The sequence below is a fragment of the Maritalea sp. S77 genome (assembly GCF_049801075.1).
In the GTDB taxonomy this organism is placed as follows: Bacteria; Pseudomonadota; Alphaproteobacteria; order Rhizobiales; family Devosiaceae; genus Maritalea.
In genome coordinates this window covers 112,780-228,122 of sequence record NZ_JBNAGG010000001.1, presented here as the reverse complement: position 1 = coordinate 228,122, position 115,343 = coordinate 112,780, and the positions used below count along the sequence as shown (strand labels likewise).

98 protein-coding genes and 3 tRNA genes (2 of these 101 only partly in view) are annotated in these 115,343 nt (G+C 50.4%); 28 read left to right on the top strand and 73 right to left on the bottom strand.

What is annotated here, in order from left to right:
- Window positions 1-1,339 carry the 5' portion of a ComEC/Rec2 family competence protein gene (locus ACP15Y_RS01120; protein ID WP_424981176.1) on the bottom strand. Its footprint begins 827 nt before the window's first position, so the window shows 1,339 of its 2,166 coding nt (coding positions 1-1,339); the start codon lies at window positions 1,337-1,339; the stop codon falls past the left edge of the window.
- An 82-nt stretch (window positions 1,340-1,421) separates the two neighbouring features.
- Here ACP15Y_RS01120 and gltX point away from each other — a divergent pair, with 82 nt between their 5' ends.
- Together gltX and gltA are read left to right on the top strand one after the other, a co-directional pair.
- Window positions 1,422-2,840 carry a glutamate--tRNA ligase gene (gene gltX / locus ACP15Y_RS01115; protein ID WP_424981175.1) on the top strand — a complete coding sequence of 473 codons (1,419 nt, stop codon included), beginning with the start codon at window positions 1,422-1,424 and terminating at the stop codon, window positions 2,838-2,840.
- Between the two features lie 153 nt (window positions 2,841-2,993).
- Entirely contained in the window at window positions 2,994-4,283 is a 1,290-nt protein-coding gene (gene gltA / locus ACP15Y_RS01110) for a citrate synthase (protein ID WP_424981174.1), read from the top strand.
- Window positions 4,284-4,289: 6 nt separating this feature from the next.
- Here the strand turns inward: gltA and ACP15Y_RS01105 are convergent, their stop codons facing one another.
- The 48 genes from ACP15Y_RS01105 to ACP15Y_RS00870 form a co-directional block, all read right to left on the bottom strand.
- Window positions 4,290-5,384: a lipid-A-disaccharide synthase gene (locus ACP15Y_RS01105; protein WP_424981173.1), complete on the bottom strand. Its 1,095-nt coding sequence runs from the start codon at window positions 5,382-5,384 to the stop codon at window positions 4,290-4,292.
- Window positions 5,384-6,172 carry a UDP-2,3-diacylglucosamine diphosphatase LpxI domain-containing protein gene (lpxI, locus tag ACP15Y_RS01100; RefSeq protein ID WP_424981172.1) on the bottom strand — a complete coding sequence of 263 codons (789 nt, stop codon included), beginning with the start codon at window positions 6,170-6,172 and terminating at the stop codon, window positions 5,384-5,386. The genes ACP15Y_RS01105 and lpxI overlap by 1 nt, the downstream gene beginning before the upstream one ends.
- Window positions 6,169-6,975: an acyl-ACP--UDP-N-acetylglucosamine O-acyltransferase gene (lpxA, locus tag ACP15Y_RS01095; RefSeq protein ID WP_424981171.1), complete on the bottom strand. Its 807-nt coding sequence runs from the start codon at window positions 6,973-6,975 to the stop codon at window positions 6,169-6,171. Before lpxA ends, lpxI begins: the two co-directional genes overlap by 4 nt.
- Before the next feature lie 2 nt (window positions 6,976-6,977).
- On the bottom strand, window positions 6,978-7,436 hold the full coding sequence (gene fabZ, locus ACP15Y_RS01090) for a 3-hydroxyacyl-ACP dehydratase FabZ (RefSeq protein ID WP_424981170.1): 459 nt from the start codon (window positions 7,434-7,436) through the stop codon (window positions 6,978-6,980).
- Between the two features lie 22 nt (window positions 7,437-7,458).
- Entirely contained in the window at window positions 7,459-8,484 is a 1,026-nt protein-coding gene (gene lpxD / locus ACP15Y_RS01085; RefSeq protein ID WP_424981169.1) for a UDP-3-O-(3-hydroxymyristoyl)glucosamine N-acyltransferase, read from the bottom strand.
- Window positions 8,485-8,557: 73 nt separating this feature from the next.
- Window positions 8,558-10,882 carry an outer membrane protein assembly factor BamA gene (gene bamA / locus ACP15Y_RS01080; protein ID WP_424981168.1) on the bottom strand — a complete coding sequence of 775 codons (2,325 nt, stop codon included), beginning with the start codon at window positions 10,880-10,882 and terminating at the stop codon, window positions 8,558-8,560.
- 220 nt (window positions 10,883-11,102) lie between these two features.
- A complete protein-coding gene (gene rseP / locus ACP15Y_RS01075) occupies window positions 11,103-12,203 on the bottom strand; it encodes an RIP metalloprotease RseP (RefSeq protein WP_424981167.1) in 1,101 nt (366 codons plus the stop codon).
- Between the two features lie 26 nt (window positions 12,204-12,229).
- On the bottom strand, window positions 12,230-13,081 hold the full coding sequence (locus tag ACP15Y_RS01070; RefSeq protein WP_424981166.1) for a phosphatidate cytidylyltransferase: 852 nt from the start codon (window positions 13,079-13,081) through the stop codon (window positions 12,230-12,232).
- On the bottom strand, window positions 13,078-13,827 hold the full coding sequence (locus ACP15Y_RS01065; RefSeq protein ID WP_424981165.1) for an isoprenyl transferase: 750 nt from the start codon (window positions 13,825-13,827) through the stop codon (window positions 13,078-13,080). Before ACP15Y_RS01065 ends, ACP15Y_RS01070 begins: the two co-directional genes overlap by 4 nt.
- Before the next feature lie 11 nt (window positions 13,828-13,838).
- The gene (gene frr / locus ACP15Y_RS01060) at window positions 13,839-14,396 is read right to left on the bottom strand and encodes a ribosome recycling factor (protein ID WP_424981164.1); all 558 of its coding nucleotides are present in this window, start codon (window positions 14,394-14,396) and stop codon (window positions 13,839-13,841) included.
- 24 nt (window positions 14,397-14,420) lie between these two features.
- On the bottom strand, window positions 14,421-15,134 hold the full coding sequence (pyrH, locus tag ACP15Y_RS01055) for a UMP kinase (RefSeq protein ID WP_424981163.1): 714 nt from the start codon (window positions 15,132-15,134) through the stop codon (window positions 14,421-14,423).
- A 66-nt stretch (window positions 15,135-15,200) separates the two neighbouring features.
- The gene (gene tsf, locus ACP15Y_RS01050) at window positions 15,201-16,124 is read right to left on the bottom strand and encodes a translation elongation factor Ts (protein WP_424981162.1); all 924 of its coding nucleotides are present in this window, start codon (window positions 16,122-16,124) and stop codon (window positions 15,201-15,203) included.
- A 92-nt stretch (window positions 16,125-16,216) separates the two neighbouring features.
- Complete coding sequence (gene rpsB / locus ACP15Y_RS01045; RefSeq protein WP_424981161.1) at window positions 16,217-17,257, bottom strand: 30S ribosomal protein S2; 1,041 nt, start codon at window positions 17,255-17,257, stop codon at window positions 16,217-16,219.
- Between the two features lie 216 nt (window positions 17,258-17,473).
- Window positions 17,474-20,944 carry a DNA polymerase III subunit alpha gene (dnaE, locus tag ACP15Y_RS01040; RefSeq protein ID WP_424981160.1) on the bottom strand — a complete coding sequence of 1,157 codons (3,471 nt, stop codon included), beginning with the start codon at window positions 20,942-20,944 and terminating at the stop codon, window positions 17,474-17,476.
- A gap of 396 nt (window positions 20,945-21,340) precedes the next feature.
- On the bottom strand, window positions 21,341-22,027 hold the full coding sequence (locus tag ACP15Y_RS01035) for an ABC transporter ATP-binding protein (protein ID WP_424981159.1): 687 nt from the start codon (window positions 22,025-22,027) through the stop codon (window positions 21,341-21,343).
- Entirely contained in the window at window positions 22,020-23,378 is a 1,359-nt protein-coding gene (locus tag ACP15Y_RS01030) for an ABC transporter permease (RefSeq protein WP_424981158.1), read from the bottom strand. The genes ACP15Y_RS01035 and ACP15Y_RS01030 overlap by 8 nt, the downstream gene beginning before the upstream one ends.
- Before the next feature lie 3 nt (window positions 23,379-23,381).
- Window positions 23,382-24,731: a proline--tRNA ligase gene (proS, locus tag ACP15Y_RS01025; RefSeq protein ID WP_424981157.1), complete on the bottom strand. Its 1,350-nt coding sequence runs from the start codon at window positions 24,729-24,731 to the stop codon at window positions 23,382-23,384.
- A gap of 363 nt (window positions 24,732-25,094) precedes the next feature.
- On the bottom strand, window positions 25,095-25,343 hold the full coding sequence (locus ACP15Y_RS01020) for a DUF1467 family protein (RefSeq protein WP_424981156.1): 249 nt from the start codon (window positions 25,341-25,343) through the stop codon (window positions 25,095-25,097).
- A 4-nt stretch (window positions 25,344-25,347) separates the two neighbouring features.
- Window positions 25,348-27,012: a ribonuclease J gene (locus ACP15Y_RS01015; RefSeq protein WP_424981155.1), complete on the bottom strand. Its 1,665-nt coding sequence runs from the start codon at window positions 27,010-27,012 to the stop codon at window positions 25,348-25,350.
- Between the two features lie 16 nt (window positions 27,013-27,028).
- Complete coding sequence (locus ACP15Y_RS01010; protein WP_424981154.1) at window positions 27,029-27,793, bottom strand: biotin--[acetyl-CoA-carboxylase] ligase; 765 nt, start codon at window positions 27,791-27,793, stop codon at window positions 27,029-27,031.
- On the bottom strand, window positions 27,793-29,241 hold the full coding sequence (nuoN, locus tag ACP15Y_RS01005; RefSeq protein ID WP_424981153.1) for an NADH-quinone oxidoreductase subunit NuoN: 1,449 nt from the start codon (window positions 29,239-29,241) through the stop codon (window positions 27,793-27,795). Before nuoN ends, ACP15Y_RS01010 begins: the two co-directional genes overlap by 1 nt.
- A gap of 9 nt (window positions 29,242-29,250) precedes the next feature.
- On the bottom strand, window positions 29,251-30,771 hold the full coding sequence (locus ACP15Y_RS01000; protein ID WP_424981152.1) for an NADH-quinone oxidoreductase subunit M: 1,521 nt from the start codon (window positions 30,769-30,771) through the stop codon (window positions 29,251-29,253).
- Window positions 30,768-32,819 (bottom strand): NADH-quinone oxidoreductase subunit L, encoded by a 2,052-nt coding sequence (gene nuoL, locus ACP15Y_RS00995; RefSeq protein ID WP_424981151.1) that lies wholly within the window; start codon window positions 32,817-32,819, stop codon window positions 30,768-30,770. Before nuoL ends, ACP15Y_RS01000 begins: the two co-directional genes overlap by 4 nt.
- Window positions 32,819-33,133, bottom strand: a complete 315-nt coding sequence (gene nuoK, locus ACP15Y_RS00990; RefSeq protein WP_133571080.1) for an NADH-quinone oxidoreductase subunit NuoK — start codon at window positions 33,131-33,133, stop codon at window positions 32,819-32,821. The genes nuoL and nuoK overlap by 1 nt, the downstream gene beginning before the upstream one ends.
- A gap of 12 nt (window positions 33,134-33,145) precedes the next feature.
- A complete protein-coding gene (locus ACP15Y_RS00985; protein ID WP_424981150.1) occupies window positions 33,146-33,754 on the bottom strand; it encodes an NADH-quinone oxidoreductase subunit J in 609 nt (202 codons plus the stop codon).
- A gap of 12 nt (window positions 33,755-33,766) precedes the next feature.
- Complete coding sequence (gene nuoI / locus ACP15Y_RS00980) at window positions 33,767-34,255, bottom strand: NADH-quinone oxidoreductase subunit NuoI (RefSeq protein WP_027835261.1); 489 nt, start codon at window positions 34,253-34,255, stop codon at window positions 33,767-33,769.
- 12 nt (window positions 34,256-34,267) lie between these two features.
- Window positions 34,268-35,365 carry an NADH-quinone oxidoreductase subunit NuoH gene (gene nuoH, locus ACP15Y_RS00975; RefSeq protein ID WP_424981149.1) on the bottom strand — a complete coding sequence of 366 codons (1,098 nt, stop codon included), beginning with the start codon at window positions 35,363-35,365 and terminating at the stop codon, window positions 34,268-34,270.
- A gap of 10 nt (window positions 35,366-35,375) precedes the next feature.
- Entirely contained in the window at window positions 35,376-37,472 is a 2,097-nt protein-coding gene (gene nuoG / locus ACP15Y_RS00970; RefSeq protein ID WP_424981148.1) for an NADH-quinone oxidoreductase subunit NuoG, read from the bottom strand.
- 12 nt (window positions 37,473-37,484) lie between these two features.
- The gene (nuoF, locus tag ACP15Y_RS00965; protein WP_424981147.1) at window positions 37,485-38,792 is read right to left on the bottom strand and encodes an NADH-quinone oxidoreductase subunit NuoF; all 1,308 of its coding nucleotides are present in this window, start codon (window positions 38,790-38,792) and stop codon (window positions 37,485-37,487) included.
- Window positions 38,792-38,989, bottom strand: coding sequence for a hypothetical protein (locus ACP15Y_RS00960; RefSeq protein ID WP_424981146.1), 198 nt, complete (start codon window positions 38,987-38,989; stop codon window positions 38,792-38,794). The genes nuoF and ACP15Y_RS00960 overlap by 1 nt, the downstream gene beginning before the upstream one ends.
- Window positions 38,989-40,029: an NADH-quinone oxidoreductase subunit NuoE gene (gene nuoE / locus ACP15Y_RS00955; RefSeq protein ID WP_424981145.1), complete on the bottom strand. Its 1,041-nt coding sequence runs from the start codon at window positions 40,027-40,029 to the stop codon at window positions 38,989-38,991. The genes ACP15Y_RS00960 and nuoE overlap by 1 nt, the downstream gene beginning before the upstream one ends.
- Window positions 40,029-41,219, bottom strand: a complete 1,191-nt coding sequence (locus tag ACP15Y_RS00950) for an NADH-quinone oxidoreductase subunit D (protein WP_424981144.1) — start codon at window positions 41,217-41,219, stop codon at window positions 40,029-40,031. The genes nuoE and ACP15Y_RS00950 overlap by 1 nt, the downstream gene beginning before the upstream one ends.
- A 10-nt stretch (window positions 41,220-41,229) precedes the next feature.
- Window positions 41,230-41,832, bottom strand: coding sequence for an NADH-quinone oxidoreductase subunit C (locus tag ACP15Y_RS00945; protein ID WP_424981143.1), 603 nt, complete (start codon window positions 41,830-41,832; stop codon window positions 41,230-41,232).
- Between the two features lie 14 nt (window positions 41,833-41,846).
- Window positions 41,847-42,425: a NuoB/complex I 20 kDa subunit family protein gene (locus tag ACP15Y_RS00940; RefSeq protein WP_424981142.1), complete on the bottom strand. Its 579-nt coding sequence runs from the start codon at window positions 42,423-42,425 to the stop codon at window positions 41,847-41,849.
- Window positions 42,416-42,781 carry an NADH-quinone oxidoreductase subunit A gene (locus tag ACP15Y_RS00935; RefSeq protein WP_133571090.1) on the bottom strand — a complete coding sequence of 122 codons (366 nt, stop codon included), beginning with the start codon at window positions 42,779-42,781 and terminating at the stop codon, window positions 42,416-42,418. Before ACP15Y_RS00935 ends, ACP15Y_RS00940 begins: the two co-directional genes overlap by 10 nt.
- 275 nt (window positions 42,782-43,056) lie before the next feature.
- A complete protein-coding gene (locus ACP15Y_RS00930) occupies window positions 43,057-43,587 on the bottom strand; it encodes an outer membrane protein (RefSeq protein ID WP_424981141.1) in 531 nt (176 codons plus the stop codon).
- 278 nt (window positions 43,588-43,865) lie between these two features.
- Window positions 43,866-44,381 carry an outer membrane protein gene (locus ACP15Y_RS00925; protein WP_424981140.1) on the bottom strand — a complete coding sequence of 172 codons (516 nt, stop codon included), beginning with the start codon at window positions 44,379-44,381 and terminating at the stop codon, window positions 43,866-43,868.
- An 80-nt stretch (window positions 44,382-44,461) separates the two neighbouring features.
- On the bottom strand, window positions 44,462-44,980 hold the full coding sequence (locus ACP15Y_RS00920; protein WP_424981139.1) for an outer membrane protein: 519 nt from the start codon (window positions 44,978-44,980) through the stop codon (window positions 44,462-44,464).
- Window positions 44,981-45,112: 132 nt separating this feature from the next.
- Window positions 45,113-45,189: transfer RNA gene (locus ACP15Y_RS00915), tRNA-Asp, on the bottom strand.
- A gap of 152 nt (window positions 45,190-45,341) precedes the next feature.
- A tRNA-Val gene (locus tag ACP15Y_RS00910) sits at window positions 45,342-45,417 on the bottom strand.
- Window positions 45,418-45,521: 104 nt separating this feature from the next.
- On the bottom strand, window positions 45,522-45,794 hold the full coding sequence (locus tag ACP15Y_RS00905) for an HU family DNA-binding protein (RefSeq protein WP_424981138.1): 273 nt from the start codon (window positions 45,792-45,794) through the stop codon (window positions 45,522-45,524).
- Window positions 45,795-45,967: 173 nt separating this feature from the next.
- Window positions 45,968-48,400, bottom strand: a complete 2,433-nt coding sequence (lon, locus tag ACP15Y_RS00900; RefSeq protein WP_424981137.1) for an endopeptidase La — start codon at window positions 48,398-48,400, stop codon at window positions 45,968-45,970.
- A gap of 185 nt (window positions 48,401-48,585) precedes the next feature.
- On the bottom strand, window positions 48,586-49,863 hold the full coding sequence (clpX, locus tag ACP15Y_RS00895; protein ID WP_424981136.1) for an ATP-dependent Clp protease ATP-binding subunit ClpX: 1,278 nt from the start codon (window positions 49,861-49,863) through the stop codon (window positions 48,586-48,588).
- Window positions 49,864-50,038: 175 nt separating this feature from the next.
- Complete coding sequence (locus ACP15Y_RS00890; protein ID WP_424981135.1) at window positions 50,039-50,662, bottom strand: ATP-dependent Clp protease proteolytic subunit; 624 nt, start codon at window positions 50,660-50,662, stop codon at window positions 50,039-50,041.
- A 116-nt stretch (window positions 50,663-50,778) separates the two neighbouring features.
- Window positions 50,779-52,251: an NAD(P)H-hydrate dehydratase gene (locus tag ACP15Y_RS00885; RefSeq protein WP_424981134.1), complete on the bottom strand. Its 1,473-nt coding sequence runs from the start codon at window positions 52,249-52,251 to the stop codon at window positions 50,779-50,781.
- 91 nt (window positions 52,252-52,342) lie between these two features.
- Window positions 52,343-52,885, bottom strand: a complete 543-nt coding sequence (locus ACP15Y_RS00880; RefSeq protein WP_424981133.1) for an HdeD family acid-resistance protein — start codon at window positions 52,883-52,885, stop codon at window positions 52,343-52,345.
- Window positions 52,886-53,025: 140 nt separating this feature from the next.
- Complete coding sequence (gene tig, locus ACP15Y_RS00875; protein WP_424981132.1) at window positions 53,026-54,402, bottom strand: trigger factor; 1,377 nt, start codon at window positions 54,400-54,402, stop codon at window positions 53,026-53,028.
- A gap of 50 nt (window positions 54,403-54,452) precedes the next feature.
- A tRNA-Leu gene (locus tag ACP15Y_RS00870) sits at window positions 54,453-54,536 on the bottom strand.
- A 371-nt stretch (window positions 54,537-54,907) separates the two neighbouring features.
- Here ACP15Y_RS00870 and ACP15Y_RS00865 point away from each other — a divergent pair.
- Window positions 54,908-55,246 carry a P-II family nitrogen regulator gene (locus tag ACP15Y_RS00865; RefSeq protein ID WP_133571100.1) on the top strand — a complete coding sequence of 113 codons (339 nt, stop codon included), beginning with the start codon at window positions 54,908-54,910 and terminating at the stop codon, window positions 55,244-55,246.
- A gap of 50 nt (window positions 55,247-55,296) precedes the next feature.
- Window positions 55,297-56,706, top strand: a complete 1,410-nt coding sequence (gene glnA, locus ACP15Y_RS00860; RefSeq protein WP_424981131.1) for a type I glutamate--ammonia ligase — start codon at window positions 55,297-55,299, stop codon at window positions 56,704-56,706.
- A gap of 94 nt (window positions 56,707-56,800) precedes the next feature.
- On the opposite strand, the gene ACP15Y_RS00855 is transcribed toward glnA, so the two are convergent.
- The 3 genes from ACP15Y_RS00855 to ACP15Y_RS00845 are packed head-to-tail and all read right to left on the bottom strand — an operon-like array spanning window position 56,801 to window position 61,133.
- Entirely contained in the window at window positions 56,801-58,039 is a 1,239-nt protein-coding gene (locus ACP15Y_RS00855; protein ID WP_424981130.1) for an efflux RND transporter periplasmic adaptor subunit, read from the bottom strand.
- Between the two features lie 5 nt (window positions 58,040-58,044).
- Window positions 58,045-60,411 (bottom strand): ABC transporter permease, encoded by a 2,367-nt coding sequence (locus ACP15Y_RS00850; protein WP_424981129.1) that lies wholly within the window; start codon window positions 60,409-60,411, stop codon window positions 58,045-58,047.
- Complete coding sequence (locus ACP15Y_RS00845; RefSeq protein ID WP_424981128.1) at window positions 60,405-61,133, bottom strand: ABC transporter ATP-binding protein; 729 nt, start codon at window positions 61,131-61,133, stop codon at window positions 60,405-60,407. The genes ACP15Y_RS00850 and ACP15Y_RS00845 overlap by 7 nt, the downstream gene beginning before the upstream one ends.
- Before the next feature lie 189 nt (window positions 61,134-61,322).
- Here ACP15Y_RS00845 and ACP15Y_RS00840 point away from each other — a divergent pair, with 189 nt between their 5' ends.
- Window positions 61,323-62,525 (top strand): PQQ-dependent sugar dehydrogenase, encoded by a 1,203-nt coding sequence (locus tag ACP15Y_RS00840; protein WP_424981127.1) that lies wholly within the window; start codon window positions 61,323-61,325, stop codon window positions 62,523-62,525.
- A gap of 1,144 nt (window positions 62,526-63,669) precedes the next feature.
- Here the strand turns inward: ACP15Y_RS00840 and ACP15Y_RS00835 are convergent.
- Entirely contained in the window at window positions 63,670-64,572 is a 903-nt protein-coding gene (locus ACP15Y_RS00835; RefSeq protein ID WP_424981126.1) for a sulfotransferase domain-containing protein, read from the bottom strand.
- A gap of 96 nt (window positions 64,573-64,668) precedes the next feature.
- A complete protein-coding gene (locus ACP15Y_RS00830) occupies window positions 64,669-66,207 on the bottom strand; it encodes an ATP-binding cassette domain-containing protein (RefSeq protein WP_424981125.1) in 1,539 nt (512 codons plus the stop codon).
- A 781-nt stretch (window positions 66,208-66,988) separates the two neighbouring features.
- Here ACP15Y_RS00830 and parE point away from each other — a divergent pair.
- The 3 genes from parE (at window position 66,989) to ACP15Y_RS00815 (ending at window position 71,764) form a co-directional block, all read left to right on the top strand.
- Complete coding sequence (gene parE, locus ACP15Y_RS00825; RefSeq protein ID WP_424981124.1) at window positions 66,989-69,067, top strand: DNA topoisomerase IV subunit B; 2,079 nt, start codon at window positions 66,989-66,991, stop codon at window positions 69,065-69,067.
- A gap of 141 nt (window positions 69,068-69,208) precedes the next feature.
- Window positions 69,209-70,585 (top strand): DEAD/DEAH box helicase, encoded by a 1,377-nt coding sequence (locus ACP15Y_RS00820; RefSeq protein ID WP_424981123.1) that lies wholly within the window; start codon window positions 69,209-69,211, stop codon window positions 70,583-70,585.
- Between the two features lie 117 nt (window positions 70,586-70,702).
- On the top strand, window positions 70,703-71,764 hold the full coding sequence (locus ACP15Y_RS00815) for a GGDEF domain-containing protein (protein ID WP_424981122.1): 1,062 nt from the start codon (window positions 70,703-70,705) through the stop codon (window positions 71,762-71,764).
- A 32-nt stretch (window positions 71,765-71,796) separates the two neighbouring features.
- Here ACP15Y_RS00815 and ACP15Y_RS00810 read toward each other — a convergent pair whose 3' ends face one another.
- From ACP15Y_RS00810 to ACP15Y_RS00775, 8 genes are all read right to left on the bottom strand, one after another.
- A complete protein-coding gene (locus tag ACP15Y_RS00810; RefSeq protein ID WP_424981121.1) occupies window positions 71,797-72,183 on the bottom strand; it encodes a HesB/IscA family protein in 387 nt (128 codons plus the stop codon).
- 1 nt (window position 72,184) lies between these two features.
- Window positions 72,185-72,580, bottom strand: a complete 396-nt coding sequence (locus tag ACP15Y_RS00805; protein WP_424981120.1) for an SUF system Fe-S cluster assembly protein — start codon at window positions 72,578-72,580, stop codon at window positions 72,185-72,187.
- Window positions 72,581-72,589: 9 nt separating this feature from the next.
- On the bottom strand, window positions 72,590-73,807 hold the full coding sequence (locus ACP15Y_RS00800) for a cysteine desulfurase (RefSeq protein ID WP_424981119.1): 1,218 nt from the start codon (window positions 73,805-73,807) through the stop codon (window positions 72,590-72,592).
- A 2-nt stretch (window positions 73,808-73,809) separates the two neighbouring features.
- A complete protein-coding gene (gene sufD, locus ACP15Y_RS00795) occupies window positions 73,810-75,009 on the bottom strand; it encodes a Fe-S cluster assembly protein SufD (protein ID WP_424981118.1) in 1,200 nt (399 codons plus the stop codon).
- A 21-nt stretch (window positions 75,010-75,030) separates the two neighbouring features.
- Complete coding sequence (gene sufC, locus ACP15Y_RS00790) at window positions 75,031-75,786, bottom strand: Fe-S cluster assembly ATPase SufC (protein WP_424982439.1); 756 nt, start codon at window positions 75,784-75,786, stop codon at window positions 75,031-75,033.
- Window positions 75,787-75,861: 75 nt separating this feature from the next.
- A complete protein-coding gene (locus ACP15Y_RS00785; RefSeq protein ID WP_166638863.1) occupies window positions 75,862-76,029 on the bottom strand; it encodes a hypothetical protein in 168 nt (55 codons plus the stop codon).
- Window positions 76,029-77,498 (bottom strand): Fe-S cluster assembly protein SufB, encoded by a 1,470-nt coding sequence (sufB, locus tag ACP15Y_RS00780; RefSeq protein ID WP_424981117.1) that lies wholly within the window; start codon window positions 77,496-77,498, stop codon window positions 76,029-76,031. Before sufB ends, ACP15Y_RS00785 begins: the two co-directional genes overlap by 1 nt.
- Before the next feature lie 37 nt (window positions 77,499-77,535).
- Window positions 77,536-78,690 (bottom strand): cysteine desulfurase family protein, encoded by a 1,155-nt coding sequence (locus ACP15Y_RS00775; protein WP_424981116.1) that lies wholly within the window; start codon window positions 78,688-78,690, stop codon window positions 77,536-77,538.
- Window positions 78,691-78,941: 251 nt separating this feature from the next.
- Here ACP15Y_RS00775 and ACP15Y_RS00770 point away from each other — a divergent pair, with 251 nt between their 5' ends.
- Genes ACP15Y_RS00770 through ACP15Y_RS00760 form a run of 3 tightly spaced genes read left to right on the top strand, consistent with a single transcriptional unit; the run spans window position 78,942 to window position 81,386 of the window.
- Window positions 78,942-79,604, top strand: coding sequence for an alpha/beta hydrolase (locus ACP15Y_RS00770; protein ID WP_424981115.1), 663 nt, complete (start codon window positions 78,942-78,944; stop codon window positions 79,602-79,604).
- A gap of 46 nt (window positions 79,605-79,650) precedes the next feature.
- Window positions 79,651-80,904 (top strand): tyrosine--tRNA ligase, encoded by a 1,254-nt coding sequence (gene tyrS / locus ACP15Y_RS00765; protein WP_424981114.1) that lies wholly within the window; start codon window positions 79,651-79,653, stop codon window positions 80,902-80,904.
- A gap of 14 nt (window positions 80,905-80,918) precedes the next feature.
- Window positions 80,919-81,386: a cytidine deaminase gene (locus ACP15Y_RS00760; RefSeq protein WP_424981113.1), complete on the top strand. Its 468-nt coding sequence runs from the start codon at window positions 80,919-80,921 to the stop codon at window positions 81,384-81,386.
- 89 nt (window positions 81,387-81,475) lie between these two features.
- Here ACP15Y_RS00760 and ACP15Y_RS00755 read toward each other — a convergent pair whose 3' ends face one another.
- Window positions 81,476-84,943 carry an AsmA-like C-terminal domain-containing protein gene (locus tag ACP15Y_RS00755; RefSeq protein ID WP_424981112.1) on the bottom strand — a complete coding sequence of 1,156 codons (3,468 nt, stop codon included), beginning with the start codon at window positions 84,941-84,943 and terminating at the stop codon, window positions 81,476-81,478.
- 141 nt (window positions 84,944-85,084) lie between these two features.
- On the opposite strand from ACP15Y_RS00755, the gene bcp reads away from it, so the two are divergent.
- The 3 genes from bcp (at window position 85,085) to ACP15Y_RS00740 (ending at window position 87,564) form a co-directional block, all read left to right on the top strand.
- Window positions 85,085-85,558 carry a thioredoxin-dependent thiol peroxidase gene (gene bcp, locus ACP15Y_RS00750; RefSeq protein WP_424981111.1) on the top strand — a complete coding sequence of 158 codons (474 nt, stop codon included), beginning with the start codon at window positions 85,085-85,087 and terminating at the stop codon, window positions 85,556-85,558.
- The gene (locus ACP15Y_RS00745; protein ID WP_424981110.1) at window positions 85,551-86,360 is read left to right on the top strand and encodes a ferritin-like domain-containing protein; all 810 of its coding nucleotides are present in this window, start codon (window positions 85,551-85,553) and stop codon (window positions 86,358-86,360) included. Before bcp ends, ACP15Y_RS00745 begins: the two co-directional genes overlap by 8 nt.
- Window positions 86,361-86,424: 64 nt before the next feature.
- Window positions 86,425-87,564 carry a M23 family metallopeptidase gene (locus tag ACP15Y_RS00740; RefSeq protein ID WP_424981109.1) on the top strand — a complete coding sequence of 380 codons (1,140 nt, stop codon included), beginning with the start codon at window positions 86,425-86,427 and terminating at the stop codon, window positions 87,562-87,564.
- A gap of 3 nt (window positions 87,565-87,567) precedes the next feature.
- Here the strand turns inward: ACP15Y_RS00740 and prfB are convergent.
- The 3 genes from prfB to ACP15Y_RS00725 form a co-directional block, all read right to left on the bottom strand.
- A protein-coding gene (prfB, locus tag ACP15Y_RS00735) for a peptide chain release factor 2 (protein ID WP_424981108.1) occupies window positions 87,568-88,687 on the bottom strand; the annotation gives its coding sequence in 2 pieces (ribosomal slippage) (window positions 87,568-88,617 and window positions 88,619-88,687; 1,119 coding nt in all).
- Window positions 88,688-88,793: 106 nt separating this feature from the next.
- Complete coding sequence (locus ACP15Y_RS00730; protein ID WP_424981107.1) at window positions 88,794-91,211, bottom strand: penicillin-binding protein 1A; 2,418 nt, start codon at window positions 91,209-91,211, stop codon at window positions 88,794-88,796.
- 113 nt (window positions 91,212-91,324) lie between these two features.
- Window positions 91,325-92,569 carry an N-acetylmuramoyl-L-alanine amidase gene (locus ACP15Y_RS00725; protein WP_424981106.1) on the bottom strand — a complete coding sequence of 415 codons (1,245 nt, stop codon included), beginning with the start codon at window positions 92,567-92,569 and terminating at the stop codon, window positions 91,325-91,327.
- 648 nt (window positions 92,570-93,217) lie between these two features.
- Here ACP15Y_RS00725 and ACP15Y_RS00720 point away from each other — a divergent pair.
- Window positions 93,218-95,893 (top strand): Rne/Rng family ribonuclease, encoded by a 2,676-nt coding sequence (locus ACP15Y_RS00720; protein WP_424981105.1) that lies wholly within the window; start codon window positions 93,218-93,220, stop codon window positions 95,891-95,893.
- Between the two features lie 21 nt (window positions 95,894-95,914).
- On the opposite strand, the gene ACP15Y_RS00715 is transcribed toward ACP15Y_RS00720, so the two are convergent.
- Complete coding sequence (locus ACP15Y_RS00715; protein ID WP_424981104.1) at window positions 95,915-97,081, bottom strand: pyridoxal phosphate-dependent aminotransferase; 1,167 nt, start codon at window positions 97,079-97,081, stop codon at window positions 95,915-95,917.
- Between the two features lie 118 nt (window positions 97,082-97,199).
- On the opposite strand from ACP15Y_RS00715, the gene ACP15Y_RS00710 reads away from it, so the two are divergent.
- From ACP15Y_RS00710 to aat, 6 genes are all read left to right on the top strand, one after another.
- The gene (locus ACP15Y_RS00710) at window positions 97,200-98,546 is read left to right on the top strand and encodes a M48 family metalloprotease (RefSeq protein ID WP_424981103.1); all 1,347 of its coding nucleotides are present in this window, start codon (window positions 97,200-97,202) and stop codon (window positions 98,544-98,546) included.
- 32 nt (window positions 98,547-98,578) lie between these two features.
- A complete protein-coding gene (locus tag ACP15Y_RS00705) occupies window positions 98,579-99,436 on the top strand; it encodes a DsbA family protein (protein WP_424981102.1) in 858 nt (285 codons plus the stop codon).
- Between the two features lie 206 nt (window positions 99,437-99,642).
- Window positions 99,643-100,083, top strand: a complete 441-nt coding sequence (gene aroQ / locus ACP15Y_RS00700) for a type II 3-dehydroquinate dehydratase (protein ID WP_424981101.1) — start codon at window positions 99,643-99,645, stop codon at window positions 100,081-100,083.
- A 21-nt stretch (window positions 100,084-100,104) separates the two neighbouring features.
- Window positions 100,105-100,596 (top strand): acetyl-CoA carboxylase biotin carboxyl carrier protein, encoded by a 492-nt coding sequence (gene accB, locus ACP15Y_RS00695; protein WP_424981100.1) that lies wholly within the window; start codon window positions 100,105-100,107, stop codon window positions 100,594-100,596.
- An 11-nt stretch (window positions 100,597-100,607) separates the two neighbouring features.
- A complete protein-coding gene (gene accC / locus ACP15Y_RS00690) occupies window positions 100,608-101,948 on the top strand; it encodes an acetyl-CoA carboxylase biotin carboxylase subunit (RefSeq protein ID WP_424981099.1) in 1,341 nt (446 codons plus the stop codon).
- Between the two features lie 36 nt (window positions 101,949-101,984).
- Window positions 101,985-102,599 (top strand): leucyl/phenylalanyl-tRNA--protein transferase, encoded by a 615-nt coding sequence (gene aat / locus ACP15Y_RS00685; protein WP_424981098.1) that lies wholly within the window; start codon window positions 101,985-101,987, stop codon window positions 102,597-102,599.
- A gap of 197 nt (window positions 102,600-102,796) precedes the next feature.
- Here aat and ACP15Y_RS00680 read toward each other — a convergent pair whose 3' ends face one another.
- The 3 genes from ACP15Y_RS00680 to ACP15Y_RS00670 all read right to left on the bottom strand — a co-directional run bounded on the left by ACP15Y_RS00680 (window position 102,797) and on the right by ACP15Y_RS00670 (window position 104,375).
- Window positions 102,797-103,204: a DUF2155 domain-containing protein gene (locus tag ACP15Y_RS00680; RefSeq protein WP_424981097.1), complete on the bottom strand. Its 408-nt coding sequence runs from the start codon at window positions 103,202-103,204 to the stop codon at window positions 102,797-102,799.
- A 29-nt stretch (window positions 103,205-103,233) separates the two neighbouring features.
- Window positions 103,234-103,617 carry an NADH:ubiquinone oxidoreductase subunit NDUFA12 gene (locus tag ACP15Y_RS00675; protein WP_424981096.1) on the bottom strand — a complete coding sequence of 128 codons (384 nt, stop codon included), beginning with the start codon at window positions 103,615-103,617 and terminating at the stop codon, window positions 103,234-103,236.
- A gap of 164 nt (window positions 103,618-103,781) precedes the next feature.
- Window positions 103,782-104,375, bottom strand: a complete 594-nt coding sequence (locus ACP15Y_RS00670; RefSeq protein WP_424981095.1) for a response regulator — start codon at window positions 104,373-104,375, stop codon at window positions 103,782-103,784.
- Window positions 104,376-104,709: 334 nt separating this feature from the next.
- On the opposite strand from ACP15Y_RS00670, the gene ACP15Y_RS00665 reads away from it, so the two are divergent.
- The 3 genes from ACP15Y_RS00665 to ACP15Y_RS00655 all read left to right on the top strand — a co-directional run bounded on the left by ACP15Y_RS00665 (window position 104,710) and on the right by ACP15Y_RS00655 (window position 109,821).
- Window positions 104,710-105,123: a hypothetical protein gene (locus tag ACP15Y_RS00665; RefSeq protein ID WP_424981094.1), complete on the top strand. Its 414-nt coding sequence runs from the start codon at window positions 104,710-104,712 to the stop codon at window positions 105,121-105,123.
- Window positions 105,114-108,806, top strand: coding sequence for a vitamin B12-dependent ribonucleotide reductase (locus ACP15Y_RS00660; RefSeq protein WP_424981093.1), 3,693 nt, complete (start codon window positions 105,114-105,116; stop codon window positions 108,804-108,806). Before ACP15Y_RS00665 ends, ACP15Y_RS00660 begins: the two co-directional genes overlap by 10 nt.
- A 268-nt stretch (window positions 108,807-109,074) precedes the next feature.
- Window positions 109,075-109,821, top strand: a complete 747-nt coding sequence (locus ACP15Y_RS00655; protein WP_424981092.1) for a hypothetical protein — start codon at window positions 109,075-109,077, stop codon at window positions 109,819-109,821.
- A 303-nt stretch (window positions 109,822-110,124) separates the two neighbouring features.
- Here ACP15Y_RS00655 and ACP15Y_RS00650 read toward each other — a convergent pair whose 3' ends face one another.
- Window positions 110,125-110,337 (bottom strand): GIY-YIG nuclease family protein, encoded by a 213-nt coding sequence (locus ACP15Y_RS00650; protein WP_424981091.1) that lies wholly within the window; start codon window positions 110,335-110,337, stop codon window positions 110,125-110,127.
- A 289-nt stretch (window positions 110,338-110,626) separates the two neighbouring features.
- Here ACP15Y_RS00650 and ACP15Y_RS00645 point away from each other — a divergent pair, with 289 nt between their 5' ends.
- A complete protein-coding gene (locus tag ACP15Y_RS00645) occupies window positions 110,627-111,172 on the top strand; it encodes an outer membrane protein (RefSeq protein ID WP_424981090.1) in 546 nt (181 codons plus the stop codon).
- 723 nt (window positions 111,173-111,895) lie between these two features.
- On the opposite strand, the gene ACP15Y_RS00640 is transcribed toward ACP15Y_RS00645, so the two are convergent.
- Both ACP15Y_RS00640 and ACP15Y_RS00635 read right to left on the bottom strand, forming a co-directional pair.
- Window positions 111,896-112,276 carry a DUF4342 domain-containing protein gene (locus ACP15Y_RS00640; RefSeq protein ID WP_424981089.1) on the bottom strand — a complete coding sequence of 127 codons (381 nt, stop codon included), beginning with the start codon at window positions 112,274-112,276 and terminating at the stop codon, window positions 111,896-111,898.
- A gap of 143 nt (window positions 112,277-112,419) precedes the next feature.
- A complete protein-coding gene (locus tag ACP15Y_RS00635) occupies window positions 112,420-113,169 on the bottom strand; it encodes a glycosyltransferase family 2 protein (protein WP_424981088.1) in 750 nt (249 codons plus the stop codon).
- 259 nt (window positions 113,170-113,428) lie between these two features.
- On the opposite strand from ACP15Y_RS00635, the gene ACP15Y_RS00630 reads away from it, so the two are divergent.
- From ACP15Y_RS00630 to ACP15Y_RS00620, 3 genes are all read left to right on the top strand, one after another.
- Window positions 113,429-113,854, top strand: a complete 426-nt coding sequence (locus ACP15Y_RS00630; RefSeq protein WP_424981087.1) for a DUF1801 domain-containing protein — start codon at window positions 113,429-113,431, stop codon at window positions 113,852-113,854.
- A gap of 2 nt (window positions 113,855-113,856) precedes the next feature.
- Entirely contained in the window at window positions 113,857-114,309 is a 453-nt protein-coding gene (locus ACP15Y_RS00625) for an SRPBCC family protein (protein ID WP_424981086.1), read from the top strand.
- 236 nt (window positions 114,310-114,545) lie between these two features.
- On the top strand, window positions 114,546-115,343 hold the 5' portion of the coding sequence (locus ACP15Y_RS00620; protein ID WP_424981085.1) for an AMP nucleosidase. 678 nt of this gene lie beyond the right edge of the window; only the first 798 of its 1,476 coding nucleotides appear in the window; it begins with the start codon at window positions 114,546-114,548; its stop codon lies beyond the right edge, outside the window.

The following is a 115,343-nucleotide window of genomic DNA, read 5'->3' as shown; positions in this document are numbered from 1 at the left end:
CTACCAAACTGGTCAAACTTAACCCGCCCCAAAAACGCGACCACGCGGGCCATCGCTGCACCTGCCGCACATTTCTAGTCCATTCATATACGCCAACGAGCGCGCCAACGGCGGCGAAAGACAATTGAAAGCCCGGTTTAAACACTTCATTGGGATAGAGAATAATCATCAGGATACACACAAGTGCCACGTTCCGCAGCGTAATAGCGCGTCGCCCCAACAGCACAGCAACAAATGCAATAATGAGCATAATTGTGGCCCGCTGCGTTGCGATATTTGCGCCAGAAATACCCAAATAGAACAGTGCCGCTGCCATGGCCGCAATTGCAGCAATCGTTTTGCCAGGCATTGAAAGTGGGAACATTGGCAATGCCAACAAAAACCGAAGTCCAAAAAATATGCCGCCAGCTACCAAACTCAAATGTAATCCAGAAATGGCCAACAGGTGAGCCAATCCGCTCACCGCAATTTCATCTCGCAAATCCGGAGCAATGGCTGATTGATCACCAATGATAAGTGCGCGCGCAATCGCCGCATCCCTCGGGGCCATAGCCGCGGTAAATCGCGCTGCGATGGCATAACGTATATCAAAGATCAGATTTCGAACATTTGCCCAACCAAATCTATTCGATGTTGCTTGAAATTGAATGGTCTCCAGCGCGGAGCCATAAGCACCAATTCCATCAAAATAACTATGAAACTGCGGGTCATAGCCGCCAGGATAAACTGGTTTCGGCACAGGTATGAACCGAGCACGTACGGCAATATTCTGTCCGATACGTGGAAAAAGGCGTGGCTCATAATGCTTCGCATCAATTGTTAGGCGAACAGACTTAACCGCCTGCAATGCAGTTGGCACCTCTTCGCCCAGGCGAACGACCACACGCAAATCGTCGCCAGGGCGCATTTCCAATTCAACGATTTGACCTTCTATGGTGCCAGCGGTGGGATAAGACAGCAGTGGCGTACCGCGCAAAACACCTGTCGTGGCCATCAGCGCCACGCCAGCCGCAGCAAATGCCGACATCAGCAAAACATTTCGTGCAACCCAATGCCGCGCTGCGAAAATGGAGCAAAGAAACAAAACTAGCGCAACAGCCGGATAAAGCAGAAAGGGCGGCTCCATCGGCAACCCTACATAAATGCAAATACCAAGGATCAATGCGAACGGGACCAATACGATGCGCCGACGCGCAAAAACGGCACCATCAATCTTAGGTCGCGCGACAGTTCTGTCACCCGATTGAAATCTTGGTTGATTACCCTTTGCCCTAAAAAACTGATCAATAAATGGGCGTCGGGCGGAAATATGCTCTAAATCAATATCTTTAAGTGACACGCAACATCCCGATCTTGCGCAATTCTGCTCCTATGGTACACAGGCAAACAAAATTCTCCAACTTTTCCAAAATGAGTGCTTCATGAGCAAACAAGTCATCACCCGCTTTGCCCCTTCACCAACCGGATTCTTGCATATCGGCAATGCCCGCACCGCGCTATTCAACTGGGCGTTGGCAAAATCTTTGGGCGGTCAAATGCTATTGCGTATTGAAGACACAGACAAAGAGCGCTCAACCGAACCTGCAATTCGCGCGATCATCGATGGCTTGGATTGGATGGGATTGGATTATGATGGCGAACCCATCATGCAGTCAGAGAATATTGAGCGTCACAAAGAAGTCGCGCAGCAATTGTTAGATAGCGGCCACGCTTATAAATGCTACTGCACACCTGAAGAACTGGACGAGATGCGCGAAAAAGCCCGCGCCGAAGGTCGCAATGCATTTTATGATCGCCGCTGGCGCGACAAAACTGAGGCAGATGCCCCTGCTGGCCTGCCTTTCGTTGTGCGCATCAAAACACCACTCGAAGGTGAAATCGTAATTGACGATAAAGTGCAAGGCAAAGTCACATTCAAAGCAGAAAACCTAGATGATTTCATCATCTTGCGTTCAGATGGTTCGCCAATCTATCAACTAGCCGTTGTTGTTGACGACCATGATATGGGGGTGACCCACATTTTGCGTGGTGACGACCATTTGACCAACTCCGCACGTCAAACCGTGATTTATAATGCAATGGGTTGGGATGTCCCTGTGATGGCACACACGCCGCTTATCCATGGTCCCGATGGTGCAAAATTGTCCAAACGGCATGGTGCCCTTGGCGTTGGCGAATACCGCAAAATGGGCTACTTGCCAGAGACAATCCGCAACTATTTTGCCCGCTTGGGCTGGTCGCATGGAGATGAAGAAATCTTCAGCTCAGAGCAGTTTATTGAATGGTTCTCTTATGAGGGGCTCAACAAGGCTGGCTCGCGCATGGATTTTGCCAAGCTGGAAAATTTGAACGCGCATTACATCAAAGAAGCCGACGATCAACGCCTGTTTGGTTTGATGGTTGACCTAACTGAAGAGTTGGGCTTTGAAGTGCAAAAGGCAGGTCTTTTGGCGCACGAGGAAACAGTGCTTCGCGCCCTCCCCATGCTAAAGCCACGCGCCAAAACAATTTTAGATCTCATCACAGGCGCCGAGTTCATTTTTGCCCAACGCCCGCTGCAATTTGAAGAGAAAGCTCAGAAAGCGCTCGATGCAGACTCCGTAGAAATGCTACGCGAGCTTGAGCCGAGGCTTGAAGCCATCGAAAGCTGGGATCACGACACCATTGGCGAAGTGATGCGCGGATTTGCAGAAGAAAAAGAGCTGAAATTCGGCAAGGTCGCACAACCTTTGCGGGCAGCGCTAACCGCTAAGGCAGCATCACCCGGCTGCTTCGATGTGCTGGAATTGTTTGGCAAAGAAGAGAGCCTTTCCCGTCTAAAAGAAACCACTGGCGTATAAATACCTATCGGATTTTAACTTTCCCTATCGGTAACTTGCTAAATGGGAACAAATCCGATACCCCAAAGCCAACCCAACCCTTGGGCGACAAGTTTGACGTTAGTGGGGGCGTAGGACTTTAGTCATTTTTTGAATCTTGAAGGAGGCCTTATAATGACCGATCGGATTGCAAAATTAGAGCTAAATGGCGAAAGCTATGAGTTCCCAGTATTGTCAGGCACAGTCGGACCCGATGTAATCGACATTCGCACTCTTTATGCGAAAACTGGACATTTCACATTTGACCCGGGCTATACATCCACCGGTTCAACCGAATCTGGCATCACCTATATTGATGGCAACCAGGGCACTCTGCTCTATCGCGGCTATCCAATTGAGCAACTGGCTGAAAAGTCGAGCTTCTTGGAAGTTTCCTATTTGCTATTGAATGGCGAATTGCCAAGCAAAGCTGAATTTGCCGAGTTTGAAGAGAAGATTACACGCCACACCATGCTCCATGAGCAAATGGTGAAGTTCTTTGAAGGCTTCCGTCGCGATGCGCACCCAATGGCGATCATTTGTGGTGCAGTTGGTGCAATGTCCGCATTCTATCATGACTCTACAGACATTACCGATCCTAATCAGCGTGTGATTGCATCACACCGTTTGATCGCAAAAATGCCGACGATCGCAGCATGGGCCTACAAATATTCTGTTGGCCAACCATTTGTCTATCCACGCAATGATTTGGGCTTCGCAGCCAACTTCTTGCGCATGTGCTTTGCTGTGCCGGCTGAAGAATATGTCGTGTCACCAACAATGGCCCGCGCCATGGACCGCATCTTCACATTGCATGCCGACCACGAGCAAAACGCTTCAACCTCTACAGTTCGTTTGGCTGGCTCTTCTCATGCGAACCCATTCGCATGTATCGCTTCTGGTGTGGCTTCACTTTGGGGCCCAGCTCACGGCGGTGCAAACGAAGCATGCTTGAATATGCTACGCGAAATCGGCTCCGTTGATCGCATTCCTGAGTTTATCGCTCGCGCGAAAGACAAAAATGACCCATTCCGTTTGATGGGCTTTGGTCACCGCGTTTACAAAAACTTTGACCCACGTGCCAAAGTTATGCAGCAAACTGCGCATGAAGTGCTGTCTGAATTGGGCGTCGAAAACAACCCAACATTGCAGGTTGCACAAGAGCTTGAGCGGATCGCTTTGGAAGATGAATACTTCATCGAGAAGAAGCTATACCCGAACGTCGATTTTTACTCTGGCATCATCTTGGATGCGATTGGCTTCCCGACTTCCATGTTCACAGCCATCTTTGCGTTGGCACGGACCGTTGGTTGGATTTCACAATGGAAAGAAATGATCGACGATCCAAAACAAAAAATCGGTCGTCCTCGCCAGCTCTATACAGGCGCGACATCACGCGACTATACTGATATTTCTGAGCGCTAAGTCGTTCTAAATATAAGATAAAATCCGCTCAAGCGGATCTTGACGGGGCGCCTCAGGCGCCCCTATTTGCATCAATAGTCGGATTTCTTCAAAACCTTCGCGCTGCGCCGCGCGGGTAGCATCATCTGTCGCAAGCAATTCTGCCGCATAAGCCAACTCAGTTTTTCTCGGCAATGTGCCCACGATTTCCGGCACAAATTCACGCTGCAATAAAATGTTCGGTAACCCAACCAACGGTCGCCCGGCTTGCTCATAATGTGCGCCAAGCTTTTGATCGGCGACATAAAACAATATGTGGGGGACATCGGCAAACGCAAGTTCGAGCGTCACCGTGCCGCTCACCGCCAAAGCCATTTTGGCGTGCCCCAACGCCTTTTCAAAGGCATCACGCCCACTCGCAATTTCGATATCGCTATGCTTCAAGCGCCTCATAAGCTGTTCGCGCAAATGCTCGACCGTAATCAAATCTTTATCGGCAAACCCTTGCAAGCCCCGCCCAACGTCAACAAGCGTTTCAAGATTCCGGTCAATCTCACCTTGTCGCGAACCGGGCAGCAGCAGCAAATTATCGCGCACCCCAATTTGATGCTTCAGGTCGCTCAAGCTCTCAGCACTATGCCCAACATAGGTGCATTTAGGACCATCGAGTTGCTCAAACGCTTTTGGTTCAAAAGGCAGAACAGAAAGAATCTCAGTATATAATGGTTTGATCTTTTGGGCGCGTTCCGGCCGCCAAGCCCAAACTGACGGCGCAACATAAAGTAAGATCGGCAAGTCGGGAAATGTCTTGCGCACACCTGCAGCCACGCGCTGTGAGAATTCTTGAGAATCGACCAAAAGCAGCACATCTGGCTTCTGTCGCACAATCGCATCAACAGTTTGCTTCAACCGCCACAACAGCAGCGGCAAACGCATATAGACGTCCCGCCATCCCATCACGGCCAAATCAGACATTGGAAAGAGCGGCTTTAGCCCTTGCTGAACCAGAGAGGGCCCGCCAACGCCCGAAAGCTCAACTGTGCGCTCATTTTGAAGGCGCTGAACCAGATATGCCGCCAGCTTGTCACCAGAGCTTTCCCCAGCCACCACAAATAGTCGCATTACGTGCTACCTATAATCGACACACCATAATGCTCGCAAAGCGCGGGCAGCTCTTCTTGATCAAGCACCAGCGTATGACCAGCCTCAACGATAATTATCGTTACACCGGCGCTGGCCGCCAACTCAATTGTGTGTTTTCCAATTGTCGGCAAATCCCCCACGCCACTTTGTTGCGGCTTCTTCGTTTTAACCAAGCATAGATTTTGCGGTAGGCCGAATTCTTCACTGAGCAGCGAAACCCGCTTCAGCAAAGCATCTGTTCCGCCAACATCTTCACCAGCAATCGGCTGCACACCCGCAAAAATCATGGCTTGGCCAAGATCGGTTGCCCCAAATTGACGTGTCGCTTCTATTAATCGGCGCAGCTGACCAGAACTGAGTTTACAAATCGGACCAAACAAATGGCCTTCGCCTGCAAGCAAAGTCGGTGCAATTTCATGTACTCCAACGGGCATTGCCCCAATGGACTGGGCCACAGCCCCAAATAAATGTTCAAGCCCGAGATCTGTGCTGGCGTTATTGCCCAATAATGCCATGGACTTAGCCATTGCTTGTCTGCGCGCCGGTGGCAAGTCCACCCGCCCCGCCACACATATGTGCGTCGGTTGATGAGTTTTGGTGACTTCGATTGCACGAGGTAGATTATCAAGATCGAAAAGCGGTAGATCAGCCATCGCCTCGTTCAAGCGAAACGATACAACATGCTCGGCACCCAATTGCCGTTGCGCCGCTTGCAAGGCAGCGTACGCCAAAGCGCCCTCGCCCAAAAGCAACGCCAGTTTGGTCATGAGCCCAATTCTACGCCATTTTTCGGCATACAAATCGCGCGTTCAGACGGCTTACGAACAAACGCAACGACATCTTCAACCAACTTGTGGCCCTCAAAGAGCTCTGCGGCGTCTTCAACGCGCTCGCGCAATGTGCCTTCATTTGAAAAAATCATCCGATAGGCCGCGCGCAAAGTATGGATTTCTTCACGATCAAAATTCCGACGCTTCAGCCCAACGAGGTTCAACCCACCTAGATAGGCACGGTTGCCCAGCACCGAGCCATAAGGAATAACATCATTCTCAACCATGCTCATCGCACCAACAAAAGCGTGCGCGCCAATTCGCACAAACTGGTGAACGCCGCTCAGGCCGCCAACAATGGCATGGTCATCCACCACACAGTGGCCCGCCAAAGTTGATTGATTCACCATCACAACATAGTCACCGACATGGCAATCATGCGCCACATGCACACCCGCCATCAACAAAACATGGTTGCCGATGCGAGTTTCCAACCCACCGCCAGACGTGCCCGGGTTCACCGTTACATGCTCTCGAATGGTGCAATAGTCACCAATCGTTAGGCGGCTTTCTTCGCCAGAATATTTCAAGTCTTGTGGTCGATGGCCCACAGACGCGAATGGGAAAATCTCGGCATTCGTGCCAATTTCAGTTCTGCCCTTCACCACAACATGGGAATGCAAAACAGAATCGGCACCAATTTTCACTGGACCTTCAACAACGCAAAAGGGCCCAACGCAGACATTTTCACCAAGCTCGGCTTCTGGTGAAACTATAGCTGTAGGATGAACATCAGCCATAACTACTCGTCACGTACAATCATTGCACCAACTTCGGCTTCCGCAACCACGACACCATTCACCATGGCCTTCGCCTCATACCGACCAACCGTGCGGCGGCGATGCGCTTTTTTGATGTGATATTCAAGAACATCGCCAGGGCCAGCAGGCTTGCGGAACTTAGCTTTGTCAATCGTCAACAAAAACACAGAGTGTTTTTGGCCAGACTTTTGCTCTTCCGCAATCACGATTGCACCAGCGGTCTGCGCCATGCCTTCAATAATCAAAACGCCTGGGAAAACAGGTGCCCCGGGGAAATGCCCCTGAAACATAGGTTCGTTAAATGAGATATTCTTCACGCCAATTGCCGAATTGTCCCCATCAATCTCGATGATTTTATCAACCATCAAAAATGGATAGCGGTGCGGCAAGCACTCTAAAACCCGATTAATATCCAATGATGACAATACTTTATCTGACATGCCCAACCTCAAACTCCGCGCGTCATTCGCGCCCCATCATTTTCATCTTTGCCTGCATACGACGCCATTGCTTGACCTCGACAGCAGGATTGCCCGCTAACACAGTATCCGCCTTTTGCGATTTGGATACAATCGAACAGGCCATAACCACGCATCTATCCCCCAGTTTTGCCTTATTGACAATAGAGGCGCGGCCGCCAAACAGCACATTGTCACCAATTTCTGACGATCCTGCAAACCCTGATTTGGCTGCTATCTGACAATTGCGACCAATTTTGGTGTTGTGCCCAATTTGAACCAGATTGTCGATCTTGCTGTTTTCGCCCACAATGGTGTCATCCAACGTGCCCCGATCGACACATGTGTTAGCCCCGATCTCCACCCCATTTTGCAAAATAACGCGACCGAGTTGCGGAATTTTCTGTGGCCCCGATTTCCGCGGCAGAAAGCCAAAACCTTCTGCGCCGATACGTGCACCAGAATGGATAACAACATTGTCGCCAATATGTGCGCACTGGATAGAAACATTGTCGCCGATAATCACATTATGGCCAATGGTGACCCCACGGCCAATACTGCAATTTGGTCCGATAACAACATGGTCACCAACTTCAACATCGGCACCAAAAAACACATTAGGTGCCAAATGTGCGCCATTTCCCAAAACAGAGGGAGAGGTCTCAGCACAATAGCCGAGCAGCCGCACACTATCTCCGTAGAGGAAATCTAGAAGTAGGGTGAAAACCTGATAGGGATCATCGCACCGAACGAAACAACATTCGCTTTCTGGTGGCACAGAAGGAAGTTCAGCATCTCGCGATATAAGAACAATACCATGGCAGCAATCAGACACTGCGTCCATGTAAGCAGCATCCGCGACAAAGCCTAATTCATTGTCTTGTAAAAACGGGACAGTCCCTGCCCCAGCCAATATCCTAGATTGGTCTTCTTGGGAGAGCCTAACAGCCAATTCCGGCCGATCAATTGCGGAAAATGCATCCAAAAGAGAAATGTCAGATCTACTGGCAAAAAAGCGCTGATCAACCATCATTCCCCCCTTTAAACAAAAAGGACCGCGGAACGATACCGCGATCCTTTAAATTCTGAGCGTACAATCTCAACTAGAACAATGTGGAGATCGTCAATGCAAAGACTTGTGTCTGATCTGCTGTGTCTTGGTCAATCACATGAGCAAAGTCACCACGCAATGGACCAAACGGGCTATCCCAGATCACGCTTGCACCAACCGATGTACGTGTTTGAACACCAATACCGTCAACAATCAATGCAGGATCAATACTGTCATGCCCTAGATAAGCCGCATCTGCCCAAACCGCACCTTTGAGACCATAGCTCTCTGGCAACACTGGAATTGGGAACTCAACTTCAGCAGACAACGCCAAGTATTCGGTGATACCCAAAGCATTGTTTGCACCCTGCGGCCCGAGACCACGTGAACTAAAGCCACGGATCAAACTTGGTCCAGCAACAAATGTCTCTGTTGGGTTTACATAGCCGCCGCCAAGTTCATTGATAATACCAGCTTGGCCCTTCAAGCTACCAATCACACCTGCATCAGGTAAGATTGGTATGTAGTAGCTGCCCTTTATCTCTGACTTCAATAGGTTGTAGTCCACCCCAACATATTGCTGGCTGATATTGATCGCGAAACCTTCAGTTGGCGTACGAGTATTATCTACATCCGTGTAGGTCAGATTGTAGCCAATAAATGCCTTTGTTGCACTACCGCCAAAATCAGTGATGTAAGTCGGTGCATCAATGGGATTGGTACCGGTCCCATCTTGGTAAGTGGTGTAATCCACACCGACAAAAGCGCTGGCCTGAAGCTTGTCAACAACCGGCGCCCCAACGCGAAGCTGGAATCCAGTGCTCTGTGTACCGTAATTGTAATATTTGCCTTCATCTACTTGACGCTGATAGGCATCCACGCCAGCTGAAATTTTCAAGCCCATGAAACGTGGTTCAGTGAATGAGAAGTCGTAGGTGCGAGTACCTTGAGTTGCCCCCAAAGAAATACGCAAATCCTGACCTCGACCCAAGAAGTTTCTCTCGGTCAAAGACAACTCACCACCAATGCCTGCACCGGGTGAAAAGTTCGCACCTAGGGCATAGTTACCGGTAGACTTTTCTTCAACAACGACATTAACGATCACTTTGTCAGCAGCACTGCCCTGATCGACCGATACATTTACGGCTGAGAAGAAACCAAGGCCCATCAATGCTTCTCGACCAGCAGCCAAGAATGTACGGTTAAACGGATCACCTTCAGCAAACTCAAATTCACGACGGATTACAAAGTCACGTGTCCGTGTATTGCCATAAACATTGATCCGCTCAACATAAAGGCGTGCACCTTCGTCGACCAAATAGGTCACGTTAAATGTTTTGTTTTCAATGTTGCGATCAATACGTGGGCGTACTTCTGCGAAGCTATGGCCCATATTTGCCGCATCTTTAGACATCTCTGCAGCACTGCGTTGCAGATTCCGCAAAGAATAACGCCGACCTTCGTCTGTACGCACAGCACCCTTGAGGCTATCTGGGTTCAATCCAGAAATGCTGGTTTCGATATTGATCTGACCAAACTCATAATATTCGCCTTCATCAATGGTGAAATTGATAAAGTAAGAATTGCGCTCAGCATCAAACTCAGCAACCGCTGAAAGAACCTGCGCATCAGGGTATCCACGGTTCGCGTAATAGAGGCGGATCAATTCACGGTCGACGTTCAACTTATCTTCATCATAAACGTCATCACGGAACAAGAAGCTCAACAGGTGAGATTCGCGTGTCTTGATCGCTGCGCGCAATTGACCATCGCCAATAGAATTGTTGCCTGTAAAGCGGATCGCTGCAATGCCTGCGCGATCACCTTCATTCACAACAAATGTCACCTTAACGCGTGAGTTTTGCTCGATATCAGAACGCGCAGTCACTGTCGCATTGTCGAATCCGGCCTGATCGTAAGCCAATTCGATGCTGCGAATATCCTGCTGAAGTGACGATTCTGTATAAACGCCACGAGATGAAAGATTCACCATATCTGAAAGCTGAGCATCAGAGAACTTTTTGTTCCCTTCAAACAAAACGCTTGAAATGATCGGGTTTTCAGAAACCTGCACATTCAGCGTGTTGCCTGACATGAACACCTTAACCGACGAGAAAAGTCCGCTTTGATAAAGCGAGTCGATTGACTCATCGATCAACTGGCTCGTTGCGCGCTGCCCCTGGCGCACCGCCAAAAATGAAATAACAGTGCTATCGTCAACTCTTTGGTTGCCAGTCACTGAAATACGGGAAACTGTTTGGGCTTGCGCGGCTTGAACACCCACCACTTCATTAAATGCACTTGGCAATAATGGTGCGCCAAATATCAAGAAAAGTCCCAGAATGAAACTCGGCAAAAGCTTTGCACGTACGATCATGTTTCTTGCAGCCTTTCTGCATTTGCGCAATAGACACGGCAAAACACCCGCCCCTCGCGACACTAACTCCATCATCCGTTTTACTATTTATTATCCCAAACGCAAGCCCAAATAACACTTTGAGTTACCAAAAGATTGTTGAAAGTGTCCATTTGCAACACTTTGTAATCATTTGATTCCAAATATTCTTTGGCGGATGCACCTGCGTTTGATGCGCTTTTTAGAAGATATCGTTGACCAACGTAAAGACCATCAAAGACATAACCAAAAACAAGCCAATGCGGAAACCAATTTCCTGAATCTGCCGACTCAAGGGGCGTCCACGCACTGCCTCAATCGCATAATAGACCAAATGTCCCCCATCCAAAAGCGGGATAGGGAAAAGATTAAATATACCAATATTCAATGATAATAGCGCTGTCAGACTTATCAACGAAAATATGCCGAGAGATGCGGCTTCCCCAGAAATCTTTGCGATTTTTACTGGGCCACCCAATTGCTCCACATCGCCGCGCCCCATCAGCAGTTCACCTAGGAACTTAAATGAACGATCGATAATGAACACAATTTCTTCAATTGTGATTCCAATTGCTTCGATGGCACCAGGCCGTACGAACCGCACTTCCTGCTGCGTCGCATCGCGAGACACGCCTAAAAAGCCTATCTCAGCATTATTGCCCAAGCGATCTTCTTGAATGCGCGCTCCAGTTTGCACACGAATCTCAAATTCGCGCCCATTTCGCTCAATGAGAAATGGAAGCTCTTGATTTGGGCTGGTCGCGACAATCTTTTGAAAATCTGAAAAACTGCGGACTTGGTAGCCGTCAACTGCGAGAATCACATCATCGACCTTCAATTCCGATTGCGCGGCAGGCGTGTCAGGTGAAATGCCATCAATGCGTGCTTCGATTGTATAGCGGCCTAACCCGAGCAGCATGCCATATAGAATGACAAAGGTGAAAAGAATGTTCGCCGCCGGTCCCGCCGCAACAATTGCAATGCGCTGCCAAACATTCTTATAATAGAATAGCTTAATGCGTTCCTCGGGAGGAATCTTGTCGAGGGTCTCGCCATCGGGTGCACTTGCGGCGTTCATATCGCCGACAAATTTGACATAGCCACCCAGTGGAATCGCTGAAATTTTCCACCGCGTTCCATTTTTATCGTTCCAACCCACGAGCTCCGGACCAAAACCGATGGAAAAGCTTTCAACCGCGACATCATTCCAACGCGCAACGAGATAGTGCCCCATCTCGTGAACAAACACGATGACCACAAGAACAATCAGAAACGGAAGAAGAATACCGAGCAAGCCTGTCATATCTGCCTTTTTCTAAAATTTGGGCGTCACCAGATCAGCACGCCCTGCGCCACCTGATCCGATGCAGCATGTATGACCCCAATGAGGAAAAGCAAGATGCCCCCAAAGGTAAAACTGTCAATCCGGTCCAAAATGCCGCCATGGCCGGGAATAATATCGCCACTATCTTTGATCATAAACCGGCGCTTCAACGCGCTTTCAACCAAATCGCCCAGTTGCGCAACCACACTCAAAATGGCAGCAATAAGAATACCGATCCAAAATGGACTATCTGTTGCCATCAACCAAACGATTAAACCGCCAGTTGTGCCAAATGCCAAGCCACCCAGCGCACCGGACCATGTCTTCGACGGCGAAATCTCTGGTGACAATTTAACGCCGCCCAGCAACCGGCCCACAAAAAACGCGCCACTATCTGTGAGCCAAATCACCGCGGCCAAAAACACTGTAGCCCAGATGCCATTGGTCGTATTGCCACGCAGTGCCAAAATACAAATGGCGGCAACGCCAAAAAAAATCGCGCCCGCGGCGTAATAAGGGAGTCGCCATTGGCGCCAATCCACAGAAAGTGCTGCAACAATCGCGCCGAGAAAGAAAAAGATGAGGCTCGCGGTGAATCCGGCAATAGGATAAACCAGCGCACCAACTGCCAGCAGGCCCATAATTAGATAGGTGAAGCGGTTCATTTTGCCCTGCCCCACCATGCGCGACCATTCCTGATAAGCCAGCGCAACAGCAACGGCCACCAAAGCCGCCACGGCAATATTGCCAATAATGATAGCGATGGCCACAAACGGAATCAGCAAAAATGCCGACATCAAACGCTGGCGCAAATCGCCCCAATTGGGTCCGCCTGATTGAGGATTTGGGCTCGTCATGGGTTCACGCCCCCAAAACGACGTTTACGACCAGAAAACTCGTCCAGCGTCCGCATAAAGATATCGCGGTTGAACTCGGGCCAAAACTCGTCAAAAAACACAAATTCCGCATAGGCAGATTGCCAAAGCAAGAAGTTAGAAAGCCGCTCTTCGCCGCTAGACCGGAAAATCAGATCAGGGTCAGGCATATTTGCCGTATATAGCTTTTGCTCAATGACGGATTCGTCAATTTGCTCGGGTGAGATCTTTCCGTCAGCAACATCTTGCGCCAAAGACCGCACAGCATCCGCAATTTCTTGCCGCCCACCATAGTTGAACGCCACATTGAGCTGTAGGCCAGTGCAATGCGCGGTGCGGCTTTCCGCCTGCTCAATCATTTGCAAAATGGCTTTGGTCAGGCCTTCGCGCCGTCCCAAAATCCGGACGCGTACATTGTGCGCCACAAATTTCGAAATGTCAGAAGCGATGAACCGTTTCATCAACCCCAAAATAGCGTTGATCTCGTCAGCTGGTCGTGTCCAATTTTCGGAGGAGAAGCTAAATATGGTGAGATAGTCAATCTCGAACTCAACCGCACAGGCCACCAAACGGCGGAGCGCTTCAACCCCGGCCCGGTGGCCTTCATTGCGCGGCTTTCCTTGCGCTGTTGCCCAACGGCCATTGCCATCCATAATCACACCAATGTGCCGCGGCAAAACCGCGTACGCTGGAGATTCGGAAGTGGCTATGGCCGGTTCATTGGACATGTCTGCGCAATCTATACTTGCATGATGTCGGCTTCTTTATTCGCCAACATTTTATCTACTTCTGCCACAATATCATCAGTGAGCTTTTGAAGCTCATCCGACTTTTGGTGCATCTCATCTTTACTGATGTCGCCGTCTTTTTCTTGTTTTTTCAGCGCATCCATACCGTCGCGGCGAATGTGACGAACTGCCACTTTCGCTTGTTCAGCATATTGATGTGCAACTTTGGTCAATTCACGGCGACGTTCTTCATTCAACTCAGGAAGGGCCACACGGATAATTGTGCCTTCAGCCATCGGGTTCAAACCCAATGAGGATTCGCGAATGGCTTTTTCAACGGCCTGTGTCATGCCCTTGTCCCAAACTTGAACTGAGAGCATGCGCGCCTCAGGCACAGAAACTGTGGCGACTTGGTTCATAGGCATTTTGGAGCCATAGGCATCAACCATGATTGGGTCCAAAAGGCTTGTTGTGGCACGCCCGGTGCGCAAGCCTGCAAATTCATCCTTCAGCGCAGCCAAAGACTTCTTCATGCGCTGGTCAAGATTCTGCAAAGAAAATTCACTCATGTTCTAATCCTTTGATTATAGCGATCATCCAACCCGCGTGGACAATGCCTTCCCCTCAATGATGGCCTGAACGCCGCCCGCGACATCCAAAGCATACACAAAAATTGGCAATTTGTTGTCACGTGCTAGTGCAAATGCAGCCATATCCATAACTTTTAGGTCCCGCGAGATCACTTCGTCATATGAAATCGTGTCAAAACGCTTAGCGTCTGGATGTTTTTCAGGGTCAGCGTCATAAACGCCATCCACCTTGGTGCCTTTAAACAAAGCATCGCATTCCAGCTCCACCGCCTTCAGTGCAGCTGCTGTATCTGTTGTGAAAAATGGATTTCCAGTACCACCAGAACAGATGGCGATACCGCCCTCTTCGAGTGTTTTGCGTGCCTCGCGTGCAGTAAAATGATCCGCGACATCCGGCATAACGAGATTTGAGAAAACGCGAGAATTGCCGCCCAACCGGCGAATCGCATCGCCAAGGGCCAAGCAATTGATCACAGTGGCCAACATGCCCATGTGATCACCAACCACGCGGTCAGCACCGCCGGCAGCCACGGACATGCCGCGGAAAATATTTCCGCCGCCGACCACGATCGCAACTTCATATCCATTTTGGGAAAGATCGACGAGCTGCCCGGCAACTTCGTCTAAGAATTGGGATTCGATCCCAAATGAACCGTCTCCGGCGAGTGCTTCGCCGGAGACTTTTATCAAAATACGCTTAAGCGATGGAGAGGCCATTGCCACCCTAACCTAGTCTAGAGTTTGGAACTTTTAGAAAAAAGATTCTTGTTCCAGAACAGGTTATTAGTTACCAGCCGCAGCTGCAACCTCGGCGGCGAAATCGCTCTCTTCTTTTTCAATGCCTTCACCAATTGCGAAACGCACAAAATCAACCAGCTCAACAGGTGCGCCAGCTTCTTTTTCAGCGTTTTTCACAACGTCAGCAATTTTGGTTTCGCCATCGATAACGAATGTTTGAGACAACAAGCAAACTTCTTCGAAGTATTTGCGCATGCGGCCATCAACCATTTTCTCAACGATTTCAGCAGGCTTACCAGAACCAGCAGCTTGCTCAGCAAAAACGGCACGCTCACGGTCAACAACGTCTTGATCCAAACCTTCTGGAGAAATCGCCAAAGGATTTGTCGCAGCGATGTGCATCGCCAACTGGCGGCCAACGCCTTCAAGTGCGGCACCATTTCCAGCTGTTTTCAAGCCAACCAAGATGCCGATGCCACCAAGACCGTCAACAACTGCGTTGTGCACGTAGCTGCAAACAACGCCTTCATCTACAGAAACTGTAGCTGAACGACGCAAAGTCATGTTTTCACCGATTTTAGCAACCGCATTGGTCACTTCGTCAGCGATTGAGTGTGACTTACCTGGATAAGTGGCAGCAGCCAATGTTTCAACGTTATCGCCTTGGTCCAAAGCAACTTTAGCAATTTCACTTACCAAGTTTTGGAATTCTGCGTTACGTGCCACAAAGTCAGTTTCTGAGTTCACTTCAACAACAGCACCTTTGGTGCCTGAAGTAACAACGCCAACCAAACCTTCTGCCGCAACACGGCCAGCTTTCTTAGCAGCTTTAGCCAAACCTTTGGTGCGCAGCCAATCAACGGCAGCTTCCAAATCACCATTGGTTTCGTTAAGCGCTTTTTTGCAGTCCATCATGCCAACGCCGGTCTGCTCGCGCAATTCTTTCACAAGTGCAGCTGTGATCGCCATTTTAAATCTCCTATGTTGCCAGCCCTATCTCGGGCTGGCCCAATCGAAAGTGTCGTGTTTAACGCCTAAACACGCAGATTTTATGAAGCTAATTAAGCGCCCAATTCTTTGGCTTGGTCGATCCAGCCATCGCGCTCAATGCGGCCTTTAAAGTTCAAACGCTCGTCAACATTTGCAATGTCTTCCGCGCTGAAGTTTGCGATCTGTGCAAAAGTGTAGATGCCGAGATCATTCAGCTTTTGCTCCAAAACCGGACCAACACCTGAAATTTTCTTCAAATCATCTGCATCAGCAGCTGGCTTGTCGAACAATGGTGTTTCGTCAGCTTTAGCTTCTTCTGCAGCAGGCGCCTCAACAGCAGCTTCTTCAACAGCTGGTGCAGCTTCTTCCAAAACAGGTTCGCTCACCTCAACCGCTTCGCCCAAATCTTGGCCGAATGAAACTGAAGAACGTGAAATGCCGTCCAAAGCAGCTTTTGAAATCAATGAACAGTAAAGCTCGATTGCACGTGCTGCGTCATCATTGCCAGGAATTGGCAAATCAACAGCATCTGGGTCACAGTTTGTATCAGCAATAGCGATCACTGGGATGCCCAAGCGACGAGCTTCGTTCAACGCCAAAGACTCTTTGTTTGTGTCGATCACAAACAACAAGTTAGGCACGTTGCCCATGTCTTTGATGCCGCCCAAGTCGCGCTCAAGACGCTCACGTTCGCGAGAACGCTGCAAACGCTCTTTCTTGGTCAAGCCCTGCATGCCTTCAGATTCTTGATCTTCAAGTTCACGCAAACGAGCAATTGACTTAGAAATGGTCTGCCAGTTGGTGAGCATGCCACCCAACCAACGTGAATTCACATAATACTGTGCTGATTGGCGAGCGGCTTCTGCAACAACAGGTGCAGCTTGGCGCTTTGTGCCAACGAACAATACGCGGCCACCTTCAGCCACAGTGTCAGACACCATTTGCAGTGCATTATACAAAGCAGGCACAGTTTGCGCCAAATCGATGATGTGGATATCGTTCCGCACACCAAAAATGTATTGTTCCATTTTTGGATTCCAGCGGTGTTTTTGGTGTCCGAAGTGTACGCCAGCTTCGAGCAATTGGCGCATAGAAAAATCAGGAAGTGCCATCGGCCTTCTCTCCTTTTAACCGGTTGTAACCTCCGCAAAGAGCTGCAACATATTTTGTCACCGGATGGCGGCCTCAACGGGCAGCCGTCTTTGCGTGCGAATTAATGAGCGCGGGGATACAGCAATCCCGGCCTATTGGCAATAGCTAATTGGATAATCAGCACCACAAAGCCTGAAAAGGCTCAAACGCAGCCGAAGATGGCGCCAAATGCAGGTTTACCCGCCGCCAACATCGGCACTCACACGCGCATCGGCAACACCAGGCATCACCTTGAGCGAGCTTGCCAATTCCGGCGTCAATCGGTAGCCGCCAGGCAATTCAATCTCAAACTCATAATTGTGACGTTCATCCATCACAATAATCGCCACTTGCCCCTCGCCGCCGCGCTGCAACTGCTTAGTCAAATGCGGGATACACTCTTTGCTGGTCAAATGCAGCACAAGCTTGTTGGCCATTTTCGCAATGGCACGCTCAATCGGATGCAGATTGATCAATCTCAAACGTACACCATCGGGTTGCGCATCAGCTTCAACTTCCACGACAATTGAATTACCCACGGTCAGCACATCATCAAATCGATCAAGCTGTTCTGAAAATACCAAACATTCAAATGTTCCCGTCGGGTCAGATAGGGTCATGATCGACATGTTGGATCCCTTACGGGTCTTCCTGTCGTTACGCGATGCAATCGTCCCTGCCATGCGCCCAGCACTCGCACCGTTCCGCGCAGCCTTTTCAAAAGCCTGCCACGTTTGCGCGTACCCTTCAGTATAGATGGATTGATATTCATCCAACGGGTGCGCCGACAGATAAAAGCCAATGGCGGAAAATTCGCGTTGCAACCGCTCCGAATGCGACCAGCTTTTTACATTCTTGGCGGGCTTGATGGGTTCGGGGGCGCTGACGGTGAACATGTCAACAATACCTTCATTGCGATTGCTCGTTGCCCGTTGCGCGGTGCTCAACACAGTTTCAGTGAGTGACGCTACCTCCTCACGCCGATATCCCAGCCCATCAAATGCCCCAGCATGGGTGAGTGTTTCGAAGGCACGGCGGTTCACAATTTTAGGGTCAATACGTTCTGCAAAGTCTGCAAGATCCTTAAAAGGCTGGTCGCCCCGCACCGCAACAATATGTTCCGCAACGTTGCGGCCGACACCCTTAACAGCGCAAAGGCTATAATGGATATTATTGCCTTCCACAGTGAAGATAACCTCCGATTTATTCACGCACGGAGATTTAACTTCAACCTTAAGTCTTTGCGCTTCGCGTTTGAAATCATTAAGTTTATCGGTATTGCCCATATCGAGCGTCATAGACGCTGCGATAAACTCTTTCGGGTAATGCGCTTTCAAATAACCCGTTTGATAGGACACCAAAGCATAGGCAGCCGCGTGCGATTTGTTAAAGCCATAGTTCGCAAACTTCGCCACCAATTCAAAGATATTGTCAGCTTGCGCTTTGATCAGCCCATTTTTCACTGCACCATCGATAAAGCGGACCTTTTGCTTGTCCATCTCCGCTTTAATCTTTTTACCCATCGCACGGCGCAACAAATCCGCTTCACCCAGCGAGTAACCAGAAAGCACCTGTGCAATCTGCATCACCTGTTCTTGGTAAACGATAATCCCGTAGGTCTCTTTCAGAATATCTGTCAGGCTATCATGCAGATAATCGGGTGTTTCACGACCATGCTTACGCGCGCAGAAGGTTGGAATATTGTCCATCGGGCCGGGTCGATATAGTGCCACAATCGCGATAATATCTTCAAACCTATCGGGCTTAAGGTCCAATAGCGCCCGGCGCATACCCGGACTTTCCACCTGGAACACGCCAACCGTTTCACCTTTGGCGTAAAGCTCATAGGTAAGCTCATCTTCAATCGAGATGTTCTCAATCGAAAAATCGCCGCCGTCGCGGTTGATCAAGCGCTCGGCATATTCAATGACGGTAAGCGTTTTGAGGCCCAAAAAGTCAAATTTGACCAGCCCTGCATCTTCCACCACCTTCATATTATATTGCGACACAGGCATGTCAGAACGTGGGTCACGATATAACGGCACCAATTGCTGCAAGGGCCGGTCGCCAATCACGATACCTGCTGCATGGGTCGAGGCGTGTCGGTAAAGTCCTTCAAGCTTTTTGCCAACTTCAAGCAACTGCGCCACGGTCTCATCTTCATCGCGCATGGCCTGCAAGCGCGGTTCGCCATCAATCGCTTCTGTCAGCGTAACAGGATTAGCAGGGTTGGAAGGCACCAGTTTGGAAATGCGATCAACCTGCGGATATGGCATCTGCAACACCCGCCCCACATCGCGCAACACCGCACGCGCCTGCAACGTACCGAACGTGATGATCTGCGCCACCTGCTCCGCGCCATATTTCTCCTGTACATAATGGATCACCTCTTCCCGCCGCTCTTGGCAGAAATCGATATCAAAGTCGGGCATGGACACACGTTCGGGGTTCAAAAACCGTTCGAACAGCAGCGCATAGCGCAGTGGATCAAGGTTAGTAATGGTCAGCGCATAGGCCACGAGCGAGCCCGCGCCAGACCCCCGGCCCGGCCCCACCGAAATGCCATGCTCTTTGGCCCATTTGATAAAGTCTGCCACGATCAGGAAGTAACCGGGAAACTTCATGTTCTTAATCACGTTCAACTCAAATTCGAGCCGTTCGCGATATTCTTCGGCGGACATGCCCGGTGCAGGCCCATCTCGCTCCATAATGCGATCAAGACCTTCATGCGCCTGCCGTGAAAGCTCCTGCGCTTCGGCTTCAACCGCCTCGTCGGAACTCATGCCATCCGGCGCGGCAAAGTTCGGCAAAATCGGCGCCCGTTTTGTCGGTCGATAGGTCACCCGCTGCGAAATCTCGATTGTGTTCTGAATAGCCTCTGGCAAATCAGAGAACAATTGGCACATTTCCGCGCGCGATTTGAAATAATGCTGATCAGAGAGCTTGCGGCGTTCGGTTTGCGCCAAAACGCTGCCTTCCGCAATCGCCATCAAAGCATCGTGAGATTCGAAATCGTCACTTTTGGCGAAAAATGGCTCATTGGTCGCCACTAACGGCACATCATGGGCATAGGCATAATCAAGCATTTGCGGCTCACTTGCCGCCTCAGTGTCTTTGCCATGCCGCTGTAGCTCAATATATAGCCGATCACCAAAGATGCGACGCAAATTGTCTAAACGTGCAATCGCCTGCTGGTCATAGCCTTGCGCAAACAGCGGATCGATCCCGCCTTCAAGCCCGCCCGTAAGACAAATAAGATCTTCGTGGAGCCCTTCGTCAAACCACGCAATCGGCGCTTTCAGCGCTGTCGCGTCGCCAACCAGATAAGCGCGAGATACCAGTTCGGAGAGATTTTGAAATCCCAACTCAGTTTGCGCAATCAGCACCAACGATTCCTTGGCAAACTTTTTGCGCTCCCGCCCCGGCATATCTGAAGGTGGTTCAAACTCGATTGGCAGTTCGCAGCCCACAATCGGCTGCAAGCCCTTGCCGCTTGCGATTTCAGAAAATTGCAGCGCACCAAACAGGTTTCCTGTGTCGGCCACACCTAGCGCCACCTGCCCGTCATCAACGGCCAAATCGATCAGCTTCTTTAGCTGTATCGCCCCCTCCAAAAGTGAGTAGGACGAATGGGCATGTAGATGGATAAAATCGGGTGTCGCGCTCATACCACTATCTTATGCATAAAGCGCCCATGATCGCCAAGCAGGCTTATGCGATGTTCACAGGCGCGTTAGCATTTATCGCTTACACGCCGCCCAATTTCGTCAGCACATCCATCCACATTAGAGTTGCCGCGCTAAAGCCAGCCAGAGAGAAAAGCGCCATCACATCTTTAATCAGAACAAACATTGCAACCTCCTATGTTTCTTATTTGTTCTTATATATTCTCTTTTTGTTCTCGTCTAGTCTGCATGAGCCTGTGGAGAACATGTTGATGGTTTTATGGTTAATGTGGAAAGGCTGTGAATGTCAGTGGATAAATGTGAACAAGTCGAGCCACTCTGTACACCTGTCAGGTAAAAACAGAACAAAGCAAAAACTCTAAGTTGTAAGAAAAGCGCCTAGAGCTGCGTGGGCACCACTGCCCCACCATCCAACGTCACCACACGATCTGCCCGGCGAGCAATGTCATGATTGTGCGTCGCAATCAAACCTGCGGCCTGATGCTCTTTGATCGAGTTGGCCAACAGTTCAAAAACATGGCCGCTGGTCTCTGGGTCTAAATTGCCTGTTGGCTCATCAGCCAAAATCAGGCCCGGATTGTTGGCCATTGCCCGCGCAATCGCAACACGCTGCTGCTCGCCGCCAGACAATTGTGCCGGACGGTGATCGCCACGATCAATCAATCCCATATGTTGCAACAAATCTTCCGAACGCTGCTTGGCCGCCTTGTGGTCGGCACCCGCGATCAATTGCGGGATCATGATATTTTCATTTGCCGAAAATTCAGGCAGCAAATGATGGAATTGGTAGATATATCCAACATTTTGCCGCCGCAACAATGTGCGCGATCTGTCGTTCAGTTCGTGCGCCGCTGCGCCGCAAATCGTCACTTCGCCTTGCTGCGGCCGTTCCAACAATCCGCAAACATGCAGCAAAGTCGATTTACCTGCACCAGATGGCGCCACCAGCGCCACAATTTCACCAGCTGCAATATTAAGCGCCACGTCCACCAAAATATCCAAACGCGACTCGCGCTCCAAATAATGCCGGTGAACGCCCTTTAGAGACAATTTCAAATCAACCATAGCGCAAGGCCTCAACAGGATCATATTGTGCGGCTCGCCAGGCCGGATAAAGCGACGCCGCAAAGCTCAACACCAGCGCCATTGTCACCACAAAGGTCACCTCAAATGGATCAGTTTTTGACGGCAGTGACGAGAGGAAAAACACTTCTGGTGGGAACAGCGTGATCCCGATGGTTTCGGAAATCCAAGCGCGAATAGATTCTGCATTTGCCGCCAGTACCAAGCCTGCGATCAATCCGATAAACGTGCCCGCAAAGCCGATTGCGGTTCCGGTCATGCAAAAAATGCGCATGATGGACGCGCGTGTGGCGCCCATTGTGCGCAAAATCGCAATATCTGTGTTCTTCTCTTTCACCAGCATCACCAGCGATGAAATGATGTTGAACACAGCCACAAGCACAATCATGGATAGAATGACAAACATCACCACTCGCTCCACCTGCAATGCAGAGAAGAAGGTTTCGTTGCGTCTTTGCCAATCAGAAAGGATCATGGGGCGACCAGCAGCTTCTTGAATAGGGTCACGCATCACATTGATTGAATCGGGGTCATCGAGGAAAATTTCTAACCCGGTCACCGAATAGATCCGCTCATAGGATGCATCAATTTCCTCGTCGGTTGCCTCAAGCGGCAAAGGCTCCAGCCCCTCTTTCAGCTGATCACGAAACAGCTTGAAATAGTTCTGCGCCAATTGAAGTGGCATATAGACGAAATAGCTATCGAACTCGACCATGCCCAGCTCAAACACCACATCCACTGGATAGGTGCGAATCTGCGGCGCTGTGCCAAATGGGGTCACTGTGCCCTCAGGCGTAATAATGGTCACGCTATCGCCAACTGAAACGCCAAGATTTTGCGCCAATCGCATCCCGATCGCGACACCCTTGCCCTCGTTCCAGCCATTAAAGCCGCCCAAAACGGCAGATTCGGCAAACAATGGCATCTTTTGAATGTCACGCTCATTGATGCCGCGCACTGCCACGCCAGTTGATCGGCCAATGCCCGAGGCGAGCGCTTGCCCCTCGGCAAACGCAATCACGGCCTCAACGCCATCCACGCCTTCAATTTTAGGAATAATGCTCTCAAAATCCTCAAACTGCTCTTCCAACGGAAAAGCAGTGAAGTGGCCATTCAGCCCAAGGATCTTGTCTAAAAGTTCTGCACGAAAACCATTCATGACAGACATGACCACAATCAATGTGGCCACACCAATGGCAATGCCTGTCAGCGTGAGCGCGGCAATCACCGAAATGAAAGCTTCCTGCCGGCGCGCGCGTAGATAACGCCACGCCACCATAAATTCAAACCGTGAAAAGGGACGGTTTTGAAGGTTCTGCGTGGCGTCACTCATATATCAAACGTCCTGTCTACGTTCCGGCACAATGCGCTCAAGAAGAAAATCAACGGCTTGTTCAAGCGACACATTTGTCCGCTCACCCGTTTTACGATTTTTAATCTCAACTTCGTTGTTTTTAAGGCCGCGCGGTCCAACAATCATCTGGTATGGCAAACCAATCAAATCCGCAGTCGCAAATTTGCCGCCCGCCCCCACATCGCGATCGTCATACAGAACTTCAATTCCAGCATTTTCAAGCTGCTTATACAATGTATCGCATTGCGCAACACAGCTCTCATCACCAGTTTTCAAATTGATCAATGCCAACTCAAACGGCGCAACAGACACAGGCCAAATAATGCCATCATCATCATGGCTTGCTTCGATGATTGCAGGCACAAGCCGCGTCAATCCAATGCCGTAAGACCCCATATGCACAGGCACGTCCTGCCCATTGGCATCTGCAACAGTTGCGCCCATTGGTTCAGAGTATTTCGTGCCAAAATAGAAGACCTGGCCCACTTCAATACCGCGCGCTTCGATGCGACGCTCTTCGGGCACGTCCGCCTGGAACTTGTCCATATCGATCATGTCTTCTGTAGCCGCATACATTTGCGTCCAGTCATTGACGTAAGATGTCAAATCGCCATCGAAGTCCACATCCTTTGGCGGAATAGGTTGATCCAACAACGCCTTATCGCAGAACACGCCACTTTCGCCAGTGTCAGCGAGCACGATAAATTCGTGGCTCAAATCGCCACCAATTGGGCCCGTTTCAGCCTGCATTGGTATAGCTGTTAGGCCCATCCGATAGTAGGTGCGCAAATAAGCAACAAACATCCGGTGATAGGATTTAACCGACGCTTCTTTATCCAAATCGAATGAATAGGCATCCTTCATCAAGAATTCGCGGCTACGCATCGTGCCGAAGCGCGGACGAATCTCATCGCGGAATTTCCACTGAATGTGATAAAGATTAAGCGGTAAGTCTTTATAGGACTTCACATTTGACCGGAAGATCGATGTGATCATCTCTTCATTGGTCGGGCCATAAAGCATATCCCGTTCGTGGCGATCGGTCACGCGCAGCATTTCCTTGCCATACGCATCATAGCGGCCACTTTCGCGCCAAAGGTCAGCCGGCTGCAATGTCGGCATCAGCAATTCAATTGCCCCTGCCCGATCTTGTTCCTGCTCAATGATATTTTGCACCTTGCGCAACACCCGATAGCCAAGTGGCAACCAAGCATAAAGGCCACTGGCCTCTTGCTTAAGCATCGCTGCACGCAACATCAAACGGTGCGAAACGATTTCGGCTTCCTTGGGCGTTTCTTTTAAAACAGGCAGAAAATATTTTGACAGACGCATGATCTATTCTTGCTTTCTCTCGACTCGTCAAACAGGATTATTAGGTGGCACAAAACGCCATAAGTCGCGCAGATGCAAGGATTTTCGGTTCAATTTTTCCCAAACAAAGGGCTACGTAAACCAATTTTCCAATTTTTCCGCTGGTGCGATTAAAAACCGGGTGACAGGACCATTTTAAGTTGTTAGTGTCCAATCCCAATAAGAGGGTCGTTGATCGAAATCCGGCCCCGTATACGCTGACAAGGTCTAGGGAGGAACGTTGGCCTCGCTTTAAATAGCTTGAGTAAGTCCAACGATTTGTCGCGAAACTAATAAACAGGGCTTCGGCCCTGTTTTTTATTGATTTACAAATGCTTAAATCAGTTACTTCCAGTAATACTGCAAGCCTGGCTGTGCCAAAATCCACTGCGTCAGAAACAGCAATCCAAACGCGACCACCGTTGCCGCCAGCACCTTTTTAAGCAGGCGCGGCTTCACCGGAGAAGCAGCCTCTGATCCCCGGTCAACGTCCATATTTTGCTCAACGTGTGAATGTGTGCCAATTGGCAACGCAACAAAAAAGCACAACCACCACAAAACGAAATAAAGCGCGATTGAAGAAACAAGACCCATTTGACTACACCTTATGGACGAAGACTTTTACAATGGGCTTCTTACCCCAAAATTGATTCACTTCCGATCGGACAGCACGTCGCATGGCTTCCGCCAGCGTATCGGTTGCGCCCCGCTTCTTCGCAGGCATTGAGCGCATGGTGCCATGGATGGCTTTTTCAACCACCACATTGAAATCCTCATCCTCATCTTCAAGCTCAGGCAACCCGTAAAGCTCCACCTGCGGCGCATCACGCATTTGCCCCTTGCCATCAATCACAAGTGAAATCGCAATATACCCGCCAAAGCTCAGCTTGCGTCGTTCGCGCACGCCGCTTTCGTCTGGGGTGCACAAAATATCACCATCCAGATAAAGCCGCCCGTGCGGCACTTCATCCACCAAGCGTTCCGGCTTTGGATAAAGCAACGCCATGTCACCATTGCGGATCGACATGACAGTTTCAATCCCTGCTTCGCGGCCTAGCTCCGCCTGCGCTTCCAAATGCGCAGCTTCGCCATGCACTGGCACCAGCACATGTGGCTTGAGCCAATCATAAAGCTGGCGCAACTCGTCGCGCCGCGGGTGGCCAGACACATGCACGAGCGCGTCCCGATCCGTGATCACCTTCACGCCCTGATTGATCAGCATGTTCTGAATGTCCAAAACATCCTTTTCATTGCCCGGAATGGCCTTCGAGGAAAAAATCACCTGGTCGCCCTTATTAAGGGTCAACACAGGATGATCGTCGCGTGCAATCCGCGCCATAGCAGCGCGTGATTCCCCTTGCGACCCCGTGCAGATCAGACAAACCTTTTCACGCGGCAAATAGCCGAAAGCGTCTTGGTCCAAAAATGGCTCGATGCCATCAAATAGGCCTAGGTCGCGAGCAATCTCGGACGTGCGGTGGATCGCACGGCCAGACGCAACAACATGCCGCCCCGCCTTCTGGGCTGCACGGGCGATAGAAATCATCCGGCCAACATTGGAGGCAAAAATCGTCACCGCAATCCGGTTCGGCACCGCCAGCATAAGCTTTTCAAGGCTTTCTGCCACATCGCCCTCACCTGGGCTCACGCCCTCACGAATCGCGTTAGTGCTGTCGCACACCAATGCAAGAGGCGCATCCATCGCGCCAATCTCACGCAGGCGCTTCTCATCGGTTGGCGCATTGCCAACTGGCGACGGATCAAGTTTCCAATCTCCCGTATGCAGCGCACGGCCGGCAGCCGTTTCAATATAGAGCGCAGAGCTTTCCGGAATGGAGTGCGCCACATTGATCAACTCAACTTTGAATGGCCCCAATTCGATAGTTGCGCCTTGTTGCACAACTTTCACCGGCACTTCATAGCCAAAATTGTTAGAACGCCCCTTGGCCTTCAACATTTCAGCAGCAAAGGGCGACGCATAAACATCACATTCCAATTGCGGCCAAAGATCCATCACGCCGCCATAATGGTCTTCGTGCGCGTGGGTGAGCACCATGCCAACAATATTGTCGACTTCCTCTTCCAAAAAGCGCAAATCGGGCATGACCAATTCAATGCCCGGCAAATCCGGGCCACCAAAGGTAAGGCCACAATCAACAATCAACCATTTGCGATCATCCGGCGCGCCAAACCCATAAAGACCGAAATTCATTCCGATCTCGCCAACGCCACCTAAAGGTACAAAAACCAACTGGTTCTGCATAAAAAACTAACTTCCGTTATAAATTGAATATCTCGCCAGCGGTCACGATGCGCTGCCGACCCATATGGTCAACAATCAATCCGCCTGTGGGGTCCACCCCTTCAAGCCGCGCCTCATAGCTCTCCGCATTGGCATTAATCCGCATCACCTCACCCATCTTATACGCATGGGCAAGCCAATCGGCTCTAATTTGGGCAAAGTTGCTTCCGCGTGCCCATTGGCTCAACCGTTGCGCAACCGCATCAGACAAGAAGGCAAAAAAATGTGCCGGTGATGTGTTGAGCCCCAGTTCAGCAAAATCACTTGCCGGGTGGTTAGACTTTTCAGGGTGGAACGCCAAGTTCACCCCCATGCCGATAACCACGAACCGGCTTTGTCCTTTCATGCCGCCTTCAAGCAGAAGGCCAGCACATTTATGGCCGTTGATCATCAAATCGTTTGGCCATTTAACTTCAACCGCAAGATCGGTTTTTCCTTGAGCATCAGCAATCTGGCAAACTGCATCGCGCAAAGCCAACGCCAAAACAAAGGAAAGCTGCGCGACATATTCCCCGGGCGCCGGATCTGTCAGCAGGAGCGACGCATAAAGATTGCCCTTCGGCGAATGCCAAAACCGACCGCGCCGCCCCTTGCCGTCAACTTGCTCATCAGCCACAAGCCAAACGGGGCCAGAGGCCCCGTTCGATGCGTCTTCCATCAATGTCGCGCTGGTGGAGCCTATGCTGGGCACATGCCGCAGCCCAAATCCATCCAATCGCGCCCGTTCGCCTAAGGAAACCACTAAAAGAGGCTACCCGCAGCTATCTTCGCCCATTGGGTCAATGGAACACCGAGTGTGAAATAGTAGGTCACGACCAAGAAGCCTGAAATCGCAATGATGAAACGCAGAGCGAATGCAGAATCTTCAAACTGATGCACAACTTCGTCGAAATACATCACCTTGATCACACGCAGATAATAGAACGCGCTAATAGCACTCGCCAACACGCCGATCACCGCAAGCACAAACAATTGCGCTTCAATCGCTGCAAGGAAAACTTGCCACTTGGCAAAGAACCCTGCCAATGGCGGCAAGCCGATCAGTGAGAACATGATGATGGCAATACCTGCCGCAACGAATGGGCGCGACTGAGCCAAGCCAGCCAAATCATCAATTTGCTCCACATAGCCTTCGTCATTTTTCAAGGCCAAGATACAGGCAAACAAACCAAGGGTCATGGTGAGGTAAATCGCCATATAGACAGCAACACCTTCAACACCGATTTGCGAACCGGCTGAAAGACCGACCAAGGCAAAACCCACATGGCCAATTGATGAATAAGCAATCAAACGCTTGATGTTCTTTTGCCCAATCGCTGCAAACGCCGCCAACACCATGGAGGCAATCGAAATAAAGATCACGATTTGCTGCCAATCGCTTGCAATCGGTTCAAATGTGTCGAACACAACGCGGACAAATAAAGCCATAGCCGCCACTTTGGGCGCAGACGCGAAGAACGCAGTCACAGGTGTTGGCACACCCTGATACACATCCGGTGTCCACATATGGAATGGCACGGCAGAGATCTTGAACGCCAAGCCAGCCATCACAAACACCAAGCCAACAATCAGACCAAGTGAAGGCTCACCCAATGAAATTGCACGGGCAATTTCGTCTAATTGCGTGTGACCAGTGAAGCCGTAAACCATGGACGAGCCGTAAAGCAACATACCGGAAGACAAAGCGCCAAGTACGAAATATTTCAAGCCAGCTTCCGTCGCTTTGCTTGAATCGCGCTTGAAGGCAGCGATCACGTAGAGTGACAAAGATTGCAACTCAAGGCCGATATACAATGAAATCAGATCGTTTGCTGAAATCATCATCAACATGCCGAGTGTCGCCAGCACCACCAGCACAGGATATTCGAATTTGTTGAGCTTATGCTCATCCGCACTCGAAACAGATATAGCCAGTGCAAACGCTGAACCAATCAGCACAAGCACTTTCATGAACCGCGCAAAGCTGTCCTGAACAAACGCACCATTGAACAACACGCCATCCACAGGATGCGCCACTTCAAGCAATGCGGTCAGCGCCAACAGCCCCATCGCAATGCCCAACACAATTTGGTTGGAGCTTTTCGATGACGTAAACACGCCAACCATCAGCAAAACAATGGCCCCAATCGCCAGCATCAATTCAGGAAAGGCTGGCGCCAGATCTGCAAAAGAAGTCAAATCAGAATTCATTATATCCCCCTAGTGCGCAACTTCGGCAAGGGTGCCGATTTGCCCCAGGCTCATTTGATATTGGTTGACCAACTGCTCAACTGACGCGGCAGTCGCATCCAGAATTGGCGCTGGATAGAAGCCGAAAAAGATCGTGAGGATGATCAATGGTAAAATCACCGCCATTTCGCGCGGGCTCATATCCATGATCGCCTTCAAATTTTCTTTTTCCAGCACACCGAAAATCACTCTACGATAAAGCCACAATGCATAACCGGCTGAGAAAATTACCCCAAAGGCTGCGCCGAACGCCACCCAAGTATTCACTTGGAATATACCCATCAAGGTCAAAAACTCGCCCACAAAGCCACTCGTGCCCGGCAAGCCAACATTGGCCATGGTGAACACCATAAAGGCAAAGGCATATTTCGGCATCCGCTCAACCAAGCCGCCATAAGCGTCGATTTTCCGCGTATGCATCCGGTCGTAAATCACACCAACGCACAAGAACAAAGCGCCTGAAACAATACCGTGTGAAATCATTTGGAAGATCGCACCTTGAACACCCAGCATATTGCCAGCGAAGATGCCCATGGTCACATAGCCCATATGCGCAACAGATGAATAAGCAATCAACTTTTTGATGTCTTCTTGAACCAACGCCACCAGTGAGGTGATGATGATCGCAGCGACAGACAACACAAACACGAAGTTTGAGAAGTAAGCTGAAGCTTCCGGGAACATAGGCAAAGAGAACCGCAAGAACCCATAGCCACCCATTTTCAGTAAGATCGCCGCCAAGATAACAGAACCCGCTGTGGGTGCTTCCACGTGCGCTTCAGGCAACCAACGGTGGAACGGCCACATTGGCATTTTCACTGCCAGCGATGCGAAGAAGGCCAGCCATAACCAATATTGCGACTCCGAGGTGAACTCATATTGCAGCAGCTTGGCAATATCCAATGTACCGGCCTGCCAGTACATGGCCATAACAGCCAGCAACATCAGCACAGAACCGATAAAGGTGTAGAAGAAGAATTTATAACTCGCTTGAATACGCTTCTTGCCGCCCCAAATGCCGATAATCAGGAACATCGGGATCAAGCCGCCTTCAAAGAAGACATAGAACATGGCCAAATCAAGCGTGGCGAAAACACCGATCATCAAGAATTCGAGGATCAGGAAGGCCACCATATATTCACGAACGCGATTTTGAACTGATTCCCAGCTCGCCAACACGCACATTGGCATCAATAGCCCGGTCAGCACGATGAAGAGGATCGAAATCCCATCAACACCCATGCGGTAACCAATCACATTGTCGCCGATCCAGCTGTGATTTTGCACAAACTGGAAGCCAGGGTTCGACGAGTCGAACATGGCCCACATCACCAGCGAGAAGATAAAGGTCACCAACGTGGTTGCCAGTGCAATCCGACGCATATTGTTTTTGGCCAGATCATCATTGCCCGGCACAATCAATAGGAAGAAGACACCTACCAGCGGCAGGAAGGTCAAAATCGATAGGATGTTGTTATTTATAATATTCATCCGAGTAGGCCCCCTGCAGCGATCGCCCAGGTAATCAATGCAGCCACGCCAATCAGCATGGCGAGTGCATAGTGGTAAAGATAGCCAGATTGCAGTTTCACAACCTGATTGGTAACGTCTTTCACACGACGCGCAACGCCGCCAACAATCACGCCATCAACAAACCAGTCGTCAAACCCGCGCCACAACACGCGGCCAAGCCATTTGGCCGGGCGCACAAAGATGAAATCATAGAGTTCATCGAAGTACCATTTGTTGAGCAAGAAGGCATATAGGCCGGAATGTTCTTTCGCCAATGCCTTCGGCAATTCTGGTTTTGAGATGTAGAACCACCACGCTGTGATGAAGCCAATGATCATCGCGAATGTTGCAGACAGCTTCACCCAGGTCGGCACATGGTGCGCCGCATCGATGATTTCTGCATTCACAACAACTGAGCCTTGGAAGAACGCTTCCACATGCTCCGCATGACCAAAGAAGCTGTCATAAAACACAATACCTGAAAGCACCGCGCCAACCGCCAACACATAAAGCGGGATCAGCATCACATTCGGGCTTTCATGCGCATGATCGTAAACTTCTTTAGACGCACGTGTTTTGCCATGGAAGGTCAAATGGACCAAGCGCCATGAATAGAAGCTTGTGAACAAGGCTGCGATCACCAACAGATAGAACGCGAAGTTCCCTGCTTCTGTGTGTGCACCATAAGCGGCCTCGATAATGGCGTCTTTTGAGAAGAAGCCAGCAAAACCAAGGTTCGGCAACGCATCAGATACGAGGTGGAATGGCAATCCAACGCCAGTCAGCGCCAATGTACCAATCATCATCATCCAGTAGGTCACCGGCACTTTGTTCTTAATGCCACCCATTTTGCGCATGTCTTGTTCGTGATGCATGGCATGGATCACAGAACCAGCACCTAAGAACAACAAGGCTTTAAAGAAGGCGTGTGTGAACAAGTGGAACACACCAGCTGAATAAGCCCCTACCCCAAGCGCCACGAACATATAGCCAAGCTGCGAACATGTTGAATAAGCAATCACGCGTTTAATGTCGTTTTGCACCAAACCAACTGTCGCTGCGAAGAACGCGGTGATCGCACCGATCACGGTAACAACGGTCAAGGCTGTCGGCGAAGCTTCGAACATAGGCGACAAACGTGCCACCATGAAAACGCCAGCTGTCACCATTGTCGCGGCGTGGATCAAGGCCGAAACAGGTGTTGGGCCTTCCATCGCATCAGGCAACCAAGTGTGCAGCAAGAACTGAGCCGATTTACCCATCGCCCCGAGGAACAACAGCAAGCAGATCACGGTCATTGCGTCCCACTGACCCCAAAGGAAGTTAATGGTCTGCCCATCCATGTCTGCCACGTGCGCAAAGGCCGTGTCGAAATCCATTGTGCCGAGCATCATTACAGCGGCAAAAATGCCGAGGATAAAGCCAAAGTCACCCACGCGGTTGACGATAAAGGCTTTCATCGCCGCCGCATTGGCGCTTGGCTTTTGATACCAGAAGCCAATCAACAAGTAAGACGCCAAACCAACGCCTTCCCAGCCAAAGAACATTTGCAGGAAGTTGTCAGCTGTCACCAACATCAACATGGCGAACGTAAAGAGCGACAAATAGGCAAAGAAGCGCGCGCGGTGCGGGTCTTCATGCATATAGCCGATTGAATAGAGGTGCACCAAAGACGACACAGTGGTCACAACAACCAGCATCACGGCCGTCAGCGTATCGACACGGATCATCCAGTAAAGATCAAGCCCGCCCGTATCGATCCAGCGGAACAAAGTGATTTTCACTGCTTCCGCAGCCATAAAGCCATGGTCAGCCGCCGCTTCAGCGCCATGCCCGGCATCAGCAGCATGTTCGCCACCAGAGCCAGTCATAATGCCGATAAACACGACCCATGACAGCAAGGCTGAAGCCATCAGCAAGCCGGTGGTCAGATATTCAGCCGCCTTGTGCCCTATGGACCGGCCCAAAAGCCCAGCCACCAAGGCCCCAATCAACGGGAGAAAGAGAATGGCATGATACATTGTCATTAACCCTTCATCACGTTGACATCGTCCACCGCGATAGAGCCACGGTTACGATAAAACACCACAAGGATCGCCAAACCAATCGCCGCCTCGGCCGCCGCAACGGTCAAAATCATCAAGGCGAACACTTGGCCAGCCAAGTCTTGCAGATGGGCGCTAAAGGCCACGAAGTTGATATTCACTGCCAAAAGGATCAATTCCACTGACATGAGAATGATGATCACATTCTTACGATTCAGAAATATGCCAAATACGCCAAGCGTAAATAAAATGGCCGCCACGGTCAGAAAATGACCAAGTCCGATATCCGGTATCATTTAGGCCCCCAATTAAATCCCTTTGCCGCTCTCGACACTGACCACTTCGACAGCATCTTCGCGTTTACGCGCAACCTGCGCATTAATGTCTTGCCGCTTCACATTCGGCTTATGCTTCAATGTCAGAACAATCGCCCCGATCATCGCCACCAACAAAATCAGCCCGGCAGCTTCGAACAGATAGACATAGCGTGTGTAAAGCAGATTGCCCAAAGCTTCGGTGTTGGACATGCCTTCAACAAATGGCACCGCACTGGAGCTTGCCACTTCAGGCGTCACCACAAATGACCCGGCCACCAAAATCAGCTCAATCAGCAGAATACCGCCGATCAACGCGCCAATCGGCGCATATTGCAAAATGCCTTGCCGCAATTGAGCAAAGTCAATGTCGAGCATCATCACAACAAACAAGAACAACACCATCACCGCGCCCACATAGACAACGATAAGCAGCAGCGCCAAGAACTCGGCACCTGCCAGCATGAAAATGCCAGCGCCATTCACAAAAGCGAGGATCAAAAACAGCACAGAATGCACTGGGTTCCGCGATGAAATCACCATCACAGCGGAAATGATCGCCACCGTTGCAAACAAATAGAAAAATGCAAGTTGAAGGGTCATATCAGCAAGCTCCTAGCGATATGGCGCGTCGGCAGCAAGATTGGCAGCAATCTCACGTTCCCAACGGTCACCATTTTCCAAAAGCTTCTCCTTGTCGAAATAAAGCTCTTCGCGGGTTTCTGTCGCAAATTCAAAGTTTGGCCCTTCCACAATCGCATCCACCGGACACGCTTCTTGGCAAAAGCCACAATAGATGCATTTCACCATGTCGATGTCATACCGCACGGTGCGGCGTGTGCCATCGTTCTGGCGTGGGCCAGCCTCAATGGTGATCGCCTGTGCCGGGCAAATCGCTTCACACAATTTGCAGGCAATGCAGCGTTCTTCCCCATTGGGATAGCGGCGCAACGCATGTTCACCGCGAAAACGTGGGCTTACAGGCCCCTTTTCAAACGGATAGTTGATGGTTGGCTTGGGTTTGAAGAAATAGCGCATTGCCAGAAAGAATGTGGAAACAAACTCTCTCAGCAAAAGCGAATTGAGAAACTGAATTGCTCGCATTGACGTTTCTCCTTAAGCCATACCGCCGTGCCAACCCCAGCCTGTCAGCTGAAGCACAAAGGCCACGACAAAAATCATCACGATGGAAATCGGCAAGAACACTTTCCAGCCCAAACGCATCAATTGGTCATAGCGATAACGCGGCACAAAGGCCTTCACCATCGCAAACATGAAGAACACCATTGACGTCTTCAAAACAAACCAAACCGCACCAGGGATCCAGTTAAACGGTGCTGCATCGATTGGCGGCAACCAACCACCCATAAACAGGATCGTTGTCAGCGCACACATCAAGACAATGGCCACATATTCACCCAACATGAACATCATGTAAGGCGTTGAGCCATATTCCACCATGAAACCAGCAACCAGCTCAGATTCAGCTTCTGGCAAATCGAATGGCGGACGGTTTGTCTCAGCCAAGGCTGAAATGAAGAAGATGATGAACATGGGGAACAATGGCAGCCAGAACCAGTTGAGGAACGACAACCAAGGCACACCCAACATGTGGGCAAGGCCCATTTCCTGTTGCGCATGAACGATGTCCGTCAAGTTCAACGATCCAACGCACAACAACACGGTGATGATCACAAAGCCGATTGAAACTTCGTAAGACACCATCTGCGCGGCGGAACGCAAAGCACCCAAAAACGGATATTTCGAGTTGGACGCCCAACCACCCATGATCACGCCATAAACACCCAGAGATGAGATCGCCAAAATGTAAAGAATACCCACATTGATGTCGGCAATCGCCCAGCCTTCATCAATCGGCACCACGGCCCAGGCCGCAAGCGATACCAACACGGTGATAAAGGGGGCCAACAAGAACACAACCTTGTCCGAACCAGCCGGAATAAGTGGCTCTTTAAATGCAAACTTCAGCAAGTCGGCAAAGCTTTGCAGTAACCCGAAAGCACCAACCACGTTGGGGCCACGGCGAATTTGAACCGCCGCCCAGATTTTGCGGTCAGCCAACAACACATACGCCACAAACACCAACAAGGTGACCAGCAGCAAGAGCGCCTTCCAAATAAACCCGACTTGTTCGCCCAGCCCCAAGAATGGAACGCCGAGCAAATAATCAAGTGATGGGAGTAACCAATCCATAATTCAGCCCCTACTCCGCAGCTTCTTTAACTTGCCCAAGCGCCAACTGCGAACATTCGGCCATCACTTTGGATGCCCGTGCAATCGGATTGGTCAAATAGAAATCTTCAATCGGTGAACCCAAAGCACCGGGTTTAATCTTCGCTGGCACTTTCGCCAGTTTGGCCACATCAGCGGCCTTTGTCTCAACTGGGCCTTCAACAACTGCCAAGTGCGGCACGTCTGCAAACAGCGCAGCCCGCAATTGGTTGAGATTGTCAAACGGCAAGGTGGCGCCCAAATGTGCGCTCAAAGCCCGCAAAATCGCCCAATCTTCTTTGGCTTCGCCTGGTCCAAACACGGCGCGGTTGGTGCGTTGCACCGTGCCTGCAGTGTTTACATAGGTCACGCTTTTCTCTGTGTAGGCAGAGCCCGGCAAAATCACATCTGCTGCATGGGCACCGCGATCACCGTGCGAACCGATATAAACAACAAAGCTGTTTTCAAAAGCGCTCAGATCGTAATTGTCAGCGCCCAAGAGGAACACGACATCCAATTCGCCTTTTTTGCCTGCCGCCTGCATCTTGGCTGCATCCATGCCGCCACGCTCAGGCACAAAGCCCACATCCAAGCCACCAACACGACCAGCAGCATTGTGCAACACGGCAAAGCCGTTCCAGTCGTCGCTCAAAGCGCCATTGTCAGATGCGATTTGTGCGCTCAACGCCAAAACATCTTTCGCAGTTGCGCCGCTCAATGCGCCTTCACCCACAATGATCATTGGGCGTTTGGCTTTGCTCAACACTTTTGCAAATTTGTCGTCACCTGCTGCCAAAGCCGCCAAGGCTTCGGTGCCAGTGCCCAAATAGGCATAATCATATTTCAAATCAGCATTTTCGCCGATCACCGCGATTGGCGTGCCGTTCTGACGCCATGCTTTGCGGATACGCGCATTCAAAACAGAGGCTTCCTTGCGCGGGTCGCTACCCACAATCAAAATCGCATCTGCTTCTTCAATGCCGGTAATGCCCGCGTTCATGATGTAGCTTGCACGGCCTTTAGAAGGATCGATCGCCGAACCAACCGGACGACAGTCAAAGCTTTTCGCGCCGATTGAAGTCAACATGGACTTCAAGGCATACATTTCTTCGGCACCAGCCAAATCACCAGCCAAAGCGCCAATTTTCGCAGGGTCAGCCTTTTTCACCGCACGTGCAATGGTCGCAAATGCATCATTCCAATCGGAAGCTTGCAACTTGCGGTTCTTTTTCACATAAACTTTGTCGAGACGTTGTGACTTCAAGCCATCCCAAATGAAGCGTGTCTTGTCTGAAATCCACTCTTCATTGATCGCTTCGTTCACACGTGGCATCACGCGCATCACTTCGCGGCCACGGCTATCCACACGAATGTTGGAGCCAACCGCATCCATCACGTCGATGCTTTCAGTCTTGTTCAATTCCCAAGGCCGCGCTTGGAACGCATAAGGCTTTGAGGTCAACGCACCAACAGGGCAAAGGTCAATCACATTGCCTTGCAGCTCTGATGTCATCGCCTTTTCAAGATAGGTGGTGATTTCAGCGTCTTCGCCCCGGCCGATCAGGCCAAGTTCAGAAATGCCAGCAACCTCTGTGGTAAACCGCACACAACGTGTACAGTGAATACAACGGGTCATGATGGTGTTCACCAATGGCCCAATATATTTGTCTTCCACCGCGCGCTTATTCTCCTGATAGCGCGAATTGTCCATGCCATAAGCCATGGCTTGGTCTTGCAAATCACACTCACCGCCCTGGTCACAAATCGGACAATCCAACGGGTGGTTGATCAACAAAAATTCCATCACGCCTTCGCGTGCCTTTTTCACCATTGGTGTGTTGGTGAACACTTCTGGCGGCTGCCCTTCAGGCCCGGGGCGCAAATCGCGCACGCTCATCGCGCAAGAAGCGGCTGGCTTTGGTGGGCCGCCCTTCACTTCCACAAGGCACATGCGGCAGTTGCCCGCCACAGAAAGACGCTCGTGATAACAAAAACGTGGAATTTCAGCACCAGCTTCCTCACACGCTTGCATCAGCGTGTAATGATCTGGAACCTCAATTTCATTACCGTCTACTTTAATATTGGCCATGCTCTTGCCGCCTTATTCCGCTGCAACAGAAGGCACAGCACCCTCTGCTTTCGCATTGTGCGTATATTGATCAATCCGCGCTTCAATTTCCGGGCGGAAATTGCGGATCAAACCTTGAATTGGCCATGCTGCCGCATCGCCCAACGCACAAATTGTGTGTCCTTCAACCTGCTTGGTCACTTCAAACAGCATATCAATCTCACGCTTTTGCGCTTCACCACGCACCATGCGTTCCATCACACGATACATCCAGCCCGTGCCTTCACGACAAGGCGTACACTGGCCACAGCTCTCGTGTTTGTAGAAATAGGAAAGCCGTGCAATCGCTGCGATGATGTCAGTTGATTTGTCCATCACGATCACCGCCGCGGTGCCCAATGAAGACCCAACTTCTTTCAGCCCATCAAAATCCATGATCGCATCGCGCATTTTGTGGCCTGGCACACAAGGTACAGAGGAGCCGCCGGGAATAACCGCCAGCAAATTGTCCCAACCGCCGCGAATGCCACCGCAATGCTTGTCGATCAACTCGCCAAAGCTGATGCCCATTTCTTCTTCAAATGTCGCTGGTTGATTGACGTGGCCGGAAACACAGAACAATTTTGAACCTGTGTTGTTTTCGCGGCCAAGCCCGGCAAACCAAGAACCACCGCGGCGCAAAATCTCTGGCACCACAGCAATCGATTCAACATTGTTTACAGTTGTCGGCGAACCATAAAGACCCATGCCAGCTGGGAATGGAGGCTTCAACCGGGGTTGGCCTTTCTTGCCCTCAAGGCTTTCCAGCAACGCAGTTTCTTCACCACAAATGTAAGCACCAGCGCCATGGTGCACGATGATATCGAAATCCCAACCATGCACATTGTTTTTGCCGATCAGTTTCGCCTCATAGGCTTGATCAACTGCCGCCTGCAACCGCTCACGTTCGCGCACAAATTCGCCGCGCACATAGATATAGGCTGCATGGGCATCCATCGCACGACCGGCCAACAAGCACCCTTCAACAAGGTGATGCGGGTCGTGACGCATAATTTCACGGTCTTTACAGGTGCCTGGCTCAGATTCGTCGGCATTCACCACCAAATAATGTGGGCGCCCGTCGCTCTGCCTCGGCATAAAGCTCCATTTAAGGCCTGTCGGGAAGCCAGCGCCCCCACGACCGCGCAAACCAGAACCCTTCACCTCATCGGTGATCCAGTCGCGTCCCTTATCAATAAAGCTTTTGGTTTGAGACCAAGCGCCACGCTTTTTCGCGCCCTCAAGGCCCCAATCCTCAAAACCGTATAGGTTGGTAAAAATGCGGTCTTTATCTGTAAGCATTATCGACGCCCCCGCATGAATACATAAAACAACACCAATCCGATTGCGGCGCTAACCAGCAATCCGAAAAAGCCATTTGTTAGAAATGCTGCAAAAAACGCAATCAACCGGATCGCGATATACGTGCCCACCATAAAGGCAATTGCCAAAATGATGTTGCTCGCATTTAGTTCGATGCCCATGAAACGTTCACTCATTAGCGTGGATCCTTACCAAAGACTTTGCGATATTCTTCAGCACCACCCTTGGCCAACGCTTTGGCTTGTGCTTTCCAATCATCGCGCTCAATTCGGCCTTTGAAGCTCAGGCGATCATCCACTTCGGCAATTTGTTTTTTCGTCAGCTTTGCCACTTGTGCATATGTTGTGATGCCCAAATCATTCAATTTGCCTTCAAGCACAGGCCCAACACCAGAGATCAGTTTAAGATCATCTTTTTGGCCCTCAGGCGCTTCAAACAAAGGCGCCTTCATTTGCTCACTATCAGCTTTCGCTGCAGATTTCTGTGCTGACTTGCTAGGTGTCTTCACGTCAGCGCCCGGCTTTTCAGCTTTTTCTTTAGCTGTCGGCTTCGGTGCGGATGCTTTTGTTGCCGCTTTGGTCGCTGGCTTGCGTGCGGCAGGCTTTTTGGCCGGCACATCCTGCAATGTAACTGCGCCACCTTCAGGAGCTGCAAATTGACGGTCAATCTGCGGCCCGGTTTTCACCTCTTTGCCCGCCTCAAACTCATCAATCATTTCTTCAAAGCGCTCAGGCGTCAAATCTTCATAAGTGTCTTTAAACACCATTGCCATTGGCGCATTTACGCAAGCACCGAGACATTCAACCTCTTCCCACGAAAGCGTGCCGCTTTCATTGGTTTCAAATGGCTTCTCATTGATCTTGCTTTTGCAAACTTTGATCAAATCGCCAGAGCCACGCAACATGCAAGGTGTAGTGCCACACACTTGAATATGCGCTTTGGTGCCCACTGGCTTCAATTGGAACTGCGTGTAAAAGGTCGCAACTTCCAAAACGCGGATGTAAGGCATATCCAGCATGTCAGCAACATGCTCGATCGCCGCCTTGGTCACCCAACCATCTTGGTCCTGTGCCCGCATCAATAGCGGAATCACAGCAGATTGCTGACGGCCTTTTGGATATTTCGCAATGGTTTGCTTTGCCCACTTCTTATTGTCGGCATTAAATGCAAATTCTTGCGGTTGAACATTATCTTCTGCGAGACGACGAACTGACATTAGCGATCCACCTCGCCAAAAACGATATCAAGAGTACCAATAATGGCTGAAACGTCAGCCAGCATGTGTCCACGGCTCAAAAAGTCCATGGCCGACATGTGCGCAAACCCTGGCGCACGAATTTTACAGCGATATGGCTTGTTGGTGCCATCAGACACCAGATAAACGCCAAACTCACCCTTCGGAGCTTCCACCGCCGCATAAACTTCGCCTTCGGGCACCTTGTAGCCTTCAGTGTAAAGTTTAAAGTGGTGGATCAACCCTTCCATTGATTGCTTCATCTCACCGCGCTTTGGTGGCACAATCTTGCCATCAATCGAAGAAATTGGACCCTGTCCATCAGGTGAGCGCAACAAATCGATACATTGCTTCATGATCCGTACGGACTGGCGCATTTCTTCCATGCGCACCAGATAACGGTCATAGCAGTCACCGTTCTTACCAATCGCAATGTCGAACTCTAGCTCGTCATAGCATTCATAAGACTGACTTCTACGCAAATCCCATTTCGCGCCAGAGCCACGAACCATCACGCCAGAAAAGCCCCATGCCCACGCATCTTCTAACTTCACTGTGGCGATATCCACGTTCCGCTGTTTAAAAATACGGTTATTGGTCAACAAGCCTTCAATGTCGTCACAAACATCCAAGAATGGGTCACACCAAGCTTCGATATCGTCGATCAACTCAGGCGGCAGGTCTTGGTGTACACCACCGGGACGAACATAAGCGGCGTGCATACGCGCGCCACAGGCACGTTCGTAAAAGATCATCAGCTTTTCGCGCTCTTCAAAGCCCCACAATGGCGGCGTAAGCGCACCAACGTCCATGGCTTGAGTTGTCACGTTGAGCAAATGGTTCAAAATCCGACCAATTTCGGAATAAAGCACACGGATAAGCTGACCGCGCTTCGGCACAGTAATGCCCAACAGGCGTTCAACCGCCAAAGCAAAAGCGTGCTCTTGGTTCATCGGCGCCACATAGTCGAGGCGGTCGAAATAAGGCACAGCCTGCAGATAGGTTTTGTGCTCAATCAGCTTTTCAGTGCCGCGGTGCAACAAGCCCACGTGCGGGTCAACCCGCTCCACCACTTCGCCGTCCAGCTCAAGCACCAAACGCAGCACACCGTGCGCCGCCGGGTGCTGAGGACCGAAGTTGATGTTGAAATTTCTAAGTTGCGCTTCGCTCATAATACGATCCTCAACCTTGCGCCTTTTCATCACCCGGTAGCACATAGTCAGTGCCTTCCCATGGTGACAAATAGTCAAATGAGCGGAATTCTTGGGTGAGCTTCACGGGCTCATACACGACGCGCTGCAATTCTTCGTTGTAACGCACTTCCACAAAGCCAGTGAGCGGGAAGTCCTTACGCAACGGGAACCCTTCAAAACCATAATCAGTGAGCAAACGACGCAAATCCGGGTGATTAACGAACAAGATGCCATACATATCGTAGGCTTCACGCTCAAACCAATCAGCACCAGGATAAACCTCACAGATCGAAGCCACGGCTGTGTCTTCGTCTGTTTTCAGCTTTACGCGAATGCGCAAATTCTGAGTTGGGCTCAAGAAATGATAGACAACGTCAAAGCGATCGACACGTTGTGGATAATCAACACCACAAATATCGATGATGCAGCTAAACTGACATTGGCTATCATCACGCAAAAAGCGCGCCACATCCACAATGGACTCGGCGGCCACATTTAGCGTCAATTCACCAAAGCTACTTTCAACTGACAGCACCGCGTCAGCCAATTTTGCGCTGATATATTCGCCAAGTTCTGAAAGGGTAGAATCCATTTGCCCCCTGCCCCTTATCGCTCAATAGTGCCGGTACGGCGCAATTTCTTTTGCAGCAGCAACACGCCATAAAGCAAAGCTTCTGCTGTTGGTGGGCACCCCGGCACATAAATGTCGACAGGCACCACACGGTCACAACCGCGCACCACAGAATATGAATAGTGATAATAGCCACCGCCATTGGCACATGAGCCCATGGAAATCACATAGCGTGGCTCAGGCATTTGGTCATAAACCTTGCGCAATGCAGGCGCCATTTTGTTGGTCAATGTACCAGCCACAATCATCACGTCAGATTGGCGCGGGGAAGCACGCGGCGCAAAGCCAAAGCGTTCGCCATCATAACGCGGCATAGACATGTGCATCATTTCAACAGCGCAGCATGCCAAACCAAATGTCATCCACATCAGAGACCCGGTGCGCGCCCAATTGATTAGGTCATCAGTCGCCGTCACCAAAAAGCCTTTGTCGGCCAACTGGTCATTTACATCGAGAAAGAACGGATCATCCGCGCCGATTGGCTTACCGGTTTTGGGATCGATAATGCCCTTTGGCTGCGGTGCAACCAATGTTGAATTATTGTCTAATCCCATTCCAATGCCCCTTTGCGCCATTCATAAATAAAGCCAATGGTCAAAACACCCAAGAAGATCATCATGGCCCAAAAGCCGAACCAGCCAACATCTTTGAAGGCGACTGCCCACGGAAAGAGAAATGCAACCTCAAGGTCAAAAATGATGAACAAGATTGCCACCAGATAAAAGCGGATATCAAATTTCATCCGCGCATCATCAAATGCTTCAAAACCACATTCATACGCAGAAACCTTTTCAGGATCCGGACGTTTGATAGCGATAATGAATGGAGCAACCAAAAGTGCCAAACCGATCACTGCGGATAAACCAACAAAAATGATCACGGGCAGATACTGAGAGAGCAATTCGGTCATAATTGCCTTGCCTTTTTTGACAGCTGATACTCAGCCAAAGAATTTGTCACAAGCCAGACTCAAACTTTTGAGCCGAAACTTCGATTTGGTACGGCTTACGCCAACACCATACTCGTTTCAAGGGCTTTAACTTCAAAATTTTAATTTATCTCACCATTCAAACCAAATATGGCAGCTAGCGTAAATAGTTTTAAAAACTTGATTTTTTTAGTCATAAAAAAAAGAGCGCCCCAAGAAGGAGCGCTCTATCAAACACTTTGTTGAGTAGCTTCAACCTAGTTGAAGTACCAACGTGCTTTTGCGTCGATTGCGTGGCTTGAAGTGCCCATGTCTGTGAATGACCAGTTGTACTCAGAACCAATGGTCACATCGTCAGAAACGGCAAACTCGATACCGGCACCAGCAATACCAACCGCATCGCCGAAGTGATGGCCGATACCACCAACACCGTAAAGCAATACATCGTCAGATACCAAGTAACCGGCACGACCTGTTAGGTCATACTGAGCACCATAATATGTGCCGCCGTCATAGTTGGCTTGTGCTGACACTTCGAAACCAAACACCATTTGGTCGAACTGTGTGTTCATACCAGCAAGAGCACCAATGCCCCAAACGTCTGATGCCGCATTTACATATGCACCGTTTACACCAGCATAGAAACGATTCCAGTCAAAACCAGGATCAGAATATGCAGGTTGAGCAGGTGCTGGTGTATAATCAATCACAGGGTCCGCTGCGGACGCGCCTGCCGTCATTGCTGCTGATGCCAGCATCGCAATGGAAATTTTCTTCAAAATGCTCATAGTTGCCTCCATGGCTCTCTTAAGCGTTACTCTCGGCATATAGGTTTCAATTTTTAAAACGCAATGACGAACCAGATTGTTCCGACAAATTTTTAAAAATCTTCGCGCAGAAAAGCGCGCGAAAAACCCCTAACACCTGAGTCTCGAAACTACAGGCAAAAGATGACCGCATTTAGTCTGAAATGTGGCAAAAGAGATTCATGGATAACAAAGTGTAAAAATGCCACACCGCCAAACGCGGCGTGACATCAAACGCGTGCTGTCTAGGTCTGAAGGACTTAGTTAAAGTACCAACGCAATTTTGCGTCAAATACGTGTCCAGTCGCACCGCCACCATCTGTGATGTAGGTATATTCGCCACCAAATGTTACGTCGTCATGTACGGCAAATTCAATACCGCCACCAATTCCAGCGAATGTGTCGCCAGTGCCATTGAAGACAACGCCACCAGATGCATATAGCAGAGCTTCCGGAGCGACCAGATAACCTGCACGACCGAACACGTCGTAAAGCGCGCCTGTATAGGTACCACCGTCATAATAGGCTGACCCCTGCACCTCTAGACCAAATACCCAGTCGCCAGATTGCATATTCAGGCCAGCAAGTCCGCCGAAGCCAAAATATTGTGCCCCGTCATTCATGCTGCCAACACTTAGGCCGAGATAAAACCTATCCCAATCAAATGTGGAAGATGTTACCACTGGCGATGTCGTTGGATAAACAATCGGATCAGCAGCTAAAGCCGGGCTACTCGCAATTCCGAGCGCCATAAGGCCGATCAATACTTTTTTCATAACAATCTCCTGCTTTTATTTTCCCAACGCTCTCCTCCAGCTAGATTAAAGCGAGCGTGGCAACGTTCGATTAAAACGGCTTAGTTGAAGTGCCAATTGACAGAGGCATCAAAGCGATTTGCTGAGAATGAATTGCCACGCCAATGCTCATAAGTAAAATCAAGTGAGACGTCATCAGACAGTGCAAATTCAGCACCAGCACCTATCGTACCAAACAATTCGTCAGGTAAACTCATATACCCCACGCCGGCTGAGGCATAAATCACAGCTTCTGGAGATATCAGATAACCAATGCGAGCGTCTGCCGCAAACTCATGACCTGTCGCAGAACTGCTATCAATCGCATAGCCGACCAAGCCCTCTAAACCGTAAAGGTAGTCACCACTTACAAAGTTAACACCGATGATTGCATCGATTGTTGTAACTGTAAGAGCGTTTGACCAACCTGCGCCGGACGCGCCGACGCCAGCATAGAATCCTTCCCAATCGAATGCGGAGGATGTAACGGTCGGAGTTGGATAGACAATCGGATCAGCAGCCAAAGTGCTAACTGTCCCGGCGGCAACGATGGTCGTCGCCAAAAACATAGATTTAATCATTAGTAACCCTGCCCTCTTGATTAACTAGAGGCAAAATTACGCTTCTGTTTAAAAAGAGTCAATTGAGGGTGCGTTGCACAAATGCAACATAGTGCAACTTGTGCAAACCGTGGCCACCAGTTTTTGGAAAAATGGCGGGAGTGACGGGACTCGAACCCGCGACCTCTGGCGTGACAGGCCAGCGCTCTAACCAACTGAGCTACACCCCCTTTAAAGAGAAAGTTCTCGTCAAAGAGTGCGCGTGGTTTAAAACTGATTGGCACATGATGTCAAGCGCCGATTTCAATCTTTATGACATTGTTTTCAAAGAGAAATAATTTCTTTTTGTCAACGCTGCCGAACCACGACAAGGACCAAATAATGGTGGGCGGTGAGAGATTCGAACTCCCGACATCTTCGGTGTAAACGAAGCGCTCTACCAGCTGAGCTAACCGCCCCCGTTTGGTGATGCATCGTTTAAGGTGTTCTTTCGTCCCCGTCAACAAAAAAGGTCTCGATTTTCACCGAGACCTTCAAAAAAATGCAAAAAAATTTGCTTAGACTAGTTCACAGCGTCTTTGAGCTGCTTACCAGGCTTGAATTTAGGTACGTTTGTCGCTGCAATATCAATTTCAGCGCCAGTAGCTGGGTTACGGCCTTTTGTGGCTTTGCGGTGTGAAACCGCAAATGTGCCAAAGCCCACCAGACGTACTTCACCGCCGTCTTTCAATGTGCCGGTAATTGCTTCAAAAACAGCGTCTACTGCGCTTGCGGCATCTGCTTTTGTCAAACCAGCTTTTTCCGCTGTTGCAGCGACCAAATCATTTTTGTTCATTAGTCCATCCTCATTTTTTGGCCCGTCTTACTATTGTCGGGCAATACGCCATGAACCTTTTGACGATTCTTTGCCAAACGCAAGGAAATCCGGCCACTTCAGCCTGTTTTTAGGCAAAAAAAGAGCGGAAAAGTCTCCTTTTCCGCTCCCAGTGACTCAAATTGTGGAAAACCCTAGTGCGCAATCACCGGGACACCCTCGCCTTTTTCAGCTTTTTTGCTGGCGGCATAGGCCTCAAAGTCCCACTCAATCGCCTCTGGCACTTCAACCAGAGCGTGCTGAAGTACGTCTTCCATCTGCTTCACAGGGACAATTTCTAGTCCCTCTTTCACAATGTCAGGCACTTCCGTCAGATCACGCACATTTTCTTCGGGAATCAGTACTTTTTTGATTCCCCCGCGCAACGCCGCCAAAAGTTTCTCTTTTAGCCCGCCAATCGGCAACACCCGGCCACGAAGTGTAATTTCACCAGTCATCGCCACATCGTGACGCACAGGAATCCCTGTCATCACTGAAATAATGGCTGTGGCCATGCCAATACCAGCAGAAGGACCATCTTTTGGTGTCGCGCCCTCTGGCACGTGCACGTGAATGTCATGCGAATCAAATTTTGGCGGTTCAATGCCAAAATCTACAGCACGCGAGCGCACGTAAGTCGCCGCGGCCGTAATTGATTCTTTCATTACGTCCTTCAAATTGCCAGTAACGGTCATTTTGCCCTTACCGTGGGTCATCACGCCTTCAATAGTCAGCATTTCGCCGCCCACTTGTGTCCAAGCCAAGCCTGTAACCAAGCCAACCTGTGGGTCGAGTTCAATCTCACCATAGCGGTGCTTTGGTGGTCCCAAATATTCTTCGACTTTTTCCACATCGAGCATAATGGACTTCTTTTTGTCGTCTATCATCAACTCGGTGACCGCCTTGCGCATCAGATTCGCAATTTCGCGCTTCAGATTACGCACGCCAGCTTCTCTGGTGTAACGACGAATCAGGAATTCGAGCCCCTTATCCGGCAACGCGATCTCAGATGATTCCAAGCCATGCTCTTTAATTGCATCAGGAATCAAATGCTGACGGGCAATTTCCATCTTTTCGATTTCTGTGTAACCAGAAAGACGAATAATCTCCATCCGATCGAGCAACGGCCCGGGAATATTGAGCGTATTGGCTGTTGTGATGAACATCACATCCGACAAATCAAAATCCACTTCCAGATAATGATCTGAGAAGCTGTTATTTTGTTCCGGATCCAACACTTCCAACAATGCAGAACTTGGGTCGCCACGGAAATCCATGCCCATCTTGTCGATTTCATCGAGCAAGAACATCGGGTTGGATTTGCCAACCTTTTTCATGGACTGAACGACTTTGCCGGGCATTGAACCAATATAAGTCCGGCGGTGGCCGCGAATCTCTGCTTCGTCGCGCACGCCACCCAAAGACATACGGGCAAATTCACGCCCGGTGGCCTTCGCAATGGATTTACCGAGCGACGTTTTACCAACACCTGGAGGGCCAACAAGACAAAGAATCGGTCCTTTCAGCTTGCCCGTGCGGCTTTGCACAGCAAGATATTCGATGATCCGCTCTTTGACTTTCTCAAGCCCATAATGATCCTCATCCAAAACCGCTTGCGAAAAGTTCAGATCGCGTTTGATTTTGGATTTTTTGCCCCAAGGCAAACCGAGCAACCAATCAAGATAATTGCGCACAACTGTCGCTTCGGCCGACATTGGGCTCATGGCCTTGAGCTTTTTCAGCTCCGCCTTGGCCTTATCCTTCGCTTCTTTCGACAATTTTGTTTTCTTGATGCGCTCCTCAAGCTCTGTCAACTCGTCCGTACCATCTTCAGAATCACCCAACTCTTTCTGAATGGCCTTCATTTGCTCATTCAAATAATATTCGCGTTGGGTTTTCTCCATCTGCCGCTTCACGCGGGTGCGGATACGCTTTTCAACTTGTAGAACGCCGATCTCGCCTTCCATCAATTCCAGCACGCGCTCTAGGCGGCCTGGCACGGAAGTAATCGACAAAATGTCTTGCTTGTCTTGGATTTTCACAGCCAAGTGCGATGCGATCGTGTCCGCAAGTTTCGAATGATCCTCAATCTGAGACACAGCGCCCACCACTTCTGGCGACACTTTCTTGTTCAGCTTGACGTAATTTTCGAATTCATTGATCGCAGAACGCGCCAATGCTTCAGCCTCAACCTCATCATGGTCGTCAGCTGCCATCGCGGTTGCTTTGGCTTCATAATAATCGTCTGTGCGCACAAACTCTTCAATGCTGGCGCGTGACAAGCCTTCGATCAACACTTTAACAGTGCCGTCGGGCAGTTTGAGCAATTGCAACACAGATGCGATTGTGCCCACATCAAAAACGTCCTCCGGTGACGGATCGTCTTCCTGAGCGCTTTTCTGTGTCACAACCAAAATATTTTTGTCGTCGCGCATCACTTCTTCGAGCGCTTTGACTGATTTTTCCCGTCCCACAAAAAGCGGCACGATCATGCCGGGGAAGGCCACAATATCGCGCAGCGGCAAAACGGGGTAAACCCGGCTTTCGCCTGGAGCCAAATCAAGTTCAGTTGTCTTGGATTCGGACATAAAAATTCCTTTCATCAACCAGATTTGATTTCCCAATAACTGCGGCGAAACCAAACCTGTTCTGGACCGACAATGGGTCACGCAAATGGCCACGCCCAAGCAAGGACGCACCAAGACTCATTGAAACTATTAGATAGGAAGTTTTGACGGCCCTACAAGTGCTTGTAGGGCCAAATCACAAAACTTTACGCGCCGGCTTCCAGCTCTTCTTCTTTGCGGTCAGAATAGATATAGAGGGGACGTGCGTCCTTATCCTCAACCACATCTTCACTGATCACAACTTCTTCCACACCTTCAAGCGATGGAAGGTCGTACATTGTGTCGAGCAAAATGCCTTCCATGATCGAACGCAAGCCACGTGCACCAGTTTTCCGCTCAATAGCTTGGCGGGCAATGGCGCTCAATGCATCATCATGGAAAGTCAATTCAACATCTTCCATTTGGAACAAACGTTGATATTGGCGAACAAGCGCATTTTTCGGCTCGGTCAAAATCTGCACAAGGGCGCCCTCGTCCAAATCTTCCAAAGTCGCGATCACAGGCAAACGGCCGATAAATTCTGGGATCAAACCGAACTTCACCAAATCCTCTGGCTCAACTTCGGCAAAGACTTCACCCAAGCGGCGGTCTTTCGGATCACTCACTTCGGCGTCAAAGCCAATGGAGCTATGCTCGCCACGTTCGGCAATCACTTTTTCAAGGCCGGCAAAAGCACCACCAACAATAAACAGAATGTTGGTTGTATCCACTTGCAAAAACTCTTGCTGCGGATGCTTACGTCCACCTTGTGGTGGAACGCTGGCAACTGTGCCTTCCATGATTTTCAGCAATGCCTGCTGAACGCCCTCACCCGAAACATCGCGTGTGATCGATGGATTGTCAGATTTACGGGAAATCTTATCCACCTCATCGATATAAACGATGCCGCGCTGGGCTTTCTCAACATTGTAATCAGAAGACTGCAATAGCTTAAGAATGATGTTTTCAACATCTTCGCCCACATAACCAGCTTCGGTCAGTGTGGTTGCATCCGCCATGGTGAACGGCACATCAATGATGCGCGCCAAGGTTTGCGCCAAGTAGGTTTTGCCGCAACCAGTTGGACCAATCAACAAGATGTTGGACTTGGCCAACTCAATGTCCTGATTTTTCGTCGCATGGTTCAGACGCTTATAGTGGTTGTGCACCGCAACGGACAAAACCCGCTTTGCGCGCGCTTGGCCGATCACGTAATCGTCCAGCACATCACAAATCTCTGCAGGCGCCATAACGCCATCTGAGGATTTTACTGTGGAGGATTTATTCTCTTCACGAATAATATCCATGCACAATTCAACGCACTCGTCGCAGATAAAAACGGTAGGTCCGGCAATTAGCTTGCGCACTTCATGCTGGGATTTACCGCAGAATGAGCAGTAAAGCGTATTTTTTGAGCTGTCGCCGTTACCGTTATCTTTTGTCATCAAAGCACTCCTGAATGTGCATCTTTCACCAGCATATTTCTAAAACGCTATCATCTGCAAATAAACAAACCGTAAGCGTTTTTGATAGCTTAGCTTTTCTCTTTTCCTTGCGCAAATCGCGGATTAGGCACCAAATGTGTCATTTTTCCGCCATTTGCCTATTCACGCACAAGCCCTATTCGCCAGGAACCGCGCGTTTTTCGTAAACCTTGTCGACCAAACCAAACTCTTTGGCCTCTTGAGCAGACATAAAATTGTCGCGCTCTAGCGCTTGCTCAATCGTGTCGTAATCTTGGCCGGTATGCTGCACGTAGATTTCGTTCAAGCGACGCTTGAGATTTTCTGTGTGCTTCGCATGGATCAAAATGTCAGTTGCCGTGCCTTGATAGCCGCCAGAAGGCTGGTGAACCATCACAGAAGCATTTGGCAACACGCCGCGCATACCCTTGTCGCCTGCGGCCAACAACAGTGAGCCCATAGACGCCGCCTGCCCCACACATAGAGTAGAGATTTTCGGGCGAATAAACTGCATGGTGTCATAAATCGACAAACCAGCAGTCACAACCCCACCGGGCGAATTGATATACATCGCAATTTCTTTCTTGGGGTTTTCACTCTCCAAGAACAGCAACTGCGCCACAATAAGCGACGCCATATTGTCCTCAACCGGTCCGGTCACAAAGATAATCCGCTCGCGCAACAAGCGCGAGTAAATATCAAAAGAACGCTCCCCACGGTTGCTTTGCTCCACAACCATTGGCACCAGCGTGTTGGTCAACATATCCATCGGATCTTTCATACGTTCCACCTTCTTTGCAATCGAATCGATTGTTTCGATCAGATATGATCCAGTCTTAACTTAGCGTAAAGCCGGGAGATAGGCCCTAAAACCAAGTCATTCAAGTCACAGTTAATTTATTCAGCCACTGCCATCAACACATCTGGCAACTGCGCCACAATGTCTGAAGCGATTAATCCTTCTTTTCCAAATCGTTGCGCACAAGCACCATGTATATAGGCACCTGCGCACGCCGCATCAAATCCGCTCATGCCACGTGCCAGCATGCCGCCAATTATCCCCGACAAAACATCACCAGAACCCGCCGTCGCCAGAATGGCCGGCGCATTTGCGTTGATCACCACCCGCCCACCGGGTGCCCCGATCACCGTATCAGCCCCTTTTAAAAGAACTTGCGCCCCGCTTAATTGAGCCGCATCTCGCACCAGCTCAACTTTGCCAACGCCTTTGTCGTTCGCGCCGAACAAACGGCCAAACTCGCCGGGATGGGGCGTCAACACAACCTTGCCCGCACCATATTGATGAATATGGTTGAACAATGACATTGGATCACTTTCAAACGCCGTTAGCGCATCAGCATCTAACACACAGGCGCGTCCAGCCTCAATCACGGCAAGAACTTGCCTGCGCAATTCATCCGTCACGCCTGCGCCGGGCCCCAACACAAAGCAATTATTGCGCGCGTCAGCCAGCAGCTCGTCAATTGACGCGGGCTTTAACATGATTTCAGTCACATGCGGAGCCTGCGCTGTCAGTGCTTCGCGCGCGCCAAAAAGCGAAACAAGCCCCGCACCTGCCCGCAACGCTGCCATCGCGCTCAACCGCGCCGCGCCGCCGCTTAAGGCGTCCCCAGACAAAACCATGCAATGGCCGCGGCTATATTTATGCCCTTCGGATCCATAGGGCGGCACAGTCCATAATGAGGGTCCATTTTGCCAAAGCTGACTCGGAATCTTGGCGAGCACTGAATCCGGAATGCCAATTTGCCCCAAATGCACATCGCCACAATATCTTTTCCCCGGCAGCAAAACATGCCCCGGCTTTAGTCGAAAAAAACTCACACTGGCCATAGCCCGCACAGCAACGCCGCGCACATTTCCTGTCGCTCCATCAATGCCACTCGGCATATCAATCGCCACGATCGGCTTGTGTGTGCGGTTCATGCGCTTGATAAGTTCGGCAAACGTACCAACAATATCTCGATCCAAACCCGCGCCAAATAGTCCGTCGATCAACAGGTCACATTCTTCCAACACATCGTTTACAGGGCTGTCATCCCGCCCCCATAGATCTAAATGCTCACGCGCCGCTTGGCCAATTTTCTCACGCGCACCCAAAAATGTTAGTTTGACAGACCAACCAGCATCACGCAGCAACCGCGCCACAACAAAGCCATCGCCACCATTATTGCCGGGGCCGCACAAAACACCCACACGGCATTTTTGGAAACGGTTCGTGATATAGTCGGCCACCACTTGCCCGGCATTTTGCATCAGCTCAAATTCGGGCACACCCTTTTGAATAGCCAAGCGATCCGCTTCGGCCATTTGCGCCAGTGTAAGCAAAATTGCGTGTGATTCTTGTGTCATCTCTTCAGTCTGACACAGCAAGTCGATGGATTTCTATCCAAAACAGCAAAATTGGTCTCGCGACATTTTAGCCGCGAAACCATTAATTGAGTTAGGCAGAGGCGTGAACGCCGCCTGATTTGCGCGACCAAGCCAAAGCAATTGCTGTTACACCATTGCTCAAAAGCTCAACCGCAAGCATCACGCCCAAAGCGACCACAGCTGAACCTGGGAAATTGCTGAGAATCATCAACCCCAACAAAATAGAAATGATACCCGAAATGATCACGGCCCATTTCAACATATTGTCGTGCACCCGAAAGCCAACAATGAGTTTGAAAATCCCTGAAACAAGGAACATCACGCCCAAAACAACTGTCAGCGTGATAATTCCGGCAAGCGGGTTCATCACCAAACTGATCCCAGCAAGCAAGGCGACTACCCCTAATAGGATCGTCCAAAGCCGACCGCCCCATTCTTCTTCACGAAATGCGTTGATGATTTGGGCAACACCAATCACCAAAAATGACCAGCCGGCCAATAGTTCCGCCGCCAACGTGGCGCCAAAAGGATTAAACAAAGCCAATATGCCCGCCAAAACGGACAAGCAGCCTAGAATGAACAAAATCAACCAATTCTTAGATAGATCTGACAAGATTACCTCCCCTGAACGATGTCAAACATAGAATATCTTATAAGACATTCTGAATTTTGCACATTTTTAACAATTGGAAAAACAAAAAAGGTCGCCCGAAGGCGACCTTAATTCATTCAAACCATATCTTTGGGAAGATATTAGTCGTGGTTGTGAGGCTCGAGATCTTCTTCTTCGCTCTCTTCAACCAGCTTGATCAACTCGTCTTTCGTCACTGTTTTGTCAGTCACGTCAGCCAATTCAATCACGTAATCTACAACTTTGTCTTCAAAGATTGGTGCGCGAAGGCCAGCCAAAGCTTGCTGGTTGTTGCGGAAATAGTCGTATACCTGCTGCTCTTGGCCAGGATATTTCTGAACTTCCGCGATCAAAGCTTTTTGGTGCTCTTCTTCGGTCACTTCGATCTCGTTTTTGTTGCCGATTTCAGCAATTACGAGGCCCAAACGTACCCGACGGTCAGCAATGCCGCGATATTCTTCGCGTGCTTTTTCTTCAGTTGTGCCCTCATCCTCAAAGCTGCGACCATGATGCTCGATATCGTGCATCACGCGGTCCCAAATGCCTTTGAACTCAAGGTCAACTAATTGCTCAGGCACGTCAAATTTGTGCGCATCATCCAAAGCGTCCAACACTTCGCGCTTAACGCGACGACGGGTCAAACCGTCAAGCTGGCCTTTAAGTTGATCAGCAATCATCTCACGCAATTGCGCGATTGATTCCAAACCAAGTGTTTTGGCGAACTCATCATCAATTTCAACCTTGGCAGGTGTTTCCACCTCAAACACTTCAACGTCAAACGTTGCGTCTTTGCCAGCCAAGTTCTCAGCGCGATATTCCTCAGGGAATTTCACTTCAACAACTTTTTTATCGCCTTTTTTCAGGCCAACAAGCTGTTCTTCAAAACCTGGGATAAATTGACCAGAGCCAATAACCAATGGTGTAGAATCAGACTGGCCGCCTTCGAATGGTTCGCCATCAACTTTGCCCAAGAAAGACATTGTTACACGGTCGCCATCGGCAGCTTTGCCGTCTTTAGCTTCGAAAGGACGATTTTGGTCAACAACAGCGTTAAACTGCTCGTCGATTTCTTTTTCGTCAGCTTCAACAACAGGACGTTCAATTTTGATCTTTTTGAAGTCCATCAATTCAACAGTTGGCAAAATTTCATATGCAACTGAGAAATCGAGATCTTTGTTGCCTTCGAAAACTTCGTTCAAAACTGACTCGTCTTCGCCAAAATTGATTTCTGGCTGCGCGGCAGCTTTTTCGTCACGCTCGGTCAAAGAAGACTGAACAGCGCTGTTCACTGTCTCTTGAATCACGTCACCCATGACAGAACGGCCATAAACTTTTTTCAAGTGCGCGAAAGGAACTTTACCTGGACGGAAGCCTTTGATGTTCACTTGGTCTTTGAGTTCGTTCAATTTGGCGTCGAGCTTTTCGTTGAGCTCAGAAGCCGGAATGCTCATTTCAAGCTTACGCTTCAGCCCTTCATTGAGGGTTTCAGAAACCTGCATGCGGAAAATCCCGTTCTTTAATTCGATCGATCAATGTTCGCTGGGAAGAATGGTGCGGGTGGAGGGACTTGAACCCCCACGCCTGAGGCACTAGAACCTAAATCTAGCGTGTCTACCAATTTCACCACACCCGCCAATAACTTCCCTCAGCGATGAAGTCGGCGCTGGGTCTAACCCAATTGCCAACAACAGTCAAAGCACTTTCGTGATTTTTTTGCTCTAATTATGGAAAAACTTCAATTTTTCCTGCTGAACAGCACCTTTTTGTCCCCGATATGCTGGCGACACACTCTATCTGTGAAAAACTTATCGCCAAATCACCAACTGCACAAAAAAGCGGCAAACTGCCTAAAAAATAGGCAAGTTATATAAATTCCTAGCGCCCAATTTTTGCACAATCACAGCTAAATCTTTGATTCTTAACAATTTGTGACCTCATGCCAAAACTGGCACGGCACATGCATAGTAAGGGCAAACGAACCAAGCCTTATGGAGAACCGGTCTCGTGAAAAAAATCGAAGCTATTGTAAAGCCATTTAAGCTTGATGAGGTCAAAGAGGCCCTTCAAGACGCAGGCTTTCAGGGGATTACAGTTACCGAGGTGAAGGGTTTTGGCCGCCAGAAAGGCCATACCGAGCTTTATCGCGGCGCAGAATATGTGGTGGATTTTCTGCCAAAAGTGAAAATCGAGATCGTGGTGGCCGACCATATGGCGGAAGAAGCCGTCGAGGCGATCCGCAATGCCGCCCAAACCGGGCGCATCGGCGACGGCAAGATTTTCGTTTCCACCATCGACCAAGCCATTCGGATTCGTACCGGTGAAACCGGCGACGACGCCATCTAAATACAACCTGTCGAACAACAAACCCAGTCAAGGGAAATAGGATAGATCAAATGACTTCTGCTAACGACATTTTGAAAAAAATCAAAGACGAAGACGTACAATTTGTTGATTTGCGCTTCACCGACCCACGCGGCAAGCTTCAGCACGTAACCATGGACGTTGCTGCTGTCGATGAAGACATGTTCGAAGATGGCGTTATGTTTGACGGCTCCTCCATCGGCGGCTGGAAAGCCATTAACGAGTCCGACATGGTATTGATGCCAGACAACGAAACAGCGCACATGGACCCGTTCTTCGGTCAATCCACCATGGCCATCAATTGCGATATTCTTGAGCCGGCAACATTTGAATCATACAATCGTGACCCACGTACAACAGCTAAAAAAGCCGAAGCATATGTAAAGTCTTCTGGCATTGGCGACACCGTTGTTGTTGGTCCAGAGCCAGAATTCTTCATCTTTGATGATGTGCGCTTTAAAGCTGATCCATACAACACCAGCTTCCAGCTCGATAACATCGAATTGCCAACCAACACAGACACACGCTACGAAGCTGGCAATATGGGCCACCATATCAGCCAAAAAGAAGGCTACTTCCCAGTGCCGCCTTTGGATAGCGCGCAGGACATGCGTTCTGAAATGCTGACTGTGTTGAAAGAGATGGGCGTATCTGTTGAGAAGCACCACCACGAAGTGGCGTCTGCTCAGCACGAATTGGGCATCAAATTCGATACATTGACCCGCATTGCTGACCAGGTTCAAATCTACAAATATGGCGTGCACCAAGTTGCTCAAGCCTATGGCAAAACTGCAACCTTTATGCCAAAGCCTGTTTATGGCGATAACGGCACAGGCATGCACTGCCACTTGTCTATCTGGAAAGATGGCAAGCCAAACTTCGCTGGCGACGGTTATGCAGGCTTGTCAGAGCAGTGCTTGCACTTCATTGGCGGCATCATCAAGCACGCTAAAGCAACAAACGCCTTCACAAACCCATCAACCAACTCTTACAAGCGTTTGGTTCCGGGCTTTGAAGCACCCGTATTGTTGGCTTACTCAGCGCGTAACCGCTCTGCGTCTTGCCGTATTCCGTTCGGTTCTTCACCTAAAGCGAAGCGTGTTGAAGTGCGTTACCCAGATCCAATGGCCAACCCATATTTGGCATTCTCTGCCTTGTTGATGGCTGGCCTTGATGGCATCAAAAACAAAATCAATCCAGGTGATCCAATGGATAAAGATTTGTATGAGTTGCCAGCTGAAGAGTTGAAAGAAATCCCAACTGTGGCTGCTTCATTGCGCGAAGCTTTGGAAGCTTTGGATGCAGACCGTGACTTCTTGAAAGCCGGCGGCGTATTCGATGATGACCAAATCGATGCTTACATCGAGCTGAAAATGGAAGAGGTTATTCGCTTCGAGCACACACCTCACCCAGTTGAGTTTGATATGTATTATTCCTCATAGGAATTCACTCCTATCCCCTAGGTAGCAATACCTAAAACTTAGGGCGCCATTTCGGCGCCCTCTTTTTTTATCTCATAGGAAGATTATCTCATTTCTATTCGACCGTGCGCGGCACAATCTTGCTGCCCTGTTCAATCGCGGCGGAAGGATAAAGCACCACTTTGTCGCCCTCTCCCATGCCGCTCACCACTTGGGTCAACACCCCATTGCTCTGGCCAATTTCGATTTGCGTCAGCTGGGCGACGCCATCCTTTTCAACAAACACAGACCAATCGCCATTCTCGCGGAACAGGGCACTTGCAGGCACCAGCAAAATATCGTCTGCTTGCCAAACAATTATAGCAACTTCCAAACGATAGCCGTGCCCTAGGCCCTCACGCTCTTCAACTGGCGAAAGCAAATCAATCTCCACACGTACGCGCTGCTCTTCCACGCCGAGCGCGGAATATTTGGTTTCACCAAATGGATGCACACGTTTCACTTTGCCACGCAAATCTTCTTCACCGCCCCAATCGCGCAAGATAACCTGATCCCCTTCACTCACCTGCACCGCGTCGGACGAGATCAATTCCGCCACCACTTCCAAGTCAGAAGATACATCGCCAATCTCCATGATCGGCGCGCCTACAGGCAGTGTGGTTTCACTCTCTTGCAACACCCGCAAAATGCGCCCATCAATTGGCGAATAGAGCGGAATTTCATCGCCATGGACCTCACCATCCGCTTCCGCCAATCCAACAATATCATCGCGACCATTGAGGCTGGCGCGCGCGTTCGCCAATTCAGCTTCCCGCATGGCAATCGCGGCTTCTGCAGTTTCACGGTTTGCCCGGCTGGATCTGAGGTTGCCTTCCGCCCGCTCCAAAGCCGCTTCGCTTTCTACCCCGCGTTCCGAAAGTGACCTGGTCCGCATAAACGCTGCTTCTGCCAGCTCCTCGCTCGCAATCGCCGCATTCAAATTCGCCTCAGCCACGCGCACCGCCGCTGCCGCAATATCCACCGCAGCCAGCGCTTGTTCGCGTGTGCGACTGTCCAACACTGCCGGATTGATTGGTCGCATTTTTGCCACCACGGTTTCGCTTTTGATCACGCTATCGCCCGTATGCATTTCCACACGCAACAACCGCCCCGCGACCGGTGTGGAAACGATATAGGTTTCGCTCACCAAAGTGCGCCCCTCCTCATCGATCGTTACGGCAAGATCACCGCGGGTTACCTGCCCCAAATCCACTTCGGTCGGTTTGGGCATCATGGTCAACACGATAGTCGCCGTGACGGCCACAGCAGCAGCTGCAATAAACAGGTTTCGCGAAATTTTTGCACGTTTTGGCATTGTTTCTACTCTCTTGTCTTCAGGGCCAGCGTGATGTCGGACCGTCCAAGGTCACGCCACACCAACCAACCAGATGCAAATGCCGCCGCCACAACCACCGCAATCGCGGTGCCGTAAGCCTTCGGGGCAAAAACAACGGGTATTTGATAAAGGTCCGTGGAAAATCCAGCGGCAATTAGAGTGGTGAGGCTACTGCCGAGCAGCACGCCTATGGGCAACGCAACAAGGGTCACGACACCCAGCTCGCCCAACAGAACAAAAGCTGTTTCACCTCGATAAAAGCCCATGACTCGCAAGCTGGCCAAGTCTCGTGCTCGCTCATCTTGTGCGACACGCGCCACATTGTAGATGATCCCAAATGTGATCGCGAACGCCATAAATCCCATGATAAATCGAGAGAACCCTGCCCCCTGATTCATCACATCTTGAAAGGCTTGCTCAGCCTCTCGCCGCAAACTAACGCCAGCCACCAAAGGCATCCCCTTCAGCGCCGCATACACATCATCGGCCGCGCCATCACTGATGGAAATATAGGCGCCGGACACGCGCAACGGCTCGGTCATCAGCCGATTAAGCCCGTCAATATCCATATAGGCAGGCGATCCGATCAAACTTTCCGCGATGCCAGCAACCCGCGTGGTCACCAACATTTGGTTGCCTTCACGAAAATCAACAGTCAGCAGATCGCCAATGCCAACTTCCAGCAAGTTTGCCAAAGGCGTGGAAAGGATAATGCCATTTTTTGGCAAACGAATGGGCTTTGCACTGGAATCCAGTGCCCGAAACAATTGAGCGTCTTGGGAAAGGCCCGTTACCGCGCCAGAATGGCTACGCCGCCCGTTCCGCAATACGACGGCAACATTCCGCACAGGCTCCGCCAACGTGACACCTTGCAAACGTTCCAGTTCAAATATGGTTTTCACTGGCGCATTGTGCACAAAGCTTACAGTCGCATCCGAACGGTCGATCACGTTGAATGTTCGATCCAGCACCGTATCAAACCCTTCATAGATGATCAGCATTGACAGGCTGAGCGCCATGCCCGCAGCAATGCCGGCCACGGCGCACATCATGCGCCATGGTTGTCGCACCAAGCGCCGCACCACCATGCGCGATGGCTGATCCAAAAACGCCATAAGACGCGCACCAAATTGCCCTGATTTCGAAAAGTCCGGCGGCGCTGCTGGGCGCATTGCTTCCGCAGGAGTTAACTTAAAAACGCGGCGCAGCGCGAACGCGCCGCCCAATGTGGCCACTGCAACACTGGTCAAAATTCCCGATGCAAATGAACCAAGCTCCAGCCTGAACAACAAGAACGGCAATTTATAATATGTCGTATAAACAGGCACGGTTACGCGCCCAAGGACCACGCCGAGCAAACACCCAAACAATGCCCCCGCCAGCGCGATGATCACCACCAACTGAACATAGTGGGTGCTGACTTCCATGTCCGTATAGCCAAAGGCTTTCATCAGGCCAATTTCTTCACGTTCAGATTGGATGGTGCGGCTGGTGACGATGTAAAGCAGAAACGCCGCCACCAACATAAAGACGGGCGGAACATTCTTGGCTGATATCTCCAACCCGGCAATTTCTTCGGCAAGGAACCGGTCAGATGGATGATCGTCCAAGCCATAGGCACCAGGCGAACCATAAGGTTCCAACACCCGATCCACATCATCGAGAACTGCATCAACCACCGCCCCGCGCAATAAAGTCATCAGCGCCTCGTTAAACGCGCCCTCCAAATCAAGCGCCGCGGCCAACGCAGGGCGCCCAATCCAAATCACGCCAAATCGCGCATCATCAGGAATCATTTCGCCGGGTGCGGCGTAGTAGATAAATTCGGGCGATTGCGCTGTGCCCACCACATCAAATGTCCGCCGCGCTCCATTTAACGTCACGTCTATCTGGTTGCCGGGCACAATATTGTGGGCCGTGGCAAAACTGTCCAAAAGTACAATTTCCGCCACCTTCCCACTGTCTGGGCGTCGTCCGGCTGTTAGGCGAATCTCATTTAGATGCCGCATTTCATGTGTCGGCAAAGACAATATGCGTGCCGAAACCGGAATATCGCGCGCTGGAATATCAATCAGCGCAGCCCCCGAAATGCGAGTTTGCACCGCCGCCACGCCCGGTATATCGTGCAGCTGACGAGCAATATGTTCAGGCGCGCGCGCCACTGGCGCAAAAACTTGCGCAAATTGGTGCCGCTCATAATAGGCGTCGCGCGTTTGCGTCAACGAGGCGACAAACCCCGTCATCATCACCTGCAATGCCACGCCGATACCGATCACCAGCATAATCGCAAGCGCTTGCCCTTTGATCCGCCAAAGATCGCGCGTCATTTTCGCGTGCAGCGGTCTCACCACTCAATCTCCTCAGCAGCGAGACGATGTGCGTTCAGCTCCACATCGCGGATGGCGCCATCGGCAAAATTGATCACTCGATCAGCCATGGCCGCCGTGGCGGCCGCGTGGGTGATGATCAAGACAGTGGTGCCCAGTGTTTCATTCACATCTTGCAAAACGCGCAAAACGGCGCGTCCAGTGGCGCTGTCCAATGCCCCGGTGGGTTCATCACAAAATAAAACATCCGGCTGTTTCGCTACAGCTCGTGCAATCGCCACACGTTGCTGTTCCCCGCCTGAAAGCTGTGCTGGAAAATGATCTAGCCTTTTTCCCAAGCCCACCAGATGCAAAGCATCTTCTGCCGCCATCGGATGATCTGCAATCTCAGTCACCAGTTCTACATTTTCCCGTGCTGTCAAACTCGGCATTAGATTGTAAAACTGGAACACAAAGCCCACATGGTTGCGACGATATTTCGTGAGTTCACGGTCATTCATTTCTGTCAGATTTTGCGCGCCAAAATAAGCTTCGCCATTGGTCGCTTTGTCTAGCCCGCCCAAAATGTTCAGCAATGTGGATTTGCCACTGCCCGATGGACCTAGCAAAACAGCAATTTCGCCCCGGCCAATATCCAGATCAACGCCGCGCAAGGCGTGAACAGCGGTGCGGCCCTCACCATAAACCTTGGTCAGTTGCTTTACCGTGTAAGCATTTGCCTGTTCTTTTTCTTTCGTATTTGCCATGCCTCACCATAGATTAAATCGCGACGCATAAATTGACTGATATCAATTCAAAAATTCAAATAGATCAACACATCAAAACTATGCTGCAATGATAGCAGAGAAACAGCTATTTGATCCAAAAACGCGATAATTTGAAACTATTTGCCCGCGCCATTCGTTTCTAAAGAAACGCAGTTACCTAGGAGCACCATGATGAAACGCCAGTCCCTCACCCTCGCCCTTCTCGCCACAGTGCTCGCCAGCTCCGCTTGCGCCCAAAATGCACAATATGGCGGCGCGAAAAATGTGCCTGAATTTCAACCGGCCTTCGAAAATCAAACCCGAGCACCGCTGCTCTCCAGCAATGTCGCGCTCAATGTGGAAGATGTGGCTACCGGACTTTCCAATCCGTGGGGCATCGCAACGCTGCCTGATGGCGGATATTTGGTCACTGAGCGTGAAGGGCGTTTGCGCTACATCACGGCACAAGGCGAATTGGTCGATGCGCCAATTGCGGGTGTGCCAGATGTGCACAATGTGCGCCAAGGCGGCCTGCTAGATGTGGCATTGGCAGAAGATTTCAGCACGAGCCGCGTAATTTTCCTCACCTATGCAAAACCAATGGGCGGCAATAAATCCTCCACTGCCGCCGCGCGCGCCGTTTTAGCTCAAGATATGCGCAGCCTTAGTGACGTTAAAGACATCTTTGTGCAACAGCCCCCATCGCCAACGCCGATGCATTATGGCAGCCGCATCATCCCCCATGAAGGCTTTGCCTACATCACCACGGGCGAACATTCCTCTCGGCAGGAACGCGAATTCGCGCAAGATTTGGACAAAAGCTACGGCAAAATAATCCGCGTAACGCCAAGTGGCGAAACGCCAAGCGACAATCCGTTTGCCGGGCAAGCAGATGCTATCGATACGATCTACGCTTTAGGCGTTCGCAATGTGCAAGGTGCCGCCCTTCGCCCGCAAAGTGACGAGATTTGGCTCTTGAGCCACGGCCCACGTGGAGGCGACGAGCTGAATAAGTTGGAAGCTGGTGCCAATTATGGCTGGCCCGTCGTCAGCTATGGCGAAACCTATGGCGGCCGCCCCATCGGCAGCGGCCAACCCCGCGCTGAAGGCTTCACAGAACCCCGCTATTATTGGGATCCCGTCATCGCCCCCGGCGGTTTTGCCTTTAAAACTGGCGAAGAATTATCCGCATGGAACGGCAACATCGTCGCCTCTTCCCTTAACCCGGGTGGCATCGTCCGTCTCACAATGGATGGCGACACAATCACAGGCGAAGAACGCCTCCTCCCAGAACTCGGCCGCGTCCGCGACATTGAAATCGATAAAGACGGCTCAATCCTCGCCCTCACCGACGCCAGCGGCAAAGTGGTGCGGATCACCGCGCAAGAGTAATGTAGTATATGGCATGGATTTTGTCGGTTCTCCTATCGATGAACACATTGGGAGCGAATAACTTGTTGCCAAACAGGCCGCCAGCACTGTCACAATTCTGTCCCAAGATATGATCCCATATAAAATACGGCACATGGGAACAGGAACTCAACGTAATCTTGAATTTCCAACATGGTGTTTGCTATATGCCGACATCAGCATTTCTCTAAGCGGATGATATTCAAAGATGTTTTGAGGTGGTGCATGAAGCTTATTATTCTTGGGGCTTAAAAACCCACTTTTGCGCCTAGTAGAAAATGGCAACTTGGGCATAACAAGATGACATAGGAACCCCTCAATTACGAGTGAAAATCCAAACCTCGAGAGTTTTCCCTTAGATTTCGAGCCGACCAAATAAGCAGTAGGCAGTACAATCATCTCGCCTAAGGCCTCGCCTGTAAAACCGCCTTCCCTAGGCGACGTAAAATCCCAAACGCGCATTATTGAACAGGATGAAAGCAGTAAAACCTCCTCTCGACCACAATCCACCAAACTTCTTAGTTGGTTTTGATGGTCCCAGTTCAGTTTCGAATCTGAGTAGAAAAGATTGTCTGACATCGATGCACGCCAAAATATTGATGCTAGACTCTGTGCAATGTGATTTGGAGAAAATTCAAACCTATAGGCTAGTCCATCCGTCAGAATTTGTTTATTCCAATATCTGAGCGCGTTAATCAATGGTGCATCAAATGTCCTGTTGAAATGGCCTTCACATTTTGAACACAACAACCTAAAAGCGCCCGAGTTTTGCGTTCTATGTAGAGGGCGATTTCCTTTAGGTATCGCAATTGGACTGCCCGAACTTTCGCGTGAAATTGATCGGAAAAATGCGTTGGGAATTGCATGTGACATGCAAAGGTCACCATAATTATTGCAATAAGCACATTTATTCTTCCTAGATTGCCTATTGTTTGCCATCCGCCATCTACATATATTTATTTGATAAAGTCGTCGGCCTTGCCAGTTCACATATTAGCTGCCAAAGATTGGTCTGCAAGTACCCACTTATCCGACTTCCTTTCCTCTTCGTTGATCGCTGTCGATAGCAAAACAAAAAAGGCCAGGGAAATCCCCGGCCTTCACATAATCTGAAAAACATCAGCACTTAGTGCGCGACATTCATATTCGCCGCTTCCATTTGCCGTAAGGCTGCAGAGGATCGCAGTACCATGTCACGATCCACTTCCGCAAAATTCAGCACCTCGTTGGTTAGGTAACCGAACCGGACCATTTGTTGCGCATGAACTTCGAGAACCGAGCGAACGTAAGCTGGGCTAAGTCCTTTTTTCCAAGGCTCGTTAGACGCTTTTTTGCCTTCTATGCCGAGCGTTTTGATCGCTTCATCTGACGCCTTTTTCAGCTCTTTCGCATCCAAGCCGAGCCCCATATGATCCGAGAGGCGCTTAAATTGTGCGCGTGGATCGTTCAACAACTCTTCAAATCGCAACACCAGATCCTGTGGCAAAGAGGGCTCTGTCCAGCTTTGCACATTTTCTGACCATGAACCCCAAGGCTCTAGTGCGTTTTGCGCTGTGGTTGGTTGACGATATTCGCTTGTCGCCAGCAGCTTGATTGCATCAAGCGGCTTCTTTTTCGCCGCATAGGCAAATGCCATCACCAAATTCAACGGGTTGCGGATCAAATAAACACCACCGCCAGAAACCTTGGTGTTTATGCTCGGCTGGCCATGAAACTCAGCGCGAACCGCGTGTGTTTTGATGAAAGGCAAGCCGGGATATTTCTTCGAAAGGTAATCATGAATTTTTGGGCGCGCCGCTGCAATTTCCTGCTCGCTCATTTCAGATGGTGCCTTGCCGATCACTTCGCGATAGAACCATACGTCTGTATCCCACGGCACATCACGATTGATATATTCAAGGCTAGCTGGCTCTTTCGGACGATAGCCCTTTATCTTTGCGGCCTGTTGCAAAAACGAACGAACTGCCAAATCACCGCTATGGGGATAAGATGCAATCCAAAATAGTGGCCGACCCTTCGCTTCACTCATAATCACTCACTCTTAATCAAATTCTTGCTGCGCGTTTTACGCGCCTTTCACCATGCGGACAACCCTGCCCGCATGGTGTGGATGCATTTTATTGAGTTAGCCACCCACTTCAGCCAGATCTTTTGCCCGCAATCGATCGAAGAACGGCTCAGGACTGTCCACTTCAAACAGCCGCAAACGCTCATCAATTTCGAAAAACCGCGTGGCAATCGCCCGTACAAAATGTCGGTCGTGCGAAATCACCAATGCGCTGGGTTCACGATCCACCAATTCGCGCTCCAATTGTTCCCGTCCATGAATGTCGAGATGGTTTGTTGGTTCGTCTAACAAATAGAAATTCGGTTCAGTCAATCGCAACGCCAACAACAGCAAGCGGGTACGCTGCCCAAAAGACAATTGGCCGATGGGCTGGCTTTGCTGCTCATATATATAGCCAATATTGGCCAACATCCCTTTGGCCCGCTGATCCCCCACATCAAAATGCTCAGTGATAAAGCTTAGGGGCGATTGCTTGTCGGGCAACATATCGAGATTTTGATCGGCGTACGCCACAACATTGGACGGCGTTGTCCAAATTCCCGGCACGTCATCGCCATCAAGCGCACGCTTCACAGCCTTGATAAGTTGAGTTTTCCCGCGCCCATTTTCGGCCAACACCACAATCCGATCGCCCTGATAATGAAATAGCTTTTCAATGGAAAACAGCTTGCGATCATCCGGTGCTTTCACAACAAATTGGTCAAAACTCATGGCCACTTTGGCGTGAGAGCCTCGATTGGCCAAAGTCACATCACCCTGCCGATCTTTATGCAGGTCTGCAATATTGTCCTCAATCTTTGCCGCCCGCGCCTTTAGCTGCTTCGCTTTGGTTTGCAACAGGTCCGACCCGCTGTTTGTGCCCACATTAAACAGCTTGGCCGCATTAGCGCGCAGGCGATTGATCTCTTTCATGTCCCGCTCAGCTTTGTCCTGTGCCGCTTGGTCCAACTCTTCAAGCGCGATCCGCGCATGAGAATAAGACACGTCAAAAATCTGACATTCACCCGGGCGCAAAAACAATGTTCTGTTGGTCACGCTGTCCAAAAATGCGCGGTCGTGACTGGTGAGAACCGTCACCACCTTGCCGCGCAACGATTTAAGCACCCGCTCCACCAGATAAATTTTCTCCAAATCCAAATGGTTGGTCGGCTCATCCAACACCAAAATATCGGGCTCAGCCGCAAATAGTTTGGCCAACATCACCAGGCGGCGCCAACCGCCCGAAAGTTCAGCAAGCTTCATCGCTCCATATTCATAGGGAACACCCATATCATTGAGTGCCACATCTGCGCGCCATTCTTCAAAATCGCGCTCCTCGGGTGCAATCGCGGTCAACACATAATCCCGCGCGCACATCTCAAGGCACTCATCGGGCAGTTCTTGCGGCATATAAGCTGTCTTGGTGCCACGTGAGGTGATGATTTGACCATTATGCGGCTCCAGCTCGCCCACAATTTGCCGCAGCAATGTGGTTTTGCCTTGCCCGTTGCCCGCCACAAGGCCAAGGCAATCACCCTTATTCAGAGTCACGTCAAGATTTTGGAAAAGAGTTTCGCGCGCAACTGCACTAATGGATTGAAATTGTAATACCGTCATAATCTTCGTCGCTATATTGCTGGCATCATGCCAATAGTCCTGCATCATCCGCCGTGCGGATGACACGCCAAAGCGAGTCACAAAGATTTTTCGACCTCAGTGCCCACCCTACTTCATTTATTGAAATAGGGCCCAACGCGGTCCGAAATATAAACGATATTGATGTGCCAAATCCATCGCCCTCCGGGGGAAGCAACATTGCTTCACGCAGAAAAACTATTCAAACGAAAGGGTGTTTGGCAAGATCAAACGAAAAAGAAAATTGCTGCCAATGCCAGAGAAACAAATTGGCGCGGCATTTGGAGTTGGGCAAGTCGGTACGCAAAACTATTAAATCCGACTTGCTCCATCCAATTGGATATTGTCACGGCAAAAGATCCGGATACGCTGGTTTTCGCTTTGACAATCATACGGGAACTCCAAACTCTTCGACCGTATGAAAAGATTTTTAGCAGCACGTTGTTAAAAAAGTGCTGACGCGCCAGAAAGAATTTATCAACAATTTCCGCGATTTAGCGGCGATAAAGTTAAGCAATCCTTTATGCGACCCGCTGAATGCAACCGCATCAACCACTTATCGGTCTCATTCTGAAACGTCGCAGCACCAAACCGCAATTTTTTGCGGATAAAAAAATTTAGTAAAAAATATTTGCATATCGATGTTGAAAATCCGTCGATAAGTGCGCGCATCTGGTTATTTTCCGGGCGAAGCGATTGACCAGCCCTCAATCCCAACAAATATGGTAAGCAAAGCATTCAAGATGATTCGAGGCGGCACCACATGAGCAATAGCGACGATCTGTTTTCAGCATTTGGCGGCGGAGAAGGAGAAAACGACTCCCAAAAACCGGCCAGCGTCAGCACTGAGAGCAAATCCGCGCCCAGCAAACCTGCTTCCAAAAGCAGCGCCCCTCTCCCCGGCGCTTCAAAGGATGACAAATCCTATGGCGCACAAGATATTGAGGTTCTTGAGGGGCTGGAGCCTGTTCGGCGGCGTCCCGGCATGTATATTGGCGGTACGGACATTAATGCCCTGCACCACCTCTTCGCCGAAATCATCGATAACTCTATGGATGAAGCCATCGCGGGCCATGCATCTCGCATCGAGGTGCATTTGGATACCGAAGGATATTTGGCCGTCACCGACAATGGTCGCGGTATTCCTGTTGAGGAACACCCTAAATTTCCCGGCCGCTCGACCCTAGAGATCATCATGACCACCCTGCACGCAGGTGGTAAGTTTGATTCAAAAGCCTATGAAACATCTGGCGGCTTGCACGGCGTTGGCGTTTCCGTTGTGAACGCACTTTCTGACGATTTGATCGTCGAGGTCGCACGCGACAAAACACTATATGTACAAAAGTTCTCGCGCGGCTTGGCGGTCACCGGCATTGAAAGCGCAGGCGAAGTGCGCAACCGCCGCGGCACCACCATCAAATTCCACCCCGATGCTCAAATTTTTGGCGAAAAAGCGCGGTTTTCACCCAAGCGCATTTTCGAAATGTCACAAGCCAAGGCTTACTTATTTGCGGGTGTAGAAATTCGCTGGTCCTGCGATCCAGAGTTGGTCGAAGGCACAGACGTACCGCCGAAAAAATCTCTGCACTTTCCAAATGGTCTTAAAGACTATGTGGAACACCGTGTTGAAGGCCGCACCCGCATTGTAGAAGAAATCTTCGCGGGTCGCGCGGGCGCTGCCGGCAAACATGGCTCAGTTGAATGGGCCATCGCCTTTACGCTTGGCGACAATTTCGTATCTTCTTACTGTAACACCGTGCCCACCCAAGATGGCGGCACCCATGAAGCTGGGTTGCGCGCGGCCCTCCTGCGCGGCATGAAGGCTTATGCGGAGCTCACAGGCAATAAACGCGCATCAATCCTCACCGCAGAGGATGTGTTGTCCAACTGTAGCGCCGTATTGTCAGCCTTTATCCGTGAACCAGAATTTGTCGGCCAAACAAAAGATAAGCTGTCGACAACTGAAGCCAGCAAGATTGTTGAAAACGCAGTACGTGACTCATTTGACCACTGGTTGGCTGCATCACCCAACCAATCCAGCAAATTGTTGGATTGGAGCATTGAACGCGCTGAAGAGCGCTTGCGCCGCCGCAAAGAAAAAGAGATCGACCGCAAAAGCGCCACCCGCCGCTTGCGCCTTCCCGGCAAATTGGCCGATTGCTCGCAAGGCGCCGCGCAAGGTGCAGAAATTTTTATCGTTGAGGGTGACTCAGCGGGCGGTAGCGCTAAACAGGCGCGTAATCGCGCCAATCAAGCTGTGTTGCCTTTGCGTGGTAAAATCCTGAACGTCGCTGGCGCTACGCGCGACAAGGTTACAGCAAACCAGCAGATCGCAGATATTGCGCAAGCGCTAGGTTGCGGCACACGCGAAAAATATCGCAGCGAAGATCTTCGTTACGACAAGATCATCATCATGACCGATGCGGATGTTGACGGCGCCCACATTGCTGCGCTGTTGATGACATTCTTCTTTCAAGAGATGCCTGAGCTCATTCGCGAGGGCCATCTTTTCTTGGCTGTACCGCCACTTTATCGCATCACCCAAGGTGCAAAAACCCTTTATGCAAAGGATGATGCAGATAAAGACCGCCTGATGGCTGAAGAGTTTACAGGTCGCGGCAAAGTTGAAATCACTCGGTTTAAGGGCTTGGGTGAAATGCCCTATCAGCACCTTAAAGAAACCACCATGAAACCAGGGTCCCGCACCCTGTTGCGCATTGATGTTGCAAGTGAATTTGAAGAAACCAAGGGCAGTATTGACCGCCTTATGGGCAATAAACCTGAACTGCGTTTTCAGTTCATTCAGGAAAATGCCGCCTTTGTTGACGACCTCGACATCTAAATTCATCGACGGTTCAGGTGCGTTCCGTTAAGAAAGTTTCCCATTAACCCATTGACTTAGCGGTTATTGTCGTTATGGTCTCGTGCGCGGGGCCACTAATAAATTCATGACCATCACAACTGTCAGAGTGGACGTATTTACTTGAGCGAACATTTTTCAAAACTTGGATTAAGCCAATCCGTTGTCAACGCTGTGTCTGATGCAGGCTACAGTGAGCCTACGGATATTCAACAAAAAGCAATTCCGCATATCCTTGAGAAAAGAGATATTGTGGGCATTGCGCAAACAGGTACGGGCAAAACAGCATCCTTTGTCTTGCCCATGTTGACTTTGTTGGAAAAAGGCCGCGCCCGGGCACGTATGCCGCGCACGCTCATCCTGGAGCCGACGCGCGAACTTGCCGCTCAAGTTCATGAAAACTTCGAAAAATACGGCAAAAACCACAAATTGACAGTGGCTTTGTTGATTGGTGGCGTTTCCTTTGAAGAGCAAAATAAAAAGCTCGATCGTGGCGCAGACGTATTGATCGCGACACCAGGCCGCCTGCTCGATCATTTTGAACGCGGTCGCTTGCTGATGACAGGCGTCGATATTTTTGTCATCGACGAAGCAGACCGTATGCTTGATATGGGTTTTGTGCCAGATATTGAACGGGTCAGCGCGTTGTTGCCAAAACGTCGTCAAACCCTGCTATTTTCCGCCACCATGCCAGATGAAATTGCAAAATTGACCAGCAAATTCTTGACCAACCCAGAGCGCGTTGAAGTGGCGCGGCAAAATTCGACTGCCGAAACCATTACGCAAAAGGCTGTGAAGGTTGGGTCCAAGCCTTTTGAAAAACGCGCCGCCCTGCGCGCGCAAATCAATGCGGCAAAAGATCTAAACAACGCAATCATCTTCTGTAACCGCAAGCGCGATATCGCCACCCTCACCCGTTCGCTTGAACGTCACGGGTTTAATGCAGGTGCTTTGCATGGCGACATGGACCAAAAAAGTCGCATGGCAACGCTTGATGGCTTTAAATCTGGTTCCATCAAAATTTTGGTGGCCAGCGATGTGGCCGCACGCGGTTTGGATATTCCTGAAGTTAGCCATGTTTATAACTTCGATGTGCCGACCCATGCTGAAGATTATGTGCATAGAATCGGCCGCACAGGTCGTGCAGGCCGTTCAGGGCAAGCTGTTAGCCTTGTTACAAAAGCAGACGAGAAATATCTAAGCGCGATTGAAAAATTGATTGAAAAATCTATCGAGGTTGAAGAAGCGCCGAAAGACGCAACTTCAGAAGCAAAATCTGAGAAGCCAAGAAGCGAAAATCAAAAACGCTCACGTGGCCAAAAGAAGCAAGCGACTGATAACGCTGAAAAAAGCCAGCAAAGCGCCTCGACAGAATCGCAAAAATCATCAAAGAATAATCGCAAGAAACGTTCAGGTAATGACAATCAGGATCGTGTTCCATTTGGTCAATCAGACCAGGTGCCAGCCTTTTTGTTACGGCCTGTTCGGCGTGCAAGCTAAGATTGTTTTTTAACGCAATCTTTATAGGTCGCGCAGTAGAAACATCTTGTGGGTAAATAAGCTTTGGGGAAATTGCATCAAATTGCAATTAACGCAAAGTGTGGTTCGGAATTAGATATGCTTGTATCTGAACATGATTATCAGCGTACTCTTGAGTACTCTTTTGCCGCCTTGGGCATGCTCAAGCGCGCGAAGATTCCGCCCTATCCACACTTCTACGAACTTTGTTACACCTATGCCTCGGGCATTAACGAGCAACTCAATGAGCGGCTCAACATGCTATTGGGCGAAGACAACACACTTTCAATGGAAAATGTGTTGCAGGTATATCGCGAGTTTTTCGACAACCCATCAGACCTAGAATCACGGCTGACAAGCGTTTCGCAGGAAATGTCCTCGAAAATTGACGCTGTTAATCGCGCCATGGACGACGCGATTGATACTGCCGAGGGGTATTCTGGTTCTTTGGGCAAAGCCGAGCAGCAATTGCTGGGCGATGTCGATCAAGCAGCTTTGCGTATCTTGGCTAAGCAATTGCTTTCCGAAACCCACAAGATGCAGGAAGCCAACAAAAATCTCGAAGAAAAACTGAAAGTGTCTAAGCAAGACATTTCCAGCCTGAAACGGGATTTGGACACGGCCCGCCGTGAAACCATGTTGGATCCGCTGACCAAAATTGCAAACCGCAAAAGCTTTGATCAGCGCCTTAAGCAGGTGCTGGAAATCAGCAAGAATACGGGCACAACCTTCTGCTTGTTGATGATGGACATCGACCACTTTAAAGCCTTTAACGACAATTATGGCCACCAAACTGGTGACCAAGTGTTGCGGCTTGTGGCGATGACGCTCAAATCAAACCTCAAAGGTCGCGACCATGCATCCCGCTATGGCGGCGAGGAATTTGCAGCGATCTTGCCGGATACAGATATTCGTGGCGCCCGTCTCATTGCCGAAAAAATCCGCAAAGCGGTACACGCCAAAGAATTGTTGAAGCGTTCAACCAATGAGAAATTGGGCCGGATCACCGTGTCTATCGGTGCAGCACAATTCCGGCATGATGAATCAATTCCAGAATTGATCGAACGTGCTGACGGTTGCCTTTACACAGCCAAGCGCTGCGGCCGTAACCGTGTGATTTGCGAAACTGACGAAGAGTTCCGCAAACCAAAAGTCGCCTAAGGCCTTTAAATTTCAATAGAAATTGTGAAGCTCTATTTTGCTGAAGCCCGTGCTTCAGCCAATTGCTTCAAGTCGGCTGGTTCAAGCATCACGCTTTCGCCACAGCCGCAAGACCCGGTTTGGTTCGGGTTGTTGAATGTAAATTCAGAGCCAAGCAACTCTTCTTTAAAGTCCATTTGTGTGCCCAAAAGAAACATTGTTGCTTTCGGGTCAACATAAACATCCACGCCATGTTCGCTCACATGGTCGTCGCCTGGCGTTGCTTCCTTCACATAATCGAGGGTGTAAGCCATACCAGCGCAGCCAGCATTCTTCACCCCCACGCGCACACCAACCACGTCATCATCACCAGATTGGGCGATGATGCTCTTCACCTCATCAGCAGCGCGTTCAGTAATGCTCATGATTTTCAAAGCCATTTTACCACCAATTCAGGGCGACCATCGCCTCTTCTGACATGCGTGACTGATCCCAAGGTGGATCAAACACCATGTTAACCTTCACATCCTGCACGCCTTCAACTGAGGCGACTGCATTTTCAACCCAGATGGGCATTTCGCCAGCCACAGGGCAGCCAGGTGCGGTCAATGTCATGTCGATCGTGATGTTGCGGTTGTCATCCAGATCGACCTTATAGATCAAACCCAATTCATAAATATCGACGGGGATTTCAGGGTCATAGACGGTTTTCAACGCCCCAACGATATTCTCCGTCAGGCGCTCAATTTCATCCGGAGAAAGGTTCGAGCTCTCAGCAGTAATTGTCGCCGCATTCGGGCTGGGCTGCTCTGCTTCTGCCACTTCTGTATCGCTCATCATATTCTCCTAACCAAAGAATGTTTGCGCTTTGCCAATCGCGGCAACAAGCGCATCTACATCATCTTTCCCATTATATAGGGCGAACGAGGCGCGACATGTAGAGGTCACGCCAAATCTTTTCAGCAAGGGCTGCGCACAATGGCTGCCAGCCCGCACCGCAACGCCATAGCGATCTAAAATGGTCGATAAATCATGCGCATGCACATTTTCAATGGCAAAGGAGAAAATTGCCCCTTTGCCCGGCGCATCGCCAATCAACCGCAAGGCGTTGATTTTCAAAAGCTCTTGCCGCGCATAATCGCCAATTTCATCTTCATGCGCTTTAATCTTATCGCGGCCAATGCTTTCAATATAATCGATTGCGGCGCCCAAACCAATGGCTTGCACAATTGGCGGCGTTCCCGCTTCAAACCGATGTGGCGGTTCGGCATAGGTCACATTGTCTTCAAACACGTCGGCAATCATTTCACCGCCGCCTTGGAAAGGCCGCGTGTCGAGCAAACGATCAAATTTGCCATAAAGTACGCCAATGCCCGTCGGGCCGTATAGTTTATGGCCAGTGGCAACATAAAAATCGACGCCCAAATCCTGCACATCAACTGGCAAATGCACCGCACCTTGCGACCCATCAACCATCACAGGGATACCACGCGAATGCGCTATTTCTGTGACTTTTTTGATCGGCACAATGGTGCCCATTACGTTGGACATGTGGGTTAAAGCGACCATTTTCGTGCGATCCGTAATCGCCGCCTCGAAGGCCTCTAAGTCAAAGCTGCCATCTTCGGCAACATCTACCCATTTGATCACTGCGCCTTGGCGTTCACGCAGAAAATGCCACGGCACGATATTGGAGTGGTGTTCCATCTTGGTGATGATGATTTCATCGCCCTCACCAATTTTTGGTCCGGCAAAACTCTGTGCGACCAAATTGATCGCTTCTGTCGCCGAGCGCGTGAATACAATTTCCTCCACGCGCTCAGCATTGAGAAATTTCTGCACCTTGGCCCGCGCATCTTCAAACGCCTCTGTGGCGCGATTGGAGAGCGTATGCAATCCACGGTGCACATTGGCATATTCGTGGGCATAGGCGTGCTGTATTCGCTCCAAAACCTGATTTGGTTTTTGCGCAGACGCCCCGCTGTCGAGATAAACAAGCTTATGCCCGTTCACCTCTTCTGACAGAATGGGAAAATCACCACGAATTTTGCCAAGATCCAGCATAACTACTCCGCTGCTGCCAACCACGCATCCACGCGGTTTTCCAATTTGGCATGGATTTGCTCATCTTCGATTTCGTCGAACAATTCCGCCAAAAAGGCTTTAATCAACATTGATTCTGCGTCTGCACGTGGAATGCCGCGGCTCATCAGATAGAACAGCGCATCCGCGTCTAGCTCACCGCAGGTTGCCCCGTGCGCGCACAACACATCATCAGCGAAAATCTCAAGCTCAGGCTTCACCAATACTTCAGCACGTTCAGACAGCAACAAACCTTGGCTCATCATTTGCGCATCTGTCTTTTGTGCATCCGGCGCCACGATGATTTTACCTTGGAAAATCGCTTTGGAACGATCCCGCACGATAGACTTAAAGCTCTCTGTGCTGGTGGTGTTGGGCACCGCGTGGTTCACATTCAACGTGAAATCGCCATGCTGCTTGTCCATCAACAATGTCAGACCAGCAAAGTCGGCATGTGCGCCCTCACCTTTAAATTCTGCCTTAACATCTGTGCGACCAAGCTGGAAATTGGCGTGTGTCACAAAGGTCCGCAAATTGGCCGATTCATGCAAATCATAGCAATTTTGCACAAATTGACGCGCATCTTTGCCATTCTGATCAAGCTGAATGTGCAGTAAATTCGCGTTTGCCGCCACGTCCATGGCGAAGTCTGCAAACCGCAGGCCGCGCTCATTCTGCCCTTCAAATGTCTCGATAATGGTCGCTTCCACGCCGTCGGCTGAAGTCACCTTCACCTTGCTGGCAGCAACGCTGTTCGCCCCCGCATGCACCTGCGCAATGTGGATCGGCTTATCGAGTGTTTTTGAAATCGAAATTTCAATTTGGCTTTGGGCAAACCCGTCCATCAAATTGATGATTTGGTCTTTGCCAACCGTGGCAGATACGTCACCAGACTTGATTTCCACCCCATCGATCGCATCAGCGTGCACCAATTTGCCATTCACGATCACAATCCGGCTAAAGCCATCAAATTGTTTGTTTGGCAAATCATCATTGGCTTTCGCCAGCTCAGCCGGGACTTCGCGCAACAAAGTGCGCAAGTCGGTATAATGATATTCTTCAATCCGACGATGCGGCAAACCATGTTCGGTCAGCGACGCTTTTGCGTCCGCCGCACCAGCCGCTTGCAACAAATCCGCAAGCTGGTTTTCGGCATCCGTCAGTTTCACAACATGTTGTTCCATGAATTTCGCTCCAGCGTTGGATTAAGCAGCAGTGCCGTCAAACTCGGCATAGCCTTTTTTCTCAAGCTCAAGCGCCAATTCGCGGTCGCCGCTCTCCACTACACGGCCGTCAGAGAACACATGCACACGGTCGGGCACAATATAGTTCAACAAACGCTGATAGTGAGTGATCACAAGCATAGAGCGGTTCGCATCGCGCAAATGGTTTACCCCTTCAGAAACGATCTTCAACGCATCAATATCAAGGCCAGAGTCAGTTTCGTCCAACACGCAAAGCGAAGGCTGCATCAATGCCATTTGCAAGATTTCAGCACGCTTCTTCTCGCCGCCAGAAAAGCCAACATTCAAAGGACGCTTCAGCATATCCTGTTTGATTTCCAACTGCGCAGACGCGTCTTTTACAAGCTTCATGAACTCAGGAATTTTCAGCTCGTCTTCGCCGCGTGTTTTCCGCTGCGCGTTCAATGCCGCTTTCAAAAAGGTCATTGTCGCAACGCCAGGGATCTCAATCGGATATTGGAACGCCAAAAACAAGCCAGCCGCAGCGCGCTCATCGGCTTCCATTTCCAGCAAATCCTTGCCCATAAACAAGATTTCGCCTTCGGTCACTTCATAGCCTTCTTTGCCCGCCAACACATATGAAAGTGTTGATTTGCCAGAACCGTTCCGGCCCATAATCGCATGCACTTCACCGGCAGGTAGGGTCAAATCAACCCCTTTCAGGATTTGCTTGTCTTCCTCTTCCACTTTCACGTGGAGATTTTTGATTTCCAGAATTGGCGTTGTCATTTCATGTCCTCAATTCTCGCCCCGCAAGATGGGCGCTTATGCGTCAATTTCAAAAGGCTTTGCTCACCACATATAGGTGATCACCAGCCAAACACTCAGGGCGGCAATTACACCTGCAATACCGCCAATAATTTTATAGCCTTCGGGTTCTTCCGCCTTCACGCGGCCCGCCACGACATAGCCCATGCCAAGCCCGGCAATGATCGCAATGATGATCGTGCTCCAACCCATTAGCCCACACTGCCTTCAAGGCTGATGCCAATCAGCTTTTGGCTTTCCGCCATAAACTCCATTGGCAAATGCTGCAGCACCTCGCGCACAAAGCCGTTCACGATCAGCGCCACAGCCTCTTCTTCATTCAGGCCGCGTTGCTGACAATAAAACATCTGGTCGTCAGAGATTTTCGATGTGGTCGCTTCGTGTTCAAACACAGCGCTTGAGTTGCGGCTTTCAATGTAAGGCACTGTGTGCGCGCCACATTTATCGCCGATCAACAAGCTGTCACACTGGGTGAAGTTTCGTGCGCCCGTTGCTTTCGCATGGGCAGAAACTTGGCCACGATATGTGTTTTGTGAAACGCCAGCCGAAATACCTTTGGAAATAATCCGGGAAGATGTGTTCTTGCCCAAATGGATCATTTTGGTGCCGCTATCCACTTGCTGGTGGCCGTTCGAAATCGCAATCGAATAGAATTCACCAACCGAATTGTCACCGCGCAAAATGCAGCTTGGATATTTCCATGTGATGGCCGAACCAGTTTCAACCTGTGTCCAGGAAATCTTTGAGTTCTTGCCGCGACAATCGCCACGCTTGGTCACAAAGTTATAAATGCCGCCCTTGCCGTCTTTATCGCCTGGATACCAGTTTTGAACGGTCGAATATTTGATCTCAGCATCATCCAACGCCACCAATTCAACCACAGCAGCGTGCAATTGGTTTTCGTCGCGCATTGGGGCCGTACAGCCTTCCAAATAGCTCACATAAGAGCCTTCTTCTGCAATAATCAATGTACGTTCAAACTGACCAGTTTTTTCTTCATTGATGCGGAAATAAGTCGACAATTCCATCGGGCAACGCACGCCTTTTGGAATGTAAACAAACGAACCGTCAGAGAACACAGCCGCATTCAATGTTGCGTAGAAATTGTCTGAAGTTGGCACAACCGAGCCAAGATATTTCTTCACCAATTCTGGGTGCTCTTTCACCGCTTCTGAGATCGAGCAGAAGATCACGCCAGCTTTGGCCAACTCTTCTTTAAAGGTGGTCACAACTGAAACACTGTCAAACACAGCATCAACAGCCACTTTCGCGCCTTCAACGCCAGCCAAAACAGCCTGTTCGGACAATGGAATGCCCAATTTTTCGTATGTCGCCAACAGTTCTGGATCAACCTCATCTAGGCTTTTGGGCCCAGGTGTCGATTTTGGAGCGGCATAATAATAAAGGTCTTGGAAGTCGATTTCGGGATAATCAACCCGCGCCCACTCGGGCAATTCCATTTGCTGCCAGCGGCGGAATGCTTCCAAACGCCAATCCAGCATCCATTGGGGCTCGTCCTTCTTGGCAGAAATGAAGCGTACAATATCTTCATTCAGGCCTTTAGGCGCCATATCCATCTCGATATCGGTTTTAAAGCCATATTTATATTTATCGACGTCAATTTCCTTGACCTGATCAATGGTTTCTTTAACCGCAGCCATCGCAAGACCTCTCTTTCATCAACCCTATCGCGGCATGTCAGGCACGTGCCCGATCATCGCCTTTAAACTTTTCTGCTATCTGCGCGCTCGCAGATAGAAATGCCTCAATATCCGCTTCTGTGCTGCTCCACCCCACGCTCAAACGTAACGCACAATCGGCCAGTGCTGGATCAATCTGCATGGCATCCAGCACATGCGAACGCGACACTTTACCGGAGGAACATGCTGACCCAGCCGACAGCGCAATATGCGCCAAATCATACTGGATCATAGATATGTTGTTCTTGATGCCCGGAAGTGCAAACGAACTTGAAAATCCAGAACGTGGCGCCTCAGCACCAAAAATCTCGATATGCGGAAACAGGCCTTTCAAACCTTTTTCCGCCTTCTCAACCAGCCCCTGAGGCATCTGCGCGAAATTTTCTGTTGCCTGCGCTGCCGCTACACCAAATCCTGCAATCAATGCAGCAGATTCAGTGCCACCTCGCCGCCCTTGCTCTTGTCCGCCACCCGGGATCAAGCGCACATCATCCACGCGCGGTTTTAGGATCAAAGCGCCAACACCCGCCGGGCCGCCAATTTTATGCGCTGAAACTGAATAAAAATCTGCACGAGATGGATCAAAGTAAAATTCAACTTTGCCCGCGCCTTGCGCGCCATCCACCAGCAAGTAATGCTCGCTGTCATACATCAAATTCCCGATCTCATCGATCGGTTGCACAACACTGGTTTCATTGTTCACTTGCTGCACGGCCGCCAAAACGCGCTCACCAGCAGCGTCAGCCTCGCCCAACTGGCGCTCAAGCGCCGCCAGATTCAACAAGCCATTTGTATGCAGTGGAATAAAGTCAAACGGCACCCCTGCCGTTTCAACCGCACGGATCACAGCCATATGCTCGCCCGCGCCAACCAGAATACGATTAATTTTTTGGCTACGCGCCAAACCCCAAATCGCATGGGTCAAACTTTCCGTGGCCGACCCGGTAAACACCACCCGTCCTCGCGCTGTGCCGCACAAAAGCGCCACGTGATCGCGCGCTTCTTCAATAATGGCCCTTAGTTTGCGCCCATTTTCATGAACTGAAGATGGATTGCCGGGAATCGCGAACGCTTCGACCATGGCCGACTGCGCATCTGGCAGCAAAGGCGCCGATGCACTATGGTCCAAATATGTCACCGCGTTCCGCGTCATTGAAAAATTCACTCTTTTTCAGGGCCATAGGCCGATTCATCCAATCAGTTCTTGAATTTTGCGCACTACAATAGGTAAAAGAAGCGCACAATATTGACTGTTGGGCAAAAAACTAGTTTTGAATAATTCTAAACTGGTATTTCGCACTCACGTTTTAGGTAGCGTGCCGACATTCGTCAACCCTTTTCGCCGAACAATCCCTGCATTCGGCAAAAGCTTTTGGTTTTAAGTGGGGAAAGAAGGTCTCGTGTATGCCTGAAGTATTCTTTAATGGTCCAGCTGGTCGTCTTGAAGGGCGTTACCAACAAGCAAAAGACCCCAATGCGCCAATCGCTGTGGTGTTGCACCCACACCCCGAATTTGGCGGCACCATGAACAACCAAATTGTTTATAATCTTTTCTACATGTTTGCCCAACGCGGTTTTTCCGTTTTGCGTTTCAACTCTCGTGGCGTTGGCCGTTCGCAAGGCGCGTTCGATCACGGCGTAGGCGAGCTCTCTGATGCTGCAGCGGCGCTTGATTGGCTCCAAACCTTGAATAAAGAAAGCCCCGGCGTTTGGATTGCGGGATTCTCTTTCGGGGCATGGATCGGTATGCAGCTCTTGATGCGTCGTCCTGAGGTGGAAGGCTTTATCTCAGTTGCGCCCCCGGAAAATCTTTATGACTTCGCCTTCTTGGCCCCATGCCCGTCTTCTGGCCTGATTATTCATGGCGAAAAAGACCGTGTGGCACCGCCGGAAGCTGTTCAGAAGCTGGTGGATAAATTGCAACAGCAAAAGGGCATCACTGTCGAACAAAAAATTGTTGAGGGTGCCAACCACTTCTTTGAGGACCGCATCGAACCCCTCATTGATGAATGCTCCGAATACCTTGATCGTCGGCGCGAAGAAATCGCCCAAGGCGGTGGCCGTTAGCAAGGGTGCTAACGGCAAACTATAAGAAAAATAAAAGGAAAAGCTTATGACCTACAAATCCGACTTTTTGCGCACGCTAGAAGAGCGCGGATTTTTGTATCAGCTTTCTGATGCAGAAGGCCTCGACAAAAAATTGTGTGAAGGTCCGGTCACAGGTTATATCGGCTTTGACGCAACAGCAAAGAGCCTGCACGTGGGCAACCTCGTGCAGATCATGCTGCTCTATTGGCTACAAAAAACCGGCAACAAGCCACTCGTCTTGATGGGCGGCGGCACCTCAATGGTGGGTGACCCGACTGGCAAAGACGAGATGCGCCAAATGATGACGCCTGAAATCATTGAAGGCAACAAATCGAGCATTCGCGAAATCTTCGCCAATGTGCTGAAATTTGGCGACGGCGCAACTGATGCCAATATGCTTGATAATGCTGAGTGGCTCCTAAAGCTCAATTACATCGACTTTTTGCGTGATGTAGGTGCAAAGATCTCCATCAACCAAATGCTGACCCGCGAAGCGGTGAAACAACGTTTGGATCGCGAACAATCTTTGAGTTTTCTTGAGTTTAACTACATGATTTTGCAAGGTTACGACTTTGCTGAAATCAACAAGCGTTACGGCTGCACCTTGCAGATGGGCGGCTCAGACCAGTGGGGCAACATCCTATCTGGTGTAGATTTGGCCCGTCGTTTGAATGGGGCTGAATGCTTTGCCGTCACCACACCGCTGATCACCAAATCCGATGGCTCCAAAATGGGTAAATCGGTCGCTGGTGCGGTTTGGCTGCGCGCAGATATGCTGTCAGTTTATGATTACTGGCAATTCTGGCGCAACACAGGCGATGCTGATGTTGGCAAGTTCGCTAAATTGTTCACCACCCTACCCTTGGACGAAATCTCCCGCTGGGAAGGCTTGGAAGGCAATGAGTTGAACGAGGTCAAAAAGCAATTGGCCATTGCCGCCACGGCCATGATCCACGGTCAAGAGGCAGCGGAAGAAGCCGCAGAAACGGCACGTCGCACATTTGAGGAAGGCGCGATTGACCTTACCTTGCCGACAGTTGAAGTCACCAAAGCAGACCTCAACGAAGGCTTGGGTATTCTCAATGCCTTCGTCACCGCAGGTCTTGCCGGATCAAACGGCGAAGCACGCCGCCTAATCAAATCCGGTGCCCTCAAAGTCAATGACGAAAAGGTAGACGACGAACGCGCCACACTCGGTGAAGGCCAGCTATTACCAGAAGGCGTAATCAAATTGTCCGCCGGCAAAAAGCGGCACATTTTGTTGAAACCCGCTGAATAAGGTTTACGGCCTCATTGGCCGTAAACCATTTACCTTTTATCGGCAATGTTGAAACAATGAAGGATGAAATGCTGAGCGTCGAAGATGACCTCTATCAAAGCGCGATTACCTTTATAAAAGAAAGGTATCCAACTGGTTGGGGTGGCGCTGCAGCTATCCGGCTACGGTCAGGTGATATTCTGACAAGTGTTGCGCCTGATACCGATTTCGACGCATTGGCCGCCTGTATGGAACTCGGGGCAATATTAGAGGCACACAAACTTGACGAGGCAGTAACACATAGCATCTGTGTATTCAGGGACGGTGAGCACTCACGTTTCAAAATTCTTTCGCCATGCGGAATTTGTCAGGAACGGCTAAGACACTGGGGGTCAGATGTTATGGTCGCGATTTCCAATCCAGAACAAAAAGTCATGTTTAAGCCCCTTCTTGCCCTACAACCGCACCATTGGCGAACGGCAATCGATCAAAGCAACACATAAATAAGGGCGCCCCCAACTCTGGTGCAACAAATCGCCCGATAAATATCTGATCAACCAGAAGCCCGGCCATCCCGCCTGGCTTTTTATTTCTATTGGTTGTCGACCTGCTCAAGCGCGCGGCGCGCTTCAGGATCACCTTGCGCCCGAAACTCAAAGATCTGCCGGAATACACCCGGTGCCAGAATTGACGCAGGGTTGATCGAAAACTGCGGATCATCCAATGGCCCCCGCACTGCAAAAGTCACCCCAATCAGGCCTTCGCCGTCGCGTCCACCCAAAATCGCGCCGAGCAACGGCAGCTTCTGGAAAATATTGTTTAAACCAAATAGCGGAATATAGGTCCCCACCAAATCATATTGGCGCTGGCCGGTATAAATGTTGCCGCGCAATGTGCCGCCAATGGTGCCGCCATCAAGCGCTCCTTTGGTCACTGAAATCACGCCATCTTGCCCCACAAACTCGATTTCCGCTTCTCGGAAGCGCAATTGATTTTGACGCTCGATCAGTTTGCGGCTGTCTCGGTGGTTGCCCAGCACTTGCGCCACTTTTTCTTCGTCCGCAATCGCGAAGTCTGCCAAAGTAAAGCCGCCAGAAATGCGCCCTGCACGGTCATTTATGTTCAGAACCAAACTACCAACGCCATTCAGCAAGCGCGGATAAATGCCGATAAACCGCAGCAGCGTGCCCAAATCATTAAACGCCGCGACCATCGAGCGTCCAGATTGCAAAGGGTTAGTCGTGATCGACACCGATTTGTCGTTGCCGAACGAGGTTTGTAAATTCACCGTGCGGAAGTCCGCCCCACGGAACACAAAACGGCCCTTGGTGTTGTAAGCCGTGGTCTTATAGAAGCCCAAAGCCCGATTAAGCGCGACATCAATGTCAATCACCTGATCGTCAGCATTTGAAGTCGCCTCTGATGTGCCTTGATCCAGCCCAAGGAAACGCCGCAGCATCGGTTTCAGATCAAGCTGCTCGCCGGTCAACTTCACCTTGAAACCACCATCAATCGGCGACAGTTCAACTTGCGCCTTGTCACCCGGGTTCAGCTGGAAGGTCGACATTTTCGCGTCAGTCAGCCCATCTTCAAAATGGAAGTCGAGCGTGCCGGCAATCCGCACATTGCCAAACCGCAAGTCAATCTGCGGCACATTCACATTTTCCTCGCCAAATTGCAGTTCAGCATTCAACTGCCCTTGCACCCCAGCCTTTTTAGAAACGCCAAGCTCTGAGAATTTGACAGCAGCATTGGTCAAATCGACAGCCACCTGCACATCGTCGCCTACTGGACGCCCCACAACGCGGATAGGGCCTGTCACAAATTGCGACAGGTCAAACCCGAGCTTCTTGCGCTCTTCTTCTGTCAGCGTCGCGGAGGCCGTGATAACCGGATCGGCATCATCTTCGGCTTCAATGCGCAAATCCGCCAAAACATCATCCACCCACACGCGACCGGAGGCCTGATAGCCAGCTTGCGAAGCAGTGAATTGCAGGTCGCCATCTTTCACCTCGTGCCCTTCAATGGGCACAGAGCTGGCAAAGTCGTCCACATTGCCATTCAGCGTATAGTCGAGACCCTGCGGCTTACCGTCACCAAATTGAGAAATTGTCGCGATCACATTAATGTCTGCGGCGCCCGTCAAATCTTCAGGCTTATATTCAAGGTCGAAATCTTCCAGCAGATTCAATGGTTCTTTCGATGCAATGGCGATCAGCGTGCTGACATCGCCTTTCAAATCACCCGAAATTTCAAACACTTGATCTTTGGGAAAGGTATTCCGATTGAGATAAGCGGCATTGGAGATTTCCACCTGCCCAGCCGCATCGCTGACCATGCCTTTGTCAAAGCCCATCTCAATGAAATGATCTTTCACCTTGATGGTGGTCGTGCCCCCAATGTCGATGATCGGGAACCCAGGCAGCGGCAGCAGCGACACTTCTTGCGCGGTGCCCAAAATCGTCAATCCATCTTCGGGGATTCGTTTGTCTTCACCTCTTTCGCCGATGCTACCCACCGGAAAGTCAAACCGCATCTTCGCCGTTTTCAATCGGCCATCGGTAACATTTTCAACAAACCATTCTCGCGCATCTGTGGCGAGGAAATAAGGCCATAGCCGCTTCAAGCTGTCCGCATCCATGCCCCGCGCCACCATGGCCAAATCAAGGCCAATGCCCGCTTGCAAAACGTCAACACGCCCATCCGCCTGCAAGCTATATTCGCCCGTATCAATCGTAACTTTGTCGATGCCAATGGCGCCATAAACCGGCGCGGACCAGCCATTGAACACAATATTGGGGATGGTCTTTTCCGGCGCATCCATGTCATTTGGATGCAGATAAACATTGGCAAGTTGCATCCCGATGCCAACTGTCGGGCCATAGAGCTCATCAAGGCCAAGCGCAAATTCGCCCGATATATCCGCGTAGCTCTGCCCAATCTCAATTCGTGTGGGCGACAGGAAATAGCGGCTTTCGCGCGGCTTCCATTCCACATTCGCCACTTCTGATTCTACGGAAAACAGATCGCCTTCAATGGCAGCCAAGGTGCCTGAAACATCAACTTTGAACTGGCCGAGATAAACGCCCTTATCGTCAAAATTCACGTCGAAATCTAGTTGCGACCCGCCTTTGAGCGCAAACACACCGTCTTGGTCGTCCAAAAATGGCATCAAAAGTGCCAGATCGAGATTTTCAAACCGGCCGCTAATCCGTCGCTCTTGCTCTTCGGCCAACGTCCAAAAGAAGCTGCCAGAGGTTCGCCTGCCCGCTGCACTAAAGCGGGAGAACATCGAGACCCCATTGTCATAGGCCAGCAGCTCAAGTTCAACATCGTCTAGTGACCGATAGAGCTGATAGATTCGGTCCAACACATCAATGCGACCGTCGGAAACCGTCAGCTTGCGATAAGCACCATCTGCAGTGTTCTCAGCGAAAAGCGCCAGCAAGCCTTCCAAGCCATTCACCGCTTCAATAGCCCAAGCATTGTCGGATTTCACCTTCAATGCTTCCTCGCCTGCCCGCAGGCTCAAGCCCTCATCGCCTACCGTTACGTTTAAGCCAGATTGCGTGCCCACCTGCAACCGAACCGTTGGCGTGTCGCCAAGGCTATCCTCGTCGAATTCGAGGTTGGCCAAATTCACACCGTTAAAGTCCTGCACCAACTGCACATGCGGCGAACGAACTTCCACCTCAATGGCGGGTCGTCCAGCCACCCAAGCAGGTAAAAACCAACGCAAATCAACGTCTTCCGCAACAAATTGTGCACCCGATTGCACATGCCAAACTTTGAGCTGGCTTAAATTCAGGGCAGGAATCCACCCTTCACGCAGGGTTAAACCGGCTTTTTCAAACTCGGCTGCATAGCCTTCGGGAAGTTGCTCTTCAATTTTTTGCGCCACAAGCCCTTGCACGCCAGGAAATGAGACAACGTTCAGCGCCAGCACAATAACGGCCAAAACAATCAGCCCAACCAGCGCGCCTGAAAAATGCACCCGCTTCCGCTTGTGTAAAGGCCGTGTATCTTTAGGTCGTGGAGCGCGTTTTTTCGTTTGTCTCATTAATGGCTTTTATGCTGCGGGTTGAATTATTTAAGCTTCGGTGCGAAGGGTTGAACTGGCTGATTTTGTTCTTAAGTTTCAAAATGGGCTGATCTGTGACCAAATCGTAACTTCTTGATCCTTCCTCAAAGGAATTGTCCTATGGCTGAACTCCAAATTGGTGACATCGCACCTGATTTCACAAACGCGACCGAATCGCAGGATTTTACCCTTTCCGCGCATAAGGGTAAAAACATAGTGCTGTTTTTCTACCCAAAAGACGATACGCCCGGCTGTACGGTGGAAAACATCGACTTCACGGCCCTACTGCCTGAATTCGAAAAGCATAATACGATTCTGGTCGGTTGTTCTGCAGATCCAGTGGCAAAACACGCAAAATTTCGCGATAAACACGACCTGAAAGTGATTTTGCTGTCCGATGAGGACCACTCGACCATGGAAGCCTATGGCGCATGGGGCGAGAAAAAGATGTATGGCAAAACCTTCATCGGCATCAAGCGCACCACATTTCTGATCGATGAAAATGGCAAAGTCGCCCATATTTGGCGCAATGTGCGCGCCAAAGGCCACGCTCAAAAAGTACTCGATCAGCTTGTTGAATCGCAAAATGGCTAAAGAACTTTTCGAACGCGCCATTGATATCGTCAACGAGCCAGATTTGGTCAAAAAAACAGATTTGGCGATGGACACTGCGCGTGGGTGGCTGAAACGACAAATTGGCAAAGGCCGCTACGATGAGCAGGCACTGCCGATGTTGCCAGGCCGCCCTGAAAAGCCGGAATTGCTCCCGCCGGGCAAAATGCCCAAGCGCAATCTTAGAACCGAACATGGACGCAAGGCGCACATTCATGCCCTTGCCCATATTGAGTTGGGTGCGGTCGACCTTACTTGGGATTTGGTTGCACGCGGCTGTGGCCACAATCTGCCACGATCGTTCCTAGACAATTGGGTGCAAGTTGGATTGGAAGAAGCTAAACATTTCCGGATGCTGTCTAACCGGCTAAACGAACTCAATAGCTTTTATGGCGAGTTCCCCGCCCATGATGGGCTGTGGCAATCTTGCGCGGAAACAGCTCATGATTTGCTCGCACGTTTGGCGATCATCCCGCTTGTATTGGAAGCGCGTGGGCTTGATATTACGCCGATCATGATCGAACGCACCGAAAATGTTGGCGATGAAGCGACAGCCAAGATTTTGCAAACCATCTATAACGACGAAAAGCGCCATGTGGCGTTTGGGGCGAAATGGTTCCGCTATCAATGCGATATCGAGCAAAAGCAGCCCATCCCCACATTCCAATCGTTGGTGCGTAAGCACTTTCGGGGTTCGCTAAAGCCGCCCTTCAATGACAAAGCGCGCGCCGCCGCTGGCCTAACTCCCGGTTTTTACAAACCAATCGCCTCCATTATCGGATAGTTAACCATAATCACCCATTCTAAAAGCCAGAAGAGAATCGAGCGCTAAAGAATGGGCGGATCAAGTGAGTGTATCGCGTACATTTTCAGGAAAAGTAGCAAGTAAAAACAACCACGCGCTGCGTAAGTCAGACTTTGACCGCTGGTGGGTTTATGGTCTTATAGGCATATTGTTTTCGGGCAATATTGCATTTGCGATCACGCTTTACCTGTCACCAGATTTTGCAGCCACGCGTGACGCGCAAACCGCGCAGGCGATCTCTGCTTATGAGACGCGCATCGCCACATTGCGCGCCGAGTTAGACCGTTTGCATTCGCGTCAATATGCCAAGGCGGGCGACATCAATTTGCAATTGCAAGATTTGCTGGCTCAGCAAGAACAGATTCTCGAACAGCATGATTTTGTGCGCTCAATCGCCAAAAAGGCCAAAGCCGTTGGCATTGATATTCCGGCGCGTCCTGCTGCCACCAAAACCAGCGCACTCGGCTTTGCTCCCTCAAACAGCGGCAACACTGACATTCATGCCATCATTGAAGATCTTCAAATGATGAAGGAAGATACGATTTCAGCTCTGACGGCTTTGGGCAACGAAGCAGAAAAATCTACTTCAAAGATCGTGACTGAACTTTCTCGGGTCGGTTTAAACCCAAGATTTGAAGATGACGCTGTGGGCGGACCGCTTTTGCCGCCAGCCATGGGCGATGCCTATGCAGATCAAATGCAAGCAGCCAATTTCGCACTTGATGCCTTGTCACGATATGAACAAGCCAAAGAGCAAATCCACACGGCCCCAATCTTTCGCCCCTTGCCCAACTCATATGGGTTGAGCTCACGGTTTGGCAATCGACGTGATCCATTCACAGGCCGTTCCGCATTCCACTCCGGACTGGATTTCCGCGCTCCACGTGGCGCCAAGGTCTCCGCTTTGGGCATTGGCAAAGTAACCTTTGCAGGGCGCAAAGGAGGCTATGGTAATGCCGTCGAAATCACCCACCTAAATGGTTTGGTTTCGCGCTACGCTCACCTGTCCAAAATCAAAGTGAAAAAAGGCCAAAAGGTTGATCGCTCAACAATTATTGGCCTTGTGGGCAGCACGGGCCGCAGCACGGGCCCGCACCTACATCTTGAGGTGCGCAAAAATGATCGGCCAACAGATCCAGCCAAATACATCAATGTGGGCAACAAGCTAAGAAGTCTAATCTAGGCCCTAGCTGTCATCGTCGTCAGATTTACCAACCCGCTGCGCCAACGCCGCTTCCATAAAGGCATCTAGATTGCCATCAAGCACATCACTTGGCGCCGTGCTTTCAATGCTGGTGCGCAAATCTTTCACCATCTGATATGGCTGCAAAACGTAAGACCGGATTTGGTGGCCCCAGCCAATCTCAGACTTTTGTGCCGTTTCAGCATTGGCTTCTTCTTCACGCCGCTGCAATTCCGCCTCATAAAGTCGCGCGCGAAGCATATCCCATGCAGTGGCACGGTTTTTATGTTGTGAGCGGTCGTTTTGACACTGCACAACAATACCAGTTTCGATATGCGTAATCCGCACCGCGCTGTCAGTTGTGTTCACGTGCTGACCACCTGCACCTGACGCCCGATAGGTATCAATCCGCACATCAGATTCAGAGACTTCAATGTCGATTGAATCATCAATAACCGGATATACCCAAATCGATGAAAAGCTTGTGTGACGACGCGCTTGGCTATCAAACGGCGAAATCCGTACCAAACGGTGCACACCGCTTTCTGTTTTCAACCAACCATAGGCATTGTGGCCCTTCACAAGGATCGTGGCAGACTTGATGCCGGCCTCTTCGCCGTCATGCACTTCCATCACCTCAACCTTGTGGCCCTGGCGTTCCGCCCAGCGGGTATACATGCGCAACAGCATGTTGGCCCAGTCTTGGCTTTCCGTGCCGCCTGCACCTGCATGTACTTCAACATAGCAGTCGTTGGCATCCGCCTCGCCTGAAAGCAGCGTCTCGATTTGCATCCGGTCAGTTTGGGTTTTTAAGCTCAACAAGGCTTTTTCTGCCTCGGCAACAACTTCAGTGTCGCCTTCCATTTCACCCAGTTCGATCAGATCAACATTGTCGGTCAATGTGGCCTGCAGCTCGGTAATGGCGTTGATTTGCCCTTCCAAATATTGCCGATCGCGCATCACGGCTTGGGCTTGGCTCGGATCACTCCAAAGATCAGGATCTTCGGCGCTTTGATTCAATTCATCTAGACGGGATTGTGCCGTGTCCCAGTCAAAGATGCCTCCTCAGCAAGCTCATCGCCTGCTCAATTTCGTCAACTACACTTTGTATTTCTGCGCGCATAACCACTCACAATGTAAGATATGGACCCGTGATCTATCCGATCCACTTCGTGCCATCAAGTCCTTCGAAAGACTGCCAAGACAATCGAGGCGAGATATCCAAAAGTTTAGAACAACCCGCCGCGGCCCGCATTAAAGTCCTGCGATCCACCTTCAAGGTCGACAAACACTTCTGAATCCACCCCGATCACAGACGTGATCAAGTTTGGCCCCGTACCCGGCTTAAACGCTTCCACAATGGCGCCATCACCACCACCAGAAACTTTCACACCAGTTTTTGGGTCAATCCAAATTGGAGACATACCGGCTGGAATGTTGAATGGGGTTGGTGGTTTACCCTGCATCGCTTCCGCCATGAAATCGCGGAAAATCGGTGCAGCCAATTCACCACCGGTTGCATTCCGGCCCATATCGCGCGGCGTGTCATACCCAATATAAATGCCAACGGCCATTTCTGGGGTAAAGCCCACAAACCAAGCATCTTTGTAATCATCTGTTGTGCCAGTTTTGCCAGCAACAGGCCGCCCCAGCGAACGAATGCGTGTGCCCGTACCGCGCTGTACAACACCTTCCATCATGGAGGTGATTTGATAGGCTGTCATCGGGTCCAAAATCTGCTCACGATTGTCGATGACCAACGGCTCGGCTTGGTTGTTCCAATCTTCAACTTCACAACCATCGCAAATTCGCTCGTCATGCTTGAAAACTGTATTGCCGTAACGGTCTTGCACCCGGTCAATCAGGGTCGGATTAATCTTCCGCCCACCATTTGCGATGGTGGCGTAAGCCGCAGTCATCCGCAGAACGGTGGTTTCACCCGCCCCTAGCGACATCGCCAGATAAGGCGGCAAATTGTCGTGAATACCAAACAAGCGCGAATATTCAGCCACAAGCGGCATCCCAATATCTTGGGCCAACCGCACAGTCATCACGTTTCGCGACCGTTCAATGCCGCGACGCAATGTTTGCGGTCCATAAAACTCGCGCGAATAGTTATCCGGCTGATAGCTGGTGCCGTCAGCATTTTTGATCGACAATGGCGCATCTAGCACCACAGAAGCTGGCGTATAGCCATTATCCAAAGCCGCCGCATAAACGATAGGCTTGAACGAAGAGCCCGGCTGACGTTCAGCCTGCGTGGCACGGTTAAATTCACTGTCGTCAAACGAGAAACCGCCCACGAGCGCCAACACACGTCCAGTACGCGGGTCCATCGCCACAAGGCCGCCCTGCACTTCAGGCGGCTGGCGCATTTGATAAACGCCTTCTTTGTCCGGTACTTGCTCAACATAAATCACATCGCCCACATTCAACACTTGTGAAAGTGGTTTTGCGATCCATTTTTGCTCAGGTCCGGGCAATTGGCCTGTTGCGCGCTCAGATACAACGTCACCCTGCACGTCGCGTCCAGGCTGCAAGCCCACCACAGCAGAGTTTTGTCCGAGTTCAATCACCACGCCCAAACGCCATTCCGGCACGTCACTAAGCGCATCAATCTCAGCCAGATCGTCGCCCCAATCATCATCAAGTTCAATCGTCGCAACCGGGCCACGATATCCTTTGGATTCGTCGAACCGCACCAAACCATTCATAAGCGCTTTACGTGCATAGGCTTGTAATTTGGGGTCCATGGTTGTGCGCACAGAAAGCCCACCACCATAGAGTTGATCTTCGCCGTAAATCCGGGCCAAACGGCGGCGCACTTCTTCAGCAAAATATTCGGCCGAATAAACTTGCGAACCTGATGTCCGTGGGAACACATTGAGCGGCTCTTGTTTCGCAGCATCTGCTTCTTCGGCAGTGATATAACCTTCTGCTTCCATGCGGCCGATCACATAATTGCGTCGATCAATCGCGGCTTTGGGATAGCGAATGGGATGATAGTTCGCTGGGCCTTTTGGCAACGCAGCGATATAAGCTGCCTCAGCGATGGTCAGCTCATAAAGTGCCTTATCAAAATAATTGAGCGCAGCAGCTGAAATCCCGTATGAATTGAGCCCCAAGAAAATCTCATTGAGATAGAGCTCCATAATCTTGTCTTTGGAGAATGTCTGCTCAATGCGCACCGCCAGCAGCATTTCCTTGATTTTCCGGTCCCAAGTTTGATCCAGCGTCAGCAAAAAGTTTCGCGCAACCTGTTGGGTAATGGTCGACGCACCAACCAATGGGCCGCCCGTTCCGTCAATCTTTTTTTGAATATTGTCACGCACCGCACGCAAAATGCCATCAAAGGCCAAGCCGCCATGGCTGTAAAAGTCTTTATCCTCCACCGCGATGAAAGCGTTCACCACCATGGGTGGAACAGTTTCAATCGGTTGGAACAAACGCCGCTCGCGGGCATATTCGCCAAGCAGCGAACCATCGGCAGCGTGCACACGCGTGGTGACGGGCGGCTGATAGTCTTTCAGAACCGTATAATCCGGCAAATCCTGCGAAATTGTCCAAAGGAAATATCCAACGCCAGCCAAAGCAATTAACCCGGTGAAGAAACCGAACGCAAAAAGCCAGCTCAAAATTCTCAGCATTTATCCAAACCCAGTTCGTTATCTTGCAGGCCAATTTGGCCAACAAACCCTTCCATGCACACTTGCCGCTATCGCCTGAAACAACGGCGAAACTGTGATTGCAAGGGCTTTAATCAGTTTTGAGCGGTCGCGTCAAAATATTTAGAAATGCCCTCTGCTAATGATTTTGCCGCTCTTTTCTGCCAATCAGCCTTCGCCAAATTCTCCATATCGAGCCCGTTCGACAAAAAGCCCAACTCCAATAAGATGGAAGGTACTTCTGGCGACTGCAACACAAAGAAGTCGGCGCGGCGCAGCGGATAAGGCCGCATTGGCAGCTCGCTTTTAATGTCATCCACAATCGACCGTGCCGCCAAAAAGCTTTGCCGCCTTGTCTCCCGGCGCATCAAATCGATCAAAATGTTCACCACTTGATCATCATCGCCCGGCGCATCGAAGCCAGCAATTAGATCAACACGGTTCTCGCCTTCCGCCAACACCTTGTCCAGCACATCTGTGGCATCCTCATCGCGCGTATAAATGCTCGCACCGCGTACGCTCGGGTCACCAAAGCTATCTGCATGCAATGAAATCATCAGGCTCGCCTTGTTTTCGCGCGCCAGTTCAACACGCTCCTCTAGGCTCAAAAACTCATCGCCAGTGCGCGTCAGCGCCACATCAAATCTGCCGCTGGCCAGCAATTCTTGTTGCACGCGTTTGGCAAACTCCAACACAACGTGCTTTTCCTCAAGGCCATTGTCTGCGCGTGCGCCCCCATCAATGCCGCCATGGCCAGGGTCCAGCAATATCAATGGGCGCACTTCAACCATGCTTGGCAACGGCCCCTCTTCGGTCGGCTGTGCTGCTGGTGTATCATCGGCAGGCTCTGGCGTCGCATTGTTGTCCGCGCCTTCACCCGTCAGCAACGCCTTGGATTGGGCAACCGCCTGATCAAAAATCTCTCGTTCGCCTTCAGCAATCTCCACCACCAGCCGCGCGGGCTGCTCGCCCACAGCCTCAAGCATCTGAATGTCGGTAACTTGAACCGGCTTGCTCAAAAACATCACAATCCGGGCACGGCCATCATCCACCATGCCAATTGCGGTTTCTTTCACCAAACCATCGGTTTTTAGTTCGGTTGGGGCGTCATCTGCCAGTTTTGAAACCCCGAGTTCCACCACCAAACGGTCGGGCTGGTCGATCGGAAATGTCGCATAGCCCGCCGCTGCGCTAAGATCGACAACAAGGCGGCTCTTTTCCGGACCAACCGCCAATCTCGCATCTAAAATCTCGATGCTGTCTTGCGACAGCGCCGATCCAACAAAGGCGAGCTGCATCACAATCAAAAAACAGGTCTTCACAAAAAAGCGTTTAAGCATCGGGGTCCAGAACAATAGTTAGCAGGTCTCTCACCTGAATTTGCGTGTCAAATGCTGCAGGCAACGGGTTTACTCTCCCATCTAATATGCGATTCGTCCCATTTTTTGACGCCACTACATGACCTTATTGGCAAGTTTATTGCCAATCGTTGCTTGAATTCAACGTTTTGAGACCAACATAAATTAGGCGCAATTAAACATATTTGTTGCTAAAATTGACGTTCGAGATTAAACACTAAACATCAGCAGGAGTAATGTCCTCGATTCTTGTCCTATAATTTGACCCGCAAACTGGTCAAAATTTTGTCAAACCATTCATTGAATGACAATCAGGGGCAATAGAACCGACAGCATTTGCTGAGAACGAGATTCGGCCGCAGCGGCCATACCGGTAAACCGCATGAAATAGGCGATTTACCACCCAAATGAAAGAAGTCGAGATGAGGTTAAATCAGTTGCATTGCATAAAGGGCCAAATTGCCCGTGCCGCAATCGCACAAGCCTCAGCGTCTTCAAATGCCAATCTCTTGCGTGAGCAAAAATCCGCAAGACAATCCTACATTTTCGCAACGCAACGGCCCACTCTGTTCAAAACAGATGAGCTGCGCTCTATGGCGCCCGGCCTGCGTATGCGTGGAGCTTTAATATATGCCAACGAAAAGAATGCTGGTGGATGCAATCCACCCGGAAGAAACACGAGTAGTCGTCACTAGCGGGAACCGTTTAGAAGAATTTGATTTTGAATCGGCCACGCGCCGGCAGTTAAGAGGCAATATCTATCTCGCGAAAGTCACGCGAGTTGAGCCTTCTTTGCAGGCTGCTTTTGTCGATTATGGCGGCAACCGTCACGGCTTCCTCGCCTTCTCTGAAATTCACCCAGATTATTATCAGATCCCGCTTGCGGATCGCGAAGCCCTTTTGGCTGAGGAAGAAGAAGAGGTCAGAGAAGACCTTTCTGACAGCGATCAGCCAGCAATGCTGAAATCGAAAAAGTCAGACACCACTGCAGAGGAAGCTGGCGACGCCAAAGCCGATGCAGAAGGCGAAGACACAGCAAGCGCTGACGATGAAAACGGCGATGGCGAACAGTTCGACGAAGTCGGCACCGAAGACGCATTGGAAGAAGTTCCTGAACGTAAACGGAAAAAGCCCCGCACATACAAAATTCAAGAAGTGATCAAACGCCGGCAGGTTCTGCTGGTTCAGGTGGTAAAAGAAGAGCGCGGCAACAAAGGCGCAGCCCTCACCACTTATTTGTCCTTGGCAGGTCGCTACTCAGTTTTGATGCCAAACACTGCACGCGGTGGCGGCATTTCGCGCAAAATCACCAACGCTGCTGACCGCAAGCGCCTCAAACAAATCGCTGGCGAGTTGGACGTGCAAAAAGGCATGGGCGTTATTTTGCGCACAGCAGGTGCCAGCCGCACCAAAGCCGAAATTAAGCGCGATTTTGAATATTTGCTTCGCCTTTGGGAAAATGTGCGCAGCCTCACCTTGGAATCAACGGCCCCTTGCCTCGTTTACGAGGAAGGCAGTTTGATCAAGCGCTCCATTCGCGATCTTTACAATAAAGAGATCACGGAAGTGCTTGTCTCTGGCGACGCGGCATATCGCGAAGCCAAAGACTTTATGCGCATGATCATGCCATCGCACGCCAAAAACGTGCAGCCATTCAAAGATGAACAGCCGATCTTCTCCAAGTTCAATGTGGAAGAACAGCTCGATTCCATGTTCTCACCAAAGGTCAATCTGCCATCTGGCGGTTATTTGGTGATCAATCCTACCGAAGCATTGGTTTCAGTGGATGTGAACTCGGGTAAAGCCACAAAAGAACACAATATCGAAGATACTGCGCTGCAAACCAACCTTGAGGCCGCAGCTGAGTTGGCACGCCAACTGCGCTTGCGCGACATGGCAGGCCTTGTCGTTATCGATTTCATCGATATGGAAGAAAAGCGCAACATCCGCAATGTTGAGCGCAAGCTAAAAGATAGCCTGAAAAACGACCGCGCCCGCATTCAAGTCGGCCGCATCTCGCATTTCGGCCTGTTGGAAATGTCGCGTCAGCGGATTCGCTTTGGCGTGCTGGAAAGCTCAACCAATGCTTGTCCAACATGTAACGGCACTGGTCTTGTGCGTTCAGTTGAGAGCCTTGCCTTGATGGTGATGCGTGCCATTGAAGATCAAGTGATGCGTCGTCCTGGTCAGGCCATCAATGTCAAAGTGGCTTCTGAAGTTGCTCTTTACATTTTGAATGCAAAGCGCCCTGCACTTTCCGTGCTTGAGCAGCGCTACAATCTTGCGATCTCGATCACGGCGGAGCCGCACATGCATGGTGATCAATTCACCATTGAAAAAGGCGACCCATACGACAATGGCGAACCCCGCATCACCAATCATGTGCAAGTTGATTCTGCGCCTTTGATCGATTTGGTTGAAGATGAACCTGAGGAAGAGAAGGAAGAAAAACCTTCTCGCCGGCGCAAACGTCGTCGGGGCAAAGGCCGTGATCGTGATGATAACAATCAAAACGATCAGCAAAATCAGGCCAAAGAACAAGATGGCGCTGACGAAACTGAAAATGCAGCGCCTGAAGGCAATAAGTCAGGTGATGACGAGAATGATGATCAGCCTAAAAAGCGCCGCCGTCGCGGTCGTCGGGGTGGCCGTCGCAATCGTCGCAACCAAGACAATGATAATGCAGCGAACGCAAATCAGTCTGATGAAAATCAATCAGAAAATGATCAAGCCGATACGCAAAAAAACAATAAAGATCAGGCAGATACAGCTCCTGCTAACTTCGATCAAGAGGCCGTTGAGGCTATCGAAGAAACAGCCACGCGGGTTAAAGACCCAACCAATGTGGACGCAGAAGTCACCAAAGAAGCTGCATTGGCAGATGCCAAGCTAGACAGCACAGCAGAAGCTTTGGATGACGAAGATGCCAAAGCTGCGCCAAAGCCTAAGCGTCGTCCGCGCCGCAAAAAGACCGAGGATGCTGCCCCAGCCAAAGCTGCTGAAGCCAAGTCTGACGCCCCTGCTGAAACAGCAAATGCTGAAGCCGATGCGGAAGAAAAGCCCAAAAAGCGCCGTGCACCACGCAAACGCGTGAAGAAAGACGATGAAGCGCCGAAAGCGGCTCAGGAAACTAAAGAACCCGAGACAAGCGAAGAACCAGCGCCGAAACCTGCTGACAAGCCCAAAGCTGATAAGCCACAAGAAGACGGCATTATCGTAACTTCAACGTCCAGCAGCGACGAAGAAGATGATGGCAAAAGCAAAGATAAGGCCAAAAAAGGCTGGTGGCAGCGCGGCTTCTTCTAAACCGCGCAAATTGCAAATAAGCTAAATTGACAATGGTCGGCTCAAAAAGCCGGCCATTTTTTCTATGGCCTGCACCAGCATGTCATGGTCACCCGCATAGGAAAATCGTACAAATTTGTGCCCCTTTACGCGGTCAAAATCCACGCCCGGCGTCGCCGCCACGCCCGCTTCTTGCAACAATGCCTTGCAAAAAGCCACGCTGTCATCTGCCAACCCGTCAATGCCGACATAGGCGTAAAACGCACCATCGGACATGCGGGCATTCTTGAATCCCATTTCATTAAGCGCCTCAACCAGCAGCATACCATTGCGGACATAGTTGCTCTTTTGCGCATTGTAATAGTCGCGACAGTCAAGCGCCACACGCCCCGCCAGTTGCGAAATGCTGGGGGCAGAGATAAACATATTTTGGGCCAACATTTCAGTTTGGCGCACCATCTCATCTGGCAACACCAGCCAGCCCAAACGCCACCCCGTCATGCAATAATATTTTGAAAAACTATTGATAATCAGGGCATTATCGCCCAGCTCCAAGGCACTGGTTTCGGGCAAGCCATGGCTCAACCCATGATAAATCTCATCCGAGATAAACCGAATGCCGAGATCGTCACAGGCGTTTATAATCCGCGCCAAATCTTCACGCTCCACCATCGCCCCTGTCGGATTTGCGGGCGATGCCAACAACAAGCCATCAAACGGATTGGCTTTGTGCGCAGCGCGCAATTCATCGGCGTCCAGCCGCCAACCATCTTGCGCATGTACTTCTATTTCCACCGGCTCAAAGCCAAGGCTGGAAATAATGTTCAGATAGGCCGGATAGCCCGGCCGCGTCACTGCAATCCTGCTACCCTTTTTAAAGCCAGACAAAAAGGCCAACACAAAACCCGCACTTGACCCATTGGTGATCAGGATATTCTCGGGCTTCACCACAGCACTATGCTGGCTGCGATAATATTCACACAGCGCCTCGCGCAGGTTGAGTTCGCCTTTAGCTGGCGTATAGCGCTGCGGGTCCATTTCAGCGCTCTGCTGCACCGCCGCAATCACTTCGGGTGCAGGCGCAGCCCCGGGCTCGCCAACTTCTAAATGACAGATTTCACGCCCTTCAGCTTCCAGCGTTTTCGCCATTGCCAAAATTTCCATCGCAAAAAAGGGCTGCAAATGCGGAAGCTGCGCGATTTTTGTCATCAAATTGTCCAACTGTTCGCGTTTTTGTGAGCGGCATATAACGTGCGTTCAACCGCAAATGCCGTTATAGTTGCCGCCAACAATGTCAGTGATTCATGGTTTCAGTAAAGGGCTAAACATGCCAAAGCATTTTCGGTTGATTACGGCCTTATTGGCCCTTCTTCTCGCCGTCTTGCCACTCAGCGCAAACGCCCAGCAAATTCGGCTAATCACAGACGCTGAAACACAAAACATGATTAAAGATTTCGCCCGTCCTTTGCTCAAGGTTGCTGGCGTTAATCCGCGCAGTGTTTCGGTCAATATCGTCAATGATCGTCGGTTTAATGCCTTTGTAGTAGAGAGCGGCGATATTTTTATTAATTACGGTACCATCCTCGATTCAGCTACACCCAATGAACTAAAAGCCGTTTTGGCCCACGAGATCGGTCATTTGGCTGGCGGCCATTTGCGCCGTTTGCGCGAGCAAGCCGAAGTCGCTGGCCGCATTCAGGCAGTGTCCATGGTGCTCGGCATTGGTGTGTTGGCCGCAGCTTCCGGCAATGACCAATCGGGCGAAATGGGCAAAATGGTCTCGGCCTTCATCATGGGCTCAAGCGCCGCCGCGCAAAACAATTTCATGGCCTACCGCCAATCGGAAGAAAGCGCTGCGGATGCTGCCGCGCTGACCTATTTAGAACGCACCAAGCAAAGCTCTGTTGGCCTCACCGAAGTTCTCAACCGCTTGCAACGCAACCAATCAAGCCGCGCGGCTGCGTCGGGTTATCTACGCACCCACCCGCTGGCCGAAGATCGTTTGAACCAAACGCAAAATCGCGCCGCAGGCAGCCCTTTCCGCAACAAGCGCGATTCCGCTGCTGATATTCAGCGCCTCGCCATGGCAAAGGCCAAGCTCACAGGCTATCTGGAGCGCACCCAAACCGTGCTTAATCGCTATCCAAATAGCGACAAATCACTACCCGCCCGCTATGCCCGTGCAATTGCTGGCTACCGTGCTGGCGCAGGCCCGGCTGCTGTAAAACAAATGGCCGCCCTCGCCGCGTCCAATCCGCGCAATCCAAATTTGCAAGAAATTTTGGGCCAAATGCTGTTTGAAACCGGCCAAGCCAGCGCCGCACTTAAGCCATTGGCCCGCGCCGTACAGCTGGCGCCCAACGAAATCGAATATCGCATGATTTATGGCGCTGCCCTGTCTGACACAGGCCGCGCCAAGGATTTGAATGAAGCCATCATTCAACTTTCTCGTGCCACCCAAATGGATTCACGCTCCGCACGTGCATATTCGCTGCTGTCCCGCGCCTATGGCCGCGCCGGGCGCTCAGGCGAAGCCGACCTTGCCGCTGCAGAAGCTGCCTTTTTACGCCGCGACATCAGCTTGGCCCGTGGCCTAGCCAAAAAAGCGAAGCAAAATCTGCCAGAGGGTAGCCCCGCTTGGTTACGTGCTGATGACATTTTGGCGCTAAGCTAAACACAACTTATTACAACATTGGACCTTCAGTTATGACCATCCTCAAGTCACTCATTAAATGGCCGCTCATGGCTCTCACGGTTTTTGCCCTCAGCCTGCCGGCGCAAGCGCAAGATATTGGCGACATGTCAAAAGACGAATTGAGCAGCTTGATCGAACAAATCGTAGAAGAAAAAATCCAAAATCTCTTAGAGGATACGCCCAAAGCATCCGCTGCGAAGGGCCGCTTCGGCGCGGCGGTTGAAGATTATTTGATGGCCAACCCTGTTTTGTTGGAGCGCATGTCAGTTGCGTTGCAAACCCAGGCACAAGCTGCCGAACTTGCACAAACGCGCGACACATTGATGGCGCTAGGCGACCGGGTTCATAACGATCCCGACCAAGTGGTGCTGGGCAATCCAGACGGCGACGTCACAATCATCGAATTTTTCGACTATAATTGTGGCTATTGCCGCCAAGCCGTAGGCAACATGCTTCAATTGCTCGAAGAAGATAAGAATGTCCGCTTCATTCTGCGCGAATATCCAATTTTGAGCCAAGGCTCTGCTGATGCGGCTCGTATTGCCACAGTCGTGAACCGCAATAAAGAAATCGACTATCTCGAGTTCCACACCAAGCTGTTCCAATCACGCGGTCAGGTCGACAAGGCGCGCGCCTTGGAAGTAGCCGTTGAATTGGGCATGAACCCAGTTGAGTTGGAATTGGCGATGCAAGACCAATCAGTCACGCAAGCAATTGGTCGCACCTACCAACTGGCTGATGCTCTGTCGATCACCTCAACGCCAAACTATGTGATTGGCAATGAAGTTGTGCGTGGCGCAGAAAACATTGAGGGCTTGAAGCGCCGTGTCGCAAACATGCGGGAATGTGGCGAAACCAGCTGCCAATAGCCTTTAGTTTTAAATTTCTGGCGGTGTGATCTTATGCCGCCAGAAACGTCAAATAACCGCCATACCCCAGCTCCCCCCGCCTGCTGACACAAAAACGCAACAATTTCCGATGCAAGCGGTGTAAAACAACGCGTAATCTTTGCCTTTTCATTTGTTTTCATATAGTGCAAGCTCCTGCACGGTAAATAAAAAGGTATAACCCGCAAGTGGCGAAACAAATTCATATCCTTAACGGCCCCAATCTAAACCTGTTGGGTCAGCGCGAAGGCAGCATATATGGCCATGTTACATTGGCTGATATCGAGAAAAACTGCCAAGAAGAATGCGCGCGTTTGGGTGTTGAACTTAAATTTGCACAAACTAATCATGAAGGCGAACTGGTCGAGCTGATCCAACAAGCGGGCCAATCCGCTGATGGGATCATTATCAACCCGGCTGCCTACACCCACACATCAGTCGCTATTCATGACGCTATTCGCGCCATCAATATCCCTGTGGTGGAAGTGCATTTGTCGAATATTTTTGCGCGCGAGACCTTCCGTCATCATTCATATGTGTCCCCAGTTGCACTGGGCACAATTTGCGGTTTTGGCCCGGCGGGTTACATTTTGGCCCTCGGTGCTTTAACATCACACATTCCAGAATAACAAAATTGGAGAGCCCCTTAAATGAGTAAAGGTTCACAAGTTGATCGCGATCTGATCCGTACGATTGCTGAATTGCTGAACGAACAGAACTTGGCTGAAGTTGAAATTGAGCATGATGATTTTCGTGTTCGAGTGACACGTAGCCACGCTCAAGAGGTGGTTCACATGCCAAGTGCGCCTTATCCGGCTCCTGCAGCGCCCGCTGCAGCACCTGCCCCAGTGGCAGCTGCGCCGGCGCCTGCTGCTGCTGAAGCACCTGCTGATGATATCGGCTCAAACCCTGGCACATTGACCTCACCAATGGTGGGCACTGCCTATATGGCGCCAGAGCCAGGTGCAGCCAACTTTGTTGAAGTCGGCACCAAGGTGACCGAAGGCCAAACCATTCTCATCATCGAAGCGATGAAAACCATGAACCAAATTCCGGCGCACCGCGCAGGCACCGTCACCAAAATCTTGGTGGAAGATGCCCAGCCCGTTGAATTTGGCGAACCTCTTGTGGTGATCGAGTAATCCAGATGCCCATGTTTAAAAAAGTTCTGATTGCAAACCGAGGCGAAATCGCGCTGCGCATTTTGCGGGCGTGTAAAGAGCTCGGCATTTCAACCGTTGCGGTGCACTCCACTGCCGATGCCGATGCAATGCATGTGCGCTTGGCCGATGAGAGTGTCTGTATCGGCCCGGCATCCGCCACCCACAGCTATTTGAACATCCCGTCCATCCTCGCAGCGTGTGAAATCACAGGTGCGGATGCGGTACACCCCGGCTATGGCTTCTTGTCCGAAAATGCGCGCTTTGCCCGCATTTTGGAAGAGCACAACATCACTTTTATTGGCCCATCTGCACACCATATCGAGATTATGGGTGACAAGATTCAGGCCAAACAAACCGCTAAAGATCTCGGTATCCCTGTGGTGCCCGGTTCTGACGGTGGCGTCACAAGTGACGTTGAAGCCCGCCGTATTGCCGCTGAAATCGGCTATCCAGTGATCATCAAAGCTGCTTCTGGTGGCGGTGGTCGCGGCATGAAAGTGGCCAAGTCTGAAGCCGATATTGGCACAGCTTTGTCAACAGCACGTTCTGAAGCCAAAGCTGCTTTTGGTGATGATGCGGTTTATATCGAGAAATATCTCGGCAAACCTCGCCACATCGAAATTCAGGTATTGGGCGACGGCCAAGGTGGCGCCATCCATTTGGGCGACCGCGATTGCTCCTTGCAACGCCGGCACCAAAAAGTGTGGGAAGAAGCCACCTCACCTGCGGTTACGCCTGAGCAACGCGCTGAAATTGGCGGCATTGTTGCCGATGCAATTGGCAAGATGAAATATTCTGGTGCGGGCACCATTGAGTTTCTGTATGAAAATGGCGAGTTCTATTTCATCGAAATGAACACCCGTTTGCAGGTGGAACACCCAGTCACCGAGCGGATCACCAATATGGATTTGGTGTACGAGCAAATTCAAATTGCTGCGGGTCAACCAATTTCCATCAAGCAAGAAGATGTGACCTTTTGGGGCCACGCGATTGAAGTTCGGATCAACGCTGAAGATCCAGAAACATTCGCACCGTCACCAGGCCGCATTTCGTTCTATCATCCAGCCGGTGGTGTTGGCGTTCGTGTCGATTCAGGCGTTTATCAGGGCTACAAGATTCCGCCCTATTACGACAGCTTGATCGGCAAGCTCATCGTGCACGGTCGCACGCGTGAAGAATGCTTGCAGCGTTTGCGTCGGGCGTTGGGCGAGTTTGTTGTCGATGGGGTGAAAACCACGCTGCCGCTCTTCCGCCGCTTGATCGAGGAAGAAGATGTGATATCAGGCAATTACGATATTCACTGGCTCGAAAAATATCTCGGCATGAAGTAAGTTTAGGGCCCTGCGGGGCCCTTTCTTTTGGACAATATGCAAGACGAATCTGATCCATACACGACCACGCTAACCCCAGACATGATTCTGGGTGCCTATGCCCATGGTATTTTTCCCATGGCAGAAAGTGCGGAAAGCCCAGACCTCTTTTGGGTAGATCCTGAATTGCGCGGCATTATCCCGCTCGACGGACTCCACATATCAAGATCTTTGCGTAAAGCATTGAACAAGAAAGATTATGAAGTTCGCTTCGATCATGACTTTCAAACCGTAATCGAAAATTGCGCTGCACCAATGCGCGACCGGGAGGAAACATGGATCAATCCAGAAATCAAAAATCTATATGGCGACCTGTTCCAACGCGGGTTTTGCCACACGGTTGAAATTTGGCGGGACGATCAAATGATTGGTGGCCTATATGGATTGGCACTTGGCGGCGCCTTCTTCGGTGAAAGCATGTTCCATCGTGCAACAAATGCCTCTAAATTTGCTTTGGTTGAATTGGTCAATCACTTGAATGTCAAAGGCTTCACCTTGCTCGACACTCAATTCACCACGCCACATTTGGAAACGTTGGGCGCCATCGAAATCACCCGCGACCAATATCAAGCCCGCCTTGCCCAAGCTCTTCAAGTCCGAGCAGAATTCTAACGCCGCTCCCTCGCCGCCCTATCGGCTACGCCGCATTAAACAGCGCACAACCTGCGCTGGACACACCCTTCATCCCCAAATTTAATCGTTGAGAACCATTTGCGTAAGCACGAGTTACCCAAACGAAACGTTTGCCGCAAACGGTAAAATGTTCGAAGGAAGGGTAAAAACAGCGTGGGCCCAGAATAGCAGCGAACTTAGCGCTCGCTCGGTGGTGGCACATCAGAACTCTGTTTGCAATCCACGAGCCAAATATCATAGACCGAATGGTCCACAGCATTCAGCGCAGGACTATCAGCAAACATCCAGCCCGTGAAAATCCGTGTCACGGTCTGTTTCAGCGAAACCTGATCAACTTCTAAAAACACAGACGTACGCTGCGTTTCGTTGGGCGGACGCGAATAACACGCACGTGGCGTAATTTGCAGCGCCCCAAATTGCACCGTTTCATCAATATACACATCAAAAGTGATAATCCGGCCCGTCACTTTATCAAGGCCTGCAAGCGCCACAACCGGATTGGCGATGGGCTCGGCATGGGCCGAACTGGCCACAAAAGGACCAGACAAAACAATAAGCAAAAGAAAAAGGGCGCGCCGCAACATGGTTTGACTAAATAAACCTCAAATGTGGCTTATTCTGGAGACCAAGCGTCATAATCGCCTGTCACGTCTGGCCGCGTTTCATCATTCAACATGCTGCCTTTTGGCCGATATGCTGCAGATGTGCCAGTCATGTTAGGCTTGTGCGGCAATTCCCACGAACGGGCGTCATATTTCTTATCAACTGGCGTAATGTCCGTGCGGTGATGCATCCAACCATGCCAGCCCACAGGAATGCGAGATGCTTCTGCCGGACCATTATACAAAACCCAGCGGCGGTCGCCCTTTTTGGATTTGAAGTAACGGTTGCCCGCTTCATCTTCACCAACAAACTGGCCATGCAAGGCCGTGTAAAGGCGCGTGCCCATTGTTTGTCCGTGCCACCAAATAAACAATTCCGCCAAAAACTGTTTCATATCAGTTCCAATCGCCACAATCTGTGATTTTTAGTTGCCAAGCATTTAGCACCTAACATGCACCAAGCCTAGTCCACAAAGGCCAATTGGTCCAAAAAATCTGCAACAATTCGTGCGATCTACGCTGAAATGGTCACTTCCCTGCCCGATTGCCCAACGATCTCTTAATAGAAAGCGGAATTGAGGATCCGATCGACGTCGGATTGGATCGAATTGATCTGCGCCTTGTGCTGCGCCTCTGCCATCGAATCGGCAGCGAATTGCGCGCCAGTGGAAAATTCAGCATCCACACGTTCCAACAAGCTGGGCACAACATATCGTTGGCCGTTTAACTCCATGGGAAACTTCGCGGCCAATATCCAACATATATAGTCGAACAATTTTGTGCTCGAAACAGGCTTAGCCAAAACGGCATGAGCACCAAGCCGAATGGCTTGGCTAAACTTGTTTTTGCGCACTACACTCATCAACACAATGATGGGGATGAGACATACCGGATATAGTCGACGGTCACGAAACTGTCCCAAAAAATGTTCCCCCACTGAATTGTCATCGCTCCAATCCACCAACACTACATCTGGTGGTGTCGCCAGAATCGATTCGGCAGCACGTTCCACATCATTGAACACGCGCAATCCGCGCACGCCGGAGGCATTAAGCATTGATCTATAAAGGATTTGCATGTGTCGCGCTGGTTCGATGACAACGACGTTCGGTTCTTGGGCGTGAAATGACTTATGATCAAACTGAAATGACATGAAAAAAATCCAAAAATACGCAATAACACTCCTAAATTATGCCCTTGACAGGGTTAGCGAAAAAGTTGGGACCCACCCCAATCGGATCAATCCGCAAGCAGTTTCGCGTGCGCATCTCTTCACCAATCATTCAGTATAAGCAGAGTTTTGCTGATTTTTTCGTGAGATAGGCTGGGTTGATTAAGTGGTTTGGCAGCCGAACCATCTCGGCAAATTTTGCCGAATCTTATCAAAAAGCCCGAATCGCCCCTGCCACAACTTATCCCCATTGTTCACATAATATATACCAGATATGGGCCATATTTAGCGCCGCACCCACTACTGGTGGTAAAATTTGAAAAAATTTGCCTTGAACAATATTGGGAAAAATGTAGGTTCGGAAATGCAAATTGAGTATCCGTATGATGACCAATCGCCCACCCCTTGTTGCACAGCTTATCTGTTGCGCGACGACAAGAGAGGTGACCGCCATTCGGGAATGCCCTTTGCGCCTCGGCGGGCGCATATAAGGTCAAGATGGCTGAAGATTGACCCCATATATGGTGATCTGTTTGCATCCAAAGCCCGGCTTCATACTGGCAAGAAAGTCAGGCGGGCAGCGGATAAGAAAAGGCATAAACGCCTCGTGGGAACGGCTCGTCTCTCACACCCAACAGGAAGCGAACAAACAGAAACTGAAAACCATATTGGTTTGATCGGACACGATATTGGTGTCCATAATTTTGGGGGCATACTCGAATGCGCATAAAGCGGCACTATACCAAAAAGGGCCAATCGGCCTATGCTGGCATCGAATTTCGCAAGGCCACAAGCGAAATTAAAAATCCTGACGGTTCAATTGTGTTCCGTTTGGACAATATTGATGTGCCCGCCAGCTGGTCACAAGTGGCGGCGGATATTATCGCCCAGAAATATTTCCGCAAAGCTGGTGTGGCCAAAGTCCTGAAAAAGGTTGAAGAGAACAGCGTACCTTCTTGGCTGTGGCGCTCTGTGCCTGATGAAAAGGCACTCGAAAAGCTGCCCGAAGAAGAGCGTTTCGGTTCTGAAGTTGATAGCCGCCAAGTGTTTGATCGTTTGGCGGGCACCTGGACCTATTGGGGCTGGAAAGGCGGCTACTTCGATGATGAAGAAGATGCCCGCGCTTTCTTTGACGAGCTCTGCTATATGCTCGCCACCCAAAAATGTGCCCCCAACTCCCCACAATGGTTCAACACTGGCCTGCATTGGGCCTATGGCATCGATGGCCCTGGCCAAGGACACCATTATGTAGATCCGTTCTCTGGCAAATTGGTGCGTTCGGCATCGGCTTATGAACACCCCCAGCCCCATGCTTGCTTTATTCAATCTGTTGGCGACGATTTGGTCAGCGATGGCGGCATTATGGATCTTTGGGTTCGTGAAGCCCGTCTGTTTAAATATGGTTCAGGCACAGGTTCGAACTTCTCTGATGTGCGCGGCGCAGGCGAAAGCCTTTCTGGCGGCGGCAAATCCTCTGGCTTGATGTCTTTCTTGAAAATTGGTGACCGTGCTGCGGGCGCCATCAAGTCTGGCGGCACCACACGCCGTGCGGCGAAAATGGTGGTTGTCGATATCGATCACCCAGATATTGAAGAATACATCAATTGGAAGGTGAAAGAGGAGCAAAAGGTTGCTGCCCTCGTCACTGGGTCAAAAACTGTTTCCAAGCACATGAAAGCCATCATGCGCGCCTGCGTAAACTGCGAAGGCGCGGGCAATGATTGCTTTGATGTACAGAAAAACCCTGCCCTGAAGCGCGAAGTGCGCGCAGCGAAAAAGGCGCTGGTGCCCGAAAACTACATTCAGCGCGTCATCCAATTCGCCCAGCAAGGCTATACCGATCTCGAATTCCCTGTATATGACACAGACTGGGATTCAGAGGCATATTTGACCGTTGCAGGCCAAAACTCAAACAACTCAATCCGCGTAACCGATGGCTTCTTGAATGCTGTTGAAAATGATGGCGATTGGGATTTGACTGGCCGCATCACACAAAAGCCAACCAAAACACTTAAAGCCCGCGATTTGTGGGACAGTGTGGGCTATGCCGCTTGGGCTTGTGCCGATCCCGGCATTCAATACCACACCACCATTAACGACTGGCACACTTGCCCAGCATCTGGCGACATTCGCGCGTCGAACCCATGTTCAGAATATATGTTCTTGGACGACACAGCCTGTAACTTGGCCTCGCTGAACTTGCTTCAGTTCCGCGCTAAAGATGGCGAGTTCATGATCGACGCGTTCGAACATTCTGTGCGCTTGTGGACCATTGTGTTGGAAATCTCTGTGATGATGGCACAATTCCCATCTAAAGCCATTGCAGAGCGTTCATATGAGTTCCGCACCTTGGGTCTTGGCTATGCCAATATTGGCGGCCTGTTGATGACATCTGGCATCGGCTATGACTCAGACGAAGGCCGCGCCATTGGCGGTGCCATCACCGCAATTTTGACTGGTGTGTCTTACGCAACATCTGCGGAAATGGCGAAAGAATTGGGCCCGTTCCCAAGCTACAAGCCAAACGCAAAGCACATGCTGCGCGTTATCCGCAACCACCGCAATGCGGCCCATGGCAATGATAATGGCTATGAAAAGCTGTCCATCAACCCCGTGCCGTTGGATCACGGCAATTGCCCTGATGCGCGCTTGGTCGATCACGCAAAAAAAGCATGGGACAATGCGCTAAAACTTGGCGAAAAGCACGGCTACCGCAATGCGCAGGTTTCCGTGATTGCCCCAACAGGCACCATCGGTTTGGTGATGGATTGTGACACAACAGGCATCGAGCCAGACTTTGCTTTGGTGAAGTTCAAAAAGCTCGCCGGCGGTGGTTACTTCAAAATCATCAACCGCGCCGTGCCAGAAGCGTTGCGCACCTTGGGCTACTCAGAAGATCAGATCGCAGAGATCGAAGTCTACGCAGTGGGCCACGGCAATTTGAACCAAGCCCCAGGCATCAACCCGACCACTTTGAAAGCCAAAGGCTTCACGGATGAGAAGGTTGAAGCGATCAATGCAGGCCTCGGCAGCGCGTTCGACATTAAATTTGCCTTCAACAAATGGAGCTTGGGCGAAGAGTTCTGTAAAGACACACTTGGCCTGACCGACGAGCAGCTCAACGACATGAACTTTGATATGCTCGCCGCGCTTGGTTTCTCGAAAAAAGAAATCGACGATGCCAACATCCATGTGTGTGGCGCCATGACACTTGAAAAAGCACCGCACCTGAAAGAAGAGCACTATAATGTGTTCGATTGTGCCAACCCATGTGGCCGGATCGGCAAGCGCTTCTTGAGCGTTGAAAGCCATATCCGCATGATGGCGGCTGCACAGCCTTTCATCTCTGGCGCAATTTCAAAAACCATCAACATGCCAAACTCAGCAACGGTTGAAGAGTGTAAAGAAAGCTACATGCTGTCTTGGAAACTCGCCTTGAAAGCCAACGCGTTGTACCGCGATGGTTCAAAACTCAGCCAGCCTTTGAACGCGCAATTGCTTGCCGATGATGAGGAAGACGAAGATGGCTTGGACGCAACAGAAGAGCTGATCGCAAAATCACCAGTTGAACGCACTGCTGCCATTGCTGAAAAAGTGGCGGAACGTGTTGTCGAGCGTGTGGTTGAGCGGGTTCGCGAACAGGAAAAACTGCCAACACGCCGCAAGGGCTACACCCAAAAGGCCAAAGTTGGCGGCCACACCCTCTTCTTGCGCACGGGCGAATATGAAGATGGCCGCTTGGGCGAAATCTTCTTGGATATGAACCGCGAAGGTTCAACCCTACGCGCATTGATCAACAATTTCGCGATCTCAGTGTCCCTTGGCCTGCAATATGGTGTGCCACTTGAAGAATATGTGGAGACATTCGTCTTCACCAAGTTCGAACCAGCTGGCTTTGTGCAAGGCAATGACTCAATCAAGAGCGCAACATCCATCTTGGATTATGTGTTCCGCGAATTGGCCATTTCCTATCTGGATCGCTCTGATCTGGCCCATGTCACCCCAGACAGCGGTGCCGGCAAAGGCGCCAGCGTCACAGACGACAGCGAAGGCGTTGCTGCGGACCAGTTTGTGTCCAAAGGCCTCACCCGTGGCCGCGTGAAGGACAAGACTTTGATGCTCGTGTCCACCACCGAAACCACAAGCACCACCAACAAGGTGCAAGCCATGCAAACCAGCGCCGCCACCATGATGAAGGCCACAACGGCCCTCAAAAATGAGGTAGTTGAGGAACTGGGCAAAATCGAAGAACCCGTCGCTGCCCCAAAAGTGGACACCAACGTCCAACGCAGCCAAGCGCGCATGAAAGGCTATGAAGGCGAAAGCTGCCCCGAATGCGCCAACTTCACTCTGGTCCGCAACGGCACCTGTTTGAAGTGTGACACCTGCGGAAGCACCACAGGCTGTAGCTAAGAAACAACGAAGCCCGGGCAGAAATGCTCGGGCTTTTTTTCTTACACAGAGTACAAAACGTGAATATGAAAACTTGGAAGAAAAATACACGTAAAAACACCAAAACCGGAGCTGCAACTCCGGTTTTGGGACCGCGCATCAACCATCATCTGGCGGCGCGGGGCAATCAGGTAAACCTCTCCCTTTTTGCGATTCTCATTACATCGCAAAAACTCCTGTTTGTCGACACGCTAGATGCATTCCAACGGCAAACATGGAGATTTTTCCAATGCCTAATCCAACTTTTGTCCCAACAGACAAGCAGCTAGTCGACTATATCTTGGCTTCGGGCGCCCACAATCGCGCAAAGGTAGTAGAGAGTATTGTTGGCGAATATGTTCCATATTTGGATAGATACCGTGACATCCGCTACCCGATCCGAGATTACTATTTGACACAAGACTTCGAAAACACGCTTGGCGCAACAAAACGTCGTCTTTTAGCCCGAATTCACAACATCGATGACAACACCGAGGCAGCCATACTCGACGAGATCGATGCTATCGACTTGGTCTCCTCTACGCGTATTTTTCCTCGTGTCGAAAAATATCGTCTTCTAAAAGCTAACTCGACAGAGCGAAAAAACAACCTAAATGGCCTCATCTTGAAGTCGAGTGGAAGCATAAAACTCCGCAAATACAAAACAAACTCGGCAGAAATCGGTTTGCTTTTTCCACTGATAAGAAAAGGGAACACAAAACATGGAAATGAAAACCAAATGCGGCAAAAGAGAGTGAAACTTCATTGCACCCTGCTTCATATGCATGCCGACCAAATCGCGATTAAAAACGAAACGGCAGCGAAGAATCTCTGCATCGTTCACGACGTTTTTGAACAAAAACTTCACCTTGCATCTAAGTCAGACAAACGCTTAAAGCAAGAAATACTAGCGAGTTGCGCAGAACTAGCGTCAGCACTTGAGCAAATTCAGATCGAGCCAAATGCGAAATCTCTAATCGCAAAAAGGGTGGTATAAACAAAATACACTTGCGGCCAACGTGCAGGAGACGAGCGCGCAGATGCGCCCCAAGGATCTAATTTAGCACAAACCAAAACATTCGTGTTTTGCATTAAATACAAGTGAAATGGCCCCCAAGATCAAGTCTTGGGGTGACGATGGCAGGTGGCGGTGGGGTTGGAGAGAACCCGTTCAGCGTCTGATCTCGTGACGCCATAGTTGTTACGAAGCCCCTTTCTACCTCCGCCGTCATTGCAAGACTTGATCTTGCAATCCATTTGAGGACAACCACAAAGCACCTAATCGAAGAAAACTGGCGCTCTAAACCGCAATCTCGTCAAACAAATCGCGCCACTCGGCATTAAACGACTCGATCAATTCCACTTTCCACCGTCGAGACCACCCTTTGATGGCCTTTTCACGCTGAATTGCCGCTGAAATACTGTCATGCTCTTCAAAATAAACAAGGCGCTTAAAGCGATAAGAGCGAGTAAAGCCGTCCACAACACCTTCCCGATGCTCTACCCACCGCACCAAGTCCCCCCTCTGCCCCACTTGAAACACAGGAAATAGCAGTGTGCCATTGATAATCTAAGGCCATAACAGCACCTAATACCGAGACCACACGTCAAAGTGAGCTTTTGAACCATGAAAATCAGCTCGGCACACTAAATCAACATATTTCCGCGAATTCAGTCATATTCAAACATTCATATATTTAAGTTATTGATATTTCTTGATAAAAATGTGGCGAAACCTTGACTTAATTGCGATTTATAACTACTAAACCATTACCAGTTTCAAATTTTACATTGGAAAAGAAATGAATTTGCTCAAAAAATCTATTCTTGCAGCGTCAGCTATTGCTCTTATGACAGGCGCTGCGTACGCCGCGGACCCTGTGATGTACTCAGAACCCGCCACAATCGCAGCAGACGATGGTTTCGATTGGGATGGCTTTTACGCAGGCGTTGGTCTTTCAATTGACGCAATCACCGATGGCGGTCCAGTAGATAACTACGGATATATAGACGCAATTATTGGTTACAACTACACACACGAACAAATTTTATTTGGCGCCGAGGCCTGGGTTGGCGGATACTGGGATGTCGAAACTGGAACAGATTCCGGCTTTGGCGGCGGTGTTGAAGGCCGTGTAGGTTATCTAGCTACAGATGATTGGCTGATCTATACCGGTATCGGTTATTACCTCTATGATGGCGGTGCTGACTATGTCACATTGGGTATCGGTACTGAATTTGCCGTTACTGACGACATGTCAATTGATATCGAATATAAACATTGGGAAGGCCTCAGCAACAGCTTCGCAGGTCCAAGCGTGGGCACTTCTCTGCTTTGGCACTTCTAAGACAGGCCAATATATTCAAAGTTCAAATCCCCGGCGAATTGCTGGGGATTTTTTTGTCAAAAAATGCAATTTAAAATTGTATATCGCAGCATTTTTGATAGTGAAATTACTAAATTAAGCAAATGATTTCATAATCTTAGGATGCAACAAGGCAAAAAAACCGTCGCAAACTTATCCCCGTTCCCGAAACCCGTGGTAAAATAGGCCAATCTTCTGCCCCATGCGGTTATTGACGGATAACGGGGTATATCTGTTCCCCCCGAGAAATCGGCGGCGGCCACTAAACAGATGAAGGAGGAAGTGGTTGATGGGCCGGACGCGGCGCATCGCGCGCCTTTTTGGCTTCGCCCGACACCGAGGGCAATCCTCACAATTGGATGGGGACTATTGGGTCAGCATCCCGAGCCAAACAGGAGAGCGAAAAACGCCGCTGGCGCGAGGCAGTTTTGGTCTCATTTATTGCGCTACATAGCGAGCCTGAATCTGCCTCGTGCCCCGCAAACTATTTCCCCTGAGTGCGCAAGCGCGTCAGGCACTTCCGCCTGTCCGCGGCAAATGCAAAAAGGGAGCACATTCGGCGGCGGCACGAAAAATGCCGGGGAGTGCTGGGCCAGCCCGTCCGGCGCGAGGACAAAAGAGTGAGCGCAGCGACCGGTGGCGGCGCGTAAAAACCATGCAACCCCCAAAGCTACGAACTAGCAACTCAAACCGAAGAAGCCAAAACTACTTCTTTTTCTTCTTCGACTTCTTGGGCTTTTCCGCTGACACGTCATCATCAGCCAAACCGTCATTACCTTCGTCCGGTTCGATATCGCGTACAACTTCAATTTTCACTTTGGCCAGTACGCCCGCGAGACCACCCAGAATGGCCAACCAAGGCGCTGCCAAAACCACAACGCCGCCAACAACAACACTGCCGGTCAACGGCACTTCGATCATCACATCGTCGTTCGACGACCGAACGCGCAATTTGCGCACATTGCCCTCAGAAATCAGCCGCGTGATTTCTTCCACCAGCTTGTGGCCGGCCACTTCGATTTCTTCGGTAAATGTTTCCCAGCTGCCTTTATGTTCGCCAGATTTATTACGCTTCTCATCAACCATTTCATGGTCTCCTATGATGCTTCATACCCAAGATGTGGGCATAAATGCGCAAGGAACAAGCAGAAACCGGCCAATAAAATGCAAAAAGCCGCCTTGAAATAAGGCGGCTGAAAACTACCGAAATACTACAGCTTTGATTTTGCTTACTTTTTATCTTCTGGCCGAATATCCGTGTAGGACTTGGTCGCGGGCTTTCCGCGGAACGTAACCCAGAAAAAATTCAGCACATATGTTCCGGCAGTCTGGAAAACCCCCTCTTCCGCCAAACGACGGCCTGATGTCCGCATCGGCAGTTTAAAAGTCCATTTAACAGGCCCAACCTTGGAAAGGCGAACAGCAATGTCCGTATCTTCGCCATAGAAAGAAATAGATGTGTCATACCCGCCAGCCTTCAGCCAGGCGCTGCGGCGAATAACAAAATTACCGCCTTGGATCATCGACCCAACTTTAAGCACAAACCGATTGAGCAAATAAACGAGATAGGAAATGCCATAGAACAAACGCACCAAGAACTGGTTCCAGAGCGACAAATCATAATAAATATATGGACCACTTAGGCCCACAAGCTCGGGCTGTTTTTCAAAGCTGGAGATAACCGTTTCAATCCAACCTTCTGGCAACTCAGTGTCTGCATCGATATTTGCGACAAGTTCCGCCGTGGATGCATTGAACCCTGCCCGGCGCGCATATACCAACCCCTTGTCAAACTCGTCGACAACGGTCACGCCTTCAAAGCTCTCGGCGATTTCCTTGGTGCGATCGCTAGAAGCATTGTTGACCACAATGATTTCGCACTCAACGCCAGATTGCTTCACCCGTTTCACAACGGAATCTAGGCAACGGCCGATCAGCTTCTCTTCATTGTAGGCAGGTATAACAAAAGCTAGTTGCATGTATGCTCCTTCATTGGCGCCAATTGATCTGACGCCACGCACCGTCTCAAAAAACATTATTGCATTGGGCGGTTGCATTACACCATTTTCACCCAAGGTCAAACACTTGCCCCCGACAAAACATAGTTTGGCGGGCAAATTGAGACACGAAGCAAATAATTGTGACCGAATTTCTACTCTAAACAAATTAAGCCTCGCCCAAGATGGGTTTGGCAATCATCAACAATTCATGGAATAATTGCCCCACGGGGAGGATCAGATGGCCAAATCGCAAAACAAAACCCAACCGACAGCTCAAAGCGTGGAAGAATATCTGCTCACAATTGATGATGAGCAAAAGCGCAATGACGCGTTTAAAATCAAAGAAATGATTGAACGGCTTTCCGGCGAGCCCGCACACATGTGGGGCAGCAGCATAATTGGCTGCGGCACGTATCATTACAAATATGAAAGTGGCCGCGAGGGAGATTTTATGCGCGTCGGCTTCGCCCCGCGCAAAGCCAATTTGGTGCTCTACATTATGAGCGGATTTAGCGAATATGATACGTTGATGGAAAAACTGGGCAAACATAAAACTGGCAAAAGCTGCCTTTATGTCAAACGCTTAAGTGATCTTGATGAATCAATTTTAGAAGAAATCATCACCCATTCACTCGCCTATATGGCTGAAAAATATCCGGAGTAAATATGCCCACCATCACAGTTTCCGAACAGTTTAATTGCCCGCCGGAAACCGCATTCGCGGTGATCACTGATTTTGAAAATCTGGCGGACTTCATTGATGGTGTCGTCAAGGTCAAACTCTTGACTGACGGCCCGTTGGCAATCGGCACCCGTTTTCGAGAAACACGCGTCATCTTAGGGCGAGAAGCGGAGGAGGAAATGGAAGTTATCGAATTGCAACTCCCCACCTCGATAACGCTTTATGCCTTCTCGCACGGCACGGAATATCACAGCACCTACACACTTGAGCCAAATGCAACTGGCACAAAGGTTACACTTGAATTTCGCGCCCAACCAAAAACCTTTATGGCCAAAGTAATGAGCGCGGTTTTTTCGCGAATGGTGGGGCAAGTGGCAGACATGCTGCAAAAAGATCTGCACGACGCCAAGATTGAAGCGGAAAAGCGCAGCCAATAGCGAGAAAAGTTTGTGGCCGCTACAATCCAACACTTGAGGGCTGCAAAGGGGGAGGCGTTGGAAAGCAGCGGCCAATTTGCAATCATGGGCTGAATGATTGCTCAGCCAGATATGGGCATGGGATTTGGCAAATTAAAGGCCGTCACACGTTTGTGATCAAAAAAATTCAAAAGCTGCGTAAGTGCGAATTTAGTGCTAGCTTCAACGGCAGATAAAAATCACGTAAAGGGTTAAATATGAACATCATTCAACCGCCAAGCCTCCCCTTCAAAAGCTTTAATCAGGCGGATAAGGCCGTTGAATATGTCAAAGAAATTTATGCTCGCAACACCCAATTTGTGCGCGACGCCGTCATCAAGATGAATGATGGCAAAGCACCGGAGGGCCACGTGCGCGCAACATATCCGCTCGCGCGGGTGCGCAACACCAGCTTTCAAAAAGTTGATTCCCACCTGCCCTTCGGTTTTTTGCATTCGCCAGGCATTTATCAAACCACCCTGTCGGACCCAGAATTATTTCACCATTATCTAACCGAACAGTTTGAATTGCTGCTCAAAAACCATAATTGCGACATTGAAGTTGGCGAGTCAGAAACGCCGATTCCCGTGCATTTCGCTTTGGAGCCGACAGACACATTGGACGGCGACACGTTTAATGCACTCAACATTCCGCTGCGCGACCTGTTTGATGTGCCGGACCTCACCCATACGGACGATGAAATCGCCAACGGCACCTTTATACCGCCAAATGGTGGCCCCTACCCGCTGGCTGCCTTCACCGCACCGCGCGTCGATTATTCATTGCACCGTTTGGCGCACTACACTGCCACACGGCCAGAGCATTTTCAGAACTTCGTGCTCTTCACCAATTATGGCTTCTATATCGAAGAGTTTTGCCGCACCGCGCACAAATGGATGGAAGATGGGCATCCCGACTATGACGCCTTTGTGGAGCCCGGCAATGCGATCACCCATAATGCACGGTTAGGCGGAGAAACTGTTGGCGTTGCCCCGGCGCGTGAGCCGCAAATGCCC

Bases quoted from the DNA above. Each gene is read 5' to 3' on its own strand.
- accC (WP_424981099.1), top strand. From the start codon at position 100,608: ATGTTTAAAAAAGTTCTGATTGCAAACCGAGGCGAAATCGCGCTGCGC.
- nuoI (WP_027835261.1), bottom strand. From the start codon at position 34,255: ATGCGAGCAATTCAGTTTCTCAATTCGCTTTTGCTGAGAGAGTTTGTT.
- nuoH (WP_424981149.1), bottom strand. From the start codon at position 35,365: ATGGATTGGTTACTCCCATCACTTGATTATTTGCTCGGCGTTCCATTC.
- lpxA (WP_424981171.1), bottom strand. From the start codon at position 6,975: ATGGCTGATGTTCATCCTACAGCTATAGTTTCACCAGAAGCCGAGCTT.
- ACP15Y_RS00835 (WP_424981126.1), bottom strand. From the start codon at position 64,572: ATGAGTGAAGCGAAGGGTCGGCCACTATTTTGGATTGCATCTTATCCC.
- nuoN (WP_424981153.1), bottom strand. From the start codon at position 29,241: ATGAATTCTGATTTGACTTCTTTTGCAGATCTGGCGCCAGCCTTTCCT.
- nuoG (WP_424981148.1), bottom strand. From the start codon at position 37,472: ATGGCCAATATTAAAGTAGACGGTAATGAAATTGAGGTTCCAGATCAT.
- aat (WP_424981098.1), top strand. From the start codon at position 101,985: ATGCAAGACGAATCTGATCCATACACGACCACGCTAACCCCAGACATG.
- tyrS (WP_424981114.1), top strand. From the start codon at position 79,651: ATGACCTACAAATCCGACTTTTTGCGCACGCTAGAAGAGCGCGGATTT.
- ACP15Y_RS00645 (WP_424981090.1), top strand. From the start codon at position 110,627: ATGAATTTGCTCAAAAAATCTATTCTTGCAGCGTCAGCTATTGCTCTT.
- ACP15Y_RS00855 (WP_424981130.1), bottom strand. From the start codon at position 58,039: ATGCCAAAACGTGCAAAAATTTCGCGAAACCTGTTTATTGCAGCTGCT.
- ACP15Y_RS00770 (WP_424981115.1), top strand. From the start codon at position 78,942: ATGCCTGAAGTATTCTTTAATGGTCCAGCTGGTCGTCTTGAAGGGCGT.
- ACP15Y_RS00845 (WP_424981128.1), bottom strand. From the start codon at position 61,133: ATGGCAAATACGAAAGAAAAAGAACAGGCAAATGCTTACACGGTAAAG.
- ACP15Y_RS00945 (WP_424981143.1), bottom strand. From the start codon at position 41,832: ATGGATTCTACCCTTTCAGAACTTGGCGAATATATCAGCGCAAAATTG.
- parE (WP_424981124.1), top strand. From the start codon at position 66,989: ATGAGCAATAGCGACGATCTGTTTTCAGCATTTGGCGGCGGAGAAGGA.
- ACP15Y_RS01065 (WP_424981165.1), bottom strand. From the start codon at position 13,827: ATGTCCAATGAACCGGCCATAGCCACTTCCGAATCTCCAGCGTACGCG.
- glnA (WP_424981131.1), top strand. From the start codon at position 55,297: ATGACTTCTGCTAACGACATTTTGAAAAAAATCAAAGACGAAGACGTA.
- gltX (WP_424981175.1), top strand. From the start codon at position 1,422: ATGAGCAAACAAGTCATCACCCGCTTTGCCCCTTCACCAACCGGATTC.
- ACP15Y_RS00710 (WP_424981103.1), top strand. From the start codon at position 97,200: ATGCCAAAGCATTTTCGGTTGATTACGGCCTTATTGGCCCTTCTTCTC.
- frr (WP_424981164.1), bottom strand. From the start codon at position 14,396: ATGAGTGAATTTTCTTTGCAGAATCTTGACCAGCGCATGAAGAAGTCT.
- ACP15Y_RS00745 (WP_424981110.1), top strand. From the start codon at position 85,551: ATGGCTAAAGAACTTTTCGAACGCGCCATTGATATCGTCAACGAGCCA.
- ACP15Y_RS00670 (WP_424981095.1), bottom strand. From the start codon at position 104,375: ATGTCATTTCAGTTTGATCATAAGTCATTTCACGCCCAAGAACCGAAC.
- ACP15Y_RS00660 (WP_424981093.1), top strand. From the start codon at position 105,114: ATGCGCATAAAGCGGCACTATACCAAAAAGGGCCAATCGGCCTATGCT.
- ACP15Y_RS00935 (WP_133571090.1), bottom strand. From the start codon at position 42,781: ATGACCGAATTGCTCTCTCAGTATCTGCCCGTGATCATTTTTGTTGGT.
- ACP15Y_RS01070 (WP_424981166.1), bottom strand. From the start codon at position 13,081: ATGACGAGCCCAAATCCTCAATCAGGCGGACCCAATTGGGGCGATTTG.
- ACP15Y_RS00705 (WP_424981102.1), top strand. From the start codon at position 98,579: ATGACCATCCTCAAGTCACTCATTAAATGGCCGCTCATGGCTCTCACG.
- lpxD (WP_424981169.1), bottom strand. From the start codon at position 8,484: ATGGTTGATCAGCGCTTTTTTGCCAGTAGATCTGACATTTCTCTTTTG.
- bamA (WP_424981168.1), bottom strand. From the start codon at position 10,882: ATGATCGTACGTGCAAAGCTTTTGCCGAGTTTCATTCTGGGACTTTTC.
- nuoE (WP_424981145.1), bottom strand. From the start codon at position 40,029: ATGTCAGTTCGTCGTCTCGCAGAAGATAATGTTCAACCGCAAGAATTT.
- ACP15Y_RS01000 (WP_424981152.1), bottom strand. From the start codon at position 30,771: ATGAATATTATAAATAACAACATCCTATCGATTTTGACCTTCCTGCCG.
- ACP15Y_RS00730 (WP_424981107.1), bottom strand. From the start codon at position 91,211: ATGCTGAGAATTTTGAGCTGGCTTTTTGCGTTCGGTTTCTTCACCGGG.
- ACP15Y_RS00815 (WP_424981122.1), top strand. From the start codon at position 70,703: ATGCTTGTATCTGAACATGATTATCAGCGTACTCTTGAGTACTCTTTT.
- ACP15Y_RS01020 (WP_424981156.1), bottom strand. From the start codon at position 25,343: ATGGGTCTTGTTTCTTCAATCGCGCTTTATTTCGTTTTGTGGTGGTTG.
- ACP15Y_RS00920 (WP_424981139.1), bottom strand. From the start codon at position 44,980: ATGATTAAATCTATGTTTTTGGCGACGACCATCGTTGCCGCCGGGACA.
- ACP15Y_RS00885 (WP_424981134.1), bottom strand. From the start codon at position 52,251: ATGACACAAGAATCACACGCAATTTTGCTTACACTGGCGCAAATGGCC.
- ACP15Y_RS01030 (WP_424981158.1), bottom strand. From the start codon at position 23,378: ATGAGTGACGCCACGCAGAACCTTCAAAACCGTCCCTTTTCACGGTTT.
- clpX (WP_424981136.1), bottom strand. From the start codon at position 49,863: ATGACAAAAGATAACGGTAACGGCGACAGCTCAAAAAATACGCTTTAC.
- ACP15Y_RS00905 (WP_424981138.1), bottom strand. From the start codon at position 45,794: ATGAACAAAAATGATTTGGTCGCTGCAACAGCGGAAAAAGCTGGTTTG.
- sufD (WP_424981118.1), bottom strand. From the start codon at position 75,009: ATGGAACAACATGTTGTGAAACTGACGGATGCCGAAAACCAGCTTGCG.
- ACP15Y_RS01035 (WP_424981159.1), bottom strand. From the start codon at position 22,027: ATGGTTGATTTGAAATTGTCTCTAAAGGGCGTTCACCGGCATTATTTG.
- ACP15Y_RS01015 (WP_424981155.1), bottom strand. From the start codon at position 27,012: ATGCAGAACCAGTTGGTTTTTGTACCTTTAGGTGGCGTTGGCGAGATC.
- fabZ (WP_424981170.1), bottom strand. From the start codon at position 7,436: ATGTCAGATAAAGTATTGTCATCATTGGATATTAATCGGGTTTTAGAG.
- ACP15Y_RS00940 (WP_424981142.1), bottom strand. From the start codon at position 42,425: ATGGGATTAGACAATAATTCAACATTGGTTGCACCGCAGCCAAAGGGC.
- tsf (WP_424981162.1), bottom strand. From the start codon at position 16,124: ATGGCGATCACAGCTGCACTTGTGAAAGAATTGCGCGAGCAGACCGGC.
- sufB (WP_424981117.1), bottom strand. From the start codon at position 77,498: ATGGCTGCGGTTAAAGAAACCATTGATCAGGTCAAGGAAATTGACGTC.
- lon (WP_424981137.1), bottom strand. From the start codon at position 48,400: ATGTCCGAATCCAAGACAACTGAACTTGATTTGGCTCCAGGCGAAAGC.
- bcp (WP_424981111.1), top strand. From the start codon at position 85,085: ATGGCTGAACTCCAAATTGGTGACATCGCACCTGATTTCACAAACGCG.
- ACP15Y_RS00775 (WP_424981116.1), bottom strand. From the start codon at position 78,690: ATGACGCGGAACGCGGTGACATATTTGGACCATAGTGCATCGGCGCCT.
- ACP15Y_RS00635 (WP_424981088.1), bottom strand. From the start codon at position 113,169: ATGCAACTAGCTTTTGTTATACCTGCCTACAATGAAGAGAAGCTGATC.
- ACP15Y_RS00715 (WP_424981104.1), bottom strand. From the start codon at position 97,081: ATGACAAAAATCGCGCAGCTTCCGCATTTGCAGCCCTTTTTTGCGATG.
- ACP15Y_RS00755 (WP_424981112.1), bottom strand. From the start codon at position 84,943: ATGAGACAAACGAAAAAACGCGCTCCACGACCTAAAGATACACGGCCT.
- rseP (WP_424981167.1), bottom strand. From the start codon at position 12,203: ATGACAGGCTTGCTCGGTATTCTTCTTCCGTTTCTGATTGTTCTTGTG.
- ACP15Y_RS00890 (WP_424981135.1), bottom strand. From the start codon at position 50,662: ATGAAAGATCCGATGGATATGTTGACCAACACGCTGGTGCCAATGGTT.
- ACP15Y_RS01105 (WP_424981173.1), bottom strand. From the start codon at position 5,384: ATGCGACTATTTGTGGTGGCTGGGGAAAGCTCTGGTGACAAGCTGGCG.
- ACP15Y_RS00840 (WP_424981127.1), top strand. From the start codon at position 61,323: ATGATGAAACGCCAGTCCCTCACCCTCGCCCTTCTCGCCACAGTGCTC.
- ACP15Y_RS00800 (WP_424981119.1), bottom strand. From the start codon at position 73,807: ATGCTGGATCTTGGCAAAATTCGTGGTGATTTTCCCATTCTGTCAGAA.
- ACP15Y_RS00630 (WP_424981087.1), top strand. From the start codon at position 113,429: ATGGCCAAATCGCAAAACAAAACCCAACCGACAGCTCAAAGCGTGGAA.
- ACP15Y_RS00830 (WP_424981125.1), bottom strand. From the start codon at position 66,207: ATGACGGTATTACAATTTCAATCCATTAGTGCAGTTGCGCGCGAAACT.
- ACP15Y_RS00805 (WP_424981120.1), bottom strand. From the start codon at position 72,580: ATGAGCGATACAGAAGTGGCAGAAGCAGAGCAGCCCAGCCCGAATGCG.
- ACP15Y_RS00725 (WP_424981106.1), bottom strand. From the start codon at position 92,569: ATGCTTAAACGCTTTTTTGTGAAGACCTGTTTTTTGATTGTGATGCAG.
- pyrH (WP_424981163.1), bottom strand. From the start codon at position 15,134: ATGGCCTCTCCATCGCTTAAGCGTATTTTGATAAAAGTCTCCGGCGAA.
- lpxI (WP_424981172.1), bottom strand. From the start codon at position 6,172: ATGACCAAACTGGCGTTGCTTTTGGGCGAGGGCGCTTTGGCGTACGCT.
- ACP15Y_RS00960 (WP_424981146.1), bottom strand. From the start codon at position 38,989: ATGAGTGAACGTTTCATGGGCATCGAACTAAATGCGAGCAACATCATT.
- gltA (WP_424981174.1), top strand. From the start codon at position 2,994: ATGACCGATCGGATTGCAAAATTAGAGCTAAATGGCGAAAGCTATGAG.
- nuoF (WP_424981147.1), bottom strand. From the start codon at position 38,792: ATGCTTACAGATAAAGACCGCATTTTTACCAACCTATACGGTTTTGAG.
- ACP15Y_RS00655 (WP_424981092.1), top strand. From the start codon at position 109,075: ATGCCTAATCCAACTTTTGTCCCAACAGACAAGCAGCTAGTCGACTAT.
- ACP15Y_RS00625 (WP_424981086.1), top strand. From the start codon at position 113,857: ATGCCCACCATCACAGTTTCCGAACAGTTTAATTGCCCGCCGGAAACC.
- ACP15Y_RS00925 (WP_424981140.1), bottom strand. From the start codon at position 44,381: ATGAAAAAAGTATTGATCGGCCTTATGGCGCTCGGAATTGCGAGTAGC.
- ACP15Y_RS00985 (WP_424981150.1), bottom strand. From the start codon at position 33,754: ATGACCCTTCAACTTGCATTTTTCTATTTGTTTGCAACGGTGGCGATC.
- proS (WP_424981157.1), bottom strand. From the start codon at position 24,731: ATGCGTCTGTCAAAATATTTTCTGCCTGTTTTAAAAGAAACGCCCAAG.
- ACP15Y_RS00720 (WP_424981105.1), top strand. From the start codon at position 93,218: ATGCCAACGAAAAGAATGCTGGTGGATGCAATCCACCCGGAAGAAACA.
- ACP15Y_RS00930 (WP_424981141.1), bottom strand. From the start codon at position 43,587: ATGAGCATTTTGAAGAAAATTTCCATTGCGATGCTGGCATCAGCAGCA.
- rpsB (WP_424981161.1), bottom strand. From the start codon at position 17,257: ATGGCACTTCCTGATTTTTCTATGCGCCAATTGCTCGAAGCTGGCGTA.
- ACP15Y_RS00785 (WP_166638863.1), bottom strand. From the start codon at position 76,029: ATGGGTTGGAGCACGATCATCATTGCGATCATTGCCGGGCTTGGCATG.
- ACP15Y_RS00640 (WP_424981089.1), bottom strand. From the start codon at position 112,276: ATGGTTGATGAGAAGCGTAATAAATCTGGCGAACATAAAGGCAGCTGG.
- nuoL (WP_424981151.1), bottom strand. From the start codon at position 32,819: ATGACAATGTATCATGCCATTCTCTTTCTCCCGTTGATTGGGGCCTTG.
- dnaE (WP_424981160.1), bottom strand. From the start codon at position 20,944: ATGAGCGCGACACCCGATTTTATCCATCTACATGCCCATTCGTCCTAC.
- ACP15Y_RS00680 (WP_424981097.1), bottom strand. From the start codon at position 103,204: ATGTTGCGGCGCGCCCTTTTTCTTTTGCTTATTGTTTTGTCTGGTCCT.
- nuoK (WP_133571080.1), bottom strand. From the start codon at position 33,133: ATGATACCGGATATCGGACTTGGTCATTTTCTGACCGTGGCGGCCATT.
- tig (WP_424981132.1), bottom strand. From the start codon at position 54,402: ATGCAGGTTTCTGAAACCCTCAATGAAGGGCTGAAGCGTAAGCTTGAA.
- accB (WP_424981100.1), top strand. From the start codon at position 100,105: ATGAGTAAAGGTTCACAAGTTGATCGCGATCTGATCCGTACGATTGCT.
- ACP15Y_RS00810 (WP_424981121.1), bottom strand. From the start codon at position 72,183: ATGGCTTTGAAAATCATGAGCATTACTGAACGCGCTGCTGATGAGGTG.
- ACP15Y_RS00675 (WP_424981096.1), bottom strand. From the start codon at position 103,617: ATGAAACAGTTTTTGGCGGAATTGTTTATTTGGTGGCACGGACAAACA.
- ACP15Y_RS00950 (WP_424981144.1), bottom strand. From the start codon at position 41,219: ATGAGCGAAGCGCAACTTAGAAATTTCAACATCAACTTCGGTCCTCAG.